Origin of the sequence: Pseudomonas pseudonitroreducens (assembly GCF_021603645.1) — a bacterium.
GTDB lineage: Bacteria > Pseudomonadota > Gammaproteobacteria > Pseudomonadales > Pseudomonadaceae > Pseudomonas > Pseudomonas pseudonitroreducens.
Map to the genome: position 1 here is coordinate 166338 of NZ_BQHJ01000012.1, position 82468 is coordinate 248805.

The following is an 82468-nucleotide window of genomic DNA, read 5'->3' on the forward strand; positions in this document are numbered from 1 at the left end:
GCTGGGAGGGCACCGTTCTGCTGCGCGTGCATGTTCTTGCCAGCGGTAGCCCGAGCGAGATCCAGGTGCAGAAAAGCAGCGGCCGCGACGCCCTGGACGATGCCGCGGTGCGCGCGGTGAAACGCTGGAGCTTCGTCCCCGCCAAGCGCGGCGACGTGGCCCAGGACGGCTGGGTCAGCGTGCCCATCGATTTCAAATTGCATTGATTCAACTTGCCCAGATCAGCCGCACAACAATCGCGGAAGGAGAACACCCATGAGTCTGCCCCTGAACCCCCTGGAATCCGTCGAAGGCGCAGTCATCTGGCTGCTGGTCGGCTTCTCCGTCGTCACCTGGGCGCTGGCCCTGGTGAAAGGCGTCCAGTTCACCCGCCAGAAGTCCCAGGACAAACGCTTCCAGAAGCAGTTCTGGAGCGCCACCAGCCTCGAATCGGCCGGTGACCAGGCCGCCGGCAAGCCCGGCGCCGGAGCCCGTGTGGCCCAGGCCGGCTTTGCCGCCATCCAGGTCCAGGACAACGGCCAGCCGGACCTGGCCCAGTCGATCAACCACCAGGACCGCCTCGAGCGCGCCCTGCGCCAGCAGATCCAGCGCGAGCGCCGCTCCCTGGAATCGGGCCTCGCGGTGCTCGCCTCGATCGGTTCCACCTCACCCTTCATCGGCCTGTTCGGCACCGTGTGGGGCATCATGGAAGCACTCAAGGGCATCAGCGCAGCTGGCTCGGCGAGCCTGGAAACCGTTGCCGGCCCGATCGGCAGCGCGCTGATCGCCACGGGCGTGGGTATCGCCGTCGCCGTGCCTGCCGTGCTGGTCTACAACTACTTCCTGCGCCGCCTGAAGCTCACCGCGGCCGACCTCGACGACTTCGCCCACGACTTCTACAGCCTCGCGCAGAAGAGCGCCTTCCGCGTCGTCGCCCTGCCCACCGCTGCCCGCAAGCCGGCTGCCGGCGCCAGCGTGAAGGAGGCGAGCTGATATGGCCTTCTCGACCCAGGACAGCGACGAGGTTCTCTCCGAGATCAACGTGACCCCGCTGGTGGACGTGATGCTGGTGCTGCTGGTGGTGTTCATCGTCACCGCCCCCCTGCTGACCAACGCCATCCCGATCAACCTGCCGAAGACCGAGGCGGTCGCCCCGCCGGAGCAGAAGGACCCGCTGGTGGTGAGCATCGACGGCGCCGGCAAGTGGTTCATCAACAAGGACGAGATCCAGCCGGACCTGCTGCAAAGCAATCTGGCGGCGGCCAAGGCCAAGGACGCCGAGGTCCGCGTGCAGCTTCAGGCCGACGAAACCGTGAACTACGGCCAGGTGGCCAAGGCCATGGCTTCCATCGAAAAGGCCGGCATTACCAAGCTGGCGGTCATCACCGCACGCTGAGGGCCCTGTAAGACGCCTGAAACAGAACGGGTGTAGAAAAGGACCTCCACAACGTACCGAGCTTCAAGGCCGCTCTCCCAATACTCAGGCAGGGGTGAGCGGCCTTTTTTTATTCCCGGCGTCCCGGCACCCCGCGCCGATATTCCCTGATCGCGTAGGAGCAACTGTCTTTCTCGGGAAGCCCACGCCGATGCTTTCCCCTCACCCCAGCCCTCTCCCAGGGGGAGAGGGAGCCGTCCGTGCCGACTGTTGCCGACGTTTCATCCTGCACCGAACGGTCCCCTCTCCCCTAGGGAGAGGGTTAGGGTGAGGGCCGACGCAAGCGCAGAACTTTCACGTAGGAGCGGACTCCGTCCGCGATCGATTGCCGGCTGCTCGGAGCTGGCCGGTGGCACATCGCGGACAAAGTCCGCTCCTACGCCCGGTTGGCACGCGGCGTAGCCGCCGTTCGTCGTCATCCCCGCCTCGGCAATAAACCTATGCCTTTCAGGCCCTTCCGTACCCGCCGCGGTTCCACTAAGTTGATGACAGTTAGGAGACCTGAGGGGTACCGCATGACATCGTCTCCCGCTTCGGAAGGCCCGTTCTATCCACCGACACTGGGGGTGCCGGAACGCTTCACACCCGCACAGCTGCGCGCCTCGCTCGACATCACCATGAGCGAACATGGCGCCGGCCCGGTGTGGCTGTTCGCCTACGGCTCGCTGATCTGGCGCCCGGAGTTCCCGGTGGCCGAAGCGCGCCGCGCGCGGGTGCACGGCTACCACCGCGGGCTGTACCTGTGGTCCCTGACCCACCGCGGCACCCCGGAAGCGCCAGGCCTGGTACTCGGCCTGGATCGCGGCGGCTCCTGTGCAGGCTTCGCCTTCCGCCTGCCGGAAGACCACCTCGACGCCAACCTCTATGCACTCTGGGAACGGGAGATGCCGTACGCCTCCTACCGCCCGGAATGGCTCAACTGCCGCCTCGACGACGGCAGCCGCGTGCGCGCCCTGGGCTTCGTCCTCGAACGCCACCTGCCCAGCTACGCCGGCGCCCTGCCCGACAACATCGTCGAGCATGTGCTGGCCAGCGCCCAGGGCCACTTCGGCAGCACCCGCGACTACGTCGAGCAGACCGCCCGTGCCTTGCGTGAATACGCCATGCCCGACCTCAACCTGGAAGGCATCCTGGCGCGCTGCTGCCCGCTGCGCCGGGCGCAGGAATGACGGCTTATAGCGATTCGTTTAGCTAAAATACTGCATAAGCAAAGAATTTCTTATTCCTTAACGAATATTAAAACCCTCCCTAGAATGCCCTCTCATGACGATTCGAGAGGGCCGCCCCATGCGCAATGAACGCATCCGCTACCTGATCGTGCCGGGCTGGCACGGTTCCGACGACGCTCACTGGCAGAGCCACTGGCAGCGCGCCCTGCCGAACGCCGCGCGGGTACGGCAGCAGGACTGGATCACTCCGCAGCACAACGACTGGGTCGCCGAACTGGATCGCGAAATCCGCCGCGAGGCCGGCCGCGTGGTGCTGATCGCCCACAGCCTGGGGTGCGTCACCGTCGCCTCCTGGGCGGCCCGTGCCGACCGCCGCGTCCTCGCCCAGGTTGCCGGCGCACTGCTGGTCGCCCCGGCCGACGTGGAGCGGGAAACCTGCCACGAGGCGCTGCGCAATTTCGCTCCCATCGCCGCGCAAACGCTGCCGTTCCCGACGGTGCTGGTGGGTTCGGACAACGACGCCGCCTGCAGCCCGCAGCGCGCCATGGCGCTGGGACGCACCTGGGGCGCCGAGACGGTGATCCTGCCCTCCGCCGGGCACATCAACGTGAAATCCGGCCACGGCGCCTGGGAATCGGGCTACCGTCATCTGTATCGCCTGCAGTACCTGATCGACCAGCAATCGCGCCAGCGCGCCTGACCCGCCCCCGATACGGGCAGCGGGGCGTGTGGTGTGACGAGCGCGCCTATCCCCTCTTGGCGCGGATTCGGCTAGGGTGAGGCATAGCCCCACGCCGGAGACCGCCATGCCACCGTTGCACGACCTGTCCGCCGTCGAACTGCTCGCCCTGTACCGCTCGCACCAGCTCTCGCCAGTCGAGTACCTCGAGCACCTGATCGCCCATATCGACCGCTGGGAGCCGCAGCTCTGCGCGCTCTTCGCCTTCGATCCGCAGCGAGCGATGGAGCAGGCACGGCGCTCCGAGGCGCGCTGGATCCGTTGCGCACCCTGCGGCGAACTGGATGGCGTGCCGGTGACCATCAAGGAACTGATCGCCACCACCGGCGACCCGATTCCCCAGGGCAGCGCCGCCACCCTCCTGCAGCCGGCGACCGGCAACGCTCCGCCCGCCGCGCGAATGAACGAGGCCGGCGCGATCCTGCTGGGCAAGACCACCGTGCCGGACTTCGGCATGCTCTCCTCCGGACTTTCCAGCTTCCACAAGCTGGCCCGCAACCCGTGGGACCTGCGCATGAACCCGGGCGGCTCCAGCGCCGGCGCGGCAAGCGCTGCGGCGGCAGGCTACGGACCGCTGCACATTGGCACCGACATCGGCGGCTCGGTGCGCCTGCCGGCCGGCTGGTGCGGGCTGGTCGGCTTCAAGCCAAGCCTCGGGCGCATCCCCATCGATCCCTATTTCACCGGACGCTGTGCGGGACCGATGACCCGCACACTGGATGACGCCGCGCTGATGATGAAGCACCTGTCGCGCCCGGACTGGCGCGATGCCACGGCCCTGCCGCCGGCCGAGCTCGACTGGCACATCGACTATGGCGAGGTCCGCGGGCTGCGCATCGGCCTGCAGCTCGACCCCGGCTGCGGCCTGCAACCCGAGCCCGAGGTGTGCGCCGCGGTGACAGCCGCCGCGCGACAGTTCGCCGATGCCGGCGCGGAAATCATCGAGGTTCGGCCGATCCTCGACCGCGAGCTGCTGGAGGGCCTGGACAGGTTCTGGCGCGCGCGCCTGTGGGCCGAGCTGGAAACCCTGCCGGCGGAGCGCCAGGCCAAGGTGCTGCCCTATATCTTCCAGTGGGCCGAAGGCGGCGCGGCGGTCAGCGGCGCGGACGCGGTGCGTGGCTTCAATCGCACCTTCGAGATGCGCCGGCGCGCCGCCGAGCAGTTCCAGCAGATCGACTTCCTGCTTTCACCGACCAACCAGGTGGCCGCCTTCCCGGCCGAATGGGCCTCGCCCACCAACGACCCGGCACGGCCCTTCGAGCACATCGGTTTCACCGTGCCGTGGAACATGTCCGAGCAACCGGCACTCTCACTCAACTGCGGCTTCACCGGCGCAGGCATGCCCATCGGCCTGCAGATCGTCGGCCCGCGGTTCGCCGACGTCGAGGTGCTGCGCCTGGGGAAAACCTACGAACACTGGCGCGGCCCCATCAGTCGCTGGCCGCAGCCACCAGGAGCCAACTAGGCTCAGACCATCCGCCGAGCACAAGGATCCGATCGCGCGCCCATGCAGTACTCCGCCTACATCGCTCATTTCCTGGTGGTCATCCAGTTGCTGGGGATCATCGCCGCCGTCCATGCCGTGCTGAGCGTGCGCACCGCGCAAGGCGCCATCGCCTGGGCGACGTCGCTGGTATTCATGCCGCTGCTGACCCTGGTGCCCTACCTGGTGTTCGGCCGTAGCCGCTTCGACGCCTACATCGGCGCGCGCCGGCAGGCCAACGAGGAAATGCACCTGGCCGCCGCCGAGCTCGACTGGCGCCCCTGGGTGGAAGAAGCCCTCGCCGCTCGCCAGTACCACGCGTACAAATCGCTCAAGGCCATGGTCGGCCTGGCGCGCATGCCAACGCTGGCGAACAACAAGGTGCGCCTGCTGGTGAACGGCAAGGCCTCGTTCGAGGCGATGTTCGAGGCGATCTCCAGCGCACGGAAAGTGATCCTCGTGCAGTTCTTCATCATCCGCGACGACGCCCTCGGGCAACGTCTCGCGCAGCTACTGATGGAGCGCGCGGCCAACGGTGTGGATGTGTTCCTGATGTACGACGGCATTGGCAGCCACGCGCTGTCGCGCCGCTATATCGAGCGCCTGCGCCAGGGCGGCGTGCAGGTGCATGCCTTCAGCACAGGCAGCGGCATGATCAACCGCTTCCAGGTGAACTTCCGCAATCACCGCAAGATCGTGGTGGTCGACGGCGTGCGCGGCTTCGTCGGCGGACACAACGTCGGCGTCGAGTACCTGGGCGAGAAGCCACCGCTGGCGCCCTGGCGCGACACTCACATCGAGCTGCATGGTCCGGCGGTGGCGTGCCTGCAGGAGTGCTTCGCCGAGGACTGGTTCTGGGCCACTCACGCGCTGCCGACGCTGATCCTGCCCGATGGCTACGACGACGGAGGCATGCTCTGCCAGGTGGTGCCCAGCGGCCCGGCGGACACCCAGGAAACCTGCTCGCTGTTCTTCGTCGAATCGATCAACGCGGCGGTGGAGCGGGTGTGGATCACCACGCCCTATTTCGTCCCGGACGAAGCCGTCGCCGCCGCCCTGCGCCTGGCGGTGCTGCGCGGCGTTGACGTGCGCATCCTGCTGCCTTCGCGGCCGGATCACCGGACGGTCTACGCCGCCTCCAGCCTCTATGCCCTGGACGCCGTGCGCGCCGGCGTGCGGGTGTTCCGCTACCAGCCGGGATTCCTGCACCAGAAGGTGATACTGATCGACCACGACAGCGCCGCGGTAGGCAGCGCCAACCTGGATAACCGCTCGTTCCGGCTGAATTTCGAGATCATGGTGATCACCGTCGACGAAGGCTTCGCCCGCGACGTGGAGACCATGCTGGAAGAAGACTTTGCGCAATCGGTGGAGATGACCCTGGACGACCGCAAGCGCGTGCATCGCCTGCAGCAACTGGGGATGCGCGTAGCGCGGCTGGTGTCGCCGATTCTCTGAAGGCTCTGGCGCGGGCAATGTTCGCGAGCAAGCTCGCTCCTACAGGCTCATGGTGAGTTCGCTCTTCGTAGGACCGAGGGGGACGCCTAGTCCTTGCTCGCGAATGCTTTTGCCGCACAAAAGAAAACGCCCGGTTCACTCTCGTGAACCGGGCGATTTCTTTCTCTAGCGCGAGGTCATCAGGCTGGCGCGGAGGAGCGGATCAGGTGATCGAAGGCGGAGAGCGACGCCTTGGCGCCTTCGCCGACCGCGATCACGATCTGCTTGTACGGAACGGTGGTCACGTCGCCGGCGGCGAAGATGCCCGGCAGCGAGGTTTCACCGCGAGCGTCGACGATGATCTCGCCGCGCGGGGACAACTCGATGGTGCCCTTGAGCCAGTCGCTGTTGGGCAGCAGGCCGATCTGCACGAAGATGCCTTCCAGGTCGATGGACTTGAACTCTTCCGAGTTGCGGTCCTTGTAGACCAGGCCGGTGACCTTCTGGCCATCGCCTTTCACTTCGCTGGTCAGCGCGCTGGTGATCACATCCACGTTGGGCAGGCTGAACAGCTTGCGTTGCAGCACGGCGTCGGCGCGCAGCTTGCTGTCGAATTCCAGCAGGGTCACGTGGCTGACGATACCGGCCAGGTCGATGGCCGCTTCGACGCCGGAGTTACCGCCGCCGATCACCGCCACACGCTTGCCCTTGAACAGCGGGCCGTCGCAGTGCGGGCAGAAGCAAACGCCCTTGGCCTTGTATTCCTTCTCGCCCGGCACGCCCATTTCGCGCCAGCGGGCGCCGGTGGCCAGGATCACCGACTTGGCCTTGAGGCTGCCGCCGCCCTCGAACTGCACTTCGTGCAGGCCGCCGGCAGTCTTCGCCGGAATCAGCGCGCTGGCGCGCTGCAGGTTCATGATGTCGACGTCGTAGTGCTTGACGTGCTCTTCCAGCTGGCGTGCCAGTTTCGGGCCTTCGGTCTCGGTTACCGAGATGAAGTTCTCGATGGCCATGGTGTCCAGCACCTGGCCGCCGAATCGCTCGGCGGCAACGCCGGTGCGGATGCCCTTACGGGCGGCGTAGATCGCTGCCGCAGCGCCGGCCGGACCACCGCCGACGACCAGTACGTCGAACTCTTCTTTCGCCGAAAGCTTCTCGGCTTCGCGGGCAGCAGCGCCGGTGTCGATCTTCGCGAGGATCTCTTCCACGCCCATGCGGCCCTGGCCGAACACTTCACCGTTGAGGTAGATGCTCGGCACAGCCATGACCTGGCGGCGCTCGACTTCTTCCTGGAACAGCGCGCCGTCGATGGCGACATGGCGGATGTTCGGGTTGAGCACGGCCATCAGGTTCAGCGCCTGGACTACGTCCGGGCAGTTCTGGCAGGACAGCGAGAAGTAGGTTTCGAACTCGAACGAACCCTGGATGCCCTTGATCTGCTCGATCACTTCAGCGTCGAGCTTGGACGGGTGGCCGCCGACCTGCAGCAGTGCCAGCACCAGGGAGGTGAACTCGTGGCCCATGGGGATGCCGGCGAAAGCCAGGCCGATGTTCGCCCCTGGGCGGTTCAGCGAGAAGGACGGCTTGCGCGCGTCGCTGCCATCTTCACGCAGGGTGATCTTGTCGGTCAGGCCGACGATTTCGTGCAGCAGCTCGCTCATCTCGCGGGATTTGTCGCTGTCATCGAGGGACGCGACGATCTCGAATGGCTGCTGGACCTTTTCCAGGTAGGCCTTCAACTGGGTTTTAAGCGTGGCGTCCAACATGATTCAAATCCTCGGAATTTGAGCAAAGGGGTTCCCCGGCAGGCTATTCCGCCCACCCTACGCACGCTTTTGGCTTTGGTAGGGAGGATGCCGGTAGGCATCCTCGGGGTGTTGCCAAACGGCTCGGGAAGCTTTCGTGGGCGGGCGCCCGGTGGTCGCGTGGCGGGAGCCGCCGCGCAACCGCTTCCCGGTCGTTCTTAGATCTTGCCGACCAGGTCCAGGGACGGAGCCAGGGTCTTCTCGCCTTCTTTCCACTTGGCCGGGCAGACTTCACCCGGGTGAGCGGCGGTGTACTGGGCAGCTTTCAGCTTGCGCAGGGTTTCGCCGACGTCACGAGCGATCTCGTTGGAGTGGATTTCGACGGTCTTGATGATGCCTTCCGGGTTGATCACGAAGGTGCCGCGCAGGGCCAGGCCTTCTTCCGGGATGTGTACGCCGAAGGCGTTGGTCAGCTGGTGGGTCGGGTCGCCGATCAGCGGGAACTGGGCTTTACCAACGGCCGGGGAAGTTTCGTGCCACACCTTGTGGGAGAAGTGGGTATCGGTGGTCACGATGTAGACCTCGGTACCGGCCTTCTGGAACTCGGCGTAGTTGTTGGCGGCGTCTTCGATCTCGGTCGGGCAGTTGAAGGTGAAGGCTGCCGGCATGAAGATCAGAACGGACCACTTGCCCTTGAGGGATTCTTCGGTGACTTCGATGAACTTGCCGTTATGGAAAGCGTTGACCTTGAACGGTTGAACGGGGGTGTTGATCAGGGACATTAGGCAATTCCTCAATGAGAGTTTGTCGTTTAATCGAGTGGTCGATCGGTTGAAATTCGACAGGGGCAAGATTATCGCCTGATGACAGAAAAGGCCCATTGATTTAGGGCATCACGAATATTGAGTATCTCTATCGAGATATCTATAAAAGGAAGAAGTTTCCTATCAAGCGAAACGCGGCATCCGATGACTGGCTTGCTCTCGCAAGGCGTCTGCCCAGCGGATTTCCGCCCTTCCCGGGCTATCCGCCAGCGCACGCCGGAACGTCCACCTTCGCCCGGTCGTGCCGCGAGGACAACACCAGTCGCGACGTACGGTACTCGCAACGCTGCTGGTCCGGCGGTTTTTCCTGCCTCACTGGTCAAGCCGGCCCACAAGCCTATGCTTGTGCCTGAGAGCCGTTCGCCACGGCTCCCGACGCCCACGGACAGCCTTCGCGACGCGGCGCAGCCGCACGCATGACGACGAGGACTCCCGATGATCCAGTTCCTGCTCGGCGACGAGAGCGTCCAGGTTGACGGACTCGCACCCGAGACCAGCCTGCTCGATTACCTGCGCATCCACCGCGCGCGTACCGGCACCAAGGAGGGCTGCGCCTCGGGCGACTGTGGCGCCTGTACCGTGGTGCTCGCCGAGCCCGAGGGCGAAGCGCTGCGCTACCGCGCAGTGAATGCCTGTATCACGCTGCTGGGCGCGGTGCACGGCCGCCAGGTGCTGACCGTCGAGCACCTGGGCGAGCCGGGCGTGCTGCATCCGGTGCAGCAGGCAATGGTCGACTGCCACGGGTCGCAGTGCGGCTTCTGCACGCCGGGTATCGTCATGTCGCTGTTCGCCTGGCGCCACTCGCCGCCACCGCACGACCGCGAAACGGCGCTCACCGCGCTCTCCGGCAACCTGTGTCGCTGCACCGGCTACCGGCCGATCCTCGAGGCTGCCAAGCAGATAGCCGGGCAAGCGTGCCTCGACAACTTCGAGCAGAACAGCGCCCTGACCGTCGCCCGCCTGCGGGAGATATCCACTGCCGGCACGCTGCGCGACGGCCAGGCTCAGGCCTGGTTGCCCAGCTCGCTCGATGAACTGGACGACTTGCTTCAGCGCTACCCGCAGGCGCGGCTGATCGCCGGCGGCACCGACCTGGCCCTGGAAGCCACACAGAATCTCAAGGCGTTCCCGGCATTGATCCATCTCGACCGGGTCAGTGAACTGCTGCGCCTGGAGGTCCACCCCGGGCACCTGCTGATCGGCGCGGCGCGGGCCTATACCGACTGCCTCGAAGCGCTGCAGGAGTTCCCCGGCGTCGCCGCCCTGCTGGAGCGCCTCGGCTCGCTGCAGATCCGCCAGCGCGGCACTCTTGGCGGTAACATCGCCAACGCCTCGCCCATCGGCGATATGCCGCCGGTGCTGCTCGCCCTGGATGCGCGCCTGCGCCTGCGCAGGGCAGGCGCCGTACGCGAGGTCCCCATCGAAGGGTTTTTCAGCGGCTACCGCAAGACACTCCTGCAGCCCGGCGAATACATCGAGGCGGTTGTGATCCCGCGCCTGCGCGATAACCAGCGGTTCCGCGTCGACAAGGTGTCCAAGCGCCGCGACGACGATATTTCCGCGGTGTGTCTGGCACTGCGACTCGACCTTGACGACAGCGGCAGCGTCATCGACACGCGCCTCGCCTGCGGCGGCATGGCAGCCACGCCACTGCGGGGCGCGCGGAGCGAAGCGGCCTTGCGCGGCAGGCCTTTCGACGCCGCGGCCGTGGCTGCCGCACAAGCCGCGATCGCGCAGGATTTCCAGCCCATCGACGACCTGCGCGCCAGCGCCGCCTATCGCCTGAAAGTGGCGCAGAACCTGTTGCAGCGCGCACTACTGGAATGGTCCGAATGCCCTGCGGAGGTGCACCATGCGTAGCCTGCCACCGCTGGCCAGCAATGGCGCCGCGGGCGCCATCCACAGCGCGGGCAAGCCGCGCGAGCACGACAGCGCCGCCCTCCACGTGAGCGGCGCCGCGCGCTACGTGGACGACCTGAAGGAGCCACGCGAACTGCTGCACGCGGCTGTCGGCCTGAGTGAAATCGCCTGCGGCGCCGTGCTGTCCCTTGATCTCGACGCCGTGCGCAGTGCGCCCGGCGTGGTGGCCGTGCTGACCCTGGACGACGTGCCCGGCCACACCGACATCGGGCCGGTGTTCCCCGGTGATCCGCTGCTGGCTGGCGAGCGGGTGAAATACCACGGCCAGGCCCTGTTCGCGGTCGCCGCCGAAAGCCTGATCCAGGCACGCCGGGCGGTGCGTCTGGCAAAGGTTGAGTATGCCAAGGAAGACCCGCTGATCGACCCGCTGCGAGCCAAGGCCGAAGAGCGCTTCGTGCGCCCGCCGCACCACATGCGCCGGGGCGATGCGCAAGCGGCGCTGGAGCAGGCGCCGCAGGTGCTCGAAGCCCGGCAGTTCATCGGCGGCCAGGAGCATTTCTACCTCGAAGGCCAGGCCTCGCTCGCCCTGCCCGGCGACGACGGCGGCATGCTGGTGCACACCTCCAGCCAGCACCCCAGCGAAGTGCAGAAACTGGTGGCCGAGGTACTGGCAATTCCGCTGGCCAAGGTCACCGTGGAAGTGCGCCGCATGGGCGGCGGCTTCGGCGGCAAGGAAACTCAGGCCGCGCCATTCGCCTGCCTCGCCGCATTGCTGGCACACAAGACCGGCCGCGCAGTGAAGCTGCGCCTGCCGCGTGCCGACGACATGCGCCTGACCGGCAAGCGCCACCCCTTCCACAACCGCTACCGCATCGGCTTCGACAACCAGGGCCGGCTGCTCGCCGCGCAGCTTGAAGTGGTGGGCGACTGCGGCCATTCGCCGGACCTCTCCGACGCCATCGTCGACCGCGCCATGTTCCATGCCGACAACGCCTACTTCATCCCCGACGTGGCCATCTCCGGCTACCGCAGCTTCACCAACATCGTCTCGCACACCGCCTTCCGCGGCTTCGGCGGGCCGCAGGGGATGATGATCATCGAGCGCGCCATGGACGACATCGCCCGCGCCGTGGGCAAGGACCCGCTCGAGGTGCGCAAGCTCAACCTCTACGGCGGAATGGGGCGCGAGCTGACGCCCTACCACCAGAAGGTCGAGCACAACCTGCTGGGCGAGCTGATCGCGCGCCTGGAGACAAGCAGCGACTACGCCGCGCGCCGCTCGGCGATCCACGACTTCAACGCGCGGAGCCCGGTGCTGAAGAAAGGCCTCGCACTGACCCCGGTGAAGTTCGGTATTTCCTTCACCGCGCAGCACCTCAACCAGGCCGGCGCGCTGATCCACCTCTACACCGACGGCAGTATCCAGCTGAACCACGGCGGCACCGAGATGGGCCAGGGCCTGAACATCAAGGTCGCGCAGATCGTCGCCGAGGAATTCCAGGTGCCGCTGGAGCGTGTGGTGATCACCGCGACGCGTACCGACAAGGTGCCCAATACCTCGCCCACCGCCGCTTCCAGCGGCACCGACCTGAATGGCATGGCCGCTCGCGACGCGGCGCGCACGCTGAAGAAGCGGCTGATCGACTTCCTCGCCGACCGCGATGGCGTGAAGCCGCAGGAGATTCGCTTCGAGCACGGCGGTGTGACGGTCGGGGCGCAGCACCTGGGCTTCACCGAGATCATCCAGGCCGCCTACTTCGCGCGCATCCAGCTTTCCGCCACCGGTTTCTACCGCACGCCGAAAATCTTCTACGACCGTGAGAAGGGCCAGGGCCATCCGTTCTTCTACTTCGCCTACGGCGCGGCAGTGTCAGAGGTGACAATCGACACGCTTACCGGCGAGTACCGCGTACTGCGCGTGGACATCCTTCACGACGTCGGCCGCAGCGTGAACCCGGCCATCGACATCGGCCAGATCGAAGGCGGCTTCATCCAGGGCATGGGTTGGCTGACCACCGAGGAGCTGCGCTGGGACGACTCCGGCAAGCTGCTCACGGTGGGGCCGGCGACCTACAAGATCCCGGCAGCGAGCGACGCGCCGGAAGACTTCCGCGTGACGCTGTTCGAGCGCCCCAACGAGGAAGACAGCGTGTACCTCTCCAAGGCGGTGGGCGAGCCACCATTCATGCTGGCGATCTCGGTGTGGTCGGCGCTGCGCGACGCCATCGCCAGCCTCGCGGACTACCGCCTGAGTCCCGACCTGGATACGCCGGCGACACCGGAGCGGGTGCTATGGGCTTGCGAGGCGGTACGCCGTTCGGAGCAGGAGCGCCCTCACCCTAAGCCTCTCCCGCAAGCGGGAGAGGGGACCGATCGGCATACAGCGAACCCGCGAATTCAGCCGGAATCCGCGGCAACGGGCGATCCACTGAGCATGACCGCTGCAGCAGACAACCCCCTCTCCCTCCGGGAGAGGGTTGGGGTGAGGGGAGAACAGCCCACACCGAACTCGAAAGAAGGCCCAGTGCAATGACCACCACCTGGATGGACGCCATCGCCCGCCTGCGCGACAGCGCCGAGAGCTACGTGCTGATCACCGTGATCGGCGTACAGGGTTCCACGCCCCGCGAGTCCGGCAGCAAGATGCTGGTCACCGCCGGGGAAACCTTCGACACCATCGGCGGCGGCCACCTGGAGTTCGCCGCCATCGAGCACGCGCGCCAACTGCTGCTGGCCGGCAAGGACAGCCAGGCGCTGGAACACTTCCCTCTCGGCGCGCGGCTGGGCCAATGCTGCGGCGGGCGTGCCAGCCTGCTGTTCGAATGTTTCGCCGCGCGCGGGCCGCAGGTCGTACTGTTCGGTGCCGGCCATGTCGGCCGCGCCCTCGCACCGCTGTTGGCGGGGCTGCCACTACGCCTGGAATGGGTGGACAGCCGCGCGGCGGAGTTTCCCCAGTCCGTCCCCGAGGGCGTGCGCATGCGCCTGCTGGAAGAGCCGGAAGACGCCGTGCACGAAGCGCCACCGGGCAGTTACTTCCTGGTCATGACCCACAACCACCCGCTGGACTACGCCATCGCCGAGGCCGTGCTCAAGCGCGGCGACGCCGGCTTCCTCGGCATGATCGGTTCGCGCACCAAGGCGCGGCGCTTCCAGATGCGGCTGGAACAGCACGGTTATCCACAGCAGGTGATCGCGCAGATGCATTGCCCCATCGGCCTGGCCGAAGTGCCGGGCAAACGCCCGCTGGAAGTAGCCATCTCGGTCGCCGCCCAGGTGATCGCCCGCTATCACCAGGACGCCCCCGCCCGGCAGACGCGCGAAGGGGTGGATTGGGCGGCGCTGTGTAGCGAAGGCGCGTGCAGCGACGCGCCGGCGGACGCAAAAACCTGACCAGTGGGACAACAGTTTTTCCCGCCGCCGCCGATACACTCAACGACCCCGTCTCTTCGCCCGCCACTGGCGGGCGTTTCGTTGTGCGTTCGGAGGAAAACAAGAATATGCGCCTGCGAAGTATCCAGACCCAGCTCATCGTCAGCATGGGCGCCGCCCTGCTCATCAGCCTGCTCATCGTCCTCGGCCTGTATGCCGTGCTGGTCAACCGCCTGAGCGAGCGCTACCTGCTCGAACAGGCGCTGCCGGCGAGCATCCAGGCGATTGCCAATGACTTCGAAAAGCGCCTCACCGGCCCCATCACCGCAGCGGCCGGGATCGCCGACAACACCCTGGTTCAGGATTGGCTGGCCGCAGGCGAAAGCCCCGAGCAACTGGCCGAGTTCACCCGTTACCTGGGTGGCATCCGCGCCTCGCAGAAGGCCTTCTCCGCGCTGATCACCTCCAACGCCAGCGGCGCCTACTACAGCGACAAGGGCAAGGAGCGCACGCTGAGCCGCAGCGAGCCGAAGGACAGCTGGTACTTCCAGTTCATCGACAGCGGCAAGCCGCGCATGTGGAACATCGACACCGACGGCAGCACCGGCGAACTGGCGCTGTTCATCGACCAGCGCGTGGAGCGCGACGGCAAGCTGCTGGGCATCGCCGGGTTGGGCCTGGAGATGCGCGAGCTGTCGACGCTGATCCGCGACTTCCGCTTCGGCTTGTCCGGGCGCGTGTACCTGGTGAAGAACGATGGCCAGGTGCAGATCCACCCCGACGCGTCGCTGCCCAAGGGGCGCAACCTCGGCGACCTGATCGGTGCCAGCGCCGCGAGCGCACTGCTCGGCCAGCAGGGCTTCCACAGCGCCCGTTTCAAGCGCGACGGCGAAGACTACCTGGCCGCCAGCCTGCCGCTGCATGACCTGGGCTGGACGCTGGTGAGCGAAGTGCCGGAAGCGGAAATCTACGCCGACGCCCGCGAGGCGCTGGCCTTCTCCGGGCTGGCCGGGGCCCTGGTCGCCCTGCTCTGCCTGGCCCTGGTGGTGCTGATGGCACGCAGCCTGGCCCGGCCGATCCGCCAGGTGACCAGCGCGCTGCTGGAAATCGGCGGCGGTGGCGGTGACCTCACCCGCCGCCTGGACGAAAGCCGCGCCGACGAGTTGGGCGACCTGGCCCGAGGCTTCAATCGCTTCCTCGAAGGGCAGCGCGCATTGATTGGCGCCGTGCTGGGCACCAGCCAGCAATTGCTGCGCACCGTTGGCGAAGTGGCGCAGGTGGTGGATAACACCGCCGAGCGCACCGGCCGCCAGCAGGAGATGACCGACATGGTCGCCACGGCGGTGAACGAGATGGGCAGCACAGTGCAGGAAATCGCCCGCAACGCCGAACAGGCCGCCAGCGCCTCGCAGCAGGCACGGGAAGAAGCCGGCGCAGCGCGCCGTGTGGTCGGCGGCTCGCTGCAGGTGGGCCGGCGCATGTCCGGGGAGATCGGCGAGGCCGCCAGCGCCGTGGGTGAACTGGCCGGCCAGGTGGCGAGCATCGACCAGGTACTGGCGGTGATCCGCGGCGTCTCCGAGCAGACCAACCTGCTCGCCCTCAACGCCGCCATCGAGGCGGCGCGTGCCGGCGAGCTGGGCCGAGGCTTCGCCGTGGTCGCCGATGAAGTGCGCACGCTGGCCAGCCGCACCCAGGGCTCCACCGACGAAATCCTCACGATCATCCAGCGCCTGAAGGGCGGTGCGGAGGCCGCAGTGCGCTCGATGCAATCCAGCCAGCAGACCACCGGACAGAGCCTGGCCGCCAGCGAACAGGCTGGTGCCTCGCTGGGCGCCATCGCCGATCAGGTGGAACGCATCAGCGACATCAACCACCAGGTCGCCACGGCCACCGAGGAGCAGTCGGCGGTGACCGAGGAGATCAACCGCAACGTGCAGGGCATCGCCGACCTCGCCCACGCCACCACCCGTGAAGTGCAGCATGGCCGCGAGCAATGCCGCGAGCTGCGCTCCCTGGCCGACGACCTGGCGCGGCAGATGGCGCAGTTCCGCCTGTGAACAGCGCTGGCACCGGCTATGCGCCGGTGCCTTTTCCCCAGCGTTATCCACAGATTTTCCAAGCGAAACGGCAGCCTTGCCGCTATTGCAGACGGGTGATGGCGGCCGATCAGCGCACGAAGTGTCACGCCAGCGAGACACCTTGCCCACAACTTGCCCACAGTTTGTTCAGAGACTTTCCCCCAGCCCTCCGGGCTCCACCCGCGAACCCGTCGAAAAGCCCAGGCCCAGGCACTGCAAGCCCTGCATCAATCCAATGAATAATTCACCGAGCGGTCAGAAGTGGCGTCTGACAATGTTCCGGGGAAATTTCACCCACACCTTTTCCACAGCTTGTTCATATTTTGTTCAACAGACCCGAAAGCAATTGTTCAAAAAATGAGCGAAGCGCTGAAGGCTGCGGAGTACGTGGGCAGGAGCAGTCCTGCCACAGGTTATCCACAGGCGGCTCCACGGTGTTTGGGGAGAACAATCAGGCGTCCAGCAACTGCGCCTGGACACGACCGCGGCTGAGGTCACTGAGGAGCTTCTGCAGGGACTCGACCTCGGTGGTCGGCAGGGTCAGCGTCAGGCGCACGCCTGCGGCGCCAAAGGCTTCGTCCTCGACACTGGCACCCAGCGCCAGCACCCGCGCCTTGAACAGCGCGTGCTCGGCGAAACTGCAGTCGAACGCCAGCCGACTGCTGGGTACCAGTTCGATGCGCTCGGCGTCCTGCAGGCATTTCGCTGCGCAACCGCCATAGGCGCGGGCGAGGCCACCGGTACCGAGCTTGATGCCGCCGAACCAGCGGCTGACGACGACCACCACGCGGTCCATGTCCTGCCCTTCGATGGCCACCAGCATGGGCCGGCCGGCGGTGCCGCCGGGCTCGCCGTCATCGCTGAAGCGGTACTGGTTGCCCAGCTTCCACGCCCAGCAGTTGTGCCCGGCGCTGGCGTCCCGGTGCGCAGCGAGGAAGGCCTGGGCCTCGGCCTCGCTGGCGATCGGTGCGGCGACGCACTGGAAGCGGCTCTTGCGGATGTCTTCTTCGTACCGGGCGAGGCCGGCCAGGGTGAAACTCATGCCGAGGTCGACGGCGGCGTCAGCCCGCAACCCTTGAGGATGATGCGGATGAGGTTGTCGCTGGCATCGCTGAAGTCCTGCCTGGACAGGCGCTTGCGGCCGGTGACGAAGCCGATCTGGGCGGCGAAGTCGGCGTAGTGCTGGGTGCTGCTCCAGATCAGGAAGATCAGGTTCACCGGGTCTACGGCGTCCATCTTGCCGGCGTCGATCCAGGCCTGGAACACCGCGGCGCGGCCGGAGAACCAGGTGCGGTAGTCCTGGCTGAAGTGCTCGGAGAGACATTCGCCGCCGCTGATGATCTCCATGGCGAAGACGCGCGAGGCCTGCGGGTAGCGGCGGGAAAATTCCATCTTGGCGCGGATGTAGGCGGCCAGCGCCACGGCCGGGTCATCGTCCACGGTCAGGTGGTTGAAGGTGCTGTCCCACAGCTCGAGGATGTTGCTCAGCACCGCCACATACAGCCCCAGCTTGTTGCTGAAGTAGTAGTGCAGGTTGGCCTTGGGCAGGCCGACGCGCTGGGCGATGGTGTTCATGCTGGTGCCCTTGAAACCGTGGCGGGCGAACTCCTCCTCGGCGGCGGCGAGAATGGCTTCCTCGTTCTTCTGGCGAATGCGGCCGGCGGGTTTTTCACCGTTGGACGCGGTATGGGCGGGTACCTGGAGGGTCATGCGGGAAGTCCGTGCATTGAGCGGGGGCGCTGCATGGATAACCCAGGCGGGTGGAGGGATTCAAGCGAAAGGAGCGAAATCGTCGAAGCGGTGAGCCGCCACCATGAAGCCCCCGGCAGGCCGCCGGGGGCTTGCGGGTCACTTGGCAGCAACCGTACCAGCGGTGTTGTGATGACCACCGCCACCGCCGCTGTTGCCAATGGCCACTCCAGCGGCCACTACTGCGGCACCGATACCCACGGCGGCCCCTACAGTGAGCGAACCTACCAGCGGCGTGCTCAGGCCCAGCGAGGAAGTAGCAGACGGCACTGCCGCGGCGGTCTCAGCGGCAGCGGTGCCAGCAGCTGCATCAGCAGCGCCAATGGAAGCGCCTTCCACCTCGCTGGCCGCAGCAGCGACAGGGGCATCGACGGCGCTGCTGTAGAAGCCGCCCTGGTGGCCTTTCTCATACTGCGAAAGGGGTTTTACAGTGCCGGGTGGCGCCGCCATCAGCGGCAGGCTGACACTGGCGATCAAGGATGCTAACAACAGTTTTTTCATGGAAATCTCCACAGGTGCTCACAATGAGCTACGGACTGTGGGCCTAGCTGCGAATATCCACCATCGGTGAAGACTTATTCCGCTTAGGAATTTTCCAATACCTGAACAAGATCGTCCCGCTCCTGCCGGATCGGCACGAGCGGGACGCAAGCCTCACTGCGCCGGTGAGGCCTTCAGGGGATCAGGTCAGAAGTGGTACTTGACCAGCGCGCTGACGGTGTTCTGGTCGGTAGTGAAATACTGCGAATCCTTGATGCCGTACTTGTCGGACCAGTAGTCGTACTCGATACCCACGTACAGGTGCTTGGCCTCGTAACCCATGGCCTTGCCCAGGTCGTACTTGAGCTGCGGGTTGAAGTGCAGGTTGGCGTGGTAGTCCGACTGGTTGCGGTGGCTGGAGCTGGCGTCCTTGTTGTTCACCACCCAGTCCATGAAACCGTCGAAGAGGATGTCGGAATTGCCCACCGGGAAGGTGATGGCCCAGGCCGGGGTGATCTGCCAGGCGCCGGACGGCACGCGGTTGCCATCGGGCTTGCGGTAGTAGAAGTTCAGCTGGAAGTAATCGAAGCCCGGCAGCGCCAGGTCGAAGCCCGGGCCGAGCAGGTAGGACTCGACGTCGCCTTCACCGAACTCGTAGGTGCTGGCCAGGAGCACGTCCTTGACCGGGCCGAAGGACAGGTCGGTGCCGGTGATCTTGCCGAACGACAGGCGCGGGCTGAACTCACCGTAGTAGGTGTTCTTGCCGTTGGTGGCGCTTTCCTTGCCGTTGTAGTTGATCTGGTCGACGAAGAACCAGATGTCGCCCCAGGTCCAGGCGCTCGCGCTCTCGAAGGTGAAGGTCTGCTGGATCGGCGGGTCTACCTTGAAGTTCTTGCCCCACAGGTAGGTCAGGCTTTCGTTGTGCCAGATCAGCGGACCATCGTTGACGGCCGGGGCCGGGCTCAGGTCTTCACCGCCAGCCATGGCCTGCCCGGCCGCGAGCAGCCCGCCGGCGAGCAGCAGGGATGCGAGAGTGCGAGTCATGCGTTGCTCCTAATCAGTGCAGTCGTGTTGCGTTTTTAATTGTCGGTGGAACCTGTCCATCCGGTCAGGCCTGGCGAGGAAAAGCAAGATTGGCGCCAATCCTGACCAGATGTTCCACTTTTATGACGAACCCCTGCGGATCCGCTCCTTTGGCAGGGAAGACGCAGGTGCACGGGACGGGCAATTTCCTGACCCACAGGACAACTTCGCCTGTTTCGAGGGCATCGGCCCCAGCAGGAGGCACTGCATGGGCAAGCGCCCACCAGAAGATTGGATACATGACAAACCTGTGTTGAAACGAATCAACACAAATTGTGTATACAACTGTCTTGTGGGAAATCTACCCAACAGCCGTCGGAACACACCACGCGTTTTTCCGGGCGCGGATAATGCCAGACAAGGGCCTTCACCACACCTGTCAGCGTGCCTCGGGCTGCCGGGCGGTCGGCTGATCGGGCGCCTGTTTCGCCCTGCGCACCAGGCCGCTCTGGCCGCGAACTGCTCTGCTCCAGCTTGAGGCCGGTACGACGGCCTGCCAGACTCTGCCAACCAGCGACACTCTGGCAAGATATACCGATGAAAGGACAACCCCCTGAACTGCAACGCCTGATCCCGGTGCTCGAGCGCCTGCCCCGGCCGGTCTATGCGCGCGCCGAGCGGTTGCGCGCGGGCTCGTGGACCAGCCGGCACCACCACGCGTGGGTGCAGTTGTCCTACGCCATCACCGGCGTGCTCGGGGTGCATACCGCCGAAGGCAGTTTCTTCGCACCGCCCCAGCGGGCGATCTGGATTCCGGCGTTCCTCGACCATGAGGTGGTGACCTCGACCCAGGCCGAAATGCGCAGCCTGTACATCCGCGACGACGCCTGCCGCTGGGCCCCGGACCGCTGCCGCGTGCTGGAGGTGACACCCCTGGCACGCGAGCTGATCAAGAGCTTCTGCGAGCTGCCGGTGGATTATCCACAGGGCGACAGTGCCGAATCCCGGCTGGTAGATGTGCTGCTGGACCAGCTGCGCGATCTGCCGGAAGTCGCCTTCTCCCTGCCGATGCCGCAGGAGGGCCGGCTGCTGCAGTTGTGCCAGACGCTGATCGACCATCCCACCGACAGCCACACCCTGGGCGACTGGGCGCAACGTATCGGCACCTCGGAGAAGACCTTGTCGCGACTGTTCCAGCGCGAGACCGGGATGACCTTCCGCCTGTGGCGCCAACGCCAGCGCCTGCTCGCTTCCCTCGGTTCGCTGGAGGCCGGCGACAGCGTTACCGCCGCAGCGCTGGATTGCGGGTATGACTCCACATCGGCCTATATCGCGTCGTTCAAGGGGTTGTTCGGCTTTACGCCGGGGGATCTGTTCCGCCAGCGGTGACCGTGCCGGCGGGTAGCGATCGCGGACGGAGTCCGCTCCTACCTAAAGCCCACCGTCGCGTAGGAGCGGACTCCGTCCGCGATTGGCCGAAACTCGCTCCGAATCATCGCCGAATCGCCTCTTGTACGTCGGCGGATTTCCGCTCACACCGCGCCAGGATAGGCGCCGCTTCGCCTGCCCGAACACCCACCTGAAAATCCCAACCCTTAGTGCCACGCGGCTTTCGCGCCTTGGCACGCTGCCTGCTATCGCCCTCGACACTGCGCCGCCCTCGCGGCGCGCCGGCGTGGCGTAACCCGCAGTCCGCACGCCTGACGACAACAACGACAAGAGGAACACCCATGGATAGCGCAAGCGCCGTCTCCGCTTCTGCCGCACCCCGCACGACTTCCCAGCGCATCAAGTCGATCTTCAGTGGCTCGGTCGGCAACCTGGTCGAGTGGTACGACTGGTACGTCTACGCCGCCTTCTCGCTGTACTTCGCCAAGGCATTCTTCCCCCAGGGCGACATGACCGCCCAGTTGCTGAACACCGCCGCGATCTTCGCCGTGGGCTTCCTGATGCGTCCGATCGGCGGCTGGCTGATGGGTATCTATGCCGACCGCAAGGGCCGCAAGGCGGCGCTGCTGGCGTCGGTCCTGCTGATGTGCTTCGGCTCGCTGATCATCGCCCTGACTCCCAGCTATGAAACCATCGGCGTCGGCGCGCCGATCCTGCTGGTGCTGGCGCGGCTGCTGCAGGGCCTGTCGGTCGGCGGCGAATACGGCACTTCCGCAACCTACCTGAGCGAGATGGCCAACAAGGAGCAGCGCGGCTTCTTCTCCAGCTTCCAGTACGTAACCCTGATCTCCGGCCAGCTCATCGCGCTGGCGGTGCTGATCGTCCTGCAGCGGACCCTGACCGTCGAGCAGCTGGAAAGCTGGGGCTGGCGTATTCCGTTCTTCATCGGCGCGCTGTGCGCGGTGGTGGCCATGTTCCTGCGTCGCGGCATGGAAGAGACCGAATCCTTCAGCACCAAGAAGGACGAGCCCAAGGAAAGCCTGATCCGCACCCTGTTCCGCCATCCCAAGGAAGTGCTCACCGTGGTCGGCCTGACCATGGGCGGTACGCTGGCCTTCTACACGTACACCACGTACATGCAGAAGTACCTGGTGAACACCGTGGGCATGAGCAAGAACGACTCGACCATGATCTCGGCGGCCACGCTGTTCCTGTTCATGCTGCTGCAGCCCATCGTCGGCGCGCTGTCGGACAAGATCGGCCGCCGTCCGATCCTGATCGCCTTCGGCGTGTTGGGCACCGTGTTCACCTACCCGATCCTCAGCACCCTGCACACCATCGACACCTGGTGGGGCGCGTTCTTCCTGATCATGGCCGCACTGGTCATCGTCAGCGGCTACACCTCGATCAACGCCGTGGTGAAAGCCGAGCTGTTCCCCACCGAGATCCGCGCCCTGGGCGTGGGCCTGCCGTACGCACTCACCGTGTCGATCTTCGGCGGTACCGCCGAGTACGTGGCGCTGTGGTTCAAGAGCATCGGCATGGAGAGCGGCTTCTACTGGTACGTCACCGCGTGCATCGCCTGCTCGCTGCTGGTCTACGTGACCATGAAGGACACCCAGAAGCACTCGAAGATCACCACTGACTGATTGGGCTGCTTGCCCAGGCCCCGGCGCACACTCGCCGGGGCTTTTTATCCACAAGGCCCGGCGCATGCCGGGCCTTGTCGTTTCTGCGGTGACGCGCGACGCTGCGCTATCCTCGCCAGCGTCACGGTCGCGTAGCCAATCCCATGAGTCCCTCCCCCTTTCCCGTCGGCACGTTGAGCGCGCGCGCTCTGCGCGGCGCCCTCAGCGGGCCGTTCGATCTCGATCTGGACCCCGGCCGCTGTACGGTGCTCAGCGGTCCGTCCGGCATCGGCAAGAGCCTTCTGCTGCGAATGATCGCCGACCTCGACCCGAACCAGGGCGTCGTCAGCCTGGGCGGGGTCAGCCGCGAAAGCCAGCCAGCCCATGTGTGGCGGCGCTGGGTGACCTACGTGCCGGCAGAGTCCGGCTGGTGGGAAGACGACGTCGCCGCGCATTTCGCCGACCCCGATGGGGCGCGTCGCCTGCTGCCGCAAGTGAACCTCGACCCGGCGCTGCTCAGGGCGCAGGTCACACAGCTGTCGACAGGCGAGCGGCAGCGCCTGGCCCTGGTCCGTGCGCTGTTGCAGCAGCCGCATTTCCTCCTGCTCGACGAGCCGACCGCGGCGCTGGACCCGGACAATCGCGAGCATGTCGAACGCCTGCTGCTGGCGGCCAAGGCGCAAGGCATGGGCCTGCTGGTGGTGACCCACGATGCCGAACAGGCGCGGCGCCTCGGCGAGCGACAACTGCACCTGGACCACGACGGACTGACGGAGCTGCACCCATGACGCCGCTGCAACTGAGCGTGCCGGAGCTGGCCCTGGCGGCCATGCTGATCGTCGCGGCGGCGGCGCTGTCCTGGGCGCTGCGCCTGGGCCTGCAACGCACGCTGCTGATCTCCGCCGCCCGCCTGGTGGTGCAACTGGTGCTGGTGGGACTGTTCCTGCGCCAGGTGTTTGCACTGTCCTCGCCCTGGCTGACGGCGCTGGTAATCGCCGTGATGCTGGGCGCGGCGACCTTCGAGGTCGGTTCGCGGCAGCGTCGGCGCCTGGTCGGTCTGTGGCACCTGGGCATCGGTGGCAGCAGCGTCGGCATCGCCACCCTGGGCATCGCCCTCTTCGCCCTGGCCGGCAGCCTGCGCCCGACGCCCTGGTACGACGCACGCCACGCCATCCCGCTGGTGGGCATCATCCTCGGCACGGCGATGAATGCCGCGAGCCTCGCGCTGAACCAGGTATTCGCCGGCGTCACCCGCGAGCGAGCCGCCATCGAGGCCCGCCTGGCCCTGGGTGCCGACCGCCATACGGCGTTCAGCGGCCTGATCCGCCGGGCGCTCTACACCGGACTCATTCCGACGCTGAACCAGATGGCGGCGGCCGGCATCATCACCCTGCCGGGCATCATGACCGGCCAGATCCTCGCCGGCATGGACCCACTGGATGCCGCGCGCTACCAGATCCTGCTGATGTTCCTGCTCGCCGGCGCCGGCTTCATCGCCGCCCTGGGTGCTGTCTACCTGTCGCTCTGGCGACTCAGCGACCCCCGTGAGCGCCTGCGCCTGGACCGCCTGCGCACGGAAGATTGAAGCGCGCCGGCGTATGCTGCTCACTTTCCCCTGTCACAGGAGCCTGCCATGACCACCCCGAAATCCGCCCTGATCATCGGTGCCTCCCGCGGCCTCGGCCTGGGCCTGGTACGCGAGCTGCTCGATCGCGGCTGGGACGTCACCGCCTCCGTGCGCGACGCCGCCCAGCCCGGCGAGCTGGCCGCACTGCCGGTGCGCGTCGAGTCGCTGCTGCTGGACGACGTGCACTCCCAGGACCGCCTCGCCGAAGCCCTGGCCGGCTCGCGCTTCGATCTCATCTACATCAACGCCGGCATCTACGGCCCACCACACCAGTCGGCCATCGACGCCAATCTCGCCGATGTCGGCCAGTTGTTCATGGTCAACGCCATCGCTCCGCTGCGCCTGGCCGAGCGCCTGCTGCCGCGGCTGGACGGCGACAGCGGCGTGCTGGCCTTCATGACCTCGGAACTGGGTAGCGTCGCCGGCAACCAGTCCGGCGGCATGGCGCTGTACCGCGCGAGCAAGGCGGCGCTGAATTCGCTGACCCGCAGCTTCGTCGCCGAGCTGGGCGAAACCGGCATCACCGTGCTCAACCTGCATCCGGGCTGGGTGCGCACCGACATGGGTGGCGAGTCCGCCCCGCTGGACGTGCAGACCAGCGTCAAAGGCCTGGCCGACCAGGTCGAAGGCCACGCCGGCCGTGGCGGCCAGTTCTACCTGGACTACCAGGGAACGACGATCGACTGGTGACGACGGCATTCGAGCCCGTTACTATGAGCGTTCTCTTGACCCCCATGTCAGGTTCTACGAGCTAGAGCCAGGCAAGGCGGCGGTTGGCGAGAAAGCGCAGTTGACTCCAGTCAATGAGCATTTCTCGACAATCGCCAACGCCGCATGGCCGACGCGCAGCGAACCGCCAGGGTGCGAGGGAACCTGGATCAGCAGACAGGGTGAACACTGAGCTGGCTTCCCATGAACCCATGGAGCCGGCTCGAACGAACGGCTCCGTCCGTTTGGAGAATTCATCCATGTCTTCCCCGCGTCTCTGGCTGCGCAACCCGCTGGCCATCTTCACCGCTAACGATCAGGACGCCCGTGGCGGCATCGTCGTCCAGGACGGCCGTATCGTCGAACTGGTCGCTGCCGGCCAGCAGCCCTCGGCTCCCGTCCAGCAGACCTTCGACGCCAGCCAGCACGTGCTGACGCCCGGCCTGATCAACACCCACCACCACTTCTACCAGACCCTCACCCGCGCCTGGGCGCCGGTGGTGAACCAGCCGCTGTTCCCCTGGCTGAAGACCCTCTACCCGGTATGGGCGCGCCTGACCCCTGACCAGCTCGGCGTGGCCACCAAGGTCGCCCTGGCCGAGCTGCTGCTCTCGGGCTGCACCACCGCCGCCGACCACCACTACCTGTTCCCCGACGGCCTTGAACAAGCCATCGACGTGCAGGCCGGGGTGGTCCAGGAACTGGGCATGCGCGCCATGCTCACCCGCGGGTCCATGAGCCTGGGCGAAGCCGATGGCGGCCTGCCGCCGCAGCAGACCGTGCAGAGCGCCGAAGACATTCTCGACGACAGCCAGCGGCTGATCCGCGAGTACCACCAGCGCGGCGAAGGCGCCCAGGTGCAGATCGCCCTGGCGCCCTGCTCGCCGTTCTCGGTCACCCCGGAAATCATGCGCGCCAGCGCCGAACTGGCCGAGCGCGAGGACGTGCGCCTGCACACCCACCTCGCCGAAACCCTCGATGAAGAGGACTTCTGCCTGCAGCGCTTCGGCCAGCGCACCGTGGATTACCTGGACAGCGTCGGCTGGCTCGGCCCGCGCACCTGGCTGGCCCACGGCATCCACTTCAACGATGAGGAAATCCAGCGCCTGGGCGCCGCCGGTACCGGCGTCTGCCACTGCCCCAGCTCGAACATGCGCCTGGCCTCGGGCATCTGCCCGACCGTGGCGCTGGAAGCCGCTGGCGCGCCGGTGGGCATCGGCGTGGACGGCTCGGCCTCCAACGACGCCTCCAACATGATCCTCGAAGCCCGCCAGGCCCTGTATATCCAGCGCCTGCGCTATGGCGCCGAGCAGATCACCCCGGAGCGCGCGCTGGGCTGGGCAACCAAGGGCTCGGCCAAGCTCATCGGCCGCAGCGACATCGGTGAACTGGCCGTGGGCAAGCAGGCGGACCTGGCGCTGTTCAAGCTCGACGAACTGCGCTTCTCCGGCAGCCACGACCCGCTCTCCGCGCTGCTGCTGTGTGGCGCCGACAAGGCTGATCGAATCATGATCGGCGGCACCTGGCGGGTCGTCGACGGCGAAGTCGAAGGCCTCGACCTCAAGCGCCTGATCGCCGACCACACCCAGGCGGCGCGCAAGCTGCTCGGTACGCTGTAAACACCCTCCGCGCCCTTACGAGCGGAGCCCCTCACCCTAACCCTCTCCCGCAAGCGGGAGAGGGGACCGCTCGGTGCAGGGAGAACCTCCAGCGTCAGCCGGCACAATCTGCCCCCTCTCCCTATGGGAGAGGGCTGGGGTGAGGGCACGCGCCGAGCGAATATCGGCTCGCCTGTAATCCGCTCTACTCAGCCTGCCAACAAGCTTCCTAACCGAAGACCATCACGTGGCTCCGGATGCCATTCCCGCGGGCACGTTTTGCCATCGAAAAATCGCTACAGCCCGCGCCACACAAGGGCTGCGCACTACCGCCCGTCGCCATCCAGGCAACCGCGATGAACGGTCATTCAGCAAAAACCCCTCTAGATCAAGGGTCTATCCCTTACGACGGGAATATGCCGTCAGTTTGACATCACCCATTGGCACTCTAGTTTTAAATCGCCGGGCCGAATTCCTGCTCAAGACGTTGTCAGCAGCCGTTTGGCCCGGTTACCGGCGCCCGGCAATGGAGTGCACTTCAATGCGCGATTCACAGTTGAACCCCCAGGCGGTTCAAGAAGCCGGCCAGGATTGGCCGCGGCGCCTCATCATCCAGACCCTGCCGTGGGCCGTCGTGGCCGTGCTCTGCGCGGTTGGCGTGCCGTTCTGGTGGATGCTGCCGATCGGCTGGGTGTCCAGCCTGGTGCTGAGCAGCCTGCTGTGCGGCGCCAACAGGACCAGCGTCGACGCCCAGGCGATCACCCTGCAGGCCGACGAGCTGCCGCACTGGCGCCCGCTGCAGGAATCCGTGGAAGGCCACCTGGCCCAGCTCAACAGCCATACCCACCAGATCGACAACCTCCTGCACCATGCCATCCGCCAGCTGACCGACAGCTTCCACGCCCTCGCCGAGCGCATCGACACCCAGCGCGGCCTGTCCCACTCGCTGATCGAGCGCTACGACGGGCGCGGCCACATGGACGGCGACATCGACTTCCAGCGCTTCATCCACGCCACCCAGGAAACCCTCGGGCTGTTCGTCGAGGCCACCCTGGAAACCAGCCGCACCTCGCAGCAACTGGTCGAGCGCATGGACCGCGTGACGCACAAGATCGCCGAAATCCTGCAGTCCACCCAGGACATGGACGCCATCGCCAAGCAGACCAACCTGCTGGCCCTCAACGCCGCCATCGAGGCCGCCCGCGCCGGCGAAAGCGGCCGCGGATTCGCCGTGGTGGCCGACGAAGTGCGCGCGCTGTCGACCCGCTCCACGCACTTCTCCCAGGCCATCCGCGAGCACGTCGACGTGGTCTACCACGAGATCAAGGATGCCGAAGGCGCCATCAGCCAGTTGGCCGACAAGGACATGACCTTCGCCCTGGATTCGCGCCAGAAGATCCAGAACATGCTCGATGACCTCGACAGCATGAACCAGCACACCGTGAAGGTAGTGCAGGAGCTGGACCGCATCTCCCTGGAAGTGGGCGACGGCGTCAACGCCGCGGTCACCGCCCTGCAGTTCCAGGACATGAGCAGCCAGTTGCTCGGCCAGATCGGCAAGCACAGTGCGCGCCTCGGCGCACTGGCCGTTGGCCTCGGCGCACTGGATGGCCGCGAACCCCGCGAGTGGGGCGAGCGCCTGCGCGGCGAAGTCGCCGAACTCGGCCGCCCGCTGAGCAACCCGGTCGCCCAGACGACCCTGAGCGCAGGCGAAGTGGAACTCTTCTGAGTGCATTCCCACCCGACGGGAATGCAGGAGGCACCGACATGCTGCAGTCAGTCATCGAATACCTGGCCAACCTCGCCCTGATCGGCTGAGGACCACCATTCCGCGCGCCCGGGATGGCGCGAGCGCGCGCCGTCCGGCGAGAAAAAACGCATTGCACCACGGAGAACCAGCGCAATGGGAAAACAGATTCTGATCGTCGATGACTCGGCCTCGATCCGGCAGATGCTGAGCTTCACGCTCAAGTCCGCCGGCTACGAGGTGGACGAGGCCGTGGACGGCAAGGACGGCCTGGGCAAGGCCCAGCGCAAGACCTACAACCTGGTCTTCACCGACCAGAACATGCCGAACATGGATGGCCTGTCGCTGATCCGCAGCCTGCGCGACATGGCCGGCTACCGCAGCACGCCGATCCTGATGCTCACCACCGAATCCAGCGACGCCATGAAGCAGCAGGGCAAGAGCGCCGGCGCCACCGGCTGGCTGGTCAAGCCGTTCGACCCGCCAAAGCTGCTGGAAGTGACCCGCAAGGTCCTGCCCTAGGGGAACCCTGAATGGCTACCGGTATGGAGCAATTCCTCCAGGTGTTCTTCGAGGAAACCGACGAACACCTGGCGACCCTCGAACTCCTGCTGATCGGGCTCGACCTCGATCAGCCGGACGCCGAGACGCTCAATGGCATCTTCCGCGCCGCCCACTCGATCAAGGGCTCCAGCGGCATGTTCGGTTTCGACGACCTGACCGCCGTGACCCACGAGCTGGAAACCCTGCTCGACCGCATCCGCTGCGGGCAGACGGCCCTGCATGTGGACATGATCGGTGCGTTCCTCGAAGCCCGCGACGTACTGCAGCGCCTGCTCGATGCGCACCGCAGCCAGCAGCCCGATCCAGACGTGCCCGTCGCCACCACCGTGGAACGCCTGCGCGCCTGGCTGGCAGAGCCGCTCGCGGCTACCGCCGCTGACGGCTTCGGCCTGTTCGACGATGCTCCCGCAGCGCCTGAAAGCAGCGCCAGCGACGACGCCTTCGGTTTCTTCGACGATGCCCCGGGCACACCCGACGCCAGCGAAACCAGCGCCAGCAGCGCGGATGATTTCGGCTTTTTCGACGATGCTCCCGGCGCCCCGGATGCCAAGCCCGTCGAGCCCTACGGGATCTTCGACAAGGCGCCCGGCGCGCCCACGGCCATCGCGGCCATCGCGACGCCAGGGGAGCAGCCCAAGGCAGCACCTGCCGCAGCCGCCAAGCCGGCTGCGCGCACCGACAGCGAATCCAGCTCGATCCGCGTCAGCGTCGAGAAGATCGACAGCCTGATCAACCTGGTGGGCGAACTGGTGATCACCCAGGCCATGCTCAGCCAGCTCAGCGAAGACCTCGACCCAACGCACTTCGAGCGCCTGCAACAGGCCCTGGCGCAACTGGAACACAACACCCGCGACCTGCAGGAATCGGTGATGTCGATCCGCATGCTGCCGATCAGCTTCATCTTCAGCCGCTTCCCGCGCCTGGTGCACGACACCTCCGCGCGCCTGGGCAAGCAGGTCGAGCTGATCCTGCAGGGCGAGCACACCGAACTGGACAAGAGCGTCATCGAGAAGCTCAGCGACCCGCTCACCCACATCGTGCGCAACAGCATCGACCACGGCATCGAACTGCCTGCCGAACGTCTTGCCGCCGGCAAGCCGGCGCAGGGCTCGGTGAAGCTTGCCGCCAGCCACCAGGGTGGCAGCGTGGTGGTGGAAATCTCCGATGACGGCCGCGGCCTGTCGCGCGAGCGCATCCTCGCCAAGGCCCGGGAAAAGGGCCTGCCGGTGCACGACGGGATGACCGATGCGGAAGTCTGGCAACTGATCTTCATGCCCGGTTTCTCCACCGCCGAAGCGGTCACCGAACTCTCCGGCCGCGGCGTCGGCATGGACGTGGTGCGGCGCAACATCCAGGCCATGGGCGGACGCATCGACATCGATTCGGCACCCGGCATGGGCACCCGCATGAGCATCCGCCTGCCGCTGACCCTGGCCATCCTCGACGGCCTGATCGTCGCGGTGGAGCAGGTCAACTACGTGGTGCCGCTGACCTACATCGTCGAGTCGCTGCAGGCCCGCGCCGACGATGTGCGCGGGCTGGCCGGCGAGGAGTCGACGGTGATCCGCGTGCGCGGCGAATACCTGCCGCTGTTTTCCCTCAACCAGCTGCTGCGCATCGGCGCCGAGCCGATGCCGCCGGAGCAGGGAATCGTGGTGATCCTCGAATCCGAGGGCCGCAGCTTCGCCCTGCAGGTGGACGAACTGGTCGGCCAGCAGCAGGTGGTGATCAAGAGCCTGGAACAGAATTTCCGCCGGATCGACGGGATCGCCGGCGCCACCATCATGGGCGACGGCAGCGTCGCCCTGATCCTCGATGTCGATGCCCTGCCACGCCTGGCGGCACAAGGAGAATCCACCCATGAGCGCAGCTGAAGCCAGCGCGGCAAGCAGCCCGGTGCAGGAGTACCTGACCTTCACCCTGGGCCGCGAGGAATACGCCATCGACATCCTGCGCGTGCAGGAAATCCGTGGCTACGACCAGGTCACGGCGATCGCCAACGCCCCCGCCTTCATCAAGGGCGTGATCAACCTGCGCGGCGCCATCGTGCCCATCGTCGACCTGCGCATCAAGTTCAGCCTGGCCGACATCAGCTACGACCAGTTCACCGTGGTGATCATCCTCAACGTCGGCCGGCGCATCGTCGGCGCGGTGGTGGATTCGGTCTCCGACGTGATCGCCCTGGCCGGCGACGAGATCAAGCCGCGCCCCGAATTCGCCGCCAGCTTCGACACCGAGTACCTGCTGGGCCTGGCCACCGCCGGTGAGCGGATGCTCATCCTGGTGGACATCGAAAAACTCATGACCAGCCGCGAGATGGCGCTGGTCGACGAAACCGCCGCCTGATCGCGACCGAGGACAATGAACATGGGTCTGTTCAACGCACACGCCGTGGCGCAGCAACGCGCCGACCGCATCACCGCCATCCTCCACAGCCTGGTCGACGGCAACCTCGACGTCGCCATCGGCGAAGCCCCGGCCGCCGGTTACGAGCGCCTCTACGACGGACTGCGCGGCCTCCAGCGCAGCCTGCGCGAGCAGCGCGGCGAGCAGGCCCAGGTGGAAGCCCTGGAAGCCGGCCTGGTGGAAATGACCCGCCAGCACGAGCTGGGCTGGATCGACGAAGTGATCCCGGTGGACAAGTTCGCCGGCCGCCCGGCGCGCATCGCCAAGGGCATCAACGATCTGGTCGCCGCACACATCGCGGTGAAGATGCGCGTGGTCGCCACCGTCACCGCCTACGGCAAGGGCGACTACTCGGTGGAGATGGATCGCCTGCCGGGCAAGAAGGCCATCATCACCGAGGCCATCGACGGCGTGCGCGCCAGCCTCAAGGCCAACGCCGATGCCGCCGAGTACAACGCGCGGATCAAGAGCGCGCTGGACAACGTTTCGGCCAACGTGATGATCGCCAACAACGATCTCGAGATCATCTACATGAACCGCACGGTGACCGAGATGCTCGGCAACGCCGAGGCGGACATCCGCAAGCAGCTGCCGAACTTCAACGCCAGCCGCCTGATGGGCGCCAACATCGACATGTTCCACAAGAACCCGGCGCACCAGCGCGGCATGCTCGCACACCTCACCGCGCGGCATAAGGCCGAGCTGAACCTGGGCGGCCGGCGCTTCGCCCTGGACGTGGTGCCGGTGTTCAACGATGCCGGCGAACGCCTGGGCTCGGCCGTGCAGTGGACCGACCGCACCGAGGAGTTCCGCGCCGAGCAGGAAGTCTCGCAACTGGTCGACGCCGCCGTCGCCGGCGACTTCACCAAGCGCATCGAGGCCTCGAACAAAGAGGGCTTCTTCCTGAAGATCGCCACCGGCCTGAACAACCTGGTGGACACCGCCGACAAGGGCCTGCGCGACGTCACCCGGGTGCTCGGCGCACTGGCCCAGGGCGACCTGACCCAGCGCATCGATGCCGACTACCAGGGCACCTTCGGCGAGCTCAAGGACTACGCCAACGAGACCGCACAGAGCCTGTCGCGCATGCTCGGGCAGATCCGCGAGGCGGCCGACACCATCCACACCGCGGCCAGCGAGATCGCCAGCGGCAACGCCGAGCTGTCCACGCGTACCGAGCAGCAGGCCTCCAGCCTGGAAGAAACCGCGTCGAGCATGGAAGAGCTGACCAGCACCGTGAAGCTCAACGCCGAGAACGCGCGCCAGGCCAACTCGCTGGCGGTGAACGCCTCGGAAGTCGCCACCGAGGGCGGCAGCGTGGTGCAGAAGGTGGTGGGCACCATGTCGGCGATCAACGACTCGGCACGCAAGATCGCCGACATCATCGGGGTGATCGACGGCATCGCCTTCCAGACCAACATCCTCGCGCTCAACGCCGCGGTCGAGGCCGCCCGCGCCGGCGAGCAGGGGCGCGGCTTCGCGGTGGTGGCCGGAGAGGTACGCACCCTGGCGCAACGCTCGGCCGCCGCCGCCAAGGAGATCAAGACGCTGATCAACGATTCGGTGGACAAGGTCGAGAGCGGCAACACCCTGGTCGCCCAGGCCGGCCAGACCATGAGCGACATCGTGGTGGCGATCAAGCGCGTCACCGACATCATGGCCGAGATCGCCGCCGCCAGCGCCGAGCAGAGCAGCGGCATCGAGGAAGTCAACGGCGCCGTGTCGCAGATGGACGAGATGACCCAGCAGAACGCCGCGCTGGTGGAAGAAGCCGCCGCCTCGGCCGAGGCCCTGCAGGAGCAGGCCGGCATGCTCAACCAGCAGGTGGCGGTGTTCAAGCTCGAATCGATTCCGGCCACCGTGGTGCCGCTGGCGTCAGCCCGCCCGGCCCGCGCCGAGCCGGCCGCGCACACCTCGCGCGCCGCCCGCGGCGTGGCCAAGGCGGTGCGCGCCAAGGGCAAGGAAGACGACTGGGAAGAGTTCTGATCGGGCGGGGCTGAAGGATGGCGGCGGCCGGAGCAATGGGAGGGTCGGCCGCCGCGGGCGGGCCAGGGATGGTCAGGCGATGACCGCTGATGGAAGAGCCAAGAGCCCCTCACCCTAACCCTGGCTGCGCGCCCCGCTCCGAAGGGAGAGGGGACTGATCGGCGCAGGAGTACATCAAGGCATCAGCCGGCACGTACGGCCCCCTCTCCCTCTGGGAGAGGGCTGGGGTGAGGGTAGTCCCCGCGCAGAACTTTCCCGATACCACGAAGTAGGGCGCATAACGCCACAGGCGTTATGCGCCATCGCGGCGGATAGCCCGTTCCAGGTTATGCGCCCTAAGCAATCCGCTCACCTGCGAGACCAACCAATGCCCATCCACCTGCCCGCCCCCGAGCACGAATTCCACTACACCCGTCGGGACTTCCAGCAGGTGCGTGAGCGCTTGTACCAGCACGCCGGCATCAGTCTCTCGGAGAACAAGCAGCAGCTGGTCTACAGCCGGTTGTCACGGCGCCTGCGCAGCCTGCGCCTGGGCAGCTTCGCCGAGTACTTCGCCTACCTGGAAAGCCACGAGGAAGAGTGGCAGCAGTTCGTCAACGCACTGACCACCAACCTCACCGCCTTCTTCCGCGAGAAGCATCATTTCGAGCACCTGGGCCGCTTCGCCGCCGAGCAACTGCGCGACCACCAGCCGCTGCGCTTCTGGTCCACCGCCTCGAGCACCGGCGAGGAGCCCTACTCCATGGCCATGACCCTGGTGGACGCACTGGGCAGCTTCAGCCCGCCGCTGGAACTGATCGCCTCGGACATCGACACCGGCGTGCTCGGCCAGGCGCGCCAGGGCATCTACCCGCTGGAGCGCCTCGAGGCGCTGAGTCCGGCACAGAAGAAGCGCTTCTTCCTCCGCGGTACCGGCAGCAACACCGGCAAGGCACGGGTGGTGCGCGAGCTGCGGCAGATGATCGACTACCGGCAGATCAACCTGCTCGACCGCGACTGGGGCATTGCCGGCGGCCTCGATGCGATCTTCTGCCGCAATGTGATGATCTATTTCGACAAGCCGACCCAGACCCGCCTGCTCGAACGCATGGTGCGCCTGCTGCGGCCCGGCGGGCTGTTCTTCGCCGGGCACTCGGAAAACTTCGTCCACGCCAGCCACCTGGTGCGCTCGGTGGGGCGCACGACCTACCAGGCGGTGGGGAGCCATTGATGGGCGCAGCCCTGGACCAACCCAATCGCTACTACGACCCGCGCTTCGGCATGGAAGCGGTGAAGCTGCTGCCCGGCGAGTGCTACGTCACCGCCGAGCCGGTGATGCTGGTCACCGTGCTCGGCTCCTGCGTCTCGGTGTGCCTGCGCGACCGCAGCAGCGGGCTGGGCGGCATGAACCACTTCATGCTGCCCGGCGACACCGGCGTGCAGGGCCTGCTGTCCAACTCCGGACGCTACGGCGTGCACGCCATGGACCTGCTGATCAACGGCCTGATGCGCCGCGGCGCCCAGCGCCGGTACTTCGAGGCCAAGGTGTTCGGCGGCGGCTCGGTGCTGAAGAACCTCAGCGCCGATGTCGGCCAGCGCAATGTCGAGTTCGTCCTGCACTACCTGGAGAACGAGGGCATCCCGCTGCTCGCCCAGGACCTGCTCGACGTGCACCCGCGCAAGGTCTACTTCTTTCCCGGCAGCGGCCGGGTGCTGGTGCGCAAGCTGCGCACCCTGGCCAACGACACGGTACTGCAGCGCGAGCGGCAGTACTGCCAGCAACTGTCCCGCCGGGAGCGCGGCGGGAGCATCGACCTGTTCTGAACGGAGGGACGCCCGATGGCCGTCAAGGTCCTGATCGTCGACGACTCGGCGCTGATTCGCAGCCTGCTCAAGGACATCATCCAGAACGATCCGGAGCTGCAACTGGTGGGCGCCGCGCCCGACGCCTTCGTCGCCCGCGACCTGATCAAGCAGCACTCGCCGGACGTCATAACCCTCGATGTGGAAATGCCGCGCATGGACGGCCTGACCTTCCTCGACAAGCTGATGAAGGGCCGGCCGACCCCGGTGCTGATGATTTCCTCGCTGACCGAGAAGGGTTCCGAAGCCACCCTGCGCGCCCTGGAACTGGGCGCCATCGACTTCATCGCCAAGCCGCGCCTGGGCATCGCCGAGGGCATGCAGGCGTACGCCGAGGAAATCTGCGCCAAGCTCAAGACTGCCGCCCGCGCGCGCCTGCCAAGGGCGCGCGGCACGGCAGCCGCCAGCGCACCGGCAACGAGCAGCGCGCCACTGCTGAGCACCGAAAAGATCTTCGCCATCGGCGCCTCCACCGGCGGCACCGAGGCGATCAAGGAAGTGCTGCTGGGCCTGCCGCCGGACTGCCCCGGCACCGTCGTCACACTGCACATGCCGCCCGGCTTTACCAAGTCCTACGCCGAACGGCTGGACCGCCAGACGCGCCTGTCCGTGCGCGAAGCGCGCGACGGCGACCGCATCCTCCCTGGCCACGTGCTGCTCGCCCCCGGCGACTACCACATGGAAGTGCAGCGCAGCGGCGCCAACTACGTGGTGCGCCTGCATCGCGAAGCCGCGGTGAACGGCCACCGGCCGGCGGTCGACGTGATGTTCAACTCCCTTGCCCGCTGTGCCGGGCGCAACCTTATCGCCGCGCTGCTCACCGGCATGGGCAAGGATGGGGCCCGGGGCTTGCAGGCGATCCGCCAGGCCGGCGGCCATACCGTCGCCCAGGACGAAGCCACCTGCGTGGTCTACGGCATGCCGCGCGAGGCCGTGGAGCTGGGCGCGGCGAAGGAAGTCCTGCCGCTGGAGCGCATAGCAGGCTCGCTCCTACAGCAGGCGCGGCAGAGCGGGAGTGGGAACCGCGTCTAGTTCTGCGGGAATCGCCCCGCCCTGCCGAGCGACTTTTCACACAGGGTCTAGACTCAGGCCAATTGACCGGCGCCAATTATATGGCGATCCGATATCAATTTGGTTTGATTGTGCCCGTATACAAAATGCACAATTGAGCTTTCGCCAAAAGACCGGCACACGGCGGGCGACACGGGGAATCAAGATAGCCATGGCGGCAAGATGGGGGTTGCGCGGCAAATCGGTGGTGGCACTGCTCATCGCCTGTCTCCTGGCGCTGGTACCGGCAGTCATGCTGGGCTGGAAGGCCATGGAAGACATCCGCACGCATTTCGGCCTCGCCTTCGCGAGAAACTTCACGCTGCTCAACCAGCAGAAGATCATCGCACCGGTGATCCGCGAGCTGGCGCTGTCACGGCGCCTGGCCGAATCCGTGGTGACGCAGGACTGGCTGCTGGCTGAAAACGACCCGGCGCGCCGCTCGCTGTTCTTCCGCGAGGCCGAAGGCTTCCGCGCCGATCAGCACAACTACTCCTACTTCGTCGTGGTGGACTCCTCGCGCCACTACTACTTCAACGACTCCAGCTCGCCGCTCTCCAATTCCCCGCGCTACACCCTGAGCGACACCGACCCGCAGGACCGCTGGTACTTCGATACCCTGGCCCGCGACGAGACCTACAACATCAACGTCAACTACGACGCCAAGCTGAAGGTCACCAAGGTCTGGTTCAACATGGTGGTGCGCGCCGGCAACGAGAAGGTCGGCCTGGCCGGTGGCGGCCTGGATCTCACCGAGTTCCTCGACCAGTTCATCTCGCGCCGCGAGGCCGGGGTGACGCCGATGATCGTCGACCCGGATGGCGCCATCCAGGCGCACCCGGACACCAAGCTGATCGCCTACTCCTCCGGCTCCAGCGGCCAGGCCAAGCACCACGTGTTCGACCTGCTGGCCAATGACCAGGAGCGCACCGCCCTGCGCCAGACCCTGCGCCAGGCCGAGGCCAACCCCGGCGAAGTGGAAACCATGTGGGGCACCATCGACGGCAAGGAACAGCTCCTGGCCACCGCCTACATCCCGCAGTTGCGCTGGCACGTGCTCAGCGCCATCGACCTGCACGCCGCGCAAGTGCTCGACAGCCGCTGGATCTGGCCGCTGGTGGGCACCCTCGCCGGGCTGCTGGCGATCCTCCTGATCGGCTTCGCCTACACCGTCGACCTGCTGGTACTGCGCCCGCTGCGCGGCCTCAAGCAATCGGCCAAGGCGATCGCCGCCGGGCAGTACGACAGCCCGCTGCCACGCACCCGCGCGGACGAGATCGGCGAGCTGTCCAGCGCCTTCGCCAGCATGGCCGACCAGGTTCGCCGGCATACCGAGGAGCTGGAAGACAAGGTCCAGCAGCGCACCCAGGCCCTGGAAAACGCCAACCGCGAGATGGCTGCCGCGCAGAAGAAGATCGGCGACTCCATCGACTACGCCAGCCTGATCCAGCGCGCCATCCTCCCCGACCGCCAGCTGCAGGCGTCACTGGGCGAGCACCACTTCGTCCTGTGGAAACCCCGCGACGTGGTCGGCGGCGACTTCTACATCTACCGCGAAGGCCCGCTGGACAGCCTGATCGGCGTGGTCGACTGCGCCGGCCACGGCGTGCCCGGCGCGCTGATGACCATGCTCGCCCTGGCCGCCATCGACCACGCCATCGACAGCGTGAAGAGCCACGACCCGGCGGCCATCCTGCGCGAGACCGATCACGTCATGCGCGGCATGCTCGGCCAGGAAGAGTTCACCCACTCGCTGGCCACCAACATGGACGCCGGCCTGGTGCGCGTCGACCACCAGCGCAAGCTGCTGCACTTCTCCGGGGCGAAGATTTCCCTGTTCGCCAGCGACGGCAACGCCGTGCGCGAGTACAAGGGCGCGCGCCGCGCCATCGGCGACAAGCGCCAGGGCGACTATCAGGACGTGGAAATCCCGATGGAAACCGGCTGGACCTATTACCTGTGCACCGACGGCTTCCTCGACCAGGCCGGCGGCGAGCACGGCTTCGGCTTCGGCAACAGCCGCTTCGCCGACCTGCTGCGCAACCACGCGCGCCGACCATTGGCCGAGCAGGCCGACGTGTTCGCCGCTACCCTCGCCCAATACCAGGGCGAGCAGCCGCAGCGTGACGACATCACCATTCTCTCTTTCCGCTTCGACTAGGGGTTATTCCATGGAATCGCTAGATCTGTTGGCCATGCGCGAGAGCTACACCCGGCAACGCATATTGCTCTGCTTCAACGGGCCCATCTCGCGCAGCCTGATCGAAGAAATCGGCCATGCGCTGCGCAACTACATGCAGGCCGAACAGGCGCACCCCAGCGAAGCGATGGACGTGTTCGCCGTCTACATCGAGATGACCCAGAACATCCGCCACTACGCCTCCCTGCGCGGCTACAACGACCAGGAAGCCTCGGCTACCGTGGCGATTGCCCGCGACGACGAAGGCCACTACGTGGTCTCCGCCGGCAACCTGGTGGAGCTGGCCGACGGCCAGGGCCTGGTGCGCAGCATCGAAGCCATCGCCGGGCTCGACAAGGCCCAGCTCAAGGCGGCCTACAAGGAGCAGCTGCGCCGCCCGCGCGACGCCGAAGCCTCCAGCGGAGCGGGCCTGGGCCTGCTGGACATCGCCCGCAAGTCCAGCGCGCCACTCAAGACCTCCCTCACCGAACAACCCGACGGCCGCGCCTTCTTCAGCCTGCGCGCCGTGATCTGATTTGCGAATTCAGGAAGACCCGACATGAGCGATCTCCACGTCAACGGCACCCAATCCACCCCACAGATCCACGGCGACTGGCAGGCCGGCATCCTCGCGATGCAGGGCGACTCCTACCCGGAGAACTCCTATGAGCTGTTCGGCCAGGTCATCGAGTGGGTCGAGCGCTTCCTCACCCAAGAAAAGCGCCCGCTGGAACTCGACCTGCGCCTGCTGTACCTGAACACCAGCTCGATCAAGGCCATGATGGACATCTTCGACCTGCTCGAAGAAGCCCACGGCCAGGGCCGCACCACCCGCGTGGCGTGGCACTACGACCGACGCAACGAACGCGTCGCCGAGCTGGCCGAGGAATTCCGCGAGGACTGTACCTTCCCGTTCGTCATCCAAGCCTACGACGAGTAAGTGCCATGACTAGCGAGCGCGAGCTGGACCTGCTGATCGAAGACCTGCTGGCCGACCCACAGTACGAAGGGCACCCCCTGCGCGAGGCCCTGTACCAGAAGCACCAGCAGTCCCTCGACCAGCTCGCGCGCCTGGAGCGCATCGCGCGGATTTCCGACGGTTTCCAGTCCATGGCACGGGCGCAGAACAGCACCCTCTCCGAGCGCTACCACAAGCAGCTGCGCCAGCTGGAAAAGGTCGCGCGCATCTCCGACCGCTACCAGGACATGATGCGCGACCTCAACGTCGCGCTGAAGGAAGCCTCGACCCACGACACCCTCACCGGCATCGCCAACCGCCGCCTGCTGATGGAACGCCTGCGCGAAGAAAGCGAACGCGCCCAGCGCCACGGCGAGTCCTACGTGCTGGCCATGCTCGACGTCGACCGTTTCAAGCAGGTCAACGACACCTGGGGCCATGAGGTCGGCGACCGCGTGCTGGTGGAAATCGGCCGCGCCATGGAATCCGCCCTGCGCCAGTACGACCTCTGCGGCCGCTGGGGCGGCGAGGAATTCCTGCTGATCCTGCCGGACACTCGCCTGAGCGACGCCGCCGCGATCATCGAGCGCGTACGCAACGACATCCGCTGCCTGGCCGTGCGCGTGGGCACCAACGCCCTGTCCGTCACTGCCAGCTTCGGCGTCGCCGAGCACCATCCGGGCGAAAGCTATTCCCAGACCCTCAGCCGCGCCGACGCCGCCCTGCTGGACGCCAAGCGCAGCGGGCGCGACAAGTGCGAGTTCGCCAGCGCGTAACGGCGCCTGCATGAAAAAAGCCCGGCCATGGCCGGGCTTTTTTCGCGGTGCGCAATCAGTTCTGCAGCGACACCTGGCCGGCGCCCAGCTTCAGGCCACCCAGGCGTTGCAGCAGGGTGCTGATGTTGGCGCGGGCCGAGCCTTCGTTGGCCAGGCGCAGGCGGGTCACGCCGTAGAACGCATCGCCCACACCCGCGGTGAAGGGCTCCTTCACGGTTTCCTGCCAGACCACGCGGCCACCGGCGTTTTCCACCAGGCTGTACTCGACGGTGGAGGTGACAGTGAAGCTTAAGCCGAAGACCGGCTGGTCGAGGCTGACCAGCTTGGTGCGCAGCGAATACGCCGCCTTGTCGCCCTGGCCGAGCAGACCGGCCTTGCCCAGGGACTGCTCCAGCGCGGCGCGGAAGTCGGCGCCGTCGATCTGCGAGGTCCACAGCGGGTTGGTCTTCTTGCCACCCTCGACATCAGCAACCTGGAGGTTGTCGCGCAGTGCGGCGTCATAGCTCTGGGTGTGTGCCTGCTGGTCATTGATCTGCATGTTCTCGACCTTCGCCGAGGAGGCGCAGCCGGTTAGCAGGACGGCGAAAAGGGAAACGCAGAGAAAGCGAAACATGGTCATTCCTTCGATGGCGAATAGTGTGCGCAGGCAGTTCGCGATCGAATGATGACGCCGCGTTCCTCCCTGAACGGGGGCGGAGAATAAGCCCGGCGCAGTGATGGCGCAATGACACCCTTCACCCATCCGGGCTCGCAACAAGGTTGTGGCGAGCGGCCCGGCGCACTATGGTCGAGGGATTCACAGGAAAGGATGCAGCATGGCCACCAGATCCCCCGCCTCGCGCCAGCAGACGCACCTCGCCGTCCTGATCGACGCCGACAACGCCCCCGCCGCCATCGTCGAGGGCCTCTTCGAGGAAATCGCCAAGTACGGCGTCGCCAGCGTCAAACGCATCTACGGCGACTGGACCAAGCCCAACCTGGGCAAATGGAAGCAGGTACTGCTGGACCACTCCATCCAGCCCATGCAGCAGTTCGCCTACACCAGCGGCAAGAACGCCACCGACAGCGCGCTGATCATCGACGCCATGGACCTGCTCTACACCCGCCGCTTCGACGGCTTCTGCCTGGTCTCCAGCGACAGCGACTTCACCCGCCTGGCTGCGCGCCTGCGCGAGGAAGGGCTCACCGTCTATGGCTTCGGCGAGGAGAAAACGCCCAGGCCGTTCGTCTCCGCCTGCGACAAGTTCATCTACACCGAGATCCTCCGCGCCGCGCCGGAAGCGCCCGCCGAGCCCGTGCCCGTCACCGACAAGTCCTCCACCCCCAGCGCCAACGACACGCCCAAGCCTGCCGCCAAGCGCAAATCGCAGAAGGTCCCGCTGGACTTCATCGCCAAGGTGCTCGACGACATCGACGGCGACGATGACGACTGGGTCCAGCTGGGCGCCCTGGGGCAGAACATCGGCAAGCTGCAGCCGGCGTTCGACCCGCGCCTGTACGGCTTCAAGAAGCTCAGCGACCTGATCAAGGGCCACCCCAAGCGCTTCGAGTTGCAGGCACGCGGCACCAGCGGTACCGGCGGCATGGACCTGTACGTACGCAACGTCGGCGCGACGCGCTGAGCGCAGCGCTCCGCCCTGCCCTCGCTCAACGAATCGGCCACGCCCGACGGTTAAAGTCGGGTGTGAGCACCTCTGTGGAGCAATCCCATGCGTTTCCTGCTGATCCCCCTGCTGGCCTTCCTTGCAGCGGCAGGCGTGCACGCCGGCACCCTGCGCTGCGGCACCAGCCTGATCAACGAAGGCGACCCGATGGACGAGGTGCTCGCCAAGTGCGGGCAACCGGACAAGCGCGCTGTTGTCCCGCCTACTCCGCCCCGCCGCGGCCCCGACGGCAAGTTCATCCCCGGCAGTCCGCAACTGGAAACCTGGATGTACGGCCCGAACAACGGCGCCTACCGCTACCTGCGCTTCCGCGACACCACGCTGGAGCTGGTGCGGACATCACGCAAGGAGGAAATCTGAGCGCAGGGCGGATAGCGCTGCGCGCTGCCCAGGCCCCGTGCAAAAGCACGCCCCGCCCAGCACACTCCTGGCGCTTGGGCGTCACCGTACCCGCCGCTACCAAAGGTGCCTACCCATCGCGGCGGCATCGCCCTAGACTGGTCGCCTTCGCCAATCCGGAGGGCACCATGCAGACCCCATTCAACTTTACCCTCGGCATCGACCCGCAGGCGCGCGACGTCGTGGTCAAAGGCCTGCTCGCCTACAACCTCGGGCAGATGGGCCGCAGCAACACCTACGACGACTTCGAACTCTACGCCCGCGACACCGACGGCGAAGTGGTCGGCGGCATGTTCGGCCAGTCCGGCATGGGCTGGCTCTACATCGACTACCTCTGGCTGCAGGACGACCAGCGCGGCAGCGGCCTGGGCAGCCAGCTCATCGCCCTCGCCGAAGACGAAGGCCGCCGCCGCGGCTGCGTCGGCCTGTTCCTCTACACCTACAGCTTCCAGGCCCCCGGCTTCTACGAGAAACAGGGCTTCGAACGCATGGGCGTGCTCGAGGACTGCCCGCCGGGGCATCAGCGCATCTACCTGAAGAAACACCTGGGCTGATTGCCACTCTCCCGCCCTTGTAGGAGCGGGCTTGCTCGCGAACCCGCACAACGCCGGCCCTCTCGGCGCATTTCCGATAGCCAGCGCCCCGCATGACGCCCGGGCTCGACCACCCCTCACCCTAACCCTCTCCCGGAGGGAGAGGGGACCGTTCGGTGCATAGCGAAACCACCGTGTCAGCCGGCACGAACAGCTCCCGTAGGGCGCATAACGGCCCCGGCGTTATCCGCCGTTTTGGCGGATAACCCGTTCCGGGTTATGCGCCCTACGACTCATGGCTCTGGCTCTGGCTCTGGCTCTGGCTCTGGCTCTGGCTCTGGCTCTGGCTCTTAAAGACTTCCAGAAAAACACCCACGCACACCGAACCGCCCCTTTCAGGAGGCCCCGTTGAATTGGAGTTTCAGGGGTTGAGCGGCATGGATGCCGCGAAAGCCGCGACGGGCCAGGGATGGCCCTTCGCGGCGTGCCCCTGAAACTTCGATTCAACGGGGGAATTTTTCGCCTAAGCGAAAAACCGGATGGAGGGGCAAGCCCTTTGGTTACTTTCTGGCGTTTGAGAAAGTGACTCGCCCGAGGGGGCGAAACAGGAAGCCCCCGCGCACACCGGCGCGACGCGTGAAGCAAGGCGCGAGGCAGACACATCGCGGACGGAGTCCGCTCCTACGAACAGGCACCGTGCCACAGCAGGTTCGCGAGCAAGCTCGCTCCTACACGCACGCCGGAAACGGCTGCTTGTTGGGCACACCTACCCTTCCTATCCTCGCCCGGTCACCTCGGTGACCTGGGTTTGGCGACCCGGATTAGTAGGCGCAATGGCGCCAAAAGGTGCATGCAGGAACAGCGAATGTTCCAGCAGGCCCCCGCACGATTGCAGATATCTGCGATGCTCTAGGGCAGATCGCGCGGGGAGACCTCCGGGTCTGCCGGGTCCTACTACCGGTTCGCCAACCCCGCGCGGTCTGCCACCCTTCGTTTGGCGACGCAGGAGGCAGCTCTCAACGACTAGTAGGAGCTCCACTAAATGCACAACGTCATCTACACCCCAACCTTCTTCACCCGCAAAAAACGCTTCCTGCGCGGCCTGATGATCGACAATCAGGCCTGGTTCGTCTCCCGCGATATCGCCCGCCTGCTGTCCGTCCAATACCCCGACAGCTTCCACCACCGCTTCTTCCCCCACGAAGTCCAGACAGTCCACCTCACCTACCGCACCGGCAGCACAGAAAAAACCATCCTGGTCAGCGAAGCCGCCGCCTACAAAGCCCTCGTCCGCTTCGGCCACCCGGAACTCGAATCCCTCGACCATTGGCTTTCACAGGACGTGATTCCCACCCTGCGCGACCAGCACACCCCGGAAACCGACGCACCGCGCCGCGTCCATCTCACCTGGGACACCCACCACCTCATGCTCCTGAACTGGCAGGGAGGCCTCTGGATACGCTGGGACGAGGTCCCTCGGATGCTTGATCACGCCTGAACCACAGCATGGGTATCGCTGCGCTCCACCCATCCTACAAAGGTTTCAGCCGCCTCCCGCAGAATCGCAGGCAACCTCGAACGTACGATGGCGTGGAGCGCAGCGATACCCATCACCCAAGGCTTCAGCCGACCTCCCGCAGAGCCGCAGGTGACCTCAACCGTAGGATGGCGTGGAGCGCAGCGATACCCATCACCGAAGGCTTCAGCCGGCCCCCCGCAGAGCCGCAGGTGACCTCAACCGTAGGATGGCGTGGAGCGCAGCGATACCCATCACCGAAGACTTCAGCCGCTTCCCCAGAGCCAGAACTGACCTCGGTCGTAGGATGGCGTGGAGCGCAGCGATATCCATCAATTCCGACAGGGCGCACCATGACCTCATACCGCCGCGACAGAACAGAGGGTGCTACCTGGTTCTTCACCCTCACCCTGGCCGACCGTCGCTCACGCTTGCTGGTGGAAAACGTCGATCTGCTCCGCGCGGCCTTCCGCTACACGCAACAACGTCATCCCTGGCAGATCGACGCCATCGTCATCCTGCCCGATCACCTGCATGCCATCTGCACCCTGCCCGAAGGCGATGCCAATTACGCCCTCCGCTGGAGGCTGATCAAGACCGAGTTCTCGCGGGCAATGCCAAAGCGCGAGGCTATTTCCGCCAGCCGCCACAAAAGCGCTGAACGCGGCATCTGGCAGCGCCGTTACTGGGAGCACCGGATTCGCGATGACGCCGATTTCGCACGGCATGTGGACTACATCCACTTCAATCCCTGCAAACACGGCCATGCAGCGCGCGCAGCGGACTGGCAGTGGTCCTCGTTTCATCGATATGTACGCGACGGGCTGCTGGCGAGGGACTGGGGCGGCGGAGCAATGGGGGAGATCGACGCTGGGGAATGATGGGTATCGCTGCGCTCCACGCCATCCTACGAATGCGTCCGCCGGACGGTTGGAGTGTTTGCCCACCATCCAAAAACGAAAAAGGCCGGTCACTGGACCGGCCTTTTTCTTACCGCTTATTCACCATCAGCCATTGCTGGGGAAGGCGAACTGCGCCGCTTCGTGCGACTTGCGCTGCGGCCAGCGCTGGGTGATGGCCTTGCGCTTGGTGTAGAAGCGCACGCCATCCGGGCCGTAGGCGTGCAGGTCGCCGAACAGCGAACGCTTCCAGCCGCCGAAGCTGTGGTAGGCCACCGGTACCGGCAGCGGTACGTTGACGCCGACCATGCCGACTTCGATCTCGTCGCAGAACAGGCGAGCGGCTTCACCGTCACGGGTGAAGATGCAGGTGCCGTTGCCGTATTCGTGGTCGTTGATCAGCTTCATGGCTTCTTCCAGGCTGTTCACGCGCACGATGCACAGCACCGGGCCGAAGATTTCTTCCTGGTAGATGGTCATGTCCGGGGTCACCTTGTCGAACAGGGTGCCGCCGACGAAGAAGCCGTTCTCATGACCGGCAACCTTGTAGTTGCGGCCGTCGACCAGCAGTTGGGCGCCCTGCTCGACACCGGTGTCGATGTAGCCGGTGACTTTCTGCTGGGCAGCGCCGGTCACCAGCGGGCCCATGTCCAGGCCGCAGGAGGTGCCGGCGCCGATTTTCAGGGCCTTGATCTGCGGGACGATCTTCTCGACCAGCGCGTCGCCGATCTGGTCGCCCACGCAAACAGCGACGGAGATGGCCATGCAGCGCTCGCCGCAGGAGCCGTAGGCCGCACCCATCAGGGCGCTGACGGCGTTGTCCAGGTCGCAGTCGGGCATCAGCACGGCGTGGTTCTTGGCGCCGCCCAGGGCCTGTACGCGCTTGCCGCGCTTGGTGCCTTCGGAATAGATGTACTCGGCGATCGGGGTCGAACCGACGAAGCTCAGGGCTTTGACTTCCGGGGCCTCGATCAGCGCGTCGACGGCGGTCTTGTCGCCGTGCACGACGTTCAGCACGCCCTTGGGCAGGCCGGCTTCTTCGAACAGTTCGGCGATCAGCAGGGTGGAGCTCGGGTCACGCTCGGACGGCTTGAGGATGAAGGTGTTGCCGCAGGCGATAGCCAGCGGGTACATCCACAGCGGCACCATGGCCGGGAAGTTGAACGGGGTGATACCGGCGACCACGCCGATCGGCTGGAAGTCGCTCCAGGCGTCGATGTTCGGGCCGACGTTGCGGCTGTACTCGCCCTTGAGGATTTCCGGGGCGGCGCTGGCGTATTCGACGTTCTCGATGCCGCGCTTGAGTTCACCGGCGGCGTCTTCCAGGGTCTTGCCGTGTTCTTCGCTGATCAGCTGGCTGATGCGCGCTTCGTTGGCTTCGAGCAGTTGCTTGAAGCGGAACAGCACCTGGGCGCGCTTGGCCGGCGGGGTGTTGCGCCAGGCCGGGAAGGCGGCCTTGGCGGCGTCGATGGCCTGCTGCACGGTTTCGCGGCTGGCCAGCGGAACCTTGCGGATGGCTTCGCCGGTGGACGGGTTGAAGACGTCGGCGGTGCGGCCGGTGTCGGCGATCATTTCGCCGCCGATCAGGTGCTTGACGGTGGTCATGGGAAGTCTCTTCTCGCTGAAAGTGTTGGGGCGGGGCGCTTTCAAGAGCCCCTCACCCTAACCCTCTCCCAGAGGGAGAGGGGATTTGTACGGTGCATCGGTCGGGCAGCGAAGCCCGCCAGGACGGCCACTCTAAGGTGACTCGTCCGGCGCTGCCTTCTCGCGTGCCCGCGCGCTCAGTGGCTGTGCGGGTGGTCGTCGCTCTTGAGCTCGATCTCGATGAACGCCACTTCGTGATCGCACGGGTTGATCACGTTGTGCTCGGTACCGATCTGGCGGGTGTAGCTCGCCCCCAGGACCAGCGGCGCACGCCGCTCGCCCTCGGGGGTTTCCAGCAGCAGCTCGCCGTTGGTCACCGGGACCACGACGTATTCCATGCCGTGGCGGTGCCAGCCGGTCTCGGCACCGGGGGCGAAGCGCCACTCGGTGACCAGGACCTTGTCGTTGTCGATCTGTACCGTCGGGACGGCCTTCGGACGTTCGCTCACTTACGCCACCCCGTTGAGGGCGTCGCCGACGGCGCTGAACAGGCGGTCCAGGTCTTCGGGCTTGGCGTTGAAGGTCGGGCCGAACTGCAGGGTGTCGCCGCCGAAGCGCACGTAGAAGCCTTCTTTCCACAGCTTCATGCTGGCTTCGAACGGACGCACGATGGCGTCGCCGTCACGGGCGCCGATCTGGATGGCGCCGGCCAGGCCGCAGTTGCGGATGTCGACGACGTTCTTCGCGCCTTTCAGGCCGTGCAGGGCCTTCTCGAAGTGCGGAGCCAGTTCCAGCGACTGCTGGATCAGGTTCTCTTTTTCCAGCAGGTCCAGCGCGGCGAGGCCGGCAGCGCAGGCGACCGGATGCGCGGAGTAGGTGTAGCCATGGCCGAACTCGACGGCGTATTCCGGCAGGTTCTGGCCCATGAAGGTGTCGTAGATTTCGCTGCTGGCGATCACCGCGCCCATGGGGATGGCGCCGTTGGTGACCTGTTTGGCGACGTTCATGATGTCCGGCTTCACGCCGAAGAACTCGGCGCCGGTGGCCTTGCCCATGCGACCGAAGGCGGTGATCACTTCATCGAAGATCAGCAGGATGTTGTGCTGGTCGCAGATTTCGCGCAGGCGCTGCAGGTAACCCTTCGGCGGTACCAGCACGCCGGCGGAGCCGGACATCGGCTCGACGATCACGGCGGCGATGTTGGAGGCGTCATGCAGTTCGATCAGCTTCAGCAGTTCGTTGGCCAGTTCGACGCCGCCAGTCTCGGCCATGCCCTTGGTGAAGGCCATGCCCGGCTGCAGGGTGTGCGGCAGGTGGTCGACGTCCATCAGCTGGCCGAACATCTTGCGGTTGCCACCGATGCCGCCCAGGGCGGTGCCGGCAACGTTCACGCCGTGGTAGCCACGGGCGCGGCCGATCAGCTTGGTCTTCTGCGCCTGGCCTTTCAGGCGCCAGTAGGCGCGGGCCATCTTGATTGAGGTGTCGGCGCACTCGGAGCCCGAGCCGGTGAAGAACACGTGGTCGAGGCCAGCCGGGGTCAGCTGGGTGATCTTCTCGGCCAGTTTGAAGGACAGCGGGTGGCCGTACTGGAACGCCGGGGAGTAGTCGAGGGTGGTCAGCTGCTTGGCCACCGCGTCGGCGATTTCCTTGCGCGAGTGACCGGCGCCGCAGGTCCACAGGCCCGACAGGCTGTCGTAGATCTTGCGGCCCTGGTCGTCCACTAACCAGCTGCCTTCGGCGGCGACGATGATGCGCGGGTCTTTATGGAAGTTGCGGTTGGCGCTGAAGGGCATCCAGTGGGCCTTCAGGTTCAGTTCGCTGGCCACCGACGGGGTGACGTTCACTTGCTGGTTCATGCAGCTTGTCCTCGAAGACAGTCTTGTTGGGCGCGCAGGCCGCGGCGGGCCTGGTGCGATGGGACTAGATTGGGCCTGACTTAACGTGAGTTAAAGCTTATTCTTCTTACGTTCAGTTTCGGATTGGTAAAACTAAAATGGCGAAACAACGGGCGCCTTCCCTGGGCCAGGTCAGCGACTTCGAGATCCGCCTGCTGCGCATCTTCAAAACCATAGTCGAGTGCGGCAGCTTCTCGGCCGCCGAGAGCACGCTGGGCATCAGCCGTTCGGCGATCAGCCTGCACATGGGCGACCTGGAAAAGCGCCTGGGCATGCGCCTGTGCCAGCGCGGCCGGGCGGGCTTCGCACTGACCGACGAGGGCCGCGAGGTGTACCGCGCGACCCAGTCGCTGCTGGCGGCGCTGGAGGGCTTCCGCGCCGAGGTCAACGAGCTGCACCAGCATCTGCGCGGCGAGTTGAACATCGGCATCATCAACAACCTGGTGACCCTGCCGCAGATGCGCATCACCCACGCCCTGCGCGCGCTGAAGGCCAGCGGGCCGGGGGTGCGGATCAATATCGGCATGACCACGCCCAACGAGATCGAGCTGGGAGTTCTCGACGGACGGTTGCATGTCGGCGTGGTGCCACTCATCAGTCCGCTGTCGGGGCTGGAGTATTCGTCTTTATACGAGGAGCGCTCGCTGCTGTTCTGCAGCCAGGAGCACCCGCTGTTCGCGCGCGACGATGCCGGCATCACCGTGCAGGAAATCCACGCCTGCGACGCGGTGGCGCCGAGCTACCGCATCCCGGCGGAGGCGCAGGAGCGCCACCAGGAACTCTCCGGCAGCGCCACGGCCTCGGACCGCGAAGGCATGGCCTTCCTGATCCTCACCGGCAGCTACATCGGCTACCTGCCCGACCACTACGCCGCCGGCTGGGTGGCCCAGGGCCGCCTGCGCGCGCTGCGGCCGGAGCGCTTCCACTACGACATCCCGCTCACCGTGGTGACCCGCAAGGGCCGCCGGCCGAACCTGGTGCTGGAGCGGTTCCTCGAGGCGGTGGCGCAGAGCCGCTGAGGCGGTGCTCTGGTAGGAGCGGACTCTGTCCGCGATGGCATCCGGCGCGATGCGGGCCTATCGCGGACGGAGTCCGCTCCTACGCCAACCCCGACTGTAGGAGCGAGCTTGCTCGCGAACGGGCTCCGCTGCGGGGCTGGTTCGCGGGCAATGACTGGGCGTCCCCCTCGCTCTTACACAAAAGCACAAGGCACATCCTGCCTATCCAATTTGTCGCCCCAGCCACCAAAAATCCTATACCCCCTCCCCTGTAGCCCGCGGGCCGCGGGGTTTGCGTGGGTGCAGCTTTTCCCTAGCCTGCGACTACAAAAAACATAATTTCGCTAATCCCAGCCTCTGAACAGAATGCGGCCAACACCTCCTCCCTAGCCGCAACAAGAACAAACGTGATCAGAGTCTGAGGAAGCAAGCCATGACCGACCTGAATCCAGGCGCCTTCGGCAAGAAGTCGCTTGATAACCTGGAAATCGACACGCTGGTCGTTGGCGCCGGACAAGCCGGCGTCGCCATGAGCGAGCACCTGACCCAACAGGGCGTGCCGCACATCGTGCTGGAAAAGAGCCGCATCGCCGAAGCCTGGCGCACCGGTCGCTGGGACTCGCTGGTCGCCAACGGCCCGGCCTGGCATGACCGCTTCCCGAACATGGAATTCCCGGTCGGCCCGGACGACTTCCCGCACAAGGAGCAGGTAGCCGACTACTTCGTCGCCTACGCCAAGCAGTTCAACGCGCCGATCCGCACCGGCGTGGAAGTGAAGAAGGTCACCCGTAACGAAGGCCGCCCCGGCTTCACCGTGGAAACCTCCGAAGGCACCCTTCAGGCCCTGCGCATCGTTTCCGCCACCGGCCCGTTCCAGCGTCCGGTGATCCCGGCCATCGCACCGAAGGACGAAGGCCTCTACCAGATCCACTCGGCCAAGTACTACAACCCGCAGCAGTTGCCCGAAGGCGCGGTGCTGGTGATCGGCGCCGGCTCCTCCGGCGTGCAGATCGCCGACGAACTGAACCGCGCCGGCAAGAAGACCTACCTGTCCGTGGGCGCCCATGACCGCCCGCCGCGCTCCTACCGCAACCGCGACTTCGTCTGGTGGCTGGGCGTGCTCGGCCTGTGGGACGCCGAGGAAGTGCAGCCGGGCCGTGAGCACGTGACCATCGCCGTGAGCGGTGCCCGTGGCGGCGAGACCATCGACTTCCGTCGCCTGGCCAACGAGGGCATCACCCTGACCGGCCTGACCAAGTCCTTCGAAGGCGGCAAGGTGAGCTTCCAGGACGACCTGGTGGCCAACCTGAAGGCCGGCGATGACAACTACCTCGGCCTGCTCGACGCCGCCGACGCCTATATCGAGCGCAACGGCCTGGACCTGCCGCTGGAACCGGAGGCCCGCAAGGTCTTCGCCGATGCCGAGTGCATCCGCAATCCGATCCAGCAGCTGAACCTCGCCGACGCCGGCATCACCGCAATCATCTGGGCCACCGGCTACGCCGTGGACTTCAACTGGCTGCAGGTGGACGCCTTCGACGACAAGGGCAAGCCCAAGCACCAGCGCGGCGTGTCCCGCGAGCCGGGCGTGTACTTCGTCGGCCTGCCGTGGCTGTCCCGTCGCGGCTCCACCTTCATCTGGGGTGTATGGCACGACGCCAAGCATGTGGCTGGCCACATCGCCACCCAGCGCCGTTATGTCGAATATCAGGATGCCTCGCAGCGCGAAGGCTCCGTACCCAAAGCCGCATCCTGGGAGTAAGAGATGCCTACCCATACTCGCATTCGCATGTTCAACACCAAGGACACCTACCCGAACCAGACCCTGGACAACGACCTCTGCCAGGCCGTGCGCGCCGGCAACACCGTGTACGTGCGCGGCCAGGTCGGTACCGACTTCGAGGGCAACCTGGTAGGGCTGGGCGACCCGCGTGCCCAGGCCGAACAGGCGATGAAGAACGTCAAGCAACTGCTGGAAGAAGCCGGCAGCGACCTGTCGCACATCGTCAAGACCACCACCTACCTGATCGACCCGCGCTACCGCGAGCCGGTGTACCAGGAAGTCGGCAAGTGGCTGAAGGGCGTGTTCCCGATCTCCACCGGCCTGGTGGTGTCGGCCCTCGGTCAGCCGCAGTGGCTGATGGAGATCGATGTGATCGCGGTGATCCCGGACTGAAAGCTACTGCGCTAGGCCATGCTGCGTTGGGGCCGGTCGAGAAAATGCTCATTTGCTACAGCAAACTCCGCTTTTCTCGCCCAACCCCGCCTTGCCTGGCCGTCGCTCGTGACGCTTTCAAGCGTGCAGGCGATGCGGATTTTCCGCATCGCCCTTTGTCGTTTTAGCTATTAGAACAAGCAAGGAGCCACCATGACCTTTTCCATCGTCGGCCGCTGCGCCGAAACCGGACAACTGGGTATCGCCATCAGCTCCTCGAGCATTGCCGTGGGCGCCCGCTGCCCCTGGGTACGCGCCGGCGTCGGCGCGGTGGCGACGCAGAACATCACCCTGCCGGCCCTCGGCCCGCAGATCCTCGACCAGCTTGAAGCCGGCCTCGAGCCAGGCGCGGCGCTGGACAAGGCGCTCTCCAGCAACGGCTACAGCCAGTACCGCCAGGTGACGGTGATCGACCAGCACGGCAAGGTCGCGCTGTTCACCGGCAGCGAAGCGCTGGGCGTGTACAACGCCGTGGCGGGCGAGAACTGCGTGGCGGCCGGCAACCTGCTGTCCTCCCCCGCGGTAATCGAAGCCATGACCCAGGCCTTCGAAGGCGCCAACGGCTGCCTGGCCGAGCGCCTGCTGGCCGCGATGCAGGCGGCGATGGCCGCCGGTGGCGAAGCCGGCCCGGTGCACTCGGCGGCGCTGAAGGTCGTCGGCGATCTGGTCTGGCCGATCGTCGACCTGCGCGTGGACTGGGCGGACGAAGCGCCCATCGATGAGCTGGAGAAACTCTGGGTGGCCTACAAGCCGCAACTGGAGGATTACCTCGTGCGCGCCCTCGACCCGACCAAGGCACCGAGCTACGGTGTGCCGGGCGACGAGTAACGCCGTGAACCTGTAGGAGCGAGGGGACGCCTAGCCCCTGCTCGCGAACCGCCTCCGCTGCGGGGCACGGGTTCGCGAGCAAGCTCGCTCCTACGAAGAGCCAACAGCAGGACCCGACCATGCCTTCCAGCCGTGAAATCCTCGCCGACCTGATCGCCTTCGACACCGTCAGCCGCAATTCCAACCTGGCGCTGATCCACTACATCCGCGACTACCTCGCCGGCTTCGGCATCGCCTGCGAGCTGTTCCACGACGCCGAAGGCGGCAAGGCCAACCTCTACGCTACGCTGGGTCCGCAGGATCGCGGCGGCGTGTGCCTGTCCGGCCACACCGACGTGGTGCCGACCGACGGCCAGCCATGGACGGTCCCACCGTTCGCGCTGACCGAGCGCGATGGTCGCCTCTACGGGCGCGGCACCGCGGACATGAAGGGCTACATCGCCTGCGTGCTGGCAGCAGTACCGGCGTTTCTCGCCCAGCCGCTGCGCCTGCCGGTGCACCTGGCCTTCTCCTATGACGAGGAAGTCGGCTGCCTCGGCGTGCGCTCGCTGCTTGCCGCGCTGGAACACCGCGAGCACAAGCCGATGCTCTGCATCATCGGCGAACCCACCGAACTCAAGCCGGTGCTCGGCCACAAGGGCAAGCTCGCCATGCGCTGCCAGGTACACGGTGCGCCGTGCCATTCGGCCTATGCGCCGCAGGGCGTGAACGCCATCGAGTACGCGGCGAAGCTGATCGGCCGCCTCGGCGAGATCGGCACCCGTCTGGCAGAACCTGCGCGCCACGATCCGCGCTTCGACCCGCCCTATTCCACCGTGCAGACCGGTGTGATCAGCGGCGGCCGCGCGCTGAACATCGTGCCCGCCGAATGCCAGTTCGATTTCGAAGTGCGCGCGTTGCCCAGCGACGATCCGCAACAGGTCGCCGATGACCTGCGCGCCTTCGCCGAAACCGAGCTGCTGCCGAAGATGCGAGCGGTGAAGGCCGAGACGGATATCCGCTTCAGTGAAATTTCCGCCTACCCGGCGCTGGTGACCGACCAGCAGACCCAGGCCGCCGAGTTGATTGCACTGCTGAGCGGCTCGCGCGACTTCACCACCGTCGCCTACGGCACCGAGGGCGGGCTGTTCCACCAGGCCGGCATCCCCACCGTGGTCTGCGGCCCGGGCAGCATGGACCAGGGCCACAAGCCGGACGAGTTCGTCAGCCTGGAGCAGTTGGCCAAATGCGATGACATGATGGCGCGGCTGGCGGAGTGGCTGCGCAGCTGACGCACCGCGCGGTCTACCCGTTTTCGTAGGAGCGGACTGCGTCCGCGATTTGCAACCGGCCTGCTCGGAGCAGCCGGCAACCGATCGCGGATGAATCCGCTGCTACGAGATACCTCCGCACTTGGGCCATCCCTCACCCTGGCCCTCTCCCAAGGGGAGAGGGGACCGTTCGGTGCAGGATGAAACCTTCGCGTCAGTCGGCTCCGCCTGCCCCCTCTCCCTGAGGAGCGGGGCGCGCAGCCAGGGTTGGGGTGAGGGGGGAAGACGCAGCGACGGACTATCCAGCGAAGACAGTTGCTCCTACAACAGCCAAACCCCTCACGCTGAGCCGGCTGCACATCTGGATCGGAACGCACGGGGGCATACCAGGGTACGGGCTGCCACGTCGGTTCGCGAGCAAGCTCGCTCCTACAGGGAGCGATTGCTCTTCGTAGGAGCGAGCTTGCTCGCGAACCAACCCCGGTCGAAAGCCTCAGGCAAACGCCGCGCGCAATTCGTCCATGCTCACGAAGTAGTGCGCCGGGCTTTCCGCCATCAGCTCTTCACGGCTGCCGAAGCCGTAGCCGACACCGGCAGCGGACAGGCCATTGCGGTGCGCGCCGATCAGGTCGTGCTTGCGGTCGCCGATCATCAGCGTCTGCGCCAGGTCCAGCTTCTCGATCCCCAGCAGGTGCTCAATCAGCTCCACCTTGTTGGTGCGCGTGCCGTCCAGTTCGCTGCCGTAGATCACCTTGAAGTGCTTGGCGAAATCGAAGTGGCGGGCGATTTCCGCGGCGAACACGGTCGGCTTGCTGGTGCAGATGTACAGCGTGCGGCCCTGGCCGCCGAGCAGTTGCAGCAGCTCGCCGACACCGTCGAATACCTTGTTCTCGTACAGCCCGGTGTCCTTGAAGCGCACGCGGTAGTGGTTCACCGCCTCCCAGGCGCGCGCCTCGTCGAAGTCGTAGCTGCTCATGAAGCACTGCAGCAACGGTGGGCCGATGAAGTGTTCGAGCTGGCGCAGGTCGGGCTCGTCGATGCCCAGTTGGGCGAGGGCGTACTGGATCGAACGGGTGATGCCCTCGCGCGGGTCGGTGAGGGTGCCGTCGAGGTCGAAGAGGATGTTCTGGTAATGCATGGGATCAGCGTCCGGCCGCGAAAGTCGGGCGGGAAGGATACTGCGCATGACCGCCCGGGCGAAGCGCGAATCGCCGAACGACACCCTCAGGGAGCGGAACCCTGCCCCTGGCGCAACACGCGGAAACCACCGCTGACGTTCACCGGCGGGTCACCGCCGACGCCGTAGGTCTGCACGGGGGCATCCGACTCGGGCTCATCCTCCGGCTGCGCCAACTGGCCGGCGAGCTTTTCCTGCACGCGGCCGCCGAGGTGATCGACGCCGGCCATCACGCCGCCGTCGGGGTCGCGCATCAGCGCCAGCCACTGCTCGTCGAACGCGGCGTTGATCTCCTTGCGCAACTGGGTTTCCACCTCGGGCCGCGCGTGGTCGTTGCCGGCCATGCTGAACAGCGTGAAGGCCACGGAGATTACCGACCCGGCGACCTTGCCAGCCGCGCCGGCCACCACGCCGACAATGCTGCGGTTCTTCAGTTCGTTGACCAGCTTGGCGCTGGTGCGCTGGGCGACCGGCGACACGCCGCTGACCCTGGTGCCGGCGCCAGCCTTGCCCGACGCCGTGCGGATTTCCTGCATCAACGCGGCAAAGGCCGGGAGCTTGCCGATGTCCTTGGCGTGCACCACGTCGTAGAGCGAGGCATCGCGACTGGACGGCGGCCCCAGGCTGATCGCCGGAATCCCCATCAGGTGTTCATCGAAAGCCTTCTGCGGGATGCCGCGGCGCTGGGGAACTTCCTTCAGCGCGACGGTCAGCAGTTCGACGTAGTGCCGGGTCGCTTTCTCCATCACCGCGTCGGGGTCGACCTGCCTGGCGACCGGGACGAGTACCTGCTTGCGGTACTGCTCCTGCAGGTAGACAGCCAGCTTGTCGACAGTGGGGTCGAGGTCACCGTGGGAGCCCATCTTGTACCAGGCGACCTTCATACCGAGCCATTGCTGGGTCCAGTAGCTGGAGAACCAGGGAATGAATTTTTCGTCGGTGCGCTGGTAGACCAGGTCCATCCACTGCTGCATGGCTTCTTCGGCGTAGGCGCGGGCCTGGGAAGTGGCGGCCAGGGAGGCGGCGCCGATGTCGGCATCGACCTGGCGCCAGGTGGCCTCGGTGAGCGGAGCAGTGGGTGCGGCGGGGTGATGGGCACAACCGCCCAGCGCCAGCAGAAGCAGCGCAACGACACCGCCACGCCGCCAGGGTGAAACGGTGGAGCAGAAAGAGCACAGACTGTTCATCGCCGCCCGCCGGCTCGGCGGCGTCCCCGGCGCCGCCTGCTACTGACTTCGGCCGGGCACGCCCTGGCGTCCGGTCACCTTGGCTCAGTATAGGGCGCGAGGTCTGGCGCGGCGGGCCGTCCGGCGGTTCGGCCGGGGTTCGCGAGCAAGCTCGCTCCTACAGGAAGCCACGCGCTCTTTGTAGGAGCGAGCTTGCTCGCGAACCGCCCAACCCAATAAGCACGATCAGAACGTAGGACGCAGGTGCGATCAGCCCGCAAACCCCTCGGCAATGTGCTGATCCTTGAGCTTCACGTAGTTGCCGGCGGTATAGCTGAAGAACGCCCGCTCCTTGTCCGTCAGCGGGCGGGCTTTCTTCACCGGGCTGCCGACATAGAGGTAGCCGCTCTCCAGTACCTTGCCCGGCGGCACCAGGCTGCCGGCGCCGAGGATCACCTCGTCCTCGATCACCGCACCGTCCATCACGATGGACCCCATGCCGACCAGGATGCGGCTGCCGATGCTGCAGCCATGCAGCAGCACCTTGTGACCGATGGTCACCTCGTCGCCGATGGTCAGCGGGAAGCCGTCCGGGTTGAACGGGCCGGCGTGGGTGATGTGCAGCACGCTGCCATCCTGCACGCTGGTACGCGCGCCGATGCGGATACGGTGCATGTCGCCGCGGATCACCACCAGCGGCCAGACCGAGCTGTCGGCGCCGATCTCGACGTCACCAATGACCACGGCGCTGGTGTCGACGAAGACGCGCTCGCCGAAAGATGGCGTTTTGCCCTGATAGGTTCGAATCGTCACGATAGCTTTCCTGTGGCTGCGGATAGGTCCGATTGTATTTAAGATGGCCAGGTGTTTCTTCAGCCAAGGTGCCACCGTGAGCGCGAATCCTCTTCTGCAGAGCTACGACCTGCCGCCCTTCTCGTCCATTCGCCCCGAGCACGTGAAGCCGGCCATCGAGCAGATCCTCGCCGACAACCGCGCAGCCATCGCGCGCATCCTCGCCCAGCAGAACGGCACCCCGACCTGGGCCGGCCTGGTGCTGGCCATGGACGAACTGCATGACCGCCTGGGCAAGGCCTGGAGCCCGGTCAGCCACCTCAACGCGGTGTGCAACAGCGCCGAGTTGCGCGACGCCTATGAAGGCTGCCTGCCGCTGCTGTCCGCCTACTGGACCGAACTGGGGCAGAACCCCGAGCTGTTCAAGGCCTACGAGGCGCTCGCCAGCAGCCCCGAGTCGAAAGGCTACGACGTCGCCCAGAAGACCATCCTCGAACACGCCCTGCGTGACTTCCGTCTGTCGGGTATCGACCTGCCGGCGGACCAGCAGCAGCGCTACGCGGAAATCCAGACGCGCCTGTCCGAGCTGGGCAGCCGCTTCTCCAACCAGTTGCTGGACGCCACCCAGGCCTGGACCAAGCACGTCACCGACGAAGCCGCCCTCGACGGCCTGACCGACTCGGCCAAGGCGCAGATGCAGGCTGCCGCGCAGGCCAAGGAACTCGACGGCTGGCTGATCAGCCTGGAGTTCCCCAGCTACTACGCGGTGATGACCTACGCCGAAGACCGCGCCCTGCGCGAAGAGGTCTACGCCGCGTACTGCACCCGCGCCTCCGACCAGGGCCCGAATGCCGGGCAGAACGACAACGGCCCGGTAATGCAGGAAATCCTCGACCTGCGCCAGGAACTGTCGCACCTGCTGGGCTTCAAGAACTTCGCCGAGCTGTCGCTGGCGACCAAGATGGCCGAGACGCCGGAGCAGGTGCTGAACTTCCTCCGCGACCTGGCCGTGCGCAGCAAGCCCTTCGCCGCCCAGGACCTGGAGCAGCTCAAGGCCTACGCCGCCGAGCAGGGCTGCCCGAACCTGTCGAGCTGGGACGCCAGCTACTTCGGCGAGAAGCTGCGCGAGGCGCGCTACAGCGTGTCCCAGGAAGCCCTGCGCGAGTACTTCCCGATCGACAAGGTGCTCTCCGGCCTGTTCGCCATCGTGCAGAAGCTCTACGGCATCCAGATTCGCGAACTGAACGACTTCGAGCGCTGGCACCCGGACGTGCGCCTGTTCGAGATCGAAGAAAACGGCCAGCACGTCGGCCGCTTCTACTTCGACCTCTACGCCCGCGCCAACAAGCGCGGCGGCGCCTGGATGGACGGCGCCCGCGACCGTCGCCGCACCGCCGGCGGCGACCTGCAGGCGCCGGTGGCCTACCTGGTATGCAACTTCACCCCGGCGGTCGGCGGCAAGCCGGCGCTGCTGACCCACGATGAAGTCACCACCCTGTTCCACGAATTCGGCCACGGCCTGCACCACCTGCTGACCCGCGTCGAGCACGCCGGCGCCTCGGGCATCAACGGTGTGGCCTGGGACGCGGTGGAGCTGCCCAGCCAGTTCATGGAGAACTGGTGCTGGGAGCCGGAAGGCCTGGCACTGATCTCCGGCCACTACGAAACCGACGCGCCGCTGCCGCAGGACCTGCTGGAGAAGATGCTCGCCGCGAAAAACTTCCAGTCCGGCCTGATGATGGTCCGCCAGCTGGAGTTCTCGCTGTTCGACTTCGAGCTGCACGCCACCCATGGCGACGGCCGCAGCGTGCTCGAGGTGATCGAGGCGATCCGCGCTGAAGTCGCGGTGATGCGCCCGCCGGCGTACAACCGTTTCGCCAACAGCTTCGCGCACATCTTCGCCGGCGGTTACGCGGCCGGTTACTACAGCTACAAGTGGGCCGAGGTGCTGTCCGCCGACGCCTTCTCGCGCTTCGAGGAAGAAGGCGTGCTCAACCCGGCGACTGGCGCGGCCTTCCGCGACGCGATCCTGGCCAAGGGCGGCTCCCAGGAGCCGATGGCGCTGTTCGTCGCCTTCCGTGGCCGCGAGCCGTCCATCGACGCCCTGCTGCGCCACTCCGGCCTGTCCGAGGAGGCAGCCTGATGAGCGAAGTGAAGAAACGCTTCATCGCCGGGGCCGTCTGCCCGGCCTGCAGCGAGCAGGACAAGATCGTCATGTGGGACGTCGACGGCGTACCGCACCGTGAGTGCGTGGCCTGCGGCTACGCCGACACCCTCAACGCCCAGGGCCAGTCGGTGCCGAAAGAGCTGTCCACCCGCGTCAACACCAGCGCGCTGGAAAAGCCCAAGGACCCGAAGGTGCAGGGCGTGCAGTTCTTCCCTAATCCGAAGCTGAAAAAGCCTGCGGAATAGCGCCCAGTTGCTGCGAAGAAAATGCCCCGGCTCGCCGGGGCATTTCTATTTCATCGGTTCAAGCTTGTCAGTACGCCTTATAGTGACCAAAATTTGATCCATTATTTGGAGCTATTTCTATGCAGACCTTGCTTGCCAATACCGCTGTCAGCGTTTCTGAACTGAAGAAAAACCCTTCCGCCGTGCTGGCAGAATCCGGCGGCGAGCCGGTCGCGGTGCTCAATCACAACAAGGTGATGGGTTACATGGTGCCGGCGGAGCTATTCGAGTCGATCCTTGATCGCCTGGAAGATCTGGAGCTGGCGGAAATTGCTCGCGCGCGGCTAGGCGACAAAGGCATTCCGGTATCACTCGATGACCTATGAGCTGGAGTTTCTGCCAGCCGCACTGAAGGAGTGGCGCACACTGGGCCATACGGTGCGCGAGCAGTTCAAACGAAAGCTTGACGAGCGCCTGAGCAATCCTCGCGTCCAGGCCGACACCCTCCACGGGCTGCCGAACCACTACAAGATCAAGCTGCGCTCGGCGGGTTACCGCTTGGTCTACCGCATCGAGGAGTACCGCGTCGTCGTCACGGTTGTCGCCATCGGCAGACGAGAGCGCGGTGAGGTCTACAGCACAGCCGCGCAGCGGCGCTGAAGTTGCGATAGTCAGACCGCCAAAACTTCCGACGTCAGCATTGGTATCAAGGAACCACTCATCAGAGCCGTCATAGCATGGACTCCCGCTCGTCCGGCCAGCCCATGATCGCCATGGCCGGCTAGTCTTCAGAGCATCACCTCAAGGAGTCCGCCGTGGCCCAGACGTTCCCACCAACCCGAAGGAAGCCCTCACGTGCTTGACCGCTTTGGCATGCTGGAGGTGATGCGCGCCTCGCGGCTGACCCAGTTCCCGATCAGCCCTGTGCTGCGCGAAACCCACGGTTTCAAGGGACGGCTGACGTTCTTCCTGCTGCTGGCGGCAGCGCTGGTCTTCACCTTCGCCGCGCTCGGCCACGACATCCGCGCCAGCGGCACGCACCTGGAGCCGGGCTGGTCGGTGGTGGTGCTGGTGGTAGCCCTGCTGATCGCCCTGGGCTTCGAATTCATCAACGGCTTCCATGACACGGCCAACGCGGTGGCCACGGTCATCTATACCAATGCACTGCCGCCGCGCTTCGCGGTGGCCTGGTCGGGATTGTGGAATTTTCTCGGGGTGCTCTTTTCCAGCGGTGCGGTGGCCTTTGCCATCGTTTCGCTGCTGCCGCTGGACCTGCTGCTGAAGGTCGATAGCAGCGCCGGCCTGGCGATGATCTTCGCCCTGCTGATCGCCTCGATCCTGTGGAACCTCGGCACCTGGTGGCTGGGGCTGCCGGTGTCGTCCTCGCACACCCTGATCGGCTCCATCGTCGGCATCGGCCTGGCCCACGGCGCCATGGCCGGGCACATCGGGTTGTCGGGCAATGCCTGGTCGCAACTGACCACCGTGGGTTATGCGCTGTTCCTCTCGCCGCTGGTGGGCTTCTTCGCGGCCTTCGTGTTGCTGCGGGTGATGAGCTCGACGATCCGCAACCGCGCGCTGTTCCATGCGCCAGAGGGCCGCACACCGCCGCCGCGGTGGATTCGCGCCATCCTGATCCTCACCTGCACCGGCGTCTCCTTCGCCCACGGTTCCAACGACGGGCAGAAAGGCATCGGCCTGATCATGCTGATCCTCATCGCCACCGTTCCGCTGGCTTTCGCGGTCGACCGCGGGCACTCCCCGGAGCAGGCACAGCGACTGCTGGCGCTGACCCAGGCGAGCCAGGAGCAGTTGCACCGCTTCGGCGGCAGCCCGGCGGCGGACCCGCGCCGGACACTGCTGGGCTATCAGGAGGACGAAAGAGTCCGACCGGAACTGCTGCCCTCGCTGGCCAGCGTGATCAGCGACATCGGCGCACGCCTGCAACGCCATGGGCAGATGGCCAAGGTGCCCGCCGAGGAAGTGCAGGATCTGCGCAATGACCTTTACCTGACCCTGGAAACCATCCGCCTGCTGGACCGCAGCGACCAGCAGTTCGAGCTGGAAACCTGGAGCAGCCTGCAGGCGCTGCGTCATGAAGGTGACCGGGCGATTCGCTTCATCCCGGTGTGGGTCAAGGTCGCCGTGGCCCTCGCCTTGGGCCTGGGCACGCTGGTGGGTTGGCGGCGCATCGTCACCACGGTCGGCGAAGGCATCGGCAAGACGCCACTGACTTATGCACAGGGCGCTTCGGCGCAACTGGTCGCCATGCTCACCATCGGCGCGGCAGATGGCTTCGGCCTGCCTGTGTCGACGACCCAGGTGCTCTCCTCCGGCGTGGCCGGCACCATGGCCGCCAACGGCAGCGGCCTGCAGTGGCCGACCATCCGCAACATGCTGCTGGCCTGGGTGCTGACGCTGCCAGCCGCCATCGGCCTGGCAGCGGGGTTGTACTGGTTGTTCATCCGGCTGCTGTAGGCCCTCTTTCGTAGGAGCGAGCTTGCTCGCGAACCGCTTGGCTCCCGAGCAGCCGGGAAACTCTGTTCGCGAGCAAGCTCGCTCCTACAATAGCTTCGGTCCGACCGCCGAGCAGTTATTGCTGGCTGTGGAAAACTCCGTGGATTACTGTATTTATATACAGCATTTCTTCAGAGCTTTCCCACATGTCCACTTCCCTTCCGCCCCGCGGCCGGGGCACCGCCAGCAATCCGCACAACCGCTTCGCGCCGACCACTTCGGTGCCTGTGGATAACGATTGGTACGACGAAGTGCCCAAGCCCCAGGTGACCGAAATCCGCACTGAGCGGGCAAAGTCGGTGATCTCGCGCAACCAGTCGCCGGACCTGCCCTTCGACCGCTCGATCAATCCCTATCGCGGCTGCGAGCACGTTATCGTTGACAAAGAAATGTATGGCCAGAGTGTCTAGCTATCCTTGATACTGCTGGCTAGAGACCCATCCAAATGGACGTCAGATGCCTCGCAAGCCTTTCTCCAAGTCTGCACTTGAGTCGCGAGAACGACCGACCCTCCAGCGAAAGCTCCCAGAAAACACCCCCCAAGCGATTCAAGAAAGAAGCACTGCTAGGGGACAAGTCGATGTTTCAGCTCAAGGGTTGCTTGTCCGAAACAAGACTACTGGCACAAGGGAATACGTCCGTGACTTCACAGATCTTGTCACTGAGTATCCGCACCATAAATTAATTGTCCAGCAGTTACTTATAGGTGCGCAGCTCCATTCCGCAAAGAGATTGATCACATATCAATCCCATCAAGACATCTATTACTCAATTCAAGAGTTTGTGCTGTTTCTTAACAGCGCTGAGCCGATCAATAAATCAGTCAAAGGTGTTGCTGATGTCGATGGGCAGGTATGCGCGAATTTTAGGTCATTTCTAATTCGTTCGTATCCAGGTCGCACCGTAAATAGAAAAAGATACGGCGCATTAAAAAATATCTTCCTTTCGTTGAAAAATAAATATAAAGGGCAGGGCTGGGTCGGCAAAGGGTTTGAATGGCCGACTGGACCGGGGATGAACGAGCAAATAACAGAAGGATACAGCAGGGAGATTCATAATAAGCTTGTGGAGGGATGCCTGATCGATATTAAGTTTATTATGAAGTGGATGGAGAGTTACAACAGTGTAGTGGAAGGCGAGAAGCCAATTCTGGCATACGATCTTTCATTAGAAAACTTGATGTTTGATCTGGTTGTAAAAGAGCAAACTAAAAGATCCAACGGGTCAATCAAGGCGACACACATTAAAGGGTTTGAGTGGGTTATACGCTCCACTGGAGATGTTAAAGAATACATACGGGCAAATGGAATAAGTATAGAGAGGTTTCTGGGCATTTACCGAGCCCGCGCCCATGAACTGGCGGCTAAAGGTCGCCCTGTAGTTGGTACTGAGGTCAGTGAACGGGGGATGGTGTATGGCTGTGATCGAGAAGAATCTGGGCGAATTGCAACTGCAAATGTAGGAAGACTTTATCCTGATTGGCCTATGCAAGTGAGCTTCGAGGAAGCTGGACATCTCTTTTCCACTGAGTGGAGTAAAAACACCGCTCACGGAACAAACAAAAAATATTCTACGCTGGAAAAAAGATTACGGTCGGCCTTGATGTATATGAAGGTTGGGCCAGAGCACCTACCCTATGAAGTAGGTCAAATGGCATACTTCAGCAGAGTAGCCTTCACAATGGGAACTATATTCCCATTCTTTCTCTTCGTGATGTTGCAGACGGGCTGGAACTTTGAGGTCGTGGTATCGATAAGCGATAACCTAGACGACCACATTGAGGAGGACCTTCTGGATGATGACTATGTGATTATTTATGGGTACAAGGGACGGTCCAACAAAAGCCAAATGCATAGATCAAACAAGCGAGATAAGTTTGGCACGTATCAGATCTTGCGCTTTGTTGCCGCTGAAGTAACCAAGCATTTCTCGTCGCCTCATTATTTAAAGGGTAAATTATTTCAGTGTGTCATTTCGAAGAATCTGTGGAATAAGTTTGGCCGCTTATGCACGCCGGTGACCACTACGAATTTTGGGCACGCATCAACGGAGTTTCTACATCGCCACCGCATAAAATTGGATACGGATACCAAATCCCCCAGAATTGAAACGAAACGTCTTCGAACTACTTACGAAACTCGACGGAGAGAACAGGGTTTAGATATAGACGAAGTTTCGACAATGATGGGGCATTCGGATATCGATACCACAGTGAATCATTATGATAGTGACTGGGGGTCGGCAGAAATATTAAATGGGCGTCTAAGAAAGATTCAGAGAAAGCATGAAGAAGATTTTAGGCGTTACTCAGCAAATCTTCTTACAGATGTGTCTTTGGTTGAGCTGCGTGAAGCCACTCTACGCTGCGGTAGCAAAGAAAAACTACGGTCAGTTGTTGCACCATTAGTCGGCAGGCTGAATTCTTCTGAAGATTCGGTAATACAGTTGCTTTCTCCGGAAGGTCAGACATTCATTGCAAGTTGTCTAAATTCAAGACGACCAGATTGGCCAGGCGCTGAAAGTTTTCTTAGGACGGATACGCCTTGCAACTACTTCAATCGTTGCCCGTTATGCTCACAGTGTGTGATCTTCAAAGAAGCATTACCTTTTATTGCAAGAAGAATTTCCGACCTTGACGGTCTGAGGGAGCGGTTAAATCCCTTAGAATGGGAGAAAAGCTATCGCGCTGAGTATTTAGCGTGGAAGGGGGTTCTAGAGGGCTGGGGGGATCCGATTGAGGTTGCTGAGGCAATAGATCGATCAGTACATAACGATTTTGCACTGCCATTGACAATGATAGGGCTCTCATGACAACTCCAACACGTGACCAAATAAAAGCCGTTTTAGAAGAAATAAGGAATGGACTGGGTTGTCACGAGGAAGAGTCAGAGCCTATCGCTACTGAAGAAGATGATGAGATTCTGAGTGGCGACTCTTCACTTGGGATCATTTGCGATAGTATAAATTTACTCAATCTTTCCAGAATTGATAAGAACGAGTGGAGTTATATTAGGGTAAGTCCTAGAAGCTCTTTCGGCGATCCGGTTTGGGATTTTGGGGATTACCCCTCCCCTAATGGATTTCCCATACGTATCAATTTTGATTATGTGAATATGTATGGCGTGAATGTTTGTGGAGTAGGTCACGAACATTGGGTGAATATTGCTAGGGCGCTACTATTTTACCGTGTACCGCACTTCGGAATTCATGGTCGCATTAATGCTTATACATCTCTTGAGTCAGATAAAACAAAAGTATTAAGACTTGTCGGGTTGTTTCAAGCCGAAGGTCTATATTTAGGTTCGGAAAATTCACCAGATTTTAGGACGGTGAATGATTTGGCCAAGTCGAGTGTGGAGCACTATATAGAGTCGCTGCCCACATCTGGGATTAAGTGGGAATTCTGTTACTTAATGTCCTTCTGGCAGGGCGTGTCATCGATGGGTATGCTTCCGTCAGAGTACTCACTATACGATTCATACGTAACTAAAGAGCTTGTCGCCAAATATAGAAGAGAATACGACGAGTCCTCTCGACCTTTCGAACCCATTCCGCTCGATGACTATGCAGAAATATTTAGATACTGTGTGGGGTTTGTTGAAAACTATAGTGATGACGTCCTTTGGCTGTATAAAAATTTTGCGCCAACCATAGTAGGTGCTTTTGAGAACCCCGGAAAGCTTGCCGCGATGAATATTGGTGTGTCAACGGCGTCCGTTGAGGGAGTTAAAAGATTTAGGGCTTATAAACCTAAGTTACTAGATAGCGGTATTCCCTGGTGGGGAATAGAAATCAAGGAAAGAACGCATGAGAATGATGAGGGGGAGTATATAAATCAAACTGCTGTGATTAGCGTTGTTGTCTCTCTGATCGATGCGTGTATCGTGCTTCTTCTATGTCTTACTGGGATGCGCCGATCAGAGGTCATTGGTCTTAAGGTGGATTGTCTTTCGTTTAAGTCTGAGGGTTATTGGCTTACTTATACTGTTTTCAAAACCTCCATTTCGTCACAGGGCGACATTAAAACAATACCTATCCCAAAAATTGCTGCTGACGCAATTGAAGTAATAATTGAAATAGGGCGGGATGCTCGTGCTTACGGTAATCACGACTATCTGTTTGTCAAGATACCAAAGTTAAGTTTTGGAAACACTCCGCAGTCCACTGTGGTAGAGCGAGCTTGCAATCGAGTGGCAAACAACCTGGGTATTGATTATAGAGTACACCCACATCGTTTTCGGAAGTCACTTGCCCTTTATATAATTCATCAAGATTCGCGGAATCTTGAAATTATTACACGCCTCTTTTCTCACCGCAGCTTAAAAATGACGTTAAGGTACATCCTTTCTTTACCAGGCATGAACGATGAAGTCAAAGCTACGTTGATTGAAGAAAATACGGAAATTCTCGTCGAGGTTTTGCAAGGTGTAATTTCTGGTCAAATTGGGGGCATTGGCGGCAAAAGGTTGGCCAAGACTGCTAATTCGTCTCCAATACTCAGGGCTAAATTGCAAAACGCGGGAAAAGAGAGTTTAAGTCAGTATGTCGCCTCTTTGCTTGATGAAGGTGTGAAGCTTCTGCATAGAACGAATCTTGCAATCTGTATGCGAACGCCGGGTCTTTCCAGCGAGTCACCTTGTGATGCTAAGAATGATAGCCCTGGGTCGAGGCTTCATCCAAACTTGTTTGCGTGTGACCCATATAATTGTAGATATGCTGCATTTGTCGAGGCCAATGCTCCATCATTAAAAAATGAGATAATTTTCCACGATAATATGATTAAGCATAGGTACTGTGGAGCGACTCAGAAGGAATATTCGCAGAGGCGTATCGCTGAAGCCTTTAAGCGACTTCACGAGGTTGTAGGGGATGAAGCACATAATTTCCTAAAGCAGGTAGCGCATGGCTAAGCAGGATCTCCTCAATCGGGTGTATGCGACTATTTCAGCGCTCCAAAGCGACGGCCGAAAAAATTTATCAGTGATGGAAGTTTCTAAATTATCTGGTGTCGGTCGTGCAACAATCAATCAAAAGCATGATCCTGACTGGGTGAAGGTCAGAGAAGTCATAAAAGGAACAACTCATTCTGGGGTTTATACAAAGGATTCAAGTGAGGATGTCAAAAAGCCACTCAAAAATACTCAAGAAATACATCATCGACTGAAAGAGTTGGAGGAGCAGTTAGCCCTACTAAGGGAGCGCGCTAGCACCACATATAATCAGTTGATCGACAGGGTACAATATTACTTTGCGTTGGCTAGTGAAAAGCCTGCTAAGCAAGTTGAGAAGGCTAAGCTCCTTCAAGAGCTAACTCATCAGAAGAATCAGAACGCAATCCTACGTGCAGATCTCAAGGCGGCTCTTGCTGAATCATTAACTCCTGCGGTATCAGGATTTATCACTTCAAAGATTATTTTGGAAGTGCCTAATGCAGGCTCAGATTCTGAGGCCATTCTGAGTTTTTTGGAGAAACTGGATTCGTTATCTAGTCAGAATCGATCTTCACTTGTTACCGCAGTCTACATAATGTGTGGTCTTCCAATGTGCGGCAAGTCATCTTGGATTGATAATCACAAGCCACCTACTCCAGGCGTATCCTTATATGTCAGTGGGGCAAGTGATACAGTTTCAACTCGGAATTTGTTAGTTTCTAGGGTTAGGAAAGAATTTAACGCGCCTGTGCACTGTGTTCGATTTAGTCTAGGCCTTGATGCCTGTATCTCTAGGGCCGAAAAACAGTTCAATGGTGCGGCTCTTGAATTGAATATTTCATCCATCAAAGTTGTGGCTGCGCGGTTCGAAGAAATACAATTCAGCGAAAATTTCGACTCAATCATCTTGGCTTGAAATCAGTGAATAGTCTAAAGCGTTTCCAATCGTTTGTTGAAGAGCGACGTCGCATGGGAGACTGGGCTGATTTCGTTTCAGCAGATATGACTAGGCTTTCAAGAGTAAAGCTGGTTGAAGCGTGTGGGATTCAGCGAAGCATAATTTATCAAAACTCACAGGTAGTAACTCTGCTTCGTGATCTTGAGTCCGAATTAAGAGCGCATGGTGTTCTTTATGGGCGCAGTGCGGATGCCAATTGTGCTCACCAAAATGGTTTAACTCATGATGAAGAATTAGAGCAGCGGTTAGGAGATTTGTCTGCTTCGCTTTGTAAGTTTAATGACTATTTAAATGAAGTTTCTAATTCGCTTGTGGTGTACCCCTTGTCGAGGCCAAAATAGTTATGTGTATCCTTCATTTTGGAAACGGTTTGGCCAGCCACTCTGGCTATATGCGAGAGCGCGTAGGGATTTATTTTGATGATAATCATAACGTCCTTGAAGCACCGACCATGTGGGCGATGGCTGTCTCGAAGATACGTTCAAGGAGTGATGAAACGACAAGAAACTATGCGAATATCCTGAGAAGGTTTTTGCAGTGGTTGGACGATAGCCCAATCGAAGGGGCTGAAGTTGTATTTGGCGCGCAGAACTGGCAGTTGGTGGATGAGGATGTTTTTGATGCCTTCCTTGTTCACATAGCATCTCCAACGGATGCGCTTCCTGATGGTCCGTCTCACAAAACCATGTATCACATTGCGGCAAGGGTCTGGAGCTTCTATCAGTGGGCCGAAAAGCAGGGCTATAAACACTATTTGGATATCAGTAGGACTGATATCCGATACATGCTGAAAGACCAGAAACTCCTGGCCCATATCAACCCAGTGGTTAAAGTTACTACCTTGGGATTTAATCTGCCCAGTGGTAGACCAGCAATGCATCAACGAGAAATGCAGAAATTTGTAAGGCAAACTGATTATGAAATAGCTCTCAGCGTGTTGAATGATCCTGTTTATCAAATTATCGCAGCGATCATACGAATTACCGGGCTTAGACCGATTGATCTTTTTCAATTGCCTTACCGAGGGAGAAATGAAAATTATGGATTCATTCCTTATGATGAGGGTGAGTACCCAGAAGGGTTAGATAATGGCGCGATCTATTATTATTTTAGGTCCAAGGGAAAATGGCGCTCCATAGACTTTCCAGGGAAGCTGTGGAGAGTTATTTGCGAGTATTATTTACCCTTAAGGCGGCAACGAGCGAAGCTATATGAGGCTAAGCATGGCATTCCACCAAGGAATAGCGACTTGTTTCTTTCCGCTCGTGGTGATGTTGTTACTCATGGAATGCTTGGTTATAACTTTAGCAAGGTGGTTTCTGCAGCGAAGAACTCCGAGAGCGCTACTGATTTTAAAGCCATACGATTCAATGCACGAATGCTCAGGCACACCTGTGCGACATATTTTGTTTATGAGGCGTTGAAAGCCCAGAATAGACTTGGAAGGAGTTTTGTTTACGATGCAGCGCTCGACGAAGATCTCAGGAAAATGCTGGGCCACACTGATGTTAGAACTACACTTGAATACTATGTTCATCTAGTCAACCGATATGTGCACGACAATCTTCTGACTGATCTTCATCGTTCGCGCGTTGATGCTGGTTTGTCCGCTATTTTAGACCGACATAATTACTCTGAGATTGTGGTATAGAACAGGCACTAGACATGCTGCCTTCTTGGTGAGCAGCTCTGGACACGTCGATATGGGAGTGCATACGGTCAGGACAAATCGGGAAGGTGCCGCCGGCTGACTTGCCTCTGTAGATAGGTCTGGACGCATCAGCGCTTTAAACGCCAACGGCTTTGGGTTCGAAGTGATTTCGCCTGCCCCTCTTCAGTTACACTCGGCGCTTTGCACGCCTTTCAAGGAGCAGCTGCGTGAACACGGAAAACCATTCCCAGACCGCCGCCTTTCTCTGGTCGATTGCCGACCTGCTGCGCGGTGACTTCAAGCAGTCGCAGTACGGCCGCATCATCCTGCCGTTCACCCTGCTGCGCCGCATGGAATGTGTGCTGGAGCCGACCAGGGAAGCGGTGATCCGTGAGTCCTATGCGCAGGAAGGCCGGCCTGACCTGGTGCGTGAGCGCCTGTTGCTGCGCGCTGCCGGGCAGCAGTTCTTCAATGCCTCCAAGCTGACCCTGGGCACGCTGTCCGACACCCAGACCGCAGCCGACCTGATGAGCTACGTGCAGTCCTTCAGCAAGGACGCCCGCGAGATCTTCGAGCACTTCCACTTTGAAGACTTCGTGCAGCAGCTCTCCGCCGCCAACCTGCTGTATCAGGTGGTGCAGCGCTTTGCCGCGACTGATCTGAGCCCCGAGCGCATCAGCAACTTCGGCATGGGCATCATCTTCGAAGAGCTGATCCGTAAGTTCGCAGAAAGCTCCAACGAAACCGCCGGGGAGCACTTCACCCCACGCGATATCGTGCACCTGACCACCTCGCTGGTGATCACCGGGCAGGACGACAAGCTCAAGCCCAACAGCATCGTCACCATCTACGACCCGACTGCCGGCACCGGCGGCTTCCTCTCCGAGGGCGACGAGTACATCCAGTCCATCAGCCAGCAGGTCACCGTGTCGCTGCATGGCCAGGAGCTCAACCCCGAGTCCTACGCCATCTGCAAGGCGGACATGCTGATCAAGGGCCAGGACGTCACCAGCATCAAGCTGGGCAACACCCTGTCCGACGACCAACTGGCCGACAGCCGCTTCGACTTCATGCTCAGTAACCCGCCGTTCGGCGTGGAGTGGAAGAAGGTTCAGAAGCAGATCACCGACGAGCACAGCGAAAAGGGCTTTAACGGCCGCTTCGGCCCCGGCCTGCCGCGTGTGTCCGATGGCTCGCTGCTGTTCCTGCTGCACCTGGTCAGCAAGATGCGTGACCCGCGCGAAGGTGGCTCGCGCATCGGCATCATCCTCAACGGCTCGCCGCTGTTTACCGGTGGCGCCGGTTCGGGCGAGTCGGAGATTCGCCGTTACCTGCTGCAGAACGATCTGGTCGAAGCCATCATCGCCCTGCCTACCGACATGTTCTACAACACCGGCATCGCCACCTATGTGTGGGTGCTGAGCAACCACAAGGCCGCCGCGCGCCAGGGCAAGGTGCAGTTGATCGATGGCAGCCAGCACTTCGCCAAGATGCGTAAATCCCTCGGCAGCAAGCGCCAGTACCTCACCGAGGAGCAGATCGACGCGCTGGTGCGACTCTATGGCCGCTTCGAGGAAACCGCGCAGAGCAAGATCTTCCCCGTCGAAGCCTTCGGCTACCGGCGCATCACCGTCGAGCGCCCACTGCGCCTGAACTTCCAGGTAAGTAGCCAGCGCATTGAAAAGGTGCTGGAAGAAAAAGCCATCGAGAAGCTGGAAGCCCCGGCCCGCCAGCGCCTGATCGAAGCCCTGCAAGCCATGGATGCCAGCGTGGTACATCGCAACCGCGAGCAGTTCAGCAAGCTGCTGAAAAAGACGCTCAGCGCCCACGATGTATCACCCAGCACGCCCGAGCTGAAGGCCATCCTCAGCGGCTTAAGCGAGCGCGACTCCGAAGCGGATATCTGCATGGTCAAAGGCCAGCCGGAAGCCGATGCCGGCCTGCGCGACAACGAGAACGTACCGCTGGGCGAGTCGGTGTACGACTACTTCGAGCGCGAAGTAAAACCCCATGTGGCGGATGCCTGGATCGACGAAAGCAAGCGTGATGAACAGGACGGCGAAGTCGGCATCGTCGGCTTCGAGATTCCGTTTAACCGGCACTTCTATGTGTTCCAGCCGCCGCGCCCGCTGGAAGAAATCGACCGCGACCTGAAAGGCTGCACCGACCGCATCAAGCAGATGATCGAGGGGCTGTCGGCATGACGTTTCCCTGTTATCCAAAATACAGAGCTTCAGGGGTCGAGTGGTTAGACCAAGTGCCTGACCATTGGAGTAGTGTTCCCATTAAGTACATGGCGCTTGAGCGAAATTCATTGTTCTTAGATGGTGACTGGATTGAGAGCAAGGATATTTCGTCAGATGGGATTCGCTACATAACAACAGGGAATGTCGGCGAGGGTGCGTATAAAGAGCAAGGTGCTGGATTTATTTCCGAAGAAACTTTCCATGCCCTCAGATGTACAGAGGTTTACGAGGGTGACGTTCTGGTCTCTCGTTTAAACAACCCTATTGGGCGGGCCTGCGTGGTTCCAAACCTCGGTGGGAGAGTGGTCACCTCTGTTGATAATGTTATTTTTAGGCCGGACTTAAAGTTTTATAAGAAATTCATCGTTTATCTGTTTAGCAGTGAAGAGTATTTTAAGCACACGAGTAACCTTGCTCGTGGGGCCACAATGCAACGTATTAGTCGCGGGCTTCTAGGTAATATTCGAGTTGTTACGCCTTCGCTTGAAGAACAAACCCAAATCGCCCGCTTCCTCGACCACGAAACCGCCCGCATCGACGCGCTGATCGAAGAGCAGCAGCGCCTGATCGAACTGCTCAAGGAAAAGCGCCAGGCCGTCATCTCTCACGCCGTCACCAAAGGCCTCGACCCGACGGTGCCGATGAAAGACTCCGGCGTGGAGTGGCTGGGTGAGGTGCCGGCGCATTGGGAGGTCAGATCAATCTCATCGATAAGCAAAAAAATTACCAACGGGTATGTAGGGCCTACACGTGACATATTGGTCGATGAGCCAGGTGTTCGTTACTTACAGTCGCTACACATAAAGTCTAATAAGATAAAATTTGAAGTGCCGTATTTCGTGTCAGAGCAATGGAGCGCTGAGCATGCAAAATCAATCCTTGCTTCCGGCGATGTGCTAATTGTTCAAACTGGTGATATTGGGCAGGTCGCCGTTGTTACAGAAGAGCACGCTGGATGTAATTGTCATGCGCTGATTATTGTCTCGCCTGTCCGTGAGGTTGTTTTAGGCGAGTGGGTGTCATGGGTTCTAAATTCAACTTATGGATATCACAGCTTGCTTTCTATTCAAACGGGCGCGATGCACCCGCATTTGAACTGCGGCAATGTGAAATTTTTGAATCTCCCTATTCCCCCTCTTGAGGAGCAGGCTCGCATAGTCTCTTTCATTGAAAGTGGTGAGTTAGAGATGGACTCGCTAATGTCCGAGACCAAACGAAGCTTACTCTTGCTCCAAGAGCGCCGCACCGCCCTAATCTCCGCTGCCGTCACCGGCAAAATCGACGTACGCGGCTGGCAACCACCGGCCAGTACCCAAGCCCCCGAACCAGCAGTAGCAGAGGCCGACTAAATGGCGGACAGCAAGGAAGCCCAGTTCCAGCAGGACATCATCACCGCCATGGTCGCCCAGGGCTGGCTGACCGGCCCGGCCAGTGGCTATGACCGCCGCACGGCGCTGTATACCGAGGACTTTCTCGGTTACTTCAAGGACGCCTGGCCCGAGCGTTGGGACAAGTTCGCCAAAGCCAACCCGAACAACCCTGAAAGCGTGCTGGTGCAGAAGCTGGTGCGCGAGCTGGAGCAGGACGGCACCCTGGATGTGCTGCGCCATGGCTTCAAGCTGCCGGGGGTGAAGATCGAGGCATGCAGCTTCAAGCCCGACCACGGCATGAATCCGGACACCCTCAAGCGCTACCAGTGCAACCGCCTGCGCGTGGTGCAGGAGGTGTCGTACTCCCCCCACTGCCGTGAAGGGGAATACAACCCGCGTCTGGATCTGGTGCTGTTCGTCAACGGCATCCCCGTCGCCACGCTGGAGCTGAAAAGCGAGTTCAAGCAGAGCGTGGAAAATGCCAAGCGCCAGTATCGCTACGACCGCCCGGTGAAAGACCCGCTGACGCGCAAGCCCGAGCCGCTGCTGACCTTCAAGCGCGGCGCGTTGGTGCACTTTGCCGTCAGCCAGGATGAGGTGGCGATGACCACCCAACTGGCCGGCAAGGAAACCTTCTTCCTGCCGTTCAACCTCGGCAGCCTCGACGGCGGTGCCGGCAACCCGCCCGCGCCGGATGACAGCCAGTACGCCACCGGCTACCTGTGGCAGCGCCTGTTCCAGCCGGATGCCTGGCTCAAGGTGCTGGGCCGCTTCCTGCACCTGCAGAAGAGCGTGAAGGAAGATGCAGACGGCAAGCGCGTGACCAAGGAGACCCTGATCTTCCCGCGCTACCACCAGTGGGAAGTGGTCAACAGGCTGATCGAGACCACCCGCAATGAGGGGCCGGGCAAGCGTTACCTGATCCAGCACAGCGCCGGCTCGGGTAAGTCCAACTCGATTGCCTGGACGGCACACCAGCTGGCCTCGCTCTACGATGCCGAAGGCCAGCGCCTGTTCAACTCGGTGATCGTGATTACCGACCGCACCGTGCTGGACAAGCAGCTGCAGGACACCATCTACCAGTTCGAGCACGCCCAGGGCGTGGTCAAGTGCATCACCCGCGATATCGGCAGCCAGAGCAAGTCCGAGCAACTCGCCGAGGCGCTGGCCGAGCAGACGCGCATCATCATCGTCACCATCCAGACCTTCCCGGCGCTGTTCGATGCGCTGGACAAGTACCCCAAGCTGGCCAGCGGGCACTATGCGGTGATTGCCGACGAGGCGCACTCCTCGCAAACCGGCTCATCGGCCAGCAAGCTCAAGCAGATTCTCGGCAGCGATGCCGTCTTGGGCAAAGAAGGGGACGCGGAAGAAATCAGCGCCGAAGAGTTGCTGGATGCCGCCGTGGCCGCCCGTGCGCCCAACGAGCGCATCAGCTACTACGCCTTTACCGCCACGCCCAAGGCCAAGACCCTGGAGCTGTTCGGTCGCGTTCCCGACCCAACATTGCCGGCGAGCGCCGACAACAAGCCCGAGGCGTTCCACCTGTACTCCATGCGCCAGGCCATCGAGGAAGGTTTCATCCTCGATGTGCTGCAGAACTACACCACCTACAGCACCGCCTGGAAGATCGCCCACCCGGACGGCGACGACGAGGAAGTGGACTCGAAGAAGGCGCGCATGAAGCTGGCGCGCTGGGTGCGCCTGCATCCGTACAACATCAACCAGAAGGTGGAGGTGATCGTCGGACACTTCCGCGCCAATATCCGCCACCTGCTGGGCGGCCAGGCCAAGGCCATGGTGGTCACCAGCAGCCGGCAGGAAGCCGTGCGCTACCAGTTGGCAGTGCAGGCCTATGTGAAGCAGATGGGCTACACCGATGTGCACCCGCTGGTGGCCTTCTCCGGCAGTGTGCTGCCGGATGGGGTGATTCCCGAAGAGGTGACGGAAAGCAGCAGCCTGCTCAACCCCGGCTTGAACGGGCGTGATCTGGCTGAGGCCTTCGACACCCAGGACTTCAACGTGATGATCGCCGCCAACAAGTACCAGACCGGCTTCGATCAGCCCAAGCTCTGCGCCATGTACGTGGACAAGAAGCTGCAAGGCGTGGACTGCGTGCAAACCCTGTCGCGCCTGAACCGTACCTTCGGCGACAGCAAGCCGACCTTCATCCTCGACTTCTTCAACGATCCTCAGGACATTCTCGACGCCTTTCTGCCGTACTACACCAAGGCCGAGCTGACTGATGTGACCGACCCGCAGCTGATCTATGACCTGCAGAAGAAGCTGGATGCCGAGGGCATTTACCACTGGGAGGAAGTGGCGGCATTCGCGCTGGCTTTCTTCGACCCCAAGGCCGCCGCCAGCAAGCTCAGTTACTACTGCGCGCCGGCCAAGGAGCGCTTCGCCAAGCGCTACAAGCTGGCCCAGGAATCACGCCAGCACGCGCTGGACTTCAAGCGTACCGCCGAGCAGAACGGCGACAGCGCCGGCGTGAAAAAGGCCGAAGCAGCCGTGAAGGAAGCCGGCGAGCAGGTGGATCAGCTCGACCTGTTCAAGAAGAACCTGCAGAGCTTCGTGCGCCTGTACGAGTTCCTCTCGCAGATTATTCCGTATGAGGATCGTGAGCTGGAGCAGCTGTGCGTGTATGCCAAGCACCTGCACCCGCTGCTGCGTGTGGATCGCCTCGATCAGGAAGACGTGGACGTGGGCGAACTGCAACTGACCCACTACCGCCTGACCAAGCGCGCCGAGCACCAGCTGCGCTTGAGCGAGGAACAAGGCGACTACGGCCTCAAACCGCCTACAGGACTGGGCAGCGGCAAACCCCATGACCCGGAGAAGAAGCGGCTATCGGAAATCATCGAGGCGCTGAACGATATCTTCGGTGCCGAGGTGAGCGATGAGGATCAGCTGCAGTTCCTCACCGGCATCGCCAATCGCATCAGTCGTCAGGAGGATGTGATGGCCCAGGTCAACAACCACTCGGTCGAACAGGTGATGCATGGCCTGTTCCCCAAGCGCGTACTGGACACCGTGCTGGATGCCATGACCGACAACGAAAAGATGTCGTTGGAAGTGCTGGATAACGAGACCAAGAGCCGGGCGTTTGCGTTGGTGATTTTGAAGATGCTGACGGCGGCTGGAGGTTTGGGGCAAGGTATCAGCGGCGCTGCTGTCTGACCTTCTTGAGCGCTGGTATTACTTGCTCTGGTTAGATTTCAGACGGCTTTGGCAGAAGGCTTGAAGGATCGCAGGCGAGTTCGCCTGCGATGCGGTAGAGCTTCTCGACGGTGATGTTGACCTCGCCACGCTCGATCCGGCCTACATAGCTGCGGTCGAGACTGCACGCCAGCGCCAGTGCATCCTGGGAAATCCGGCAGGCCTTCCTCTGCATTCGGATGCGTTCCCCTAACGCCTTCGCCAACTTATCCATGACCGTCTCAATTCAACTTGAGGCGGCAATATCGTGCGTTTGCGGACGTACAAGCCACGGATTATAATCCGCATTTTCGCGCTATTTCTTCTGGTGCCTCAATGAAATCGGCCTCGTATATCTTCGACAGGCGTCTGTATGAGCTGCTTCAGGAGCCTGGGCGTACATCGTTTACGACCCGCGAACTGCGCGATGCCTATGCCGCTCGCTTGAGTGGCACACAATTCCGTATCGCCGATGTGCGCCGCTATGTGTATGAGCAGATTCGCCGATTAGTGCGCGCGGGCTGGGTTTCACCGGACGAGGACCGCCGTGTTCGAGGGCAGGTTTACCACCTGCAGCCGATTCCGACACATCTGCAACTCGAACTGATAGACAACGGTTTTGAGAACAGCCTGATGGCCGCCGGAATGCCCGAGCCAGGCACAGCGGTACGCGATGCGGAAGCTTTGCCGCTTGAGTCGTCAGCCAATACGGATTTGCAGTTGGAAGCGCTCCACAAGGAAATCCGCTTGGACTTTCTCACTTCAATGGGCGAAGCGGAGCGATTCAAGCTGCTTCTGGACGAGATGCCGCATTTGCGGGACAAGCTTGAAGGCGATTATCTGGAGGCCAGGGATCGCAGTTCTCGCCTACTGGGGCATCTGCGCGCCATAGAAAAGACCCTCAAAACGCTCGCTGCGCCACGATGAGCAGCTCGCTACGGAGCTGGCAGAACAGCTGCATCACTCGGGCGTTGGAGCACTTCACCGTCACGCCGCACTTCTTCTGCCAGGCAACGCCGGGAGCTGGAAAGACGCGCATGGCTGCAGAACTGGCCATCCGACTGCTTGAGCAGGACAGAATTGATTTGGTGCTGTGCTTTGCGCCGTCCTGCCAGGTCGTGGAGGGTTTTCGTTCGACCTTTGCGGCTGTGCTAGGCAGGCGTCTCGACGGCCAGATAGGTGCCGTAGGCGCGGCTTATACCTATCAGGCTATGGAATACCGTGATGAGGGATTCTGGCAGCTGCTTGATGACTACCGGGTGTTCGTGGTCTTCGATGAGATCCACCATTGCGCCGGCCACGATCCGCTGCTCAGCAATGCCTGGGGGCAGCAGATACTGCATCGGATACAGGACCGGGCTGCCTTCACGTTGGCCCTGTCTGGCACGCCCTGGCGTTCGGACGACAAGGCCATCGCATTGGCTCGCTACTCTTCGCCCGAAGGGCATTTGATCTGTGATTACCGTTATGGCTTGAAAGATGCCATTGCCGACGACGTGTGCCGATCACCTCGCATTGTGTTGCTCGACAATCAGAAGGTGAAACTTACGGAAGAGCTTGGCGCGGATAGCTCCGTGAGGCTGTTTCCCAGCATCGCCAAGCTTTTAGGGGAGTCACCTGTCACCTATGAGGAACTTCTGCGTCATGACGAGGTGATCAATCCAATCCTCGATCTTGGCTGCAGCAAGCTGAACGAGCTACGCCAGATCAAACCTGATGCCGCTGGTTTGGTGGTGGCCACAGACATCGAACACGCCCAGCAAGTTGTACTGGCTCTGGAAGCAATGGGTGAAGAGTGCCGCATCGTGACCAACAAAACCCCGGATGCGCAGCAGGTGATCAACGCATTCCGGAGCAGCGCCTGCCGCTGGATTGTGGCCGTCGGAATGATCAGCGAAGGCACCGACATTCCCCGCCTGCAAGTGTGCTGCTACCTCAGCAGAATCCGTACCGAGCTGCATTACAGGCAAGTGCTGGGGCGGGTGCTTCGGCGAACAGGCGAATCCGATGATCAGGCCTGGCTGTTTATGCTGGCTGAGCCGACGCTGCAGAGCTTTGCAGAGCGAATTGCGGATGATCTGCCGGATGACTTGGCAGTGCTGAACGAGGTGCAGATGCCAGCGTCCACTTCAGGTTCAAAGGCCGGCTTGATTGGAGCTGCCGGTAATATCGATGGCCTGGATGACAGTATGAAAATTGGAGTTGAGCAGGTTATTGGAGCTGATACCGCGAACATCGTCTCGCTTGGAGGGGGCGCAGCTGGGCCAAGCTATCAGGTGAGTTTTTCCCAGCATTACAGGCAGCAATTGCTAGCTTGTTTTTAGTGCTGTGACACCATTACTCAAATGGAGTGGCGTCCGCTGTCGAAGGCGGACGGCTCGACCGCCGTAACGGTTAACAGACTGCTCGGAAGATGGGCATAGGGCTCAAGACACGGATTCCGATTGACGTGGTTGATTAAATCAGGAGATAGCCGCATTGACCCTTCCTCGCGAAAGAACCCGCAGCGTCATCAAGACCGAAGAATTCCTGCGAGAGCTGTCTCGTAATACTGAGCTACCCCAGGATATCCGCAGCTATGCGAAAAGCCTGCTCAGACATTACCCGTCGGCCGACCAGATTTACTCACTGGGCCGCCTCGAAGAGTGCCTGGTAGGTGATGCGCCAGATGATGTATACCGACGGAGAGTGATCGCCTTACATTGGCCACTGTTCAGCTCGTCATTGGACTTCATCGAGTAGAAATGAACGCCGCAATGTCCTGCACTGATTCTGCCCAGCCGGTATCCACTCGCATTGCGCAACGGGTCATGCGCCTACCCAAAGGGCAGCCCTTCAGCACAAGGCGTTTTGCGGCACTTGGAACGAGAAGCGCCGTATCTAAGGCAATAGCCCGTCTGGTCAGCCGAGGCGAACTTGAGCGGGTGCATCGAGGAGTCTACATGCGCCCGAAATCCAGTCGATACGTTGCACGGGTTCGCCCAAACGCATGGGAAGTGGTGAGCTTGATTGCCAGACAGAGCCGTCAGGCTCTGCAGATTCATGGTGCCAATGCGGTTAGAAGGTTTGGACTGAGCACCCAGATGCCACTCATTTCAATCTATTACACAAGCGGGTCCAGCCGATCGCTATTTATAGGGAAAGCTGAAGTCCGGCTGGTACATGCGGCACCAATGGTCATGCAGCAAGCCGGGACCGAGGTGGGGATGGCTATCAGCGCACTATTTTATCTCGGTAAAGACGGTTCTACCCCGGAATGCATTGCCGCGATCAAGAAGGTGCTCAGGCCTGAAGACCTAACCACATTAATGGCCTGCAAAATGCCGAAATGGATGCGCATGGCGTTGGAGCTGACATGACCTGCTCGAATCAGGTCGACCCGCAGGCGGCACAGCGTAGATGTGTCTGAGGGAGCAGTGTCAACGCTACTGAAGCAGTCTATAGCGGATCACCAACCAGAACCGCCCGACCCTTGTCCGCTTCGCATCCAGTTGGTGGCGACCAGCTCAAAGCCGCAGTTTTATCCTGTAGGTAAATCACCAGATGTCGTTCCAAGCACAGACCCATGGATCGCGCGCCAGCAGCTTCATGCTGCTGCCGGTGCATTTTCCATCCACATGCCGGAATTTCATTGACCCAGTTTCGAGCACCAAACGAGTTGTAGAATTTCGCTTTCAGACTGCTGGGTTGGGTCAGAATAGCGTCGGCACCTGGGTCAAAAATGCATTGGCGGTAACATTTGATGTTTGCGGCAGCACCGCCTCCTGTTCCGGATTGGCACAGCAAAAGACTTGATTCGAATTCGGAGGAAACATGGGTATTTCGTATTACCTTGCATGTTTGGAGACCCGGCAATATGTCTGGGTTGGCAGGCTTGACCCACAGGGGGAGGTGCCGGTGACGGATGTCGAAGGCTCCATCGCCATGTTCGCGCTGGTGAATCGGAACAAACCGTTGATCGTCGTGAGCGAAAGCCATCCGATCCTCGAAGAGGGAATGGAGTGGTCGCCGCCGGCAACGCAAGAAACGTGCAGCGGACAACCATGACGAACCAACGCCAACCGCATCTCCGGACACTCGTCGCGTTACGAGTCATGGCACAGGTCGTCGTTGGACAGCTTTAAGTGTTGGCGCTGATGGAAAATTGACCCAGTCGGATTGCGGATTTCTGCATCAGCAGCTGTTGATAAGCATATCAGCGCAGCTGCTTTTGAATCCTCCTTTGGATAGCCCAGTTCAGTTGTCGCAGACCTGCCATATCCACCGCTGGCATGGCGCACCAGACCATGCTTGAGCTAACGCAGCGGGGCTGGAGAATTGGCAAAAGGCGCTCCGTTGCGCAGTGCCCTCGGTTACCCTCTTTAATACGAACACGAGGACTGCCCGGTGACAGAGACCGATAAAGACACCATTTGCGATGTATGCGCTACCAATACGAGGGTGCCGGGATACGGCGAGCAGTTCGGGACGCTCCAGGCGCTCTGGGGCTATGGCGCAGGGCATGATGGCGAACGCTATCGAGTCAATCTATGCGAAAGTTGTTTTTTCGCGGCACTAGCGTTTTTGAAGCAGGAGCGCCGTACGCAGAATATGTTCAGCGATGAGCAGCCCTGCGAGGATCGCCCATTCGGACTAGTCGCCCGTGATGACTACTTTGGCGATTCGTAGCCATATCGCAGAGATGAGGTTATTGGCTCGCCAGCATCGAACTCAGGCCATGTCAGTACGACCTCTCGGTACAATGGCGTCACCCGCAATCGCTCTAGGGATCTCGCTTGACTGACGCAAAACTCACTGAAGTCGAGATGCGGCGCGCACTTGGCCTAGACCTCGCGCCTTCGAAATCGAAGCAGCCCATACCCAAACAGCACTCTACCTTCACACTCGTTGAATTGAGCGTGCGTAAGAACGGTGGTTCGCCATTCCACTTCGAGCACCGCTCCCGTTCCATCAGTACTCTCGCTGCCCAACTCGAGGCCGAGAAAGCAGCACGGGAGAAAGGGTATGAGGTCTGGGTCGTGTTGGATATCAGGCAGGTTTCATCATAGAGCCGCAAGAGCCGCCAGACAGTCCAGCCTCGCTGATTGCTCTGGGGCAATGAACGCTTGAGTCAACTAGAGCGAGTCAGTTCGCACTCGGGCAGCTCTTGGCCGGTTGTTGCCTACCTCGACCGATAGCTGTGGTTCGACTTCGGCCTGTCACGACCGGCAGCATCTGACTCAATGATAGTGGGTGCGTCACGCCCTCCTTAATCCTTGGTACGCCTGGTAGGTCGCTGTCAGCAACGGCGGCTCCCTCACCTGTTCATGTTCTAAAGTACCCTTGGCAGCTCGTCCCAGCGGCAGGTGTATCCCGGAGAACGCAGCTCCTGCTTCATCGACCAGCCGCCCAGGGCCGGCACGCGCGCCAGGCGCACGGTGCCGCGGCCCATGTTGGTGTTGATCCTGTCCACGGTTGCCATCAGCGCCGCGCTGCGCGGCCGCGGCGCCGGAGCGAACAGGTCGGCCTGTACCTGCCCGGGGCTGGCCAGGTTCATCAGCATCACCCCGGCTTTCTGGTACCGGTAGCCGGGCCGGTAGATACCCTCCAGCCCGGCCAGCGCCGCCTGCACCAGGTCGCGCGAGTCGTTGCTCGGCGTGTGCAGCGGCACGCTGGCGGTGCGCGCGTAGCGCGGCTCGTCCGGGTTGAACACCCCGGTGCGGATATACACCTGCAGCAGCTGGCACACATCGCCTTGCGCGCGCAGCTTCTCCGCTGCGCGGCAGGCGTAGCTGGCCACCGCCTCGCGCAGCGGCGCCAGCTCCGTCACCCGGCGCGAAAAGCTGCGGCTGCAGGTGATCATCTGCTTCGGCTCCGGCCCCTCGTCCAGGGCGAAGCACGCCTCGCCGCGCAGCTCGCGGATGGTCTTCTCCAGCACCACCGAGAACTGCTTGCGCATCGTCCAGGCGTCCTGCTGCGCCAGATCCCAGGCGGTTTTAACACCCAGCGCGCCCAGGTGCGCCTGCAGCTTGCGCCCCACGCCCCACACCTCGCCCAGCGGCGCGTCCTTGAGCAACGCCGCCTGCTGCTCGGGCCGCGTGGCCACCACCACCCCGCTCTGGCTGCGCCGCTTGGCGGCCCAATTGGCCAACTTTGCGAGGGTTTTCGTTGTGCTGATGCCGACCCCCACCGGCATGCCCGTCAGGCGCTGCACCTCCGCGCGAATGTGCCGCCCGTAGCCAGCCAACGGCCGGCCCAGCCCGGCCAGGTCGAGAAAGCTCTCGTCGATCGAATACACCTCAAGCCGCGGCGCCAGCTCGCGCAGCACCCGCACCACCCGGGCGGAAACGTCACCGTTTATGTGTAATAGAAAGTCAATAAGAACCGGGCCATGCTCGCCCTTGGAGCTTCTCATACCCAACCGGTATGGCTGTAGCTTCTGAGGAGATCGCCGTCGCTCACCGGATCATCCGGTCATCC

At 62.9% G+C, this 82468-nt stretch carries 74 protein-coding genes and 2 pseudogenes (1 of these 76 running past the window's edge); 61 read left to right on the plus strand and 15 right to left on the minus strand.

The genetic code is table 11. The features are described 5' to 3' along the window. The 7 genes from L6D89_RS26155 to cls form a co-directional block, all read left to right on the plus strand. Positions 1 to 206, plus strand: partial view of an energy transducer TonB gene (locus tag L6D89_RS26155; RefSeq protein ID WP_236201630.1) — the final stretch only. 604 nt of this gene lie to the left of the window's left edge; only the last 206 of its 810 coding nucleotides appear in the window; its start codon lies off the left edge, out of view; its stop codon occupies positions 204 to 206. Positions 207 to 255: 49 nt separating this feature from the next. Beyond that, complete coding sequence (locus L6D89_RS26160) at positions 256 to 972, plus strand: MotA/TolQ/ExbB proton channel family protein (protein ID WP_024766993.1); 717 nt, start codon at positions 256 to 258, stop codon at positions 970 to 972. A 1-nt stretch (position 973) separates the two neighbouring features. Further along, positions 974 to 1375, plus strand: a complete 402-nt coding sequence (locus tag L6D89_RS26165; RefSeq protein ID WP_024766994.1) for an ExbD/TolR family protein — start codon at positions 974 to 976, stop codon at positions 1373 to 1375. A gap of 554 nt (positions 1376 to 1929) precedes the next feature. Continuing rightward, positions 1930 to 2583 (plus strand): gamma-glutamylcyclotransferase, encoded by a 654-nt coding sequence (locus tag L6D89_RS26170; protein ID WP_236172209.1) that lies wholly within the window; start codon positions 1930 to 1932, stop codon positions 2581 to 2583. Positions 2584 to 2701: 118 nt separating this feature from the next. Beyond that, positions 2702 to 3283, plus strand: coding sequence for an alpha/beta hydrolase (locus L6D89_RS26175; RefSeq protein ID WP_236201631.1), 582 nt, complete (start codon positions 2702 to 2704; stop codon positions 3281 to 3283). A 106-nt stretch (positions 3284 to 3389) separates the two neighbouring features. Continuing rightward, the gene (locus L6D89_RS26180) at positions 3390 to 4787 is read left to right on the plus strand and encodes an amidase (RefSeq protein WP_236201632.1); all 1398 of its coding nucleotides are present in this window, start codon (positions 3390 to 3392) and stop codon (positions 4785 to 4787) included. Between the two features lie 42 nt (positions 4788 to 4829). Continuing rightward, positions 4830 to 6263 carry a cardiolipin synthase gene (gene cls, locus L6D89_RS26185; protein ID WP_236201633.1) on the plus strand — a complete coding sequence of 478 codons (1434 nt, stop codon included), beginning with the start codon at positions 4830 to 4832 and terminating at the stop codon, positions 6261 to 6263. A 179-nt stretch (positions 6264 to 6442) separates the two neighbouring features. Here the strand turns inward: cls and ahpF are convergent, their stop codons facing one another. Both ahpF and ahpC read right to left on the minus strand, forming a co-directional pair. Beyond that, positions 6443 to 8008, minus strand: coding sequence for an alkyl hydroperoxide reductase subunit F (gene ahpF / locus L6D89_RS26190; protein ID WP_236201634.1), 1566 nt, complete (start codon positions 8006 to 8008; stop codon positions 6443 to 6445). Positions 8009 to 8205: 197 nt separating this feature from the next. Next, positions 8206 to 8769, minus strand: coding sequence for an alkyl hydroperoxide reductase subunit C (gene ahpC, locus L6D89_RS26195; protein WP_017517843.1), 564 nt, complete (start codon positions 8767 to 8769; stop codon positions 8206 to 8208). Between the two features lie 477 nt (positions 8770 to 9246). Here ahpC and xdhA point away from each other — a divergent pair, with 477 nt between their 5' ends. The 5 genes and pseudogenes from xdhA (at position 9247) to L6D89_RS32885 (ending at position 16097) form a co-directional block, all read left to right on the plus strand. Beyond that, positions 9247 to 10671, plus strand: coding sequence for a xanthine dehydrogenase small subunit (gene xdhA / locus L6D89_RS26200; protein WP_236201635.1), 1425 nt, complete (start codon positions 9247 to 9249; stop codon positions 10669 to 10671). Further along, positions 10664 to 13204, plus strand: coding sequence for a xanthine dehydrogenase molybdopterin binding subunit (xdhB, locus tag L6D89_RS26205; protein ID WP_236201636.1), 2541 nt, complete (start codon positions 10664 to 10666; stop codon positions 13202 to 13204). The genes xdhA and xdhB overlap by 8 nt, the downstream gene beginning before the upstream one ends. Continuing rightward, the gene (xdhC, locus tag L6D89_RS26210; protein ID WP_236201637.1) at positions 13201 to 14061 is read left to right on the plus strand and encodes a xanthine dehydrogenase accessory protein XdhC; all 861 of its coding nucleotides are present in this window, start codon (positions 13201 to 13203) and stop codon (positions 14059 to 14061) included. The genes xdhB and xdhC overlap by 4 nt, the downstream gene beginning before the upstream one ends. A 146-nt stretch (positions 14062 to 14207) precedes the next feature. Continuing rightward, positions 14208 to 15230 (plus strand): annotated as a pseudogene (locus tag L6D89_RS32880) (HAMP domain-containing protein); the annotation flags it as partial. Between the two features lie 138 nt (positions 15231 to 15368). After that, the gene (locus tag L6D89_RS32885; RefSeq protein ID WP_373874991.1) at positions 15369 to 16097 is read left to right on the plus strand and encodes a methyl-accepting chemotaxis protein; all 729 of its coding nucleotides are present in this window, start codon (positions 15369 to 15371) and stop codon (positions 16095 to 16097) included. 472 nt (positions 16098 to 16569) lie between these two features. Here the strand turns inward: L6D89_RS32885 and L6D89_RS26220 are convergent, their stop codons facing one another. The 4 genes from L6D89_RS26220 to L6D89_RS26235 all read right to left on the minus strand — a co-directional run bounded on the left by L6D89_RS26220 (position 16570) and on the right by L6D89_RS26235 (position 19391). Then, positions 16570 to 17160 carry an IMPACT family protein gene (locus tag L6D89_RS26220; RefSeq protein ID WP_236201639.1) on the minus strand — a complete coding sequence of 197 codons (591 nt, stop codon included), beginning with the start codon at positions 17158 to 17160 and terminating at the stop codon, positions 16570 to 16572. After that, positions 17157 to 17828 carry a TetR/AcrR family transcriptional regulator gene (locus L6D89_RS26225; protein ID WP_236201640.1) on the minus strand — a complete coding sequence of 224 codons (672 nt, stop codon included), beginning with the start codon at positions 17826 to 17828 and terminating at the stop codon, positions 17157 to 17159. Before L6D89_RS26225 ends, L6D89_RS26220 begins: the two co-directional genes overlap by 4 nt. Positions 17829 to 17966: 138 nt before the next feature. Further along, positions 17967 to 18368, minus strand: a complete 402-nt coding sequence (locus L6D89_RS26230; protein WP_236201641.1) for a hypothetical protein — start codon at positions 18366 to 18368, stop codon at positions 17967 to 17969. Between the two features lie 186 nt (positions 18369 to 18554). Beyond that, positions 18555 to 19391 carry an outer membrane protein OmpK gene (locus L6D89_RS26235; RefSeq protein ID WP_236172221.1) on the minus strand — a complete coding sequence of 279 codons (837 nt, stop codon included), beginning with the start codon at positions 19389 to 19391 and terminating at the stop codon, positions 18555 to 18557. Positions 19392 to 19961: 570 nt separating this feature from the next. Between L6D89_RS26235 and L6D89_RS26240 the strand changes: the two genes are divergently transcribed. From L6D89_RS26240 to siaD, 18 genes are all read left to right on the plus strand, one after another. Continuing rightward, complete coding sequence (locus L6D89_RS26240; RefSeq protein WP_236201667.1) at positions 19962 to 20759, plus strand: AraC family transcriptional regulator; 798 nt, start codon at positions 19962 to 19964, stop codon at positions 20757 to 20759. A 341-nt stretch (positions 20760 to 21100) separates the two neighbouring features. Then, a complete protein-coding gene (locus tag L6D89_RS26245; protein ID WP_236201642.1) occupies positions 21101 to 22408 on the plus strand; it encodes an MFS transporter in 1308 nt (435 codons plus the stop codon). Between the two features lie 143 nt (positions 22409 to 22551). Beyond that, a complete protein-coding gene (locus L6D89_RS26250) occupies positions 22552 to 23175 on the plus strand; it encodes an ABC transporter ATP-binding protein (protein ID WP_236172222.1) in 624 nt (207 codons plus the stop codon). Further along, positions 23172 to 23972 (plus strand): ABC transporter permease, encoded by an 801-nt coding sequence (locus L6D89_RS26255; protein ID WP_236201643.1) that lies wholly within the window; start codon positions 23172 to 23174, stop codon positions 23970 to 23972. The genes L6D89_RS26250 and L6D89_RS26255 overlap by 4 nt, the downstream gene beginning before the upstream one ends. Before the next feature lie 48 nt (positions 23973 to 24020). Then, positions 24021 to 24704 carry an SDR family oxidoreductase gene (locus L6D89_RS26260; protein WP_236201644.1) on the plus strand — a complete coding sequence of 228 codons (684 nt, stop codon included), beginning with the start codon at positions 24021 to 24023 and terminating at the stop codon, positions 24702 to 24704. A 278-nt stretch (positions 24705 to 24982) separates the two neighbouring features. Then, complete coding sequence (locus tag L6D89_RS26265) at positions 24983 to 26341, plus strand: 8-oxoguanine deaminase (RefSeq protein ID WP_233296943.1); 1359 nt, start codon at positions 24983 to 24985, stop codon at positions 26339 to 26341. A 955-nt stretch (positions 26342 to 27296) separates the two neighbouring features. Further along, positions 27297 to 28049, plus strand: a complete 753-nt coding sequence (locus L6D89_RS26270) for a methyl-accepting chemotaxis protein (RefSeq protein ID WP_236201668.1) — start codon at positions 27297 to 27299, stop codon at positions 28047 to 28049. 174 nt (positions 28050 to 28223) lie between these two features. Further along, complete coding sequence (locus L6D89_RS26275; protein ID WP_054910295.1) at positions 28224 to 28589, plus strand: response regulator; 366 nt, start codon at positions 28224 to 28226, stop codon at positions 28587 to 28589. A gap of 11 nt (positions 28590 to 28600) precedes the next feature. Continuing rightward, positions 28601 to 30505, plus strand: a complete 1905-nt coding sequence (locus tag L6D89_RS26280; protein WP_236201645.1) for a chemotaxis protein CheA — start codon at positions 28601 to 28603, stop codon at positions 30503 to 30505. Continuing rightward, the gene (locus tag L6D89_RS26285; protein ID WP_236172226.1) at positions 30492 to 30977 is read left to right on the plus strand and encodes a chemotaxis protein CheW; all 486 of its coding nucleotides are present in this window, start codon (positions 30492 to 30494) and stop codon (positions 30975 to 30977) included. Before L6D89_RS26280 ends, L6D89_RS26285 begins: the two co-directional genes overlap by 14 nt. Positions 30978 to 30998: 21 nt before the next feature. Beyond that, the gene (locus L6D89_RS26290) at positions 30999 to 33023 is read left to right on the plus strand and encodes a methyl-accepting chemotaxis protein (protein WP_236172227.1); all 2025 of its coding nucleotides are present in this window, start codon (positions 30999 to 31001) and stop codon (positions 33021 to 33023) included. Between the two features lie 367 nt (positions 33024 to 33390). Continuing rightward, positions 33391 to 34233: a CheR family methyltransferase gene (locus L6D89_RS26295; RefSeq protein ID WP_236201646.1), complete on the plus strand. Its 843-nt coding sequence runs from the start codon at positions 33391 to 33393 to the stop codon at positions 34231 to 34233. Next, entirely contained in the window at positions 34233 to 34826 is a 594-nt protein-coding gene (gene cheD / locus L6D89_RS26300; RefSeq protein WP_236172229.1) for a chemoreceptor glutamine deamidase CheD, read from the plus strand. The genes L6D89_RS26295 and cheD overlap by 1 nt, the downstream gene beginning before the upstream one ends. Positions 34827 to 34841: 15 nt before the next feature. Next, on the plus strand, positions 34842 to 35897 hold the full coding sequence (locus L6D89_RS26305) for a protein-glutamate methylesterase/protein-glutamine glutaminase (protein ID WP_236172230.1): 1056 nt from the start codon (positions 34842 to 34844) through the stop codon (positions 35895 to 35897). Positions 35898 to 36087: 190 nt separating this feature from the next. Next, complete coding sequence (gene siaA / locus L6D89_RS26310; protein ID WP_236172231.1) at positions 36088 to 38076, plus strand: biofilm regulation protein phosphatase SiaA; 1989 nt, start codon at positions 36088 to 36090, stop codon at positions 38074 to 38076. A 10-nt stretch (positions 38077 to 38086) separates the two neighbouring features. Next, entirely contained in the window at positions 38087 to 38629 is a 543-nt protein-coding gene (gene siaB, locus L6D89_RS26315) for a biofilm regulation protein kinase SiaB (RefSeq protein ID WP_236172232.1), read from the plus strand. A gap of 24 nt (positions 38630 to 38653) precedes the next feature. Further along, entirely contained in the window at positions 38654 to 39034 is a 381-nt protein-coding gene (gene siaC / locus L6D89_RS26320) for a biofilm regulation phosphoprotein SiaC (protein WP_236201647.1), read from the plus strand. A gap of 5 nt (positions 39035 to 39039) precedes the next feature. Then, a complete protein-coding gene (siaD, locus tag L6D89_RS26325) occupies positions 39040 to 39828 on the plus strand; it encodes a biofilm regulation diguanylate cyclase SiaD (protein WP_236172233.1) in 789 nt (262 codons plus the stop codon). 55 nt (positions 39829 to 39883) lie between these two features. Here siaD and L6D89_RS26330 read toward each other — a convergent pair whose 3' ends face one another. Continuing rightward, entirely contained in the window at positions 39884 to 40441 is a 558-nt protein-coding gene (locus L6D89_RS26330; RefSeq protein ID WP_236201648.1) for a hypothetical protein, read from the minus strand. Positions 40442 to 40643: 202 nt separating this feature from the next. Here L6D89_RS26330 and L6D89_RS26335 point away from each other — a divergent pair, with 202 nt between their 5' ends. The 5 genes from L6D89_RS26335 (at position 40644) to L6D89_RS26355 (ending at position 44821) form a co-directional block, all read left to right on the plus strand. Continuing rightward, positions 40644 to 41450 carry an NYN domain-containing protein gene (locus L6D89_RS26335; RefSeq protein ID WP_236172235.1) on the plus strand — a complete coding sequence of 269 codons (807 nt, stop codon included), beginning with the start codon at positions 40644 to 40646 and terminating at the stop codon, positions 41448 to 41450. Positions 41451 to 41537: 87 nt separating this feature from the next. Further along, a complete protein-coding gene (locus L6D89_RS26340; protein WP_236201649.1) occupies positions 41538 to 41852 on the plus strand; it encodes a DUF2845 domain-containing protein in 315 nt (104 codons plus the stop codon). A gap of 167 nt (positions 41853 to 42019) precedes the next feature. Beyond that, positions 42020 to 42445: a GNAT family N-acetyltransferase gene (locus L6D89_RS26345; protein WP_236201650.1), complete on the plus strand. Its 426-nt coding sequence runs from the start codon at positions 42020 to 42022 to the stop codon at positions 42443 to 42445. 1021 nt (positions 42446 to 43466) lie between these two features. Continuing rightward, positions 43467 to 43922: a BRO family protein gene (locus L6D89_RS26350; protein ID WP_236201651.1), complete on the plus strand. Its 456-nt coding sequence runs from the start codon at positions 43467 to 43469 to the stop codon at positions 43920 to 43922. A 371-nt stretch (positions 43923 to 44293) separates the two neighbouring features. Further along, positions 44294 to 44821 carry an REP-associated tyrosine transposase gene (locus tag L6D89_RS26355; protein ID WP_236201652.1) on the plus strand — a complete coding sequence of 176 codons (528 nt, stop codon included), beginning with the start codon at positions 44294 to 44296 and terminating at the stop codon, positions 44819 to 44821. A 126-nt stretch (positions 44822 to 44947) separates the two neighbouring features. Here L6D89_RS26355 and L6D89_RS26360 read toward each other — a convergent pair whose 3' ends face one another. From L6D89_RS26360 to aptA, 3 genes are all read right to left on the minus strand, one after another. After that, a complete protein-coding gene (locus L6D89_RS26360) occupies positions 44948 to 46444 on the minus strand; it encodes a CoA-acylating methylmalonate-semialdehyde dehydrogenase (protein WP_236172240.1) in 1497 nt (498 codons plus the stop codon). Between the two features lie 176 nt (positions 46445 to 46620). Continuing rightward, the gene (locus tag L6D89_RS26365; RefSeq protein ID WP_054910633.1) at positions 46621 to 46932 is read right to left on the minus strand and encodes a cupin domain-containing protein; all 312 of its coding nucleotides are present in this window, start codon (positions 46930 to 46932) and stop codon (positions 46621 to 46623) included. Further along, complete coding sequence (gene aptA / locus L6D89_RS26370; RefSeq protein WP_045213504.1) at positions 46933 to 48279, minus strand: omega-aminotransferase AptA; 1347 nt, start codon at positions 48277 to 48279, stop codon at positions 46933 to 46935. A 137-nt stretch (positions 48280 to 48416) separates the two neighbouring features. On the opposite strand from aptA, the gene L6D89_RS26375 reads away from it, so the two are divergent. The 5 genes from L6D89_RS26375 to argE all read left to right on the plus strand — a co-directional run bounded on the left by L6D89_RS26375 (position 48417) and on the right by argE (position 53630). Beyond that, entirely contained in the window at positions 48417 to 49337 is a 921-nt protein-coding gene (locus L6D89_RS26375; RefSeq protein ID WP_236201653.1) for a LysR family transcriptional regulator, read from the plus strand. 412 nt (positions 49338 to 49749) lie between these two features. Next, a complete protein-coding gene (locus tag L6D89_RS26380) occupies positions 49750 to 51078 on the plus strand; it encodes a flavin-containing monooxygenase (protein WP_236201654.1) in 1329 nt (442 codons plus the stop codon). Between the two features lie 3 nt (positions 51079 to 51081). After that, positions 51082 to 51492, plus strand: coding sequence for a RidA family protein (locus L6D89_RS26385; protein WP_015474916.1), 411 nt, complete (start codon positions 51082 to 51084; stop codon positions 51490 to 51492). 192 nt (positions 51493 to 51684) lie between these two features. Continuing rightward, positions 51685 to 52359, plus strand: coding sequence for a DUF1028 domain-containing protein (locus L6D89_RS26390; protein ID WP_024763732.1), 675 nt, complete (start codon positions 51685 to 51687; stop codon positions 52357 to 52359). Between the two features lie 119 nt (positions 52360 to 52478). After that, positions 52479 to 53630, plus strand: a complete 1152-nt coding sequence (argE, locus tag L6D89_RS26395) for an acetylornithine deacetylase (protein WP_236201655.1) — start codon at positions 52479 to 52481, stop codon at positions 53628 to 53630. 472 nt (positions 53631 to 54102) lie between these two features. On the opposite strand, the gene L6D89_RS26400 is transcribed toward argE, so the two are convergent. The 3 genes from L6D89_RS26400 to L6D89_RS26410 all read right to left on the minus strand — a co-directional run bounded on the left by L6D89_RS26400 (position 54103) and on the right by L6D89_RS26410 (position 56765). After that, the gene (locus tag L6D89_RS26400) at positions 54103 to 54747 is read right to left on the minus strand and encodes an HAD family hydrolase (protein WP_236201656.1); all 645 of its coding nucleotides are present in this window, start codon (positions 54745 to 54747) and stop codon (positions 54103 to 54105) included. A gap of 86 nt (positions 54748 to 54833) precedes the next feature. Further along, positions 54834 to 55973: a hypothetical protein gene (locus tag L6D89_RS26405; protein WP_236201657.1), complete on the minus strand. Its 1140-nt coding sequence runs from the start codon at positions 55971 to 55973 to the stop codon at positions 54834 to 54836. 249 nt (positions 55974 to 56222) lie between these two features. Then, a complete protein-coding gene (locus tag L6D89_RS26410; RefSeq protein ID WP_236201658.1) occupies positions 56223 to 56765 on the minus strand; it encodes a gamma carbonic anhydrase family protein in 543 nt (180 codons plus the stop codon). A gap of 76 nt (positions 56766 to 56841) precedes the next feature. Here L6D89_RS26410 and prlC point away from each other — a divergent pair, with 76 nt between their 5' ends. The 14 genes and pseudogenes from prlC to L6D89_RS26480 all read left to right on the plus strand — a co-directional run bounded on the left by prlC (position 56842) and on the right by L6D89_RS26480 (position 75991). Continuing rightward, positions 56842 to 58887, plus strand: a complete 2046-nt coding sequence (gene prlC / locus L6D89_RS26415; RefSeq protein WP_236201659.1) for an oligopeptidase A — start codon at positions 56842 to 56844, stop codon at positions 58885 to 58887. Beyond that, a complete protein-coding gene (locus L6D89_RS26420; protein ID WP_236172251.1) occupies positions 58887 to 59156 on the plus strand; it encodes a YheV family putative zinc ribbon protein in 270 nt (89 codons plus the stop codon). The genes prlC and L6D89_RS26420 overlap by 1 nt, the downstream gene beginning before the upstream one ends. A gap of 119 nt (positions 59157 to 59275) precedes the next feature. Then, the gene (locus L6D89_RS26425) at positions 59276 to 59521 is read left to right on the plus strand and encodes a type II toxin-antitoxin system Phd/YefM family antitoxin (RefSeq protein WP_236172252.1); all 246 of its coding nucleotides are present in this window, start codon (positions 59276 to 59278) and stop codon (positions 59519 to 59521) included. Continuing rightward, the gene (locus L6D89_RS26430; protein WP_236201660.1) at positions 59511 to 59795 is read left to right on the plus strand and encodes a type II toxin-antitoxin system RelE family toxin; all 285 of its coding nucleotides are present in this window, start codon (positions 59511 to 59513) and stop codon (positions 59793 to 59795) included. Before L6D89_RS26425 ends, L6D89_RS26430 begins: the two co-directional genes overlap by 11 nt. Before the next feature lie 213 nt (positions 59796 to 60008). Next, the gene (locus tag L6D89_RS26435; protein ID WP_373874992.1) at positions 60009 to 61613 is read left to right on the plus strand and encodes an inorganic phosphate transporter; all 1605 of its coding nucleotides are present in this window, start codon (positions 60009 to 60011) and stop codon (positions 61611 to 61613) included. A gap of 185 nt (positions 61614 to 61798) precedes the next feature. Next, a pseudogene (locus tag L6D89_RS26440) lies at positions 61799 to 62023 on the plus strand (PA0069 family radical SAM protein); the annotation flags it as partial. Positions 62024 to 62108: 85 nt separating this feature from the next. Beyond that, on the plus strand, positions 62109 to 64463 hold the full coding sequence (locus L6D89_RS26445) for a site-specific integrase (RefSeq protein WP_011979087.1): 2355 nt from the start codon (positions 62109 to 62111) through the stop codon (positions 64461 to 64463). Then, positions 64460 to 66562, plus strand: coding sequence for a tyrosine-type recombinase/integrase (locus L6D89_RS26450; protein ID WP_236201662.1), 2103 nt, complete (start codon positions 64460 to 64462; stop codon positions 66560 to 66562). Before L6D89_RS26445 ends, L6D89_RS26450 begins: the two co-directional genes overlap by 4 nt. Continuing rightward, positions 66555 to 67499 (plus strand): hypothetical protein, encoded by a 945-nt coding sequence (locus L6D89_RS26455; protein WP_236201663.1) that lies wholly within the window; start codon positions 66555 to 66557, stop codon positions 67497 to 67499. The genes L6D89_RS26450 and L6D89_RS26455 overlap by 8 nt, the downstream gene beginning before the upstream one ends. Before the next feature lie 53 nt (positions 67500 to 67552). Further along, positions 67553 to 67882 (plus strand): hypothetical protein, encoded by a 330-nt coding sequence (locus L6D89_RS26460; protein WP_123789211.1) that lies wholly within the window; start codon positions 67553 to 67555, stop codon positions 67880 to 67882. A gap of 29 nt (positions 67883 to 67911) precedes the next feature. Continuing rightward, positions 67912 to 69192: a tyrosine-type recombinase/integrase gene (locus L6D89_RS26465; protein WP_169311241.1), complete on the plus strand. Its 1281-nt coding sequence runs from the start codon at positions 67912 to 67914 to the stop codon at positions 69190 to 69192. A 227-nt stretch (positions 69193 to 69419) separates the two neighbouring features. After that, the gene (locus tag L6D89_RS26470; protein ID WP_011979090.1) at positions 69420 to 71396 is read left to right on the plus strand and encodes a type I restriction-modification system subunit M; all 1977 of its coding nucleotides are present in this window, start codon (positions 69420 to 69422) and stop codon (positions 71394 to 71396) included. Then, a complete protein-coding gene (locus tag L6D89_RS26475) occupies positions 71393 to 72787 on the plus strand; it encodes a restriction endonuclease subunit S (RefSeq protein WP_011979091.1) in 1395 nt (464 codons plus the stop codon). Before L6D89_RS26470 ends, L6D89_RS26475 begins: the two co-directional genes overlap by 4 nt. Beyond that, positions 72788 to 75991, plus strand: a complete 3204-nt coding sequence (locus tag L6D89_RS26480; RefSeq protein ID WP_011979092.1) for a type I restriction endonuclease subunit R — start codon at positions 72788 to 72790, stop codon at positions 75989 to 75991. Positions 75992 to 76022: 31 nt separating this feature from the next. Here the strand turns inward: L6D89_RS26480 and L6D89_RS26485 are convergent, their stop codons facing one another. Beyond that, a complete protein-coding gene (locus L6D89_RS26485) occupies positions 76023 to 76244 on the minus strand; it encodes a helix-turn-helix domain-containing protein (RefSeq protein ID WP_011979093.1) in 222 nt (73 codons plus the stop codon). A gap of 101 nt (positions 76245 to 76345) precedes the next feature. On the opposite strand from L6D89_RS26485, the gene L6D89_RS26490 reads away from it, so the two are divergent. From L6D89_RS26490 to L6D89_RS26515, 7 genes are all read left to right on the plus strand, one after another. After that, positions 76346 to 76936, plus strand: coding sequence for a hypothetical protein (locus L6D89_RS26490; RefSeq protein WP_034065828.1), 591 nt, complete (start codon positions 76346 to 76348; stop codon positions 76934 to 76936). Then, a complete protein-coding gene (locus L6D89_RS26495; protein ID WP_011979095.1) occupies positions 76933 to 78333 on the plus strand; it encodes a DEAD/DEAH box helicase in 1401 nt (466 codons plus the stop codon). Before L6D89_RS26490 ends, L6D89_RS26495 begins: the two co-directional genes overlap by 4 nt. Before the next feature lie 154 nt (positions 78334 to 78487). Further along, entirely contained in the window at positions 78488 to 78751 is a 264-nt protein-coding gene (locus L6D89_RS32705) for a BPSL0761 family protein (RefSeq protein ID WP_011979096.1), read from the plus strand. A 14-nt stretch (positions 78752 to 78765) separates the two neighbouring features. Then, the gene (locus L6D89_RS26500; RefSeq protein WP_031300087.1) at positions 78766 to 79368 is read left to right on the plus strand and encodes a DUF6088 family protein; all 603 of its coding nucleotides are present in this window, start codon (positions 78766 to 78768) and stop codon (positions 79366 to 79368) included. Between the two features lie 184 nt (positions 79369 to 79552). Further along, positions 79553 to 79804, plus strand: a complete 252-nt coding sequence (locus L6D89_RS26505) for a hypothetical protein (RefSeq protein WP_125093639.1) — start codon at positions 79553 to 79555, stop codon at positions 79802 to 79804. An 18-nt stretch (positions 79805 to 79822) separates the two neighbouring features. Continuing rightward, complete coding sequence (locus tag L6D89_RS26510) at positions 79823 to 80056, plus strand: hypothetical protein (protein WP_003152701.1); 234 nt, start codon at positions 79823 to 79825, stop codon at positions 80054 to 80056. A gap of 339 nt (positions 80057 to 80395) precedes the next feature. After that, on the plus strand, positions 80396 to 80677 hold the full coding sequence (locus L6D89_RS26515) for a hypothetical protein (protein WP_003152698.1): 282 nt from the start codon (positions 80396 to 80398) through the stop codon (positions 80675 to 80677). A 643-nt stretch (positions 80678 to 81320) separates the two neighbouring features. On the opposite strand, the gene L6D89_RS26520 is transcribed toward L6D89_RS26515, so the two are convergent. Continuing rightward, entirely contained in the window at positions 81321 to 82403 is a 1083-nt protein-coding gene (locus L6D89_RS26520; RefSeq protein ID WP_011979100.1) for a DinB/UmuC family translesion DNA polymerase, read from the minus strand. Between the last annotated feature and the right edge of the window lie 65 nt (positions 82404 to 82468).

What these genes read in the sequence shown, in the direction of transcription:
- L6D89_RS26420 (WP_236172251.1), top strand. Translation starts at nt 58,887, where the DNA reads ATGAGCGAAGTGAAGAAACGCTTCATCGCCGGGGCCGTCTGCCCGGCC.
- L6D89_RS26505 (WP_125093639.1), top strand. Translation starts at nt 79,553, where the DNA reads ATGTCGTTCCAAGCACAGACCCATGGATCGCGCGCCAGCAGCTTCATG.
- L6D89_RS26175 (WP_236201631.1), top strand. Translation starts at nt 2,702, where the DNA reads ATGCGCAATGAACGCATCCGCTACCTGATCGTGCCGGGCTGGCACGGT.
- xdhA (WP_236201635.1), top strand. Translation starts at nt 9,247, where the DNA reads ATGATCCAGTTCCTGCTCGGCGACGAGAGCGTCCAGGTTGACGGACTC.
- xdhC (WP_236201637.1), top strand. Translation starts at nt 13,201, where the DNA reads ATGACCACCACCTGGATGGACGCCATCGCCCGCCTGCGCGACAGCGCC.
- L6D89_RS26335 (WP_236172235.1), top strand. Translation starts at nt 40,644, where the DNA reads ATGGCCACCAGATCCCCCGCCTCGCGCCAGCAGACGCACCTCGCCGTC.
- L6D89_RS26460 (WP_123789211.1), top strand. Translation starts at nt 67,553, where the DNA reads ATGGGAGACTGGGCTGATTTCGTTTCAGCAGATATGACTAGGCTTTCA.
- L6D89_RS26360 (WP_236172240.1), bottom strand. Translation starts at nt 46,444, where the DNA reads ATGACCACCGTCAAGCACCTGATCGGCGGCGAAATGATCGCCGACACC.
- L6D89_RS26230 (WP_236201641.1), bottom strand. Translation starts at nt 18,368, where the DNA reads ATGAAAAAACTGTTGTTAGCATCCTTGATCGCCAGTGTCAGCCTGCCG.
- L6D89_RS26160 (WP_024766993.1), top strand. Translation starts at nt 256, where the DNA reads ATGAGTCTGCCCCTGAACCCCCTGGAATCCGTCGAAGGCGCAGTCATC.
- L6D89_RS26450 (WP_236201662.1), top strand. Translation starts at nt 64,460, where the DNA reads ATGACAACTCCAACACGTGACCAAATAAAAGCCGTTTTAGAAGAAATA.
- L6D89_RS26280 (WP_236201645.1), top strand. Translation starts at nt 28,601, where the DNA reads ATGGCTACCGGTATGGAGCAATTCCTCCAGGTGTTCTTCGAGGAAACC.
- L6D89_RS26345 (WP_236201650.1), top strand. Translation starts at nt 42,020, where the DNA reads ATGCAGACCCCATTCAACTTTACCCTCGGCATCGACCCGCAGGCGCGC.
- cls (WP_236201633.1), top strand. Translation starts at nt 4,830, where the DNA reads ATGCAGTACTCCGCCTACATCGCTCATTTCCTGGTGGTCATCCAGTTG.
- L6D89_RS26340 (WP_236201649.1), top strand. Translation starts at nt 41,538, where the DNA reads ATGCGTTTCCTGCTGATCCCCCTGCTGGCCTTCCTTGCAGCGGCAGGC.
- L6D89_RS26425 (WP_236172252.1), top strand. Translation starts at nt 59,276, where the DNA reads ATGCAGACCTTGCTTGCCAATACCGCTGTCAGCGTTTCTGAACTGAAG.
- L6D89_RS26480 (WP_011979092.1), top strand. Translation starts at nt 72,788, where the DNA reads ATGGCGGACAGCAAGGAAGCCCAGTTCCAGCAGGACATCATCACCGCC.
- L6D89_RS26435 (WP_373874992.1), top strand. Translation starts at nt 60,009, where the DNA reads ATGCTGGAGGTGATGCGCGCCTCGCGGCTGACCCAGTTCCCGATCAGC.
- L6D89_RS26390 (WP_024763732.1), top strand. Translation starts at nt 51,685, where the DNA reads ATGACCTTTTCCATCGTCGGCCGCTGCGCCGAAACCGGACAACTGGGT.
- L6D89_RS26180 (WP_236201632.1), top strand. Translation starts at nt 3,390, where the DNA reads ATGCCACCGTTGCACGACCTGTCCGCCGTCGAACTGCTCGCCCTGTAC.
- L6D89_RS26380 (WP_236201654.1), top strand. Translation starts at nt 49,750, where the DNA reads ATGACCGACCTGAATCCAGGCGCCTTCGGCAAGAAGTCGCTTGATAAC.
- L6D89_RS26245 (WP_236201642.1), top strand. Translation starts at nt 21,101, where the DNA reads ATGGATAGCGCAAGCGCCGTCTCCGCTTCTGCCGCACCCCGCACGACT.
- L6D89_RS26270 (WP_236201668.1), top strand. Translation starts at nt 27,297, where the DNA reads ATGGACGGCGACATCGACTTCCAGCGCTTCATCCACGCCACCCAGGAA.
- L6D89_RS26455 (WP_236201663.1), top strand. Translation starts at nt 66,555, where the DNA reads ATGGCTAAGCAGGATCTCCTCAATCGGGTGTATGCGACTATTTCAGCG.
- L6D89_RS26305 (WP_236172230.1), top strand. Translation starts at nt 34,842, where the DNA reads ATGGCCGTCAAGGTCCTGATCGTCGACGACTCGGCGCTGATTCGCAGC.
- L6D89_RS26350 (WP_236201651.1), top strand. Translation starts at nt 43,467, where the DNA reads ATGCACAACGTCATCTACACCCCAACCTTCTTCACCCGCAAAAAACGC.
- L6D89_RS26220 (WP_236201639.1), bottom strand. Translation starts at nt 17,160, where the DNA reads ATGAGTTTCACCCTGGCCGGCCTCGCCCGGTACGAAGAAGACATCCGC.
- aptA (WP_045213504.1), bottom strand. Translation starts at nt 48,279, where the DNA reads ATGAACCAGCAAGTGAACGTCACCCCGTCGGTGGCCAGCGAACTGAAC.
- L6D89_RS26355 (WP_236201652.1), top strand. Translation starts at nt 44,294, where the DNA reads ATGACCTCATACCGCCGCGACAGAACAGAGGGTGCTACCTGGTTCTTC.
- L6D89_RS26430 (WP_236201660.1), top strand. Translation starts at nt 59,511, where the DNA reads ATGACCTATGAGCTGGAGTTTCTGCCAGCCGCACTGAAGGAGTGGCGC.
- L6D89_RS26495 (WP_011979095.1), top strand. Translation starts at nt 76,933, where the DNA reads ATGAGCAGCTCGCTACGGAGCTGGCAGAACAGCTGCATCACTCGGGCG.
- L6D89_RS26475 (WP_011979091.1), top strand. Translation starts at nt 71,393, where the DNA reads ATGACGTTTCCCTGTTATCCAAAATACAGAGCTTCAGGGGTCGAGTGG.
- L6D89_RS26165 (WP_024766994.1), top strand. Translation starts at nt 974, where the DNA reads ATGGCCTTCTCGACCCAGGACAGCGACGAGGTTCTCTCCGAGATCAAC.
- argE (WP_236201655.1), top strand. Translation starts at nt 52,479, where the DNA reads ATGCCTTCCAGCCGTGAAATCCTCGCCGACCTGATCGCCTTCGACACC.
- L6D89_RS26445 (WP_011979087.1), top strand. Translation starts at nt 62,109, where the DNA reads ATGCCTCGCAAGCCTTTCTCCAAGTCTGCACTTGAGTCGCGAGAACGA.
- L6D89_RS26520 (WP_011979100.1), bottom strand. Translation starts at nt 82,403, where the DNA reads ATGAGAAGCTCCAAGGGCGAGCATGGCCCGGTTCTTATTGACTTTCTA.
- siaC (WP_236201647.1), top strand. Translation starts at nt 38,654, where the DNA reads ATGAGCGATCTCCACGTCAACGGCACCCAATCCACCCCACAGATCCAC.
- L6D89_RS26285 (WP_236172226.1), top strand. Translation starts at nt 30,492, where the DNA reads ATGAGCGCAGCTGAAGCCAGCGCGGCAAGCAGCCCGGTGCAGGAGTAC.
- L6D89_RS26385 (WP_015474916.1), top strand. Translation starts at nt 51,082, where the DNA reads ATGCCTACCCATACTCGCATTCGCATGTTCAACACCAAGGACACCTAC.
- L6D89_RS26510 (WP_003152701.1), top strand. Translation starts at nt 79,823, where the DNA reads ATGGGTATTTCGTATTACCTTGCATGTTTGGAGACCCGGCAATATGTC.
- L6D89_RS26500 (WP_031300087.1), top strand. Translation starts at nt 78,766, where the DNA reads ATGTCCTGCACTGATTCTGCCCAGCCGGTATCCACTCGCATTGCGCAA.
- L6D89_RS26290 (WP_236172227.1), top strand. Translation starts at nt 30,999, where the DNA reads ATGGGTCTGTTCAACGCACACGCCGTGGCGCAGCAACGCGCCGACCGC.
- L6D89_RS26330 (WP_236201648.1), bottom strand. Translation starts at nt 40,441, where the DNA reads ATGTTTCGCTTTCTCTGCGTTTCCCTTTTCGCCGTCCTGCTAACCGGC.
- L6D89_RS26400 (WP_236201656.1), bottom strand. Translation starts at nt 54,747, where the DNA reads ATGCATTACCAGAACATCCTCTTCGACCTCGACGGCACCCTCACCGAC.
- L6D89_RS26485 (WP_011979093.1), bottom strand. Translation starts at nt 76,244, where the DNA reads ATGGATAAGTTGGCGAAGGCGTTAGGGGAACGCATCCGAATGCAGAGG.
- L6D89_RS26235 (WP_236172221.1), bottom strand. Translation starts at nt 19,391, where the DNA reads ATGACTCGCACTCTCGCATCCCTGCTGCTCGCCGGCGGGCTGCTCGCG.
- L6D89_RS26255 (WP_236201643.1), top strand. Translation starts at nt 23,172, where the DNA reads ATGACGCCGCTGCAACTGAGCGTGCCGGAGCTGGCCCTGGCGGCCATG.
- cheD (WP_236172229.1), top strand. Translation starts at nt 34,233, where the DNA reads ATGGGCGCAGCCCTGGACCAACCCAATCGCTACTACGACCCGCGCTTC.
- L6D89_RS26375 (WP_236201653.1), top strand. Translation starts at nt 48,417, where the DNA reads ATGGCGAAACAACGGGCGCCTTCCCTGGGCCAGGTCAGCGACTTCGAG.
- L6D89_RS26225 (WP_236201640.1), bottom strand. Translation starts at nt 17,828, where the DNA reads ATGACCCTCCAGGTACCCGCCCATACCGCGTCCAACGGTGAAAAACCC.
- L6D89_RS26295 (WP_236201646.1), top strand. Translation starts at nt 33,391, where the DNA reads ATGCCCATCCACCTGCCCGCCCCCGAGCACGAATTCCACTACACCCGT.
- L6D89_RS26490 (WP_034065828.1), top strand. Translation starts at nt 76,346, where the DNA reads ATGAAATCGGCCTCGTATATCTTCGACAGGCGTCTGTATGAGCTGCTT.
- xdhB (WP_236201636.1), top strand. Translation starts at nt 10,664, where the DNA reads ATGCGTAGCCTGCCACCGCTGGCCAGCAATGGCGCCGCGGGCGCCATC.
- siaD (WP_236172233.1), top strand. Translation starts at nt 39,040, where the DNA reads ATGACTAGCGAGCGCGAGCTGGACCTGCTGATCGAAGACCTGCTGGCC.
- L6D89_RS26250 (WP_236172222.1), top strand. Translation starts at nt 22,552, where the DNA reads ATGAGTCCCTCCCCCTTTCCCGTCGGCACGTTGAGCGCGCGCGCTCTG.
- siaB (WP_236172232.1), top strand. Translation starts at nt 38,087, where the DNA reads ATGGAATCGCTAGATCTGTTGGCCATGCGCGAGAGCTACACCCGGCAA.
- siaA (WP_236172231.1), top strand. Translation starts at nt 36,088, where the DNA reads ATGGCGGCAAGATGGGGGTTGCGCGGCAAATCGGTGGTGGCACTGCTC.
- ahpC (WP_017517843.1), bottom strand. Translation starts at nt 8,769, where the DNA reads ATGTCCCTGATCAACACCCCCGTTCAACCGTTCAAGGTCAACGCTTTC.
- L6D89_RS26170 (WP_236172209.1), top strand. Translation starts at nt 1,930, where the DNA reads ATGACATCGTCTCCCGCTTCGGAAGGCCCGTTCTATCCACCGACACTG.
- L6D89_RS26405 (WP_236201657.1), bottom strand. Translation starts at nt 55,973, where the DNA reads ATGAACAGTCTGTGCTCTTTCTGCTCCACCGTTTCACCCTGGCGGCGT.
- ahpF (WP_236201634.1), bottom strand. Translation starts at nt 8,008, where the DNA reads ATGTTGGACGCCACGCTTAAAACCCAGTTGAAGGCCTACCTGGAAAAG.
- L6D89_RS26265 (WP_233296943.1), top strand. Translation starts at nt 24,983, where the DNA reads ATGTCTTCCCCGCGTCTCTGGCTGCGCAACCCGCTGGCCATCTTCACC.
- L6D89_RS26275 (WP_054910295.1), top strand. Translation starts at nt 28,224, where the DNA reads ATGGGAAAACAGATTCTGATCGTCGATGACTCGGCCTCGATCCGGCAG.
- L6D89_RS26260 (WP_236201644.1), top strand. Translation starts at nt 24,021, where the DNA reads ATGACCACCCCGAAATCCGCCCTGATCATCGGTGCCTCCCGCGGCCTC.
- L6D89_RS32885 (WP_373874991.1), top strand. Translation starts at nt 15,369, where the DNA reads ATGGTCGCCACGGCGGTGAACGAGATGGGCAGCACAGTGCAGGAAATC.